Source organism: Oceanobacter kriegii DSM 6294 (genome assembly GCF_000422845.1).
Classification (GTDB): domain Bacteria; phylum Pseudomonadota; class Gammaproteobacteria; order Pseudomonadales; family Oceanobacteraceae; genus Oceanobacter; species Oceanobacter kriegii.
This window is the reverse complement of record NZ_AUGV01000004.1, coordinates 403,701-519,043: the sequence shown is the minus strand read 5'-3', so window position 1 is coordinate 519,043 and position 115,343 is coordinate 403,701. Positions and strand designations below refer to the sequence as shown.

Genomic DNA, 115,343 nt, shown 5'->3' with positions numbered 1-115,343 from the left:
GGCGTGGCAGCAGTGGCGCTCGGTGGCAACCGATATGGAAGCCGAAGCGCGGGAATTTGAAGGCGGCAAGCGGCGTGAGTCGCCACAGGTGCTGATCTTCAAAGGCTTTCTGGTCAACATCAGCAACCCCAAGGCGATTGTGTTTATGCTGGCGGTGCTGCCGCAGTTTATTAACCCGGCCAACGAGCTGATGCCACAGTATGGCCTGATGATGGTGACCATGATTGCGGTCGATATGATTGTGATGCTGGGCTACACCGGACTGGCGGCCAAAGTGCTGCGTTACCTGAAATCGCCACGTCAGCAGAAGCTGATGAACCGGGGTTTTGCCGGTATGTTTGTTGGCGCTGCTACGCTTTTGTCAACCGTTAACCGGCACTGAAGCGTTTCAAGTCGCCAATCGGTTTACGTTATCTTCACCTTTCTTTGCAGCAGGTTAACCGCGTCTTAACGGCCTGCAGGCCAATCTATCCCTGTCCTCGCCCGGAAACGCCGGGCGAAAAAACAACAGCGAGTCTGAATCAGGGCAACACAGTGTTCCCTGCTTGTGACAATCTGGGATTGGCAAATCCGGTATCGGGATTGCGCATGGGCAAATACCAAACAGGCTTTCGGTAGCCGGTTTAGTAATCATCCAGTCGTAAAAATGCCTTCCAACACTCGCCAGAGACGCTGGTATTGCCAGCAATTTCTCCCCGGACGGGGAACAAGGAGACGCCATGAACAAGTTGAATTCCAAAATGATTGCGGCTGGCCTGATGGCTGTGTGTTTGTCAGCGACCGCCGTTAGTGCCAACGCTGAAAGCTCCGATAAAAGCGCCAAGCGCGATGGCAAGCAGCACGAACTGCGTGTGAAAGGCGACGACCGTCGTGACGGCGGCTTCAAGCGTATGGGCCGTGACGAGCGTGGCGAAAAAGGCGCTCGTGGTTTTGGTCCTCGTGGTATGGATCTGGGCTTCCGTCAGCTGGAGCTGACCGATGAGCAGCAAGACAAACTGACCGCCATCCGCGACAAGGCGCGCAAGGACGACTGGGCCATCCGTGGCGACATGATGGACGTGAACAACAAGATTCGCGATCTGTACCGTGCCGACAAGTTCGACAGCAAGGCGCTGAACAAAGCCTTCGCCGAGCTGGCTGAGCTGCAGAAAAAGGTCTTCCTGGTAGAAACGTCTGCGCGTCTGAACGCCCTGGACCTGTTGACCGACGAACAGCGTAAGGAATTGCGTGAAGACCGCCCGGGCCGTAAGGACGGTAAGCGCTCTGATGACAAGCGTCGTTCTTGAGCCGCAAAACAATCCGCTTGAGCGCCGGCTCTGAGCTGGTTTGAAAGCTGGGTTAAAAGCTGGCTTGAAAGCAGGATGAGAGAACCCGAAGGAGGCCATTGTGCCTCCTTTTTTGTTGGTCTTTGGGAGGTAGTTTGCTGCCAGTCGGGTATTCGCCAAGGCCTCTCGGAATCCTCTAAAAACGTCAAAACGGGCCATGTACTGGCGGGTTTCTGAAAAGTTCCGCTGCTATTGTCCTTATTTTGTTGTTAATCAGTCCATGAAAGACGTCTTAATGCATCGCTAATGGGATTGTACAGTTTGCTCAATGACGCGATTTCTGCTTCATCGCGTTTTCAAACTGATTCCATTCAAGAGGAAAGACGACATGAGCACTATTAACAAAACTATTCTGGCTGGCGCACTGGCATCCGTATTCACTCTGGGCAGTGCTGCAAGCATGGCAGAGACTCATCAGTGGGTTGATCTGCCAACCAAAGTGGTTGCTTCCGGTTCCACCGACAACATTCACTGGGCCGAGCGTCCAGCCGATGTAAACCACGCCCAGCAGCCAACTCGTCACCTGACGCTGAGCTCTCCACTGCTGAAAGCGCTGGAAACCCTGTCTCTGAGCGATGCCCAGGAACAGCGTCTGGAGTCCATCAACTTCAAGAGCACCCAGCAGGCTGAACAGGAAGCGGTTGCCATGCTGACTGATAGCCAGCGTGATCAGCTGAACATGATGATGCGTACCATGTACTGATCGGGTTTGGTCATCGGTTCGCTGTTACCAGATTCAGGGACAAGCGATGACCACCCCCTCCCGACAGCCTCGTCGTTGTATGAATGGAAGGCTGCCAGGGACCTTGATGCCGGACAAGCGCGCTTGTCCGGCATTGTTGTTTTTAGCATGCTGTGCACTTTGGGGGTTCTGACTGCGTGAGGGAAACCTGCGTTACCCGTTGCTGTAGGCATCCCAGTAGGGCACTTCGCCGTAGTAAGTGCTGAGGAAATCGATAAACCGGCGTACCTTGCTGGCCAAAAACTGGCGATGGGCATAAACCGCGTACAGGTTCATTGGCTCGGGTTCCTGATCCGCCAACAATACTTCCAGTTTTCCTTCCGCGATGGCTTTGCCACAAATAAAGCTCGGCTGCACGGCAATACCGGCTCCGGCGATGGCGGCCTGAACCAGAATATCGCCGTTGTTGCTGACCAGATCGGCGTGCTGGTGGCGACCGGCAAACAGCTCGGCATGCTGGGCGGTGCCGGTGTCGGCATCCATATAGCTGTATCTGAGGTAGCGGTGTTGCCGCAGTTGTTGCAGGGTTTGCGGACGGCCATGCTGATCCAGATACGCCGGAGAAGCGCAGGTGACCAGTCGAACCGGGGCAATGCGGCGAGCAATCAGCGAGCTGTTTTTCAGGTGGCCAATCCGCAAGGCCACATCGAAGCCTTCCTGTACAATGTCCACCTTGCGGTCGTTCAACTGCACATCAATGCTGACGTTGGGGTTTTCGCTCTGGAAGTCACACAACAGTGGGGCCAGATGCTGGGTTGCAAACGACACCGGCGCAGTGATTTTCAGAGTACCCTGGGCACCGTCTTGCCAGTCGTCGAGCTGGTTTTCCAGATCGTCCATGTCGTCCAGCAGTTGCTGGGCGCGTTCAAAGTAGCGACTGCCTGCTTCGGTAAGGTGCACCTTGCGGGTCGTGCGGTTCAGTAGTCGTACGCCCAGCCGCTGTTCCAGCTGCGATACGTACTTGCTGACCAATTGTGGCGACATTTCCAGCCGTTCGGCGGCTCGGCTGAAGGCACCTTCATTGACCACCGTAATAAAGGTGCGCATGGCGTCAATTCTGTCCATAGCGGTTCTCTTTGCCGTAACTCGTTATAGGAAGCCACACGGGTGGCGTTATCAGGGCGCTACTGTAGCGACTAAATCGTGCCACTAATATCAACATTATGTTTATAAAGAAGCAATGAAAGTGCTCTTACTGACTCTATAAGGCGATAGTAAAGTGGTCTCATCTTCCGGAGACAACCGGAAACCCAACTTCCTTCTCGGTTATGAGGACACTGATATGAGCACTTCTTCTTCAAACTTCCTGGCTTCTGTATTCCGCAGCAACGCGGGTCTGGCGGCGCTGATTCTGCGCGTACCGGTTGGCATTGTGCTGGCGGCCCACGGCTCCCAAAAACTGTTTGGCTGGTTTGGTGGTTATGGCCTTGAAGGTACGGGTCAGTGGATGGCCAGCATTGGTCTGGAGCCGGGTTACCTGATGGCCTTGTTGGCGGGCAGTGCCGAGTTCTTTGGTGGTCTGGCGCTGGTACTGGGTCTGCTGACCCGTCCGGCAGCGCTGGTGACGGCATTCACCATGGTGGTCGCTATCTTCAGCACCCACATCAGCCACGGTTTGTTCCTCAGCAACGGCGGTTATGAATACGCACTCAGCCTGCTGGCGGTAACGGTCGCTCTGGCGGTGCAGGGTGCAGGCAAGCTGGCGCTCGACAATGTGATTTTCAGCGCCTTGCAGCAAGACAACTCGCTGCGCGACAACCTCGCAGATGCCGCCAAAGCAGCACACTGATTCTTTATTGAACGCCGCAACGGCCGCCAATGCTGAATCAGCTGAGGCGGCTTTCATCATGCAACAGCAGGAGCACTATCATGTTGGTTAATGGGCAATGGCAGCAAGATTGGCAGCCGGTACAGAGCAAGGACGGCGAAGGACGCTTTATTCGTCAGACCTCGTCGTTTCGACACTGGATTACTCCGGATGGCAGCGCCGGCCCCACCGGTGACGCCGGTTTCAAGGCCGAGCCGGGCAGGTACCACCTGTACGTCGCCTACATTTGTCCCTGGGCATCCAGAACCCTGATGGTGCGAGCGCTGAAAGGCCTGCAAGAGATGATTTCTGTCTCGGTGGTGAATCCGGTATTGACCGATCAGGGCTGGCAGTTTGCTGTCGATGACAGCAGCCAGTTTCCGGGCAGCAGCGCCGATCCGTTGCATAACAGCCGTTATATGCACGAGCTGTATACCCGTGCCGACCCGAGCTTTACCGGCCGGGCTACCGTCCCTGTGCTGTGGGACAAGCAAACCGACCGCATGGTGAGCAACGAGTCCGCCGACATCATCCGTATGTTGAACACTGCCTTTGTGAACTTCACCAGTGAAGGTCCGGATTTGTATCCGCAGGCACTGGCGGCAGAGATTGATGCCTTGAACGACTGGATTTATCCGAACTTCAACAACGGCGTTTATCAGGCGGGATTTGCCAGCAGCCAGCAAGCCTATGAAGAAGCCTATGGCAACGTATTCAACGCCATGGACCGGCTCGAACAGCAGTTGGCCGATGGCCGTTCCTACTTGCTGGGCGAGCAGCTGACCGAGGCGGATATTCGTCTGTTTGTTACTCTGGTGCGGTTCGACGCAGCCTACTACGGCCTGTTTAAAACCAACCGCCACCGTGTGTTGGATATGCCGAAACTGCACGCGTATATGAAACGCATTCTGGCCTTGCCGGGTATTGCCGAGACCGTGCGTATTGACCATATCAAGGCTGGTTATTACTCCATCAAGGCGCTGAACCCGGGTGGCATCGTGCCGGTTGGTCCGGATGTGCTTTGAGTTAGCCAAGCATATTCACTTAGTTACCCAAGAATAAAGAGAACACCGTGAACGCAACTGTAGGTAATACCATGAAGGACAGACAAAGCCTGTTTATCTCCCATGGTGGCGGCCCGATGCCGCTGCTGGGTGATCCGGGTCACCGTGAAATGGTGCAGCGGCTGAATGAGATCACGGCCGATATCCAACGCCCGGATGCCATTCTGGTGATCAGCGCCCACTGGGAAGAAGCCGTGGCAACGGTCACTACCGCGGCCCAGCCAGAGTTGATTTACGACTACTACGGCTTTCCGCCGGAGTCGTACAACATCCGTTACCCGGCCCCGGGCCACCCAACCCTGGCTAACAAGGTGATTGCGGCCTTGCAGAACAATGGCATTGCCGTGCAGGGGACGGAAAAACGCGGCTACGACCATGGCATGTTTGTGCCGTTGAAAATCATGTACCCAGAGGCCGACATTCCGGTGGTGCAGTTATCGCTGGTGAAAGGCCTCGACCCACAGCAACACCTGGCGATTGGCGAGGCGCTGCAACAGCTGGAATTCGACAACCTGCTGGTACTGGGTTCCGGCTTTTCGTTTCACAACATGCGGGCGTTTTTTGCCCCCAATACGCCGGACATTCGGGCTCGCAATCTGGCATTTGAAGAGTGGTTGTTGGAAACCTGTTCCAGCCAGCAGCTGACCGAAGCCCAGCGCAGCGAACGCTTTAATCACTGGGCAGCGGCTCCGCATGCGCGCTTTTGTCATCCGCGAGAAGAGCATCTGATTCCGCTGCATGTGTGTTATGGCGTGGCTGGTAAGCCGGTGGATAAATACTGGAGTGCGGAAGTGCTGAACAAGCAATCCGGTATGTTTTACTGGAAGTTGGGGTCCCCTGAGACCTGACTGACCTGTGCTACTGGCTGAGGGTAATCAGACAGTAGCACGGCTGGGCAGGGGACAGAATTACACCGTGTGGTACAGCTGCTTGGGGCGGCCACCGGTGTTGTAGTTCAGACTCATGGCCACAGTGCCTTGCTCTTCCAGATATTCCAGATAGCGGCGGGCGGTGATGCGGCTGAGTGCCAGTGCATCGCCCACTTCCTGGGCTGAAAACGGCTGCGGACAGTATTTGATGTGTTCGACCATGCGGGCCAGCGTGGTGGCATCAATGCCTTTGGGGGTGCTACGAACCTTGTTCTGGGCCTTGCCCTTGCGCATCAGATCGTCAATCTGCAGCTGGTCGACCTGATTGGATTCCTGCAAGGTTTCCTTGAACGCCACCACATCGTCCAGCGCCTGATGCACCCGTGAAAGGCGCAAGGGCTTCACCAGATAATCCAATACACCAAACTGAATGGCCTGGGCCACGGTGCTGGAGTCGCGCTCGGCGGTGGTCATAATGACGGCTCCGGCAAAGTCTTGCTGGCGCATTTCGCGCAGCAGTTGCATACCATCGCCGTCTGGCAGGGTAATGTCCAGAAACACCAGGTCCGGCTGTTGGGCCAGTTGCATGCGGGCTTCCACTACGGATTCCGCCGCCGCAATGACCCGGAAACCGACGTGTTGGTTAACGCTTTGTTCCAGGGTATAGCTGGCCTGCGGGTCGTCTTCGACGATCAGAACAGAAAATTGGCTCATTGTTGTAATGCTCGTTTGTCCAGATACACGCTGAACACCGTGGTGTCGTCAATGCGCTCCCAGTCGATGGTGCCATTGTAACGATGTACCACCCGGCTGACCAAGTAGAGCCCCATTCCATGCTCACTGTGAATTTCCTTACCACTGACCCCCAGCTCGAACATGCGTTCGGCGATGGCGGTATCCACTCCTTTGCCGTTGTCTTCCACGGTAATCATCAGGTACTTATTGCGGTCGCTCAGGTACAGGCTGACCGCCGCTGACGGTACTTTTTCCTTGCCCGAACGGCGGGCATTGCCCTGTGCATGCTGTGCCGCTTCAAAGGCGTTATCGACCAGATTACCAATCAGGGTAATCAGGTCATCGTTGGTGGCCTGCGGGTAGTTGCCCAGCTGGCTGTCTTCATCGAGGGTGAACTGAATGTGATGGTTGCTGGCGTAATTGTGCTTGGCCAGCAACATGCCTGCGACCGGGCTGTTTTCAATGCGTTTTACCAGAGCCCCGAGAATTTGCTGATGTTGATCGCTTTCCTGTTGCAGGTAGTCGATGGCGTCTTGCACCTTGTCGGCCTGCAACAGGCCGGAAATCACGTTCAGCTTGTTGTTGTGCTCGTGGGTTTGGGCACGCAGTTGCTGCGCCCAAGCGGTGGTGGCAGCCAGCTCCTGTTGCAGCTCGGACATGTCCTGCTCGTGGTTCAGCACCATCATAAAACCGGCGTTATTAAGCCCCGGATGCCTGGCATTCAACGGGTACAGCGTTACAGCAAAGGTGTGACGGCCAAGGGTAATCGAGTGCTTGTTGCGTTGGCTGAGCGAATCAATGATCAGCTGCTCAAGCCCCGGCGATACGCTGTCCAGCGGCAGGCCGATCAGTTGGGCGTCGCTTTTGTCGGGGGCAATCCAGTAACTGGCGGCTTTGTTGATGGCGGTAATACGGTGGTCGCGGTCGATGGCAATGATGCCCTCGCGAATGCTGTCCAGCAGCAGGCTGTGCTCCTTGAAACGCTGGACGATTTCTTCGGGCTCGTAATCCAGAAAGGTACGTTTGAGTTTGCTCAGCAAAGACAGCGTCAAAAGGATCGCCAGCACATAAATAATGCCCAGCCAGACAATCGCTTCCTTGTAATACTGGAACAACAAATCGGCGACGGACTGGCGCAAGTAGCCAATGCTGATGGCGCCAATGACTTCTCTGGCTTTTTGGGTATTGGCTGCCAGAGTATTGGCAGATGAATTTGCATCAGCGTCGGTTGCAGTCGCAAACACCGGCGCAAAATTACGAATCGCAGTACCAAGGGAGCCGGTCCCTTCGGTGGTGCGGGTTTGGCCCTGATTCAGGGTTGGCAGAATGTCTTCACCAATAAACCGCTTGCCAATGCGTTCCGGAAGCGGGTGGCTAAGGCGAATGCCGTCGCGGTTGGTGACCACAATATAGGAGGCGTCGGTTTTGGCCCGCAGGTTCTCAATGTAGTCCTGCAACGAGGTTGGAGTGCCGCTGTTGGAACGTTGAATGGCGGCAATGACGCGTTCGTCGCTGGCCAGTACCTGAGCCAGCTCAATGCCCCGCTGACTGACGCCATCGAGATAGGTTTGTTTGGTCGCAAACACCAGCAAACCACCGGACACGGCAATAATCAGGGTAATGGTGACCAGAATGATCGCGGTCAAATAGGATTTCAGGGTCATGGTATTGGCGGTCATGGGGCAATACCTGAGGAGTATAGAGGAGGGGAGTGGAGCCCTCAAAGAGGGCTCCGGGTCTTCAGTGTCGGTCTTCTTGAGCCGTGAAGAACGTAAATGAAGAAGGTTGTGGCGTGATCAGGAGAACAGCTGGATAGCGAAGGTCGCCAGAATCAGCATGAACGCACCACCAATACGGGAAGAGATCTGGGCGAATGGCATCAGTTCCATACGCTTGGACGCAGCCAGTACCGCAACGTCACCAGTACCACCCATGTTGGCCATACACAGACCACCAGTGATCGCAGATTCAACCGGGTAGAAGCCCATCAGACGACCGATCAGAGCAGCACCAACAGCAGCACCCAGTACGGTAGCGAATACCATAGCGAAGTACATTGGGCTCAGGGCATCGATGATTTGATCCAGGTTGGTGTAAGCCACACCGATACCTACCAGCAGCGCAGGGGTCAGGTTACCCACTACAAAGGTGTACCAGGCGTGGGCAGCACGTTCCAGGTTGGCCGGCATCAGACCAGTAACCTTGATCAGAGCGATGGACAGAATCATCAGAGCGTAAGTGTGCATGCTGATGACGCTGGACAGCAGGGTGCCCAGGAAGAACATGCTGATCGCGATCAGAGCGCCAACACCCAGCTTGGTTACGTCCAGAGAGTACTTGTTGGTTTCTTCTTCGATCTGTTCCTGTTCGCCACGGATCAGCTTGCCGTTACCGGTCCAGCTTGGCTTAACCTGGCCAACCTTGTTCAGCAAACCAGCGATAACGATCGCAATGGCGTTACCGATTGCCAGGGCAGGAACCATCTGGGACATCAGGCTGGCAGCGTCCATGCCAGTACGGCCGGACATGATTTCAACCAGTGGAACCGCACCAGCGCCCATGCCGCCGCCCATGATAGGCAGTGCAATCAGCATCAGGGATTCAAACAGGTTTTTGCCGAAGAACAGGCCAACAACGCCCGCAAACACGAAGGAAACGGCAACCGCACCCAGGATAACCGGGATGTATTTCAGGGCCGCAGACTTCAGGGTGTCACGGCTCATGCCCAGAATCGAACCGGTTACCAGAGAGGCAACGTAGAACGACAGGAAGCCACCGGACTTGGTGAAGGTCGTGATTTGTTTGGTGATGTCACCGGAGATCAAACCGCTGTGGAACAGCCAGGAAGAACCGAAAATAACAACGATGGCACCGCCACCGAAGAACTGGTTGATGATCGGAGTACGATCGCCCAGGTAGTTCAGGATATAGCCCACAATCACCATGGCGCCGAGGGCACCAATCATGCCGCCAGGCAGCTGGTTGAAGAAAGTGGCCATGATGATGACGAAAGCAGCAATCAGAAGCACAATTTTGACTTCACGCTGATCGTGCAGTGTTACGGCATCGGTCGTGTTCATAAATAGACGCTCTTGGTTGTTTTATTTATGCGGCGCAGTCTAAGCAAGCTCTGACGAGGGCAGAAGTTTCAAACGAGTTAAGAAAGTAAACGGACGTTTAGTAACTTTTGTAAGGGCGAAAATGGCGATTTAAATAACTTTTTGTCAGACAAATATGACGTAAGGATATGGGTCAGGCGGGGGTATCAAGCGGATATAAGAGGTTGGATGTTGCTATTCGATTTGGTTCCGCAGGTTGTTTGTTAACGCATGGCGTTATTAAAGGTTCAATATCGACTCGTGTTATTTTTAAACGGGATGAGTCGATGGAAAGCCACAGTTAAAGGCTTAGTGACCGTGCGCTACGTGATCGGATTTGTGACCGATGTGCAGTGCGTGAGCCAGCTTGTGGACTGCGGATGAGCACATGTGAGCAATGTATTCAGAGCGCATGGCCTGGGCGCGAGCAATGTGGGCTTCAATGTCGGTATGGGCAGTGAGGCCAACGGTTGGTTCAAAGTCGTTCAGTTCAGAATGGTTCAGTTCAGAATGGTTCAGTTCAGAAAGGTTCATAGTGGAACTCCTCGGTTAGTTGGTGCAGATCAGAAATGTCTGTCTACAGGATGAATAGTAGACACAGTCTGACACTTGCAAAAACGATACTTTCTCAGCACTATGATGAGAAAATTTAACCATACGTGATTGCCATGCGTCGCTTACCTCCTCTTAACTCACTTCGCGCATTTGAAGCTGCAGCCCGTAATAACAGCTTTGCAGCGGCAGCCGAAGAATTGTTTGTCACGGCTTCGGCGGTGAGTCACCAGGTCAAAACCCTTGAGGAATACTTGGGGGTTTTGTTGTTCAGCCGTAACAAACGTAAAGTTGAGTTAACCCCGGCCGGTGAGCAATACCTCACCATGATCAAGCACGCCCTCGATGAAATCGAGATTGCTACCCAGCGTTTGACCACCTATCAGGAAAGCAACGTGGTGCAAATCAGCGTCGCACCGAACTTCCTGACTCGCTGGCTGATGCCGCACATGGCACGGTTTCAGGAGCTGTATCCGGATATTGAACTGCAAATTAACGCCAGCATGGGTTTGATCGATTTCAATCGCTCCAGCACCGACATGGCCATTTATTACGGCAATGGTGAATGGAACGATATCGAAACCCACTTCCTGCGTAAGGTGATGCTGGTGCCGGTTTGTAGTCCGACGTTGATGAGGGGCCGTAACCCGCTAACGGATATCAATAACCTGCGATATCACAACCTGATTTACGTCTCCAAGCGCAAATGGGAATGGCAGGACTGGATGGAGCAGGCCGGTGTTGGCGGCATGATTCCAAAAGGCAGCCTGCAAATGTCCAGTGGCCAGTTGGCGACCGCGGCGGCGCAAGAGGGGTTGGGTGTGGCATTGGCTGATAGCACGTTAACGTCGCGGGAAATTGCTTCCGGACGTTTGGTGCGACCGTTCGAGATTCAGCTGGATACCCAAAAGGCCTTCTATCTGGTGTATCGCAAAAACCGTCCATTGACGGCAGGTATGAAAGCCTTCAAGGAATGGATCATGGCGGAGCTGCTGGAAGACGAAGAGCAATAAGTCGTTACTCAGGCCCCTCGGTCACAGTATTCAGCACCGATTTTCGCACCACCTGCTTTATATGTTGCAGCCAGTATTCCCGCAAACCGCTGTCTGTCAGGTCGAGGTTCATAAACACCCCGAGGGTGTACTGGTTGGAGCAATAGAAGTACGTCAGTGACGATACCGTCAAATACAGCATGGCAACGTCGATGTTCGCAATAAACAGTCCCTGCTGTTGGCCCGCTTCAACCACCTTGCCCAGCTGCCCTTGAATGCCACTGGAAATATGGGCGATGCGTTCGCTTTGGCGAGAATGCCGCGCCTGATGCAGGTTTTCGTCACCCAGAATGGCAACAAACTCCCGATGCTCAAGATAGTAGTGAAAGGTGAAGCTGACGATGTCGTCGAGGGCATCCAGCGGCTTGGCCAGATTCAGCTGCAACCCTTGTTCGGCATCCAAAAAACCCTGATACACCGCTTCCAGCACCGCGATAAACAACTGCTCCTTGTTGCCGAAGTAATAGTAAATCATGCGGTCGTTGCTATTGGCGGCCTTCGATATACGGTCAATCCGGGCACCGGCGTAGCCAAGTTCTGCAAAAATGCTGATGGCGGCTTCTAGAATGCGTTGACGGGTTTCGCGTGCCTTTTCGGCTTGCTTGCCAGTCTTGCGGGAAGACGGCGTATTAGCGGTCGCTGTGTTTGCTGTCTGACTCATGTTCCATGTCTTCAAATCGTTGAAGCACCAGTGATCTTGATCACTGGTGCTTCGGTCGCAGGCGTGTTGCTGAATGGCAGGATACGCCTGTTAATGGTCCAAAGTTATACCACGGCAGGGCGAGCGTTGCCTTTGGCGCTGGACTGCTTGCCTTTAACCGCCGAGTTGGCTTCGGCCATAAAGGCTTCGGCAACATCCACCGGCGCCTTGGTCAGCAGGCTGACACCGACAAACAGCAGGGTGGATACTGGCAGGCCCCAGATGCCGGCCGAGAAGCCCAGCAGCTTGCCGCCCGTAGCATAAATGTACAGTACCAGAATGCCGGTACCCAGAATGGAGGCCAGTGCACCCGCAGCGGTACCGCGCTTCCAGAAGAAAGAACCGATCAGTGCAGGAACCACAACCACCAGACCGGAAGACGCCGCAACCGACAGCACCGCAATCAGGCTCAGCTCCAGCTTGGCAAAGGCGTAGGCCATCAGTGCAATCACCGGAATCACCAGTTTGCCTACCGCCAGTTGCTCGCGGTCGTCAGCGTTGGTGTTCATGTTGGCGTACACATCACGGGAAACCATGGAAGACAGTGTCAGCATGATGGAGTCGATGGTGGAGATAGCCGCCGCCATAATGCCGATCATCACAATCACCGCCAGTACTGGTGGCACCATGTCAGACGACAGCAGCGCTGGGGTGGCCATGTCGGCCTTGGCCAGATCCGGGAAGGCAACGATGGCAGAGAAGCCCCACATCACAGACACCAGAGTGTAAATCAGGCCAAACACCAGGAAGCCAAGCAGCATTTGGCGCAGGGCTTTGAGGGACGATGGCATAAACAGACGCTGGCTTACCTGTGGGTTGGACAGACTGAAGAAGAACCATGGAATGGTCAGGCCCAGGAAGGTCCAGAAGCTGAACAGGCCGCTACCCGGCACCGACAGGGTTTCCGGCTTGGTTTGCTCCAGGGTGGTGAACAGACCATCGAAGCCGCCCAGTTCAGAAATCACCAACAGGGCAACAATGGTGGATACCACAATCATCATTACGGCTTGCAGGGAGTCAGTCCATACCACGGAGCGAATACCGGCGATGTAGCAGAAGAACAGCGCCATAACGGTCGCGATCAGTACGGCGGTGGAGAATGAAATAGCGCCATCGGTCATACCAGACATCAGGTAGCCCACGCCGGTCAGCTGGACCGCAGCGTAAGGAATCAAGAACAGGCAGGAGGCCAGCGCGGCAACCACAGACACCGCTTTGTTCTGGTAGCGATGACCGAGCATTTCGCTTGGGGTTACGTAACCAAACTTCTTGCCCACCGCCCAGAACTTGGGACCAAACACGGCCACCAGAGACACACCGGCAAAGTAAACGATTTCAAACCCCAGCGCGCCAACGCCACCTTTATAGGTAAGGCCTGCCAGGCCAACCATCATAAAGGCGGAATAGGTGGTGGCACTGTAGCTCAGGGCAGACAGCACGCCGTTCATTTGGCGGCCGCCGAGGAAATAGCCGGACATGCTGTTGGCCTTGCCGTCGCGGGAGATCACGGCAATGGCGATGGCAATCACCAGATAGATGGCCACAGACCACCAGATTAATGATGTACTCATGCTTCTTCCTCCCCGAAATCTTTGGTGATCATCAGATTGGCGACAACCACGAGTACGCCGGTAATGGTCCAGTAGATGAAGCTACCGCTCCAGCTTTGTACCTCGGTCAGGAAACCGTAGGGCACTACGTAGCAGAGCAGCACCAGGGCCCAGACGGCCCATATCCAGTTGTTTGTCTTCATAGCGTACCTCTTGCATCTCTGCGCCAGTCTGGTTGTTTCCGGGACTATCTGGAAAGCAATCCGTTTACCAGCTTGTTATGGAATGCAATCTATCTGAGCCAAGGGTCTCGATAAATTGTCGATTAATGGTGTGTACACCTTATCTTCAAAGGCAATAGCCGTACCAAGTGTGCAATTTCAATGATTTGAGGCAGTAAAAGCCCAAAAACTTATCTGGTGTGTACCTTTTAAATGGTTTAGCCGCCCGATAACGGGCGCGAGCGGCGTTTGGTGTTTGAAAGTGGTGCGAAAACTCTGTTGTGTGCACGATTTTGAAGGTGTTTAAAATCCTTTTATGTGCCGTTTGGTAACACTTTTTGTGGTGTGTACGTTTCAATTGTTCGGTTTGTAGCTGGTTCGGGCTATCGGGTTTGGGTTATAGCTGGTTTGGGGAGGCTTAATGACTTCCCGGGTTGGCCCGAATCTGTTTCACCACGGCTTCGAGGTTGTGCCAGACAGGCTTGTCGGCAGCAAAGCGACCGCGAATATGGCTCACCAGATTGGCGACCTGTTTGTCGTTCATGGCGTTGGCGAAGCCGGGCATGTACCCCAGTTCCGGGTCTGCCGGAGTTTGTACGCCAAACAGAATGGTACGAATCAGGTTGTCCGGACGATCGCTGTGCACATTGCTGTTGGTGGCCAAATTCGGATTGACCCCAAACCAGTCCGGCCGGGTTTCATGGCAACCGGCGCAAGCACTCTCAAATGTTCGGGCGGCGCTGTTGAAATCTGTGGCGTTGAGAGTTCCAGATTCTGCAAGCGTGGTCGTTTGGGGGGCAGGCTGACTGGCACTGACGCCTTCAAGATTGGCCAAATAGTGCGAGATGGCCTGAATGTCGCTGTCTGGCAGCGCCTGCATTTCTTCCACTACCGCGGCCATTGGGCCGGTCGATGGTCCGTGAGTGTCCGAGTTGCCGGTTCGCAGGTAATCGTAAAAATCCTGTTCGCTCCATGGCAGTGGCGACTTGCTCTGGCCATTCAGTGCCGGAGCCTCCCAGCCATCCACATCGCCGCCAGCCAGGAAAGCAGTGCCGGTTTTTTCAGCGCCGAGCAAGTTGCGTGGGGAATGGCAGGCACCACAGTGACCAGCACCGTTGACCAGATAGGCGCCGCGATTCCACAGCTCGGTCTGGGTTGGGTCGTCGTAAGTGCGGGTGTTGTTTTTGAACAGGGTGTTCCAGCCCGCCATCATGGGGCGGAAGCTGTACGGAAAGGCCAATTCGGTTTGCGGGTTGTCTTGCTTAACGGCTGGCTGACTCATCAGGTAGGCATACAGCGCCTGCATGTCGGCGTCGTTCATGTTCTGGTAGGCGGTGTAGGGAAATACCGGATACAGGTGTTTGCCATCGCGGCTGATGCCTTCGCGCATGGCGCGTTCAAAGGCAGTGAATGACCAGCGGCCGATACCGGTGTCCGGGTCGGGGGTCAGATTGGTGCTGAATACCGTGCCGAATGGTGTTTCCAGTGCGCGGCCACCAGCATTGCGAATGCCGCCTTCGCTGGTGTGGCAGACGGCGCAGTCGCCAGCCGCAAACACTTCGGCACCGCGAGCAATGGTGGCAGCAGAATACACGGATGCCGATGGTGGTGTGATTTCCGGGATCGCCGCGCGCCATGGTGAGGCGACAGCGAGTGCGCCAAGGGCAGTTGCTCCAAGGCCACCAATCCAGCTTTTCAGGCCTGGCTTGTATTTTGGCTTTTCAATTTTCTTTGGACGCACACCAGCGTCTTCCAGTGCCGCGCGCATACGCTCCGGGGTAAACGGCGGCTGGCGCATACGCACACCGGTGGCATCGTAAATGGCGTTGGCAATGGCGGCGGCGCTCGGGACGGAGGCCGATTCACCAGCGCCCATCGGTGGTTCTTCCGGCTTTTCCGCCAGCATTACATCCACTTCCGGCAGTTCCGGGAAATTCAGAATCGGATAGCTGCCCCAGTCGCGGTCTTCGACCATGGTTTCGTTGAAGGTGACTTCTTCTTTGAGGGCGCGGCTGGTGGACTGAATGACATTGCCGTGCACCTGATGTTTGACGCCGTCGGGGTTAATCATCAGGCCAGCATCATGGCCAACGGTGACGCGGGTGACGTTCACTTCGCCGGAATCCTGATTGACCTCTACATCGGCAATCCAGGAGGCCCAGGCAGCCCCAAAGCCCGGAAACTTGCTGTGAATGTAACGGGCGTACGCCACGCCGCGGCCTTTGACGATATTGCTGTTCGTACCAGTACCCACCTTGGGTTGCCACGGGCCGGACTTCGGCTGCCAGTTGGCACGCTCGGCGGTGTTTTCCAGCAGCTCACGCGCACGTTCGTCCTTCATGTACTTAAGGCGGTATTCGACCGGGTCTTCACCGGCTTCGGCCGCCAATTCGTCGATGTAGGATTCGTGGGCAAAGGTGTTGGGCATGGCCGACACGCCACGCAGCCAGGCGGCGCGTACCATCGGGGCCATGTCGTCAACGCGAATGCGCATATGGTCGTACTGGTAGGGTGGAATGGCGGTGCGGTCGCCCATTTCCAGTGCCGCCGGAATAGCCTCTACAACGCCCGTTAGTAACAGCGCCAGATTCGGTGCGCCATTGGACGGATAGGACGTTTTGAAATCGTAAGCGTAGGGATGGCCGTCTTCGGCAATACCGCCATCGACTTCCATCAGCTGGCCAGCACCTTTCGGTTCCCAGGCATGTTCCTGTTCGCGAGTCAGCTGCACCCGTACCGGGAAGCCAACCGCACGGGACAGCAACACGGCGTCACCACAGACGTCGTCAGCGCAGTTACGGCCGTAGCAGCCCGCTGCCTGATGGCGCACGATATCGATCATGTTCTCGTCAATGTTCAGCAAGAATGCCAGATCGGCCCGCAAGATGTGCGGGTTTTGGGTGCCGGACCAGACTTTTACCTTGTCGGCTTTAACATCGGCGACGGCGCAGGAAGGACCGATAGAGCCGTGCATCTGATAAGGCCAGACGTAGGTGCGGGTCAGACGTTTATGGGCGTCCTTGACCGCCTGTTCGACATTGCCTTCGTCGACCAGGGTGCGGGTCTTGTCGGTCGGGTTGTTGCGAATGGCGTTTTCGAGGTCGTTGATGTCTGGCAGGTCGGGGCTGGGTTTCCAGTCGACTTTCAGTTCGCGGGCGGCGCGGTCGGCCTGTTCCTCGCGCTCGGCGACAATGCCAATAAAGTCGCCAATGACTTCGATGGTGATGATGCCGGGAATGTGGGCAATCGAGGATTTGTCGATCCCCAGCAGGCTGTTGCCAATAAATTCGCCGCCGTCACGACCGGCATAGGGTGGGCGCACCACACGACCGTGTAACATGTGTGGTACCCGTACATCGTGGACGTATTCAAACTGGCCGGTGGCTTTGGCGGGGATGTCCTTGCGCACGGCTGACTTGCCAACAATGCGGTATTCATCGACCGGTTTGAGTGCAGCGTGTTCGTCGACCATCAGTTCAATACGCTGGCCGCCAATCAAGTCGCCGTAGCGGATTGCTTGTTGCTTTTCGGCATGGATTACCTTGCCGCCATCGGTGGTCAGCTCTCCAGGGCTGCACTGCCAGTGCGCGGCTGCTCGTTCCACCAGAAAATGACGCGCTGTAGCCGCGGCCTTGCGCAGTGGTACGGCAGTAATCTGAATGGTGGCGCTGGCAATGGTGGCGCCTTGATTTGGGGTTTTGTCCGGGTCGCCGAGAATCATCTGTACGTCTTTCGCTTCTACATACAGCTCTTCGGCAACGATCTGGGCCAGTGCGGTACCAATGCCTGTGCCAAGGTCGACGTGACCGTTCATGGCAATGATGCGGCCGTCGCCATGAATCGCCACAAACACTTCCAGCTCGGGCTCTTTCTCTTCGGTGCTGGCTTTTTGGGCCGGACTCAGAGGTGGGTTGCTTGGGCGCAATAACAGCAGAACGTTATCTGCCGCCATTAATTCATCGCGGCTCAGAATCGGTTCCATGGGGTCTTCTCCTCAAGCGATCGGGTGCTGGTTTGTGCGGTTGTGGTGGTGTTAGCGCTGGTGGTTGTGTCTGTGGCAGGAAATTTATTGGCAACGGCAAGGCGAACAGCGTCGAGAATTTCCAGATGGGTGCCGCAGCGGCATAAATTGGCTTTCAGTGCGTTGCGAATATCAGCCTCTGACGGCCGTTCGGTCAGATGTTCAATCCAGGCGGTGGTGGTAATGATCATGCCGTTCAGGCAATAGCCACACTGTGCGCCCTGGGCGTCGACAAAGGCTTGCTGTACCGGATGCATCTGCCCCTGTGTTGCCAGCCCTTCCAGTGTGGTGACCGTGCGGCCTTTGACGGCTTTCAGGGGGATGGAGCATGAGCGCGCGGTTTTGCCATCAATCAAAACGCTGCAGGCACCGCATTCGCCCATGCCGCAGCCATATTTGGGGCTGTTGAGTTGGCAATCGTTGCGTAAGGCAAACAGCAGTGGGCTGGATGGATCCGCTGTGACGGACGTAGGAGAGCCATTCAGGTTGAAGACGATGGCTTGGCTGGCGGCGCTGGTGTTGGCACTCATCAGAATATCCAAAATAAGTTTATTAAGTATTTACTTAACTTTTTGAGTAAATGGCAGAGCGTCGTGTGTCATTGGCGGCCAATGTGGACGGAGCAGCGTTGTTTTGGGAAATGACTGTTCTGCAAATACGATCCCTTGCTTCTCTGCGACGGAAAACTGCCATGTGTTCAATGCTTTTTCGGATCGCGGTGGCAATCGCGTATACTGCCGGGACACTGAGGTCTGGCCATTGGGCCGACCTGCCGAACGAGAGGAATAAGTGGCATGGTTGAGTACTCTGCTGAAGCGGAAAGCCGCAAGAACTACGATTTCAGCGAGCAGGTTGGGCATTTGTTGCGTAAGGCGTACCAGCGTCATATGGCCATTTTCCAGCAGTACAGTTGTGAAGAGAGCCTGACTGCGCCGCAGTTCGTGGCGCTGTGCACCATTCATGAAATGGGCGTGTGCTCTATAACCGATATTGTTAAGGCCACCGCGGTCGACCAGGCCACCATGCGGGGCGTGGTGGAGCGACTGAAAAGCAAGGGTTGGATCAGTCAGGGTGCTGACGAAACCGACCGCCGCAAGGTGGTGTTGCGATTGACGGAATCCGGCCAGCAGCTGGTGCAGCAAATGGTGCCTTGTGCGGTCACCATTACTGAACAAACCATGGGTAATCTGAATCCGGCCGAGCGGGTTGCCTTGATCTACCTGTTGCAAAAAATGAACGAACAGCCAGAGCGGGCACCGGAATAATTCGGAACCGGCTCCGGCTGTCGTTCGAAAACCGGTGACAGGGCAGCTGCCTACGGTACTGCGGTAGGGGCTGCCCATGCGGTTGTCACCGGTGCGAGGGCTTAACCCAGAATGCTTGGTTTGGGCGCGATGGATGCTTCCGGCGCAACCACCTTGCCTTTTTCAACGACGGTCAAATCGTCGTTGAGGGTGATGGTGCAATTACGCAGCGGGATGTCCATGTGGGCAGGGGTTTTGCGCGAGCCACCGACTTCGGTGTTGGGGCCGGTGGAAAACAGGAAGTTGCCAGCAAACGCGCGGGCATCCATGCACATGCCGTCGTTCTTGTCGTGCAGGCCCATGGCGGTCCACTGGGCGCGGGTTTGCAAGCCCCAGCCAATATGGGAAATGCCATACACTTCCGGGTCGCCGAAGTACTTCAGGTAATCCGCCAGATATTCCGCTTCAAACCCACCATGAATATTGGTGATAAAACCTTTCTCAATTTCCAGAGTGATGCTCTCGCGGCAGTACTGCTTGAACGGCAGCAGGATGTCGCCCTTGTCGATCACAATCACACCTTCTGCGGTTTCTTCGTTAGGCCAGCTGAACAGAAAACCACTTGGCCAGTGATCCCAGCGCCCAGGCTCATCCGCTAGACCGTATTCCGTAACAGCCGGATATTGCCCCAGTGCAGCACGGAAATCGGTACCGGCATCGGAGGTTACGCGGATGCTGTTGGCGGTTTTCAATACTTCTTCGGCGGACTTCACCATCAGCTTGTCGGCCATGGTTGGCATGATGCGAGCCAGTACTTCCGGTGGCTCAACCGCCAGCAGAATGCGGGTGCCGGTTTTCAGAATCTGCTCTTGCTCTGGTGAATGCAGCAGCATCATGGTGTCGACGATCAGGTCGGCGGCTTCCAGTGCGGTTTGGGCGGCCTTGTTACCCGTGAGTGCGGTGTCGCCGCAGTAAGCGGTGAGGTCGTTACCCATCGCCATCGGCGCATGAAACGACGGCAATTCAACACCGTATACCCGAGCACCCAGGCGAATGGCGGCATCGGTCGCGGCCTGCACAATGGCCTGATTGGAATAGTGACTTTTCAAAACGGCCACGCTTTGGGTGTTGTCGACCTTCGACATTTTCAGCACATCTTCAAACATCGACGTAAGTTGGCTCTGGTTTACCGGCATGGCCATGCTCCTGCGCGTTGTGTGTACCAAAACTGTGTGTACACGTTAAATTAAATACGGTGTACATCACATTAATCCTTGTTTTTGACTCAGGTCAATTGTTGTTTTCATCTGATTTTAGCTGTTTTAACGGATTTATTCGGTAAATGTTGCCAAACACGACGAGTTTAAAATTTTCTTGCTCTAAATCAAATATGGTGTGTACATTATAAATCTCCAGTGCGTAACTGGTGTCAGCCAGACAACAAAAGAGGTTTAACAATGACCATTGACAAGAAAACCCGTATTGCCGTTATCGGTGCCGGACTTGGCGGTGCCGCCGTTGCTGCACTGCTGAAGAAAGAAGGCTTTAACGTTGCTGTGTATGAACAGGCCGACAAGTTCGAGCGCCTGGGTGCCGGCATTCACATTGGCCCTAACGTCATGAAGATTTTCCGTCGGCTGGGTCTGGAAGAGCGCATCAGCCTGATGGGCTCTCACCCGGAATTCTGGTTCAGCCGTGATGGCCTCACTGGCGACTATATGTCGCGTATTGAGCTGGGCCAGTACGCGTTGGACAACTACGGTGCGGCCTACATCACCATTCACCGTGGCGATCTGCATGAAGTGATGCTGTCACCACTGGGCAGTGACCTGCACTTCGGCAAAAAGCTAGACCGCATTGAAGACAGCGGCGATGAAGTCGGCCTGTTCTTTACCGATGGCACCGAGGTACAAGCCGACATCGTGATCGGTGCAGATGGCATTAACTCCAAGGTACGCGAATGCCTGCTGGGAGAAGAAGAACCGACCTACAGCGGTTGGGTTGCTCACCGCGCACTGATTACCGGCGCTCGCTTGCGTGAATTCCAGAACGAGTTTGAACCCTGCGTGAAGTGGTGGACCGAAGACCGCCATATGATGGTGTACTACACCACCGGCAAGCAGGATGAGTACTACTACGTGACCGGTGTGCCGGAAGCAGAGTGGAATCACGATGCCCCATGGGTAGAAAGCAGCCGCGAAGAAATGTACAGCGCCTTCGATGGTTACCACAGCACGGTGCAGAACCTGATTGAAGCCACCGACTACGTTACCAAGTGGCCACTGAAAAACCGCAAACCACTGCCACTGTGGAGCAGTAACCGTCTGGTGCTGCTGGGCGACGCTTGCCACCCGATGAAGCCACACATGGCACAGGGTGCCTGTATGGCTATTGAAGACGCCGCCATGCTGGTGCGCTGTATGGTCGAAGTGGGTGTGGACGATTACGAAACCACCTTCAAATACTACGAAGCCAACCGTGTTGAACGGGCGTCCAAGGTACAGGCCATTTCCAACGCCAACACCTGGCTGAAGACCCAGGAAGATCCGTCCTGGTGTTACGGCTACGACGTTTATGCCGACGCTCTGAAAGAGCCCCAGCAAGAATCGCAGCCAGCACAGCACGCTGTTGCAGAGTGAGGTGGCCGATGAGTTTCTATTTGTATGGCGGTCAGGTAAACGCCAATGGCATTCGCCAGCACTACCTGCGGTACGGCGCCCTCGATAGCAATGGTGATAGCACCAAACAACCGCTGGTGCTGATTCCGGGCATCACCAGCCCGGCGGTGACCTGGGGTTTTGTGGCTGAAAAGCTGGCCGAACAATTCGACGTCTATGTGCTGGATGTGCGCGGTCGTGGCTTGTCGGCCTCAGGCCCGGAGCTGGATTACAGCCCGGAATCCTGCGCCGACGATGTGATTGAATTCATCAAGGCGCTGGGGCTGGAAAATGTAGTACTGATGGGCCATTCCATGGGAGCGCGCTTTGCCGCTCTGGCGGTGGCTCGCGGTGCTGAAGGGGTGGCGCAGGTGGTGTTGGTTGATCCGCCGGTTTCCGGCCCGGGTCGTCGTGAATACCCAAGCAAACTGCCGTGGTACGTCGATTCCATTCGTCAGGCCAACAGCGGCATGACCGCCGAAGACATGAAAACCTTCTGCGCCACATGGACCGAAGAGCAGCGTGCTCTTCGCGCCCAGTGGCTACATACCTGCTACGAACCGGCCATCGTACGGGCGTTCAATGATTTCCACGACGTCGACTTTCACAAGGATCTCGCGGCCGTAACGCTGCCTTGCAGCCTGATGGTGGCGGGCAAGGGCGGGGTGATCCTGCCGGAAGACGAAGCCGAAATGGCCGAGTTGTGCCCGCAACTGCGCATTGCCAAGGTCGAAAACGCCGGCCATATGATCCCGTGGGACGACCTCGACGGTTTCATCAACACTGCCTTTGAACTGATTGCCTCGGGAGCACCTGCCGCATGAGTACCTTGTATCGAATCGGCCAGATTGTGCCGAGCTCCAACACCACCATGGAAACCGAAATTCCGGCCATGCTGACCGCTCGTATGAGCATTCGTCCGGAGCAGCGTTTTACCTTCCACTCCAGCCGCATGCGGATGAAAAAAGTGGTCAAGGAAGAACTGGCTGCCATGGACGCAGAATCTGATCGTTGCGCCCAGGAACTGAGTGACGCCAAGGTCAACGTGCTGGGCTATGCCTGTCTGGTGGCGATTATGGCCATGGGGCCAGGGTATCACCGCGAATCTGAAAAACGTCTGACCCAGCGGGTACGCGATAACGACAGTGATGGTCAGGTGATCACCAGTGCCGGTGCGTTGGTGGAAGGTCTGAAAGTGATGGGGGCGAAAAAGGTCGCCGTGGTCGCGCCATATATGAAGCCGCTGACCGAGCTGGTGGTGGATTACATCCGTCAGGAAGGTTTCGAGGTGATGGACTACATCGCGCTGGAAATCCCCGACAACCTCGACGTTGCCCGCCATGACCCGCAACGCTTGCCAGAAATCGTCAGGGACCTGAAATATCAGGACGCCGATGTGATCGTGTTGTCGGCCTGTGTGCAGATGCCGTCCTTGCCTGCCATTGCCAAAGTTGAAGCCATGACGGGCAAACCAGTGGTCACCGCTGCGGTGGCAACGACCTACGCCATGCTGAAGTCGCTGGAGCTGGAGCCTGTGGTTCCGGGTGCGGGTGCTTTGTTGTCTGGCGCTTACTGATTCCTTCTGCGGGTAAACCGCCTTTGGCCATGAAGGTGGGGGCACTGACATGGCCGTTTTTTCTTCTTATTCGGTAGCGTTGGCCTGCGGTTGCGCTGCCGTTGTCTGTTTTCTTGTGGAGGGGCTGGGCTATGCCTAAAGACGATTTGGCTCAAGACGATCTGACTAAAGATGATTTGACTCAGGACGATCTGGGTAACAACTACGCGGGTGTTTGGGACGGCAAAGTAGGGTTTGGCAACAAGGCTGCACTGGTGCTGATCGACTTTCTGCAAGGCTACGTGACCGAAGGGTCACCCTTGTATGCGCCGATGGTGAAAACCGCCGTGGCCAATACCGTACCCCTGTTAGAGCAGGCCCGTGCCAATGGCATGGACGTGATTCATACCCGCATTCTGTATCACCCGGGCTTTGCCGATGGCGGCATCTGGCTGCAAAAAGCGCCGGTGATGAAAGCCATGGTGGAAGGCAATCCGTATGCGGAATTCTGCCCGCAAGTAACGCCGCTGGATTCTGAAGTGGTGGTGGTGAAGCAATATGCCAGCTCGTTTTTTGGCACCAGTCTGGCGGCGACATTAACTGCCCGTGGCGTGGATACGGTGGTGCTGGTGGGCTGTTCAACCAGTGGTTGCGTGCGGGCAACGGCGTTGGACGCCTTACAGCACGGCTTCCGAACCATTGTTGCGGGGGATTGCTGTGGCGACCGCCATCAGGCACCACACGACGCCAACCTGTTTGATATCAACAGCAAGTACGGCGATGTGATGCCATCCGGCGAGATCATTAAGGCGCTGTTTAAATAGGTCAAACAGGCTGATCAATCAGATCCTGCGGTTGATCGACGTCCAGCAGAACGCCGGGGTCGTCGACCGCCAGGTTATCCACTTGCGCCTGTTGGCGTTTCACAATTTGTTTGCCACCACTGTCGCCTGTCAGCGCCGCCAATTCCGGCCAGTAGGCCTTGCCAAACAGCACCGGGTGGCCATTCTGGCCCTCGTGAACCGGCCGCACAATACGATTACTGCCCGAGCGTTCGACCAGCCGTTTGAAGGTACTCTCGGTAATACCGGGCATATCACCCAGCAGCAGGGCGATTGTGTGAATCGGTAGGCTGGACGATTTCAGCAGCGCGCCGTTTGCCGCGCCACCTTCCAGTAACACCGCCATCGCATCAGAAATACTAGAGCCCATGCCATTGCTGGCATTGCTTGCTCGAATAATCGGCGTGCCGCGAGGAATGCCAAGATCGTAGGCGATGTCATCCGGGCGAATCACCACGGCAATATTTGGCAGCCATTGGCGGGTGTTTTCGATGGTAGCACCCAGCAGTGTGGTGTTTTGCCATGTGGCTTTGCGCTTGTCGTCAGGGCCGAACCGGTTGGAAAAACCGGCCGCCATAATCAGCCCCAGTACCTGATGTTTTTTCTGTTCAAAAATCATGGATTCATGGTTCTTTAAAGATCGCCACGGGCGCGACCGCGTTGCACTCGCAGAATATCGGCCATCGCGGCCAGAGCAATTTCTGCGGGGGTTTTGCTGCCCAAGGCCAGGCCGATGGGCATATGAATGCGCTCGACTTGTTCGGCGGTCAGACCACCAACGCGCATCAGGCGACTGGCGCGGGCATCAGAGGTTTTGCGCGACCCCATAACGCCAATGTAAAACGCATCGGTTTTTACCGCTTCAATCATGGCCAGATCGTCAATGCGAGGGTCGTGAGTCATGGCCACAACCGCCGTTTGGGCGTGGCAGTTGCCAGCTTTTTTGATGAACGAAGAGGGCAACTTGCGCTCCAGTCGAACACCCGTAAGGTCGAAGTCGGCCAGCACTTCTTCTCGTGGCTCGCACACAATCACTTCGTAGCCGAGGGTAACGGCGAAATCGGCGCAGGCCTTGGCCACCGTCGACAGGCCACAAATAATCAAACGGCTGGCAGGGCCAATTCGAATCAGCGCCTTGTTGCCACACAGTTCAATGCGGTCGCCGCCCTGGTCGTTCAGGGGAGACAGTTCCGACTCGCCACTGCTGAGGTCCACCTGGCGCAACGCTTGTTGCTGGCCTTCCAGTACGTTCAACAGTTGGGTTAGCAAGTGCTGACTGGCCGCTGACGCTGGCAGCTTTTCCACCAGTACATCCAGAATACCGCCACACGGCAGGCGGATTTGTGGCCGCCCGGAATGGTCGTCCGCCGGGTCGCCATAGCGTACGGTTTGCACGGGCTGTTGCCAGGCACCGTTTTGCAGTTGTTCCAGAAAGTCGTCTTCCACACAGCCACCCGACAGCGAGCCGACATGCTGGGCGTTACTGCGAGCAACCATCATGGAGCCGGGTTCGCGGGGAGACGAACCAAAAGTCGACAGCACGGTACAAAGCCAGACGGTGTGACCCGTCTGGCTCCATTCCAATGCCTGTTTGATTACCTGCACATCAAGGTGCTGCATCAAGAGGTCTCCACCTATCAGGTGTTAGCGTCAGGAGGTTTTCAGCTGGTTGGCAATCGGCAAGGTACGAATGCGTTTGCCGCTGGCGGCAAAAATGGCATTGCACAGAGCCGGTGCAACCGGCGGTACGCCGGGTTCACCAATGCCGCCCATTGGCACATCCATGCGGTTATTGACGGCATGAACATGAATCTCCTTTGGAGCGTGCACGATGCGAGCCACCTGATAGTTGTGGAAGTTCGACTGCTGAATGGCACCGTTTTTGGCGGTAATTTCACTCACCAGCGCGTTGCTGATTCCCATGACACAGGCACCTTCCATTTGCGAGCGAATACGGTCCGGATTCACCTGCGGGCCGCAGTCCACCGCAATGTCGGCACGGTGAATAATCAGCTCACCGGCGTCGGTCACTTCGGCATCGAACACCACTGCCACGTAAGACACAAAGCTGTTGTGAACGGCCAAACCCAAACCCCGGTTTTTCGGCATGGTCTTGCCCCAACCGGCTTTGCTGGTGGCCATTTCGATCACGTCGCGCAGGCGACCGGTATCCAGTACGTACTCGGCCGGATTTTCGCCGTAGTTCCAATGTTCGCCGATGCTGGTCGGGTTGATCTTGCGGGCAGGGCCAATCAGATCCAGCAGGTACTGTTTGTGGTCAACACCGGCTTCGTGTGCCAGTTCAGCTGCAAAGCTCTGGATGGCAAACGCATGGGGCAGGTTATACACCGCCCGGTACCAACCGATGCGCACGTGGGCCGGAGCTGCCGGGTTTTCCAGTTGAATGGCCGGAATATCAAACGGCACAGTATTGAACCCCATGCCGTTTTCAAACACGGCGGTGTGGCCGCTGTCCGGGCCAAACAGCGAGGTAATGGAAGGCGATGCCGAACGGTGACGCCAGCCAATGGATTTGCCATTGCTGTCCAGCACGCCTTCCAGGCGATCCAGCGACACGGTGTGGTAGTAACCTTGCTGAATGTCGTCTTCACGAGTCCATTGAACACGCACCGGACGACCGTTCAGTTTGGCTGACAGAGCGGCGGCTTCAAAAATGTAGTCGGGCTTGGATTTACGGCCAAAGCCGCCACCCAGCAGGGTGCAATGAACGGTAACGTCTTCGGGCTTCAGGCCAAGCTGGCCAGCAACGCCGTCTTTAGCCAATTGCGGGTTCTGAACTGATGCCCAGATTTCTGCCTTGCCATTTTTTACCTGCGCAATCGCCACCATGGGTTCCATTGGGGATTGTGACAGGTGCGGCATGTAGTAGCTGGCTTCAACGGTCTTGTTGGCGCTATCGCTGTGCAACACCTGTTCGAAGTCACCTTCGCTACGCACCACTTTGCCCGGCTGCTGAACCGCTGCCTCGAGCTGCTGGCGGTAAGCCACGGAATCGTAGTTGGCGTTATCACCGGCTTTGGCGTTATCCCACTCAATCTTCAGAGCGCGGCTGGCCTTGATGGCAGCCCAGGTGTTTTCGGCCACCACGGCAATACCGCCCAGCGGCGTGAACGCCGATGGCATTTGCACGGAGGGCAGTTCAATCACATCGACCACGCCAGTGACTTTTTTGGCTTCTGTGGCATCGAAAGATTTAACGCCAGCGCAATACACGGGTGGGCGTACAATTTTGGCAACCAGCATGCCGTCGAGTGCCACGTCGGCACCAAATACGGCTTTACCTGTGACGATATCGCGGCCATCAATGGCCATCGGTTGGCCGGTTTTTTCGGTGGTGCCTTCCGGATAAGCACCCGGATTCTTGCTGATGTAGCGCCATTCCGACGGTTGTTTCAGTTGCAACGAGGCGGCAACCGGCACTTTCATTTCAGCGGCCAGTTCCGCCAGCTCGGCAAAACTCAGGGTACGGTTGGTCGGGCGGTGCACCACTTGATGAATGGTGGTGGTGACATCACTGACCGGCACGTTCCAAACCTGCGCGGCAGCCTGCTCCAGCATGTGTCGGGCAGCGGCGCCAACACGGCGCATGGGCTCGAAAAAGTGGCGCATGGAGCGGGAGCCGTCGGTGTTCTGGTTGCCGTATTTGGGTTCGTTGGCGTTGGCTTGTTCAACCACTACCTTGTTCCAATCGGCACCCATTTCGTCGGCAACCACCATCACCAGGCTGGTGCGAATGCCCTGACCCATTTCGGCGCGGTGGTTAACAATGGTTACGCTGCCGTCGGTGGCAATGCTGACGAACACATTAGGGTTGTCGGTCCAGCCGTTTGGCATGGCGTCGCGGCCGTATTTGGCATCTTCAGCGAAAGCCATGTCCCAACGAGCGGCCAGCACCAGGCCGGTGGCCATGCCCATACCACCGAGAAATTTGCGGCGGCTGACGTTGGCAATTTGCACGGTCTGATTCTCGGTCGCCGTTGCTGCGTTCAGTGTTTTGGTCGTGCTCATGCTTTCACCTCCACAAACAGGGATTCATCAACAGCGTTGGCCTTGGCGAGTTGCGGGTTGTCGGCGGCGCTATGGATGGCCTTGCGAATACGGTTGTAAGTACCGCAACGGCAAATGTTGCCTGCCATGGCATTGTCGATTTGTTCGTCGGTGGGGTTCGGGTTGGACTTCAGCAGCGCCACGGCGCTCATGATCTGACCGCTCTGGCAGTAGCCACACTGGGCCACGGCTTCGTCCATCCAGGCTTGCTGGACTTTCTGACCAACCGAGTCCTGCGCCATCGCTTCAATGGTGGTGATGTTCTTGCCATTGGCGAACGCAATCGGAGTAGAGCAGGAGCGAATCGGATTGCCATCCAAATGCACCGTACAAGCGCCACACATGGCCATGCCGCAGCCAAAGCGGGTGCCATGCATCTGCATGTGATCTCGTAGGGCCCACAAAATGGGCGTGTCTTCGGGAATGTCCAGTTGGTGGGTCACACCATTGACCGTCACTGAAATCATTGGGAATCTCCGGTTGCGTTGAGTGGAGTGTTCGCCCGGGGAGGGCTGTTGTTGTGTAACCGGTCGTCTTCTGAGTACAACCTGGTGTTGTCGCTGGCTTCACGGCCAGCCTCTTAATGATGGCTCGTTTACGATTGCAAAAGCGCCAACCCACTGTTCCGCCGATGGGCACTGTTCGACGGTTGCCAAATCGGTGTTTTTCAGAATCAGTCAGTTTTGTAAGAAATTAAAAAACGCGCTGCAGAAATGAGAACTACAGCGCCAAAGCGGAAACATCATGACCATTCTGGCAAAGCCTGACGGCTGGCAGAATCGTTCTGAATTGCTCAAGTTAATGAATGGCGTTCATTAATCCGGGCGAGTTCTGGCAGATGTCTGTGCCGGTTACTTTGCAAGCCGTTCAACGAGCTTGGCGCTAAAGCCGGAGAGTGCTTCTTTAGCGGCGTCTCTGGCTTCAAAGAAAGCGAGTGGTTGAAGGTATGTCATGCCGACATAAAGCGCGCTGGCTTTCATCGGAGTGAGTACTTCCTCGATAGTGCTTTGAATCAGCCCTGCCTGCGAGTAGGTGTGCTCTGTCGCACCAGCGGTGGTTACCAACAGCAGCTCCTTGTTTTTCAGAGCGTTGCCCTCAGGCCCGAATGCCCAGCCATAGGTCCAGACTTCATTCAGGTAGGCCTTCAGCATTGGAGTCAGGTTGAACCAGTGGATGGGGAACATGAATACGATGCGATCCATGCCTTCGCAGGCTGCTTGCTCGGCGGTAACGTTCAGCTTGTTGATGTCGTTGCCATACAGTGATTCGAGGTTTCTGACCGTGATATCCGGAAGCGTTTTGGCAGTATTTTCCAACGATTTGATCGCTGTTGAATGATCCGGGTAAGGATGAGAAACGATAACCAGTGTTTTCATTAGGGTGGTCCTGGGTTTGTTAAGAATTCAGGTGCTTGAAATTGAGATGCTTGAAATTGAGGTGCGAGTATTAAAGGCCAAGTCCTTCAACCAGCCAGCCATTGGCCTGTGAGCCCGCATGACGGTGGTGGACGATGGCCTGATAGGCGTCTGATGCATACCAGGCTTTGGCTGTGGCCATATCGGCAAATTTCAGAATGACAACAATGCCTTGCGGGGGTGTGCCTTCGAACACTTCCAGTTCCCCTCCCTGAACGATCAGCTCACCGTCAAAGGCTTTAAAGGTCGCTTCTACGTTTTCCAGGTACGGCGTAAGAGCGTCCATATCTGTGATTTTTGTGTCGAATACAAAGAATGCCGGTGCTTGTTTGGTCATGTTGGCCTCGGTGGTTTTTATGAAGCGGTGCTGTGTTGAAATCACCAATTTGGACGGGACTCTTCACAACCATTGCGTGCAGTATGGGTTTATTCATCTGTAACTTTAATGGCATGCATGGTTGAATTATTTGTAACCTGAGGTTTTAAGTTGGTCGTTTTGAGAGGCGGAAATAAGATGGATATTTCACAGCATGTCAGGGCAACGCTGTCGTTTGTGGAGTCGGCCAATGAAGGGAGTTTTTCGGGAGCAGCAAGAAAACTGGGCATTAGCCCGGCAGCGGTTAGTAAGAATGTATCCGGGCTGGAGGCTGCCCTCGGTGTTCGATTAATGAACCGGACGACGCGTAATATCAGCCTGACGGAGGAAGGGCAGGCTTTTCTGTCGCAAGCCAGGATCGCTATTGAAGCGCTTGAAAATGCCGTTGATAGCATCGTGTTACGAAAAGCGGAAGCCAGCGGTCATGTGCGGATTTCCACCAGCGCGGCTTTTGGAAGGGATCAGCTCTTGCCAGCTCTGCCGTCCTTGTTGGCCAAACACCCCAAGCTGACGGTGGAAGCCGACCTGGATGACAGGGTGATTGATCTGGTCAACGACGGCTATGACATCGCCATACGAGGCGGCCGAATTCTGGATTCCAGCCTGATCACTCGTCCCGTATGTCGCTTGAATCTGGCGCTGGTCGCATCGCCCGATTATCTGGCCCGTAATGGCGTTCCGACATCAGCTGAGGATCTTAAACAGCATCGCTTATTGGCAAGGCGTTTTTTGGGCGGAAAGGTGCTGCCATGGGCATTCAATAACGCCGATGGCAGTCATACCGTGATCGAGCCTGAGACCGCTGTGGTTACTTTGTCTGCTCCTGAAGCCTTGGTTGAGGTTGCGGCCAGCGGGCTGGGGATTGCTCAGGTGGGCGTGCACCATGCTTATCAATACCTGCAAGAGGGCAGGCTGAATGTGGTGCTGTTGGGTATTCATGACCCCGGCAAGTATGAAATGGTCATTCAGTACCCGCATCGTTCATTGATTGCGCCACGGGTGAAGGTAACGGTTGAGCATTTGCTGGAGTACTTCCAGCAAGATGAGTCGCTGCGGATTCCGCTGGAAGATCTTTACAACTATACGTATTAGATAGAGCCACCAGAGAAGCGCTCCTGAGCCTCTCTGGTGTGACTGGAAGTTCTTCAGGCGTAATCGTATGGGCCGCCTTGCTCCAATGCGCGTTTGTAGGCGTCCCGTGCCTGCACTTTCTTAACGTAGGCGGCAATGTTCGGGTGGCTTTCGGCGCTGATGGCACGGCTCAACGCCGCTTCCAGCGGGAAGATCATCTGAAAATCGGCGATGGATAATTCCTCACCGGCAAACCAGCTGTTTTTACCCAAATGGCGCTCGATGTAATCCAGGTGGGTATCGAGGTTGGGTTGTACAAAACTGGCCATCACCTTGTTGGCAATGCCTTTGGCGATCGGCTTGACGAAAAACGGCATCGGGCTGGTTTTGATCTTGTTGAACACCAGCGTCAGCAACAAATAGGGCATCAGGCTGCCTTCGGCATAGTGCAGCCAGTATTTGGCTTGCCAACGGGCTTCGGCGTCCTGAGGCATAAAGCGGTTGTCGCCTTTTACTTCGTTCAGGTATTCGATGATCAGTCCGGACTCCGCCAATGCGGGTTGTTCGCCATCAACCACCACCGGGGCCTTACCCAAAGGGTGAATGGCTTTCAGGCTGGGCGGCGCCAGCAGGGTTTGCTTGTCGCGCTCGTACAGCGCAATTTGATAGTTGATGCCCAGCTCTTCCAGTAGCCAGAGAATGCGTTGGGACCGTGAATTATTAAGATGATGAAGTGTAATCATGCGCTTTATTGTCCTTGGGTCTTGCTGATGCCCACAGGCACCAGATCTGGAAAAGGGTGAAGGCAAAGCCCAGCGGTACGAAAATATTCAATAGCCACCAAAGCCATAGTGACCACGGCTTCCGCGCTTTGGGCGTTGGGTCAGTGTCGGCTGGCACGGTTGAAGTTTTCACGCGCGTTTGACCAAACCCGAGCGTGCCCGCCTTGTGTTGCTTCAACAGGCTACGTGGCCAAATCACACTGGCCAGCAGGCCAATACACAGCCCTGCCAATGCCATCTGGGCATGGTCAACGTGATCTTTGACGTCGCTGGCAGCGGCACCGAATATAAAGATCATCAGCAGAAACCACGCCAGTAGCAGGGTGTTCCACACCATCTGAATGGTCAGACTGGCCTGAAACCAACGGTCGGCCTTCTGTGACAGCACTGATGCCTCCTGGGTTGCTGATGGAGCTCTATCGGGCTCTTGTTTTTCAAACTGTATAATAGTGCCCGATTATTGCCATCAGGTGTTACTGATTGCTGGCAAGTCGAACCAAAGCGCGGTGGTTGGCTCACGGGCTTGCAGCTGCAACGACGGCTCAGCCTGTACGCCAAGGCCATCGCCGGGTAACAGCGCTAGCGGCGAAGGGTTCTCCAGTTGGCAATCCAGAGCACCTTCGATGACGTGTAAGTAGCCACTGCGCTTGCTGGCAGGCAGCGCGATTTCCTCGCCGGGCTGTAGCTGTAACCGAGACATTACCATGTCCTGATGGATTTTCAGTGATCCGCCACGTTGGTCGTGACTCACCAGTGGTGTGAGCTTACCCTGCTGCGCAATGGCTTTTTGCTCATAGCCGGGCGTTAGCCCTTGCTGATTGGGGACAACCCAAATTTGCAAAAAATGCACTGGGTCTTCATTGCTGTGGTTGTACTCGGAATGCCGGATGCCTGTACCCGCGCTCATGCGCTGCACTTCGCCAGCCCGTAAAACCGACTCGTGGCCCTGGCTGTCTTTATGGTGCAAGCCACCTTCCAGCACGTAAGAAATAATTTCCATATCCCGGTGGCCGTGTGGCGCAAAGCCCGCGCCGGGGTCGACAGTGTCGTCGTTGATGACCCTTAGTAAGCCCCAGCCCATGTGGCTTGGGTCGTAGTAATGACCAAAAGAAAAACTGTGGAAACTGTTGAGCCAACCAAAATTGGCATTTCCGCGCTCGGCCGCTTTACGTAAGTAAATCATGCTGACTCCTGAACCTGTTTTGAGTCCAGCATAGAGACTGAAACCTTTCTTAAAAAGCGCATATAAATACGATTAAGTATCGATTTATACGAAAGGTCGTCTGAGTTAAAAGGCATCATTTAGAACTTTCAGGCCATTCCTGAACGTGCCGCTATGAACTGATTCGATGACCAGATTTGATGAGCGTTAAAGCAGAATTGCAAATGAACAGAAGATGGATTGAATAGGCGCTTTCAATCGCCAATGATTGGCCTACAATGCCGCCATCGTGCAGCGGCCGCCAGGCTCCTGACTGCACACAGCCATTTAAAGAGAGAGTGTTATGGAACGTATCGACCGCGACTTTTACGCCCGCGACAAAGAAGACCAGGAAGCCTTCCTGAGCCAAACCTGGTGCAACGACTGCATGGAAGTCGACCTGGGCATGAAAGAGCCACAGGAATACGAATTTGACGGTGTGGTGTACATCGAAGGCAAATGCGTGAAATGCGGCGCCACCGTAACCACCGAAATTGCCGACGACGACACCGACGGCGAGTGGGAAGACGAAGCCTGATCAACGGCCGTTTTTACACGATACCAACACCAAAGCCGGGATTATCCCGGCTTTGGTGTTTCTGGGGGGACTATTCACCTTCCCGTGTGATTGCCAGCAATGCGCCTGTATTCAGAGACCATCAGAATAAATCGGCGCCCGTTCTGGATTGCAGGGTGTTGCTGACCCTGTGTCGCTGATTTGAGACCTCATTTCTCGGGCCCGCAAACCGGCTTGGATATTCGAAAGCATCTGGCAGCCCAGAGAGAGCACCAGATTCAACAGCCGTTCCCATGCAGCGACGAGTTTATTCATGAATGGGCTGGCTCGGTATCCTCTCTATTATGAACTTGACCTGTTCATCCAACCAGTATATTTGGCGTGCGGACAACTCAATGCACGTTTTTCCTCCGTGCTTGCTCACTATGTAGGGGGCTGATACCGTAACCGGCTGAATACAAAGGAGTTGTGCTGCAGGTTTACAAGTTAATGCGCACTAATACGCTGTTATACCCATAAGGATTGATGAGTGAAATTGCCAGTTACATGTGCTCAATGTATGCAAGAAGACATTGCTAATGCAATGATCACTGCTACCGTGGAATTTAGGGATGATGGCCGCTATGAAATAAATTGTCCTAAAGGACATTCCTCCGTCACTTTGTTACAACAACAAAAATTTGAAGTTCTTTTTGATATAGGTGCATATGCCATCTTGGATGGCTATTATCGCGAAGCAGTTTCATCATTCACTTCTTCACTAGAACGTTTCTACGAGTTTTTCATCAAAGTAGTGTGCCTCTCAAAAGGTATCGACTGGGATAAAACTCAAGAGGCTTGGAAGGAAGTTTCAAACCAATCTGAAAGGCAACTTGGCGCATTTATATTCCTACACCTTCAGGAAACGGGGAATAAACCTACCCTGCTAAGCAATAGTAAGATCAAATTCCGTAACGAGGTCATCCATAAAGGTAAAATCCCAAGTAAGGAGCAAGCCATCCAATATGGTCAGGCAGTTCTCGATGTCATCCGGCCACTACTTAACGTATTAAAAACGGAATACAGCGAGGCAGTGGGTAGTGCCACATTTCGCCATTTAAGTAATACTCGAACTCCATCTGACGTTGGTATGCCAGTTGCTACTATGTGCATATCAACGATAATTAGCCTTTCAAATGGTGAGCCATCCCATGATCAAAGAGGACTGGAAGAGGCCCTAGCCCAGTTGCGGCGGTGGTAATGGGTATAACAAGTCAATTAACTTCGCGCCTTCGGCGCCGGATGCAGCAAAGCTGCGCCGGTTATTGAGGCGTTAACTCTCTTTCAGAGTGAAATATGGAAATCACACAAGTAAATAAAAAGATTGGTCCTACTGAAGAAGATGATCAACCTCGGTTTGAGCTAGATCAGGTAGGAAGCGACTTACCTGATCATAAAGGCATAAAGTGGGTCTATTTGCTGTGCCCTTACTGCAATACAAGAACGAAGTTCAAGCCCATCCACCTCGCTGTCGTTAGAAAAGACGATGACTATGGATTAATGGAAAGGGATTTTCATTATTTATGCCAGTGTGAATTCTGCCAAGAAGTCATATATGCCAAGTTTTGGGAAGTTGATTTCGATCCTGACTGGACTTTCCAATACGAGTTGCATCACCCTGTTTCGCTCCTCAGTTACTCTGAATACGGATTGCCGGAGCTAGTATGGCTTTCTTTTTCTGAAGCCAATAAGTGCCTCAATGCCGGTGCCTATCTAGCAGTTGTTGTCATGTGTAGGAGAACAATAGAGGGAATTCTGAAAGATAAAGGTGCACCTAAGAATCTAAGCTTAGCGAAAGCAATTGAAAAGCTTGCTGACGATTCAACAATTCACGAGTCCATGAAGCACTTGGCTGATTTGGTACGAGTCGTAGGAAATATTGGTGCCCATGCTTCTGAGCTCAAGGTAGATGAGAAGCGGGCAAAAGAGACATATGAACTCACTCAAAAGCTGATCGACATGCTTTATGTTCTACCAAAAAACGCTGAGCGTGCGCGTAATAGAATTGATGAAGAGAAGAAGCCAAAGAGTGCTGAACAAAAGAATGACGAACCCGCTCCGTCAGATGAAGACGTACCATTTTAGAGTTAACAAGCGCATGTTGCCGGACTGGTGATCCTCCCCCGCTTTTCCGGACACATTGCAGTTATCCATTTATCGCCTCGTACTCTAACGGACTCATGTATCCCAAGCCGAAGTGCTGGTGATCTTCCCCCGTTTTACCGGACACCTTTTTAAGCACGAAAATGTAAATTCACCCTCGGCCAGTTCAGGCAACTGAACTCAAATGTCCATCAGTAGAGATGCTCCTAAAGGACGTCCGCCTTGGCTGGGGTTCTTGAGTCCGTTAGAGTTCAGGGCGTTGAATGGAAAACAGTTCTGTCAGGAAAAGAGGATGAATAGCAAGGTGGCTACAAAACCAAGGAACCCTGAACAACCAAAATATATCGGCATCGCCCTTGGTGTTATTTATGGTCTTTCGCTCAGGCTTTTATGGGAAATCGATGCCCTGCGGAATGTGGGTGGACTGGTCACTGTCTCATTTATGTTTTTTGTGCCGTTTGTGATTGGATTTATTCGTATTCACTTTGAGTGCAAGGTAAATCCTGATCTCAGCATCGGCAGAATGATCACGCTATCCTGGCAGCCTATTTTCGTTTTTCTGCTGGCTTCTGTTGTAACACTATTGGAAGGAAGTATTTGTGTTGCAATGGCACTTCCTGCATTTATGTTCTTTTCCAGTCTCGGTGGTGTGGCTGCCGGGTGCCTGTATCGATATTTCACCAAAAAGCGCAACGCCACTTTGATGTCGGTGGCGCTACTGCCTGTGTTGGTCGCGCCAGTAGAGGTTAACTTTATTGAAACGAGTAGAGCCTACACAGTTGAAAACAGCATTGTTATTGATGCTTCTCCAGCTGCCGTTTGGAAGCAGCTTGGGGAAGTGGAGTTCATTCAGCCTGATGAGTTTGATGTTTCACTGACTTCCTTGATCGGCGTACCAAGACCAATCAAGGCAAGCATGAATGCGCATGAAACCGGTGCTGTGCGTACCAGTGAGTGGGAAAAGGGGGTTGTATTCAGGGAGGTCATTACAGCCTGGGAGCCGGGCAGCAAAATGGCGTATTCCTTTGATATCAAACCTGACGACATTCCGGATCATGCATTGGACAAGCATGTGAAACTTGGTGGCGAATACTTTTCGCCATTGGACGGAGGTTACTACTTGTCGCAAGACCAGGATGGCAATACGGTCTTAACGCTGAAGACCAGATTGGTGGATAACACCAATTTTGGTATTTACTCTCGTGTCTGGGGAGAGTTGATCTTTCGTGATTTTCATATTTCGCTGCTAAAACTTATGAAATCCAGGGCTGAAAAATCAAATAATATGGACGGGGTGTAAGCTCCAATCGTGATGTTTAAGGAAGATAAGATGAAGTTTTTTGGGGTGCTTTTGGCGGTTTTTATGACCGCATGTGCAAGTAATAAGGAGATTCAAACGGTTGCGCTGACGAAGGAGTCTCCGCCTCAGTTGTGGTCTGACCACAAGCTACTTCAGGCTTCCCCGGACTTGTGTGCCATAAAAGGGGAGTCCATCTTGAAATCTCTGGGCTTTTCCAATGTTGTGAAAAATGGCACCTACGTATACGGCAACTTCAGCAGTAGTCGAGCGGCTATAAAGTGCGTTCCTGTACCGGAAGGTTCTTTTGTTTATGCGGCGGTCGCTGGTCCTGAAGTTGAGGTTGTACGCAGGTTGCGGAACGAAATTGTCTGGAAACTTTAATCAGTGACTGTCCATTTCGGGGAAATTTCCTTGAAGCGCCGTACATACCGGTACCGACGTGCATCCCATAAACAACAAAGCCGGGAATCTCCCGGCTTTGTTGTCTCTTGCTCAGTCAGCCATCAAGCACTGACTGATGATCTTCCAGCATTTACAACCCCGCATCCGCTCGTTTTTGCCAGCGGGTAAACATCATGGCGCTGATGAATATCACCAGTGTCAGTGCGGTCATCAGCCATCCCCAGCCGCTGCTGCCCGGTGTAAACACCAGCATGACTGCCAGTACAAAATACAACTGGATCATGTAGGCCATCCATGAGGCTGTTTTGTGCGAGCGGGCAATCAGCCCGGGTACAAACAGCAGTAATGGCAGGCATTTGAACAGGGCGATGCCCAGTCCAGCCAGCCACAGCATAGGGCCCGGTTCCACGTCTTGTGGCGGGTTGGCCAGGGTAGACAACAGCAGTGTTAGTAATAAGCCAATGTAGCTACCAACCAGCACCTTGAAGGCCAGTTTGGCTTTGCCAGCAAAGTTCGTTGTGGTGTGGGTATCTGTCATGGTTAACCTTCTTGCAGCAGGGCTTTGGCCAGTATCGCTACCCGTTTGCCTTGCGCCAGGCAGAGTGCTTTTTCATGGTCGCTGAGGCGCTGGTCGTTGTTGGCTCCGGCCCAGTGGCTCATGCCGTATGGGGTGCCGCCGGTGCTGGTTTCACTCAGTTCGGCGTTTTTGTACGGCAAGCCTGCGAATACCATGCCGTGGTGCAGGAGTGGCAACGCCATGGTCAACAGGGTGCTTTCCTGACCGCCGTGCAAGGACGAGGTAGAGGTGAATACACCAGCCGGTTTGTCGGCCAGTGCGCCGCTGAGCCAGAGGCCGCTGGTGCTGTCGATGAAGTATTTCAGCGGGGCGGCCATGTTGCCAAAGCGGGTAGGGCTTCCCATCAGTAGGCCTGCGCAATGGCGCAGGTCGTCCTGGCTGCAATACACCGCGCCGTCTTCAGGCACTGCAGGCAAGCTGCTGTCGGTGTCTGGTGATACCGGCGGCACGGTGCGAATGCGTACGTCCATACCGGTTTGTTCAACACCGCGGGCAATCAATTTGGCCAGCTCGGCGGTTTTGCCGTGACGGCTGTAGTACAGCACCAGTACATAGGGCTTGCTTGCGTGAGCCTGGGTCATCAGACGATCTCCAGCACCTGCTCGGGTGGTCGACCAATGCGAGCCTGGTCGCCGTTGATCACAATCGGGCGTTCAATCAGTTTTGGGGTATTTGCCATGGCGCTTACCAGCGCGGCTTCGTCGGTGACGTCTGTCAGGCCTTGTTCCTTGTATTCCGCTTCCTTGGTGCGCATCAGGTCGCGTGCACTGGACAGGCCCAGCAGGCTGATCAGTTGACGGATATCGGCTTCAGACGGCGCGTCTTTCAAATATTCAACCACGGTTGGTTCAATGCCTTTGTCCTGCAGCAGTTTGAGGGTCTCGCGGGACTTGGAGCAGCGGGGATTGTGGTAGATACGGATTTCACTCATGCTTGAATCCTTAAACGTCAATAAAAGTTGTAAATAGCCAGTCGTAGATAGAAAGACTCACCGATTTCTGCTGCGATTGTAACAAGGAAGCCACTGATGCTCACCGCTTTCCGCCGAGGACGACGGGTACTTACATTGATCTGGCAGACCCTTCAGCGATTTGAATCGATGGAGCGGCGACGCGACGCAGCAGCCTTAACCTATACCACTCTGTTTGCTCTGGTTCCGGTGATTACCGTGACCTATTCCATTCTGTCGGCCATTCCGGCGTTGCAGGAGTGGGGCGCTCAAGCCCACGCCAGCCTGATTGGCTATGTGATGCCGCAGGGCAGCGATACGGTATCGCGCTATCTGGTTGAATTCAGTGAACAGGCCCGGGAGCTGACCTGGATTGGTATCGTATTCCTGTTTATTACGGCTCTGTTGCTGCTGCAAACCATTGAAGAACAGTTCAACCGTATCTGGCAGGTTGAGGTGTCGCGTTCTACCTTGCAGCGCTTTTTTCGCTATTGGGCGGTGTTGAGTTTGGGGCCCTTGCTGTTTGCGGCCGCACAGGCGGGCAGCTCGGTGTTGGCATCCTTGAGTTTGTTGCCCGATGACGCCGGTTGGCTGGGGGACTCGGTGCCATGGGCCGCACGTTTGGTGCCATGGTCGATGACGGCGGCGGCGATTACGTTTGTGTACATGATGGTGCCGAACTGCAAGGTGCCCGCCAAGGATGCCGTGATTGCGGCGGTGGTGGTGGCAACGGCGTTTGAAACCGGCAAGTTTCTGTTTGCTCGTATCGTCGGCATGTTTCCTTCCTATCAACTGATATACGGGGCGTTTGCGGCGGTGCCCTTGTTCCTGATGTGGGTGTATATCAGCTGGATGTTGCTGCTGTTCGGGGCTGAACTGAGTTATGCCCTCAGTCACCCTAACAGTCGTTGGGCTGGCGATCCTTTGCGGCAACGGTTAGCGCTGGCGGCGGCCTTGCGCGATGGCCAGAACAACGGCGGCAAGGGACTGACGGATCAGCAGCTGCGGAAGCGGCTGCGCCATGTGCCAGCACAACAACTTTCTGCTTTGTTGAAACTATTCGTACAGCAAGGCTGGGTGGCGCAAACCCAGAACGATACCTGGGTGTGGCTGCCGGATATGCGTAGTCTGACGCTGGGTGCCTTTATCGCCGACCTGAGTCTTGAGCAAATCACTGAAGCTCAACAGGCCAGTGATAACAACGCTGCGCTGTCTGACTGGTTGCAGCAATGGCAAAGCAATGTGGCGACCAGCCTGGATGTGACGCTGGATCAGCTGATGAATAGCAGTAAGGATGAACAAGGAGCACCGCGCCAATGAGTATGCGTCACCGGATTGGAGTGCTGGTGCATTTGCTGTTGTGGGGGCTGGGCATTCTGTTGCTGGCTGCGGTGACCTATTTATGGCTGGCGCGTCCGGTGGTGACTGGTTATGCCGCCAAGTACATGTGCTCTGGCTTGTGGGTGTCGGGCCTGCCGCAATCCTGGTTGCAGCAAACGGCGATTGCTCCGGCACTGCAACCGGCGTCAGACTGGCTGGAGTATGACGTCAATGAGCAGCAGCGACGGGTCCGTGTTGGTTTTCTGGGTTTATCGCAAACGGCTCAATGGGCGGCCGGGCGTGGTTGTACCTTATTGAACGACACCGAGAACCGCGTTGTAGCCTTGCCAGACACCGGCACTGGGCAAGTATCTGAAGAGCTGAGTGGCTCTAGACCGTTTTCAGGCTCGGTTTCAGGCTCGGTTTCAGATTCTGTTTCAGAACCGTCCTCAGCTTCGCCTTCTGCTTCATCCACCCCCAACAGTCCTGCTCTTGCTGTGAATAGCGGAAACAGAGTCCCCGTAACGCTTGATGAGCGGCAACAGCAGCGTATTCATCAACTGCTGAACGAGGCCTTTGCCGAGCCGGACGGCCAGTCGCGTAACACGCTGGCGGTGTTGGTGTCGTGGAAAGGCCAACGGATTGCGGAACGCTATCAGGTACCGGTCACCGCTGAAACCCCGATGCTGGGTTGGTCGATGACCAAATCCCTGTTGGCCACCTGGGTTGGCTTGGCCGAACAGCAGCAGCTTTTAACCCGCAACAGTCCGGTCGCGGAGTTGTGGCCACAACTTGGCCCACAGCTGACGCTGGAGCACTTGCTGCGAATGCAAAGCGGCCTCGATTTTGACGAGTGGTATCAGCCTGCGGATGACGTGACCACCATGCTGTATTGCTCCGCCGATATGGCCGCCATGGTGGCGGGTCAGCGTCGGGAGATTGCCCCTGCGACGGAGTGGCGTTACTCCAGTGGTGACAGCAACCTGGCGGCTTCCATCTGGCTGAATGCGGTACAGCTGGGCGATAGTCACTGGCGTGACTGGTTGCAGCAGTCGTTGTGGCAACCGCTGGGTATTGAGCATGCCACGGTAGAAACCGATTTGTCCGGCACGCCGGTCGCGTCGTCCTATAGCTACATGACGCCTGCCGAGTGGCTGGCCGTAGGGCAGTTCTGGCTCAACAGCTGGCATGGCCGTAAAACCCAGGGCATTGGCTTGCCACGCAGCTGGATGCAACAAGCGTTAACGCCCACTTTGAACGCGAATGCCGGCCACATGTATGGCATGGGGTTTTGGCTCAATCTGCCAGACCCAACGCTGGCCGATGCCGGCGAACGCAAATTCAGCAAGCGTTGGCCGGAACTTCCGGAGTCGGTGTTTTGGGCCCGTGGCCACGACGGCCAATATGTTTTGATTGCTCCGGAGCAGCAGCTGGTGGTGGTGCGTTTTGGCCTGACACCCGGTTTGGATGATGGAATGGATACTCTGGTATCAGGACTTTTGGATGCCTTGACTCCAGCAGGTTAACGCTGCAGTTCCATTGGCGAAAGCCATCGTTAGAGGTTAGTCTGGCTCGATAAAAACTAAATTTCATTCTTTCGAATTACGGAAGACGTGAAGTATTTGGATATAGGAATGAGAGCGAGCCATGACCCCAAATCAGGCACCGGATATTGCCAACCCAGCCCTTTCTTTGAGCGTGCATCCAATGCGCTCGGTGTTGTACGAGGAATTGCATAATCGCCCGTCGCCGGTGATTGAAGGCAGCTGCCAGGTCGCCCACTTTACCGTCAAACTGAACGACAACCGTCAGGAGCTGCACGCCCACGTGGTAGAGCTGTGCCGTCGTTTCAGTGTGCCCGCGCCAGACCCGGATTCTTCCTGTCTCTATCAGGATTTTGGCGGCTTTGAACTGCGCTGGGAACGCCACCTGGAGTTCGCCAACTTCACCTTTATTGTGCCTACCGAACGGGCTTTCGAAACCGATGCCCTGGCGTTTATTCCAAAAGACTGGCTGGCTGCCATGCCGGGTGAGCTGGTAGTGGCGGTCAGCTTGTCGCTGGTGTCTGAGCAGCCAACCGAAAAACAACTGCATCAATGGTTTGAAGGCCAGCGCGTCACCGGGGCATCGGTGGCGGATGGTCATGCTTCTGTGTGGACGGCCTTCCGCCTGCACAGTGATGGTTTTGGTCGGATTCTGGCTTGCAACAAGGGTCTGAACCCGTACCAGACCGGTCGTTTGGTACAACGCCTGTTCGAACTGGAAACCTACCGTTTGATGTCGCTGTTGGCACTGCCAGTGGCACGCAAGATGGGGCATGAGTTGAGTCGGGTTGAAATGGATCTGGCTGAACTGAACCAGAACATTTCAGAACTGGAAAACCAGCTGGACGACCGTGAGTTGCTGAAATCCCTGTCGCAACTGGCGGCGGATGTCGAGCGTCATCGGTCCGACACCAACTTCCGTTTTGCGGCGGCCAAGGCCTACCACGAACTGGTTCGTGATCGTCTGAATCAGCTGAAAGAGCAGCCGCTGGATGGCTTTCAAAGCATGCGGGAATTTCTGGAGCGCCGTCTGACGCCCGGCATTAACACCTGTATGTCGGTGCGGGATCAGCTGGAAGATCTGTCCCGACGAATTCACCGTACCACCAGTTTGCTGCGTACCCGGGTCGATTTGTCGATTCAGGAGCAAAACCAGCGTTTGCTGTCGTCGATGAACCAGCGCAGCGAGCTGCAATTGCGCCTGCAACAAACAGTTGAAGGTCTGTCGGTGGTGGTTATCTGCTACTACATTCTGGGATTGGTAGGCATCGGTGCCGAGGGCATGAAGGCCTTTGGTCTGAGTGTCGATCCATACGTTGCCAAGGGCGTTGCGCTGCCCATCATCCTGATTGCGGTGTACTCCGGCATCAAACACTTGCGTGAACATCTGACCGAAGGGCATGGCGACTCGTCGAAGAAGGACTAGCGCTGCTTCCCTCATAGAACCTGCCGGCGTCCCGTTCTGGGCCGCCGGGTGCCTGGCTTTCTTCTGCCAATAAATCCTGACGGCAATTCACTGCCGCTGCGCTGCCGTTGCATTGACACTTTCCTGACGTTTTCCTGCCGTGATTTTGCCACCGGCGTGTTTGGCTTTTCTAACTCACTGAAACTATTACGAATTTCGAACATGGTCTGGCAATTGCTGGAGTCTGTGTGTGTTTGCTATTCGGGCAGTCGAGCCGGAGTATTTTATGAGCCGTATTTCTTCACAGCCGCCAGAGTCCAGTCATCAGAGTGCGTCACGGTCCTTGATGTTGGTGTCGGATAATCGTTTGCCAATGCTGATCAGTCAGCGCCATGACAGCTCCATCGAGCTGCCGCCTTTGCCAACCGCGGGCTGCGGGGTATCGGTGTTGTCGTGGGCCGACCGGTTTTTGCGGGCTTACGAGCAACGAACCCTGCATTTTGCCGACCAGGACGGTGTGCAGCGGGTGGCGGCAGAAACCGTCGCGGTCGAGGTCGCCAAGGTGCGCCGGGTGTTGGCGTCGCTGGACCAGACGGAAGAAGAACAATGGCATCGCCGCGAAGTGGAGGCCTTTGAGTTTACCGCCGACCACTACGACTTCCTGATTGCATCCCGTGCGCCCCAATGTTTAACCGATGCGTTTCAGCTGTTGATGTTGCTGCTGTTGTCGGTAGACCAATTCCGTAAACGTCATGCTCAAACCGGTGTTGAATTCAGCTTCGCGGGTGTTGAGGAGGTTCTGAATGCCAATCGAACAATCAGTTAAACCCGTTTCTTATTACGCTACTGTCCGCCAGCTGGCGGCCGTTGCTGTGCTGTCGCTGGCGTCGGCTGCCCAGGCCGATGGTTTCAGTTGGTCGAAAGACGTCAGTGCGATGCCGGAAAGTGGCACCGGCACGTCATTTGGAACCGACCAAATGTCGTTGATGCTGCCTTTGCAGGAAAATCAGGGACGTGAAGAGGGATTGCGAACATCTGCAGGGCTGACGGTGACCAGCTTTGAATGGACCGGCTCAGACGCGGCCAGCAGTCAGTATTTTTGGCTGTCGATGCCCATTCAGTACTGGCAGCGACGGATGACCAGCGGCCAGATTCGTATTCGCTTTGAACCGGGTTTGATGACCGACTTCGACAATATTAATACCGACAGCCTGATGGCTAACCTGCAACTGTACTGGCGACAGCAAATGTCAGGTGACTGGTTCTGGCAGGCGGGTCTGATGGTCGACCGTCGCTTTGGCGACGTGACCCCAAGGCCAATGGCGGGGATTGCCTGGAAAGCCTTCAGCAGTACCGAGTTGCTGTTGGGGTTGCCTGAAACCCGGCTGCAAACCGGCTGGAACAAACACTTTACGTCGTACCTGAATATTCGCCCGGATGGTGGCGTATGGCGCGAAGCCATTGAAGGTCTGGATGGTTCTTACGACGTGCGCTATCGCAATTGGCGCATGGGATTGGGGGCCGATTTCTGGTGGCGTGGCAATATCTGGATCAATGCGGAATTGGGTCAGCAGCGGCTGCGTAAAATCACCGCCCATGATTCGACGGGTGCCAAGGTGACGGCCAATCCGGCCGACAACAACTACTGGCAGGCGGGCATCAAGGTTAAATTCTGATTGGCTTGTCTGCGGTTGAGAGCAGATAGGCAAAAGCCCGACTCCGGTGTTGAATCTGTTGAACCAGATTCACAAACCGGTGTCGGGCTTTTTGTTTAGGGGCCCTCTGAATCACTCGGTGCCAGCTCTGGCTATCAGTGAGTCTGCAACCAGGCGTCCAGCCAAATAGGGTACAAGGCCGCAGGCAGGGTGCCCTGTTTTAACCAGTCTGAATGGAACGCCAGCAAGGCACGGGGCTGGCTGGCAGCGGCTTCGGCATCTTGCATCAGCGCCAGAATGTTGGCCCGTGAAATCGCCGCGTGGGCAAAGTGTGCAGGCTGTGCGCGGATAGCGGCAATGCGGCTGCTGCACTGCGTTTCCGACATAAAGCTGTTGAGCTGACAGTACTGGTTGGCTTTGGCGTTGTCCCATTCGTATAAATGCACAGCAACGTCGAGCACCAGATTCAATTCCTGCTCCATTTCATCCAGCAGCACCCAGGCGTGTTCCGACGGCGACTGATAGCCCCCCAGATCGCTGGCTAACTCGGCGGCAATGTCTGGCCAGCCAGGTTCAAACGCCGCTTCCAGATCGGTTTTCAGAAAATCAGGCAACTGCGGGTTTTCCTGCGCCATGGCGTATTGCAGGTGCTTGCCCGGCAGAGTGTCCTTGTACAGATCCAGCGGCCAGCGCCACTCGTTCGGATGGGTTTGCGCGGTGGTGTAATAAATCCCCGGCAGACCCAATAGCGGTTTTGGCAGCTGATAGTGCGGGTGGTGAATGGCCGGGTTGGTTTCCGGCTGAATCACCAGCTCGGTGGTGGGCAAGGATTCAAAGGCGTACGGCAAGCGTTCGCTTACAGCACGCAAACGCTTAAGAGACTCACTTTGCACGTCGCCTGGTGCTACCCGGTTGGACGCCAGCCAGGCACGCAGCTGCTGAGCCAGTGGCTGGGTATCATCCAGTTGCAGCTCAACCCGCAATTGCTGTTGAAGGGCAGCCAGACGGCTTTTGGCAATTTCCTGTAGCAGCTCCGGCGCATCGGTGGCTCCCAGTTGGCTCAGTTGCAAGCGGTAGCAGGCATCGCCGCCGGGCTGTTGTTGCCAACTCAGTTGTGGCTGGCTGTTCAGCGATTTGATGGTGGCTCTCAATGAGCGCAATACCGGCAGCAGGTGGTTGGTAACGGCGCTTTTGGCGTCAGCCTGCAACACGTCCTGACTGGAAGGGTAGAGTTTCAGGGCGGTCAGTTGTTGCTGAATATCCACCCAGAATGGCGACGGCGTGCTGCTGTCGGAGAATGGATAACCCGCCAGTTGGCGGTCCAGGTAGGCCAGCGCAGCGTCACGTTCGCTATCAAGGTTTACGACGCCCTTGGCCTGTTGCTGCTCCAGCTGTACTTGCCAGGCTTTCAGCTGTTCCGCGGCAGCACTCATGGTGTTCAACAAGGCCTGAAAATCAGGAATGGTTTGGGCCTGAAAGTGTTTGCCCAGTTGCTCCAGCACCTGCTGTGGCAAAAATGCCTGCTGCCCCAGTGACGACCAATGTTCCTTGCACTGCCGCCATTCCTGCTGCTGACCCAATCGGTATTGCAGCGCACGTGCATACAACTGCTGACGGGCGGGCAGGGCACCGTGCGGCATTTGCTCCAGTTGTTCTTCCAGATCGGCAAGTTGCTGATACCACTCGTCATCCGCGGCAGTACCGGTGGCCGCTAGCTGCGGCGTCAGTGTCAGACCTTTTTGAAACGCCTGATACGGATAGCGTTGCAGCAGCCCCTGATAGTACTCGCTCTGGGCCTGTTCAAGCGTTGCCATGGCGGCATCGGTTTGGGCGGGTGAAAAGGTTTCAGGACCGCTGACCGGCGTGGTCGGGGTCGACTGGCAGCCACTCAGCGCCAGTGCCAACAGCAGTGCAGACACAGCGTGAGGTAACTTGGAGAAATGTGTCATGGAACTTCACTAACAAAAATGAGATCCGCAGTGTAGCAACCCCTTGCCAGCCGCAACAATGGTGCATCTCACCTGAAAACGGTTGCGACTGTTGTGGCTTTTGATGAAACTCTGATTATGTCATTGGCTTCGGAGCCGGTAATCGGCCCAAGCGTTTCTGGAGTATCTGTTTTGCTCAAATTCCCGTTGGTGTGTTTTACCCGGTCCCCGGCCAAACGGTCGCCCGCATTTTTTCTGGCACTGTCTTTTCTGCTGTTGTCCTTGCTGTCGCTGCCAACCCGAGCCGACACCGCCGCGTTGATTGAACAGGCTACGCCGGCAGGTAGCCGACTGCTGACCGACCGAACGGAAGCAGTACGGAATTACCGTCTGGCGCTGTCCGACCTGAAACGTCAGTCAGCCACTACTTTTTCTGAGCAGGAAGTGCGGGTAAACGGTGAGTTGCGTCGACTGGCGTGGGAGTCCGGCGAGAAGCTGGATCTGACCAGTGCCGTAACGCCTTTGTTGATTACGCTAGACGCCAGCATGAGCGCCACCATTTTGTATCAGTGCGAAGATCTGGATTGTGGCAGCAGCCACTTTTGGGCCAACGAAATTTTCGGTAACGGCCGTCTGGTGGGACGCGACAACCAGCAGCGACTGGTGATTGCCTACCTGACCGATGCGGCTTCTGGCGAACACACTGTGGTGATGTATTACGCCAGCCATCGCGGCCCACGCCAGACGGTGGCGGGTATGAACATTCTGAAAACCAAAGACCGCATCCTGCCGGAGACCATTAGCCGGGCCGACGTTGAAAACCGTCTCAGTGCCAGTTCCGGTTGGCTGCCAGGCTTTGTTGCCGACGGCGGCGCCTTTGATGCCAGCCAGAGTCAGGCCCTGATCGACGTACTGAAAGGTTTGTCTGATGGCGTCAAACAGCGTTTGCATCTGGTGGTGCATTGCTACGAGTCGGGCGATATGGCGGTTAACCAGAGCTGTTCGGAGCGTTTGGCCAAGCAGTTGCGAGTGGCGACCTTCGACGGCAGCCGTGAATTGAACGTCAGCGCTGGTGCGGCGTTGGCACTGGCACCGGAAACCAGCAATAAACCGGCATTGCGTTTTGTGTTTTGGCCAAGGAGATAACAATGGCAAAAACAGTGGCTTTGGCCCTCGGAAGTGGTGGTGCCCGTGGTTACGCTCATATCGGTGTGATTGATGCCATTCGTGAGCGTGGCTACGACATTGTCGCCATCAGTGGCTGTTCCATGGGAGCGCTGGTGGGCGGTTTTTATTGCGCTGGCAAGCTCGATGAATACCGTGAATGGGTAACCAAACTGGGTTATCTGGATGTACTGAAGCTGGTCGACGTGTCGCTGTTGTCGAGCGGGGTGATCCGGGGTGACAAGGTGTTCAACATGCTGTCGGAAATGCTCGATGGCGTGCAGATTGAAGACCTGCCGATTCCTTTCACTGCTGTGGCGACCGATATGGTGGCGCGCAAGGAAATCTGGTTTCAGACCGGTTGTCTGGATACGGCCATTCGGGCGTCGGCAGCGATCCCGAGCATCTTCAATCCGGTCAAGGTTAATGGCCGTACGCTGGTTGACGGCGGTGTGCTGAATCCGCTGCCGATTTCCCCGTGTGTGTCGGTTCATGCTGATCACATCATCGCGGTTGACCTCAACTCAGACACAGATTTACCGACCGACTTTGTGTTTGAAGAGCAGGGCGAAGAGAGGCCGCAAAAGCAGGCCTGGTTTAATACCGTGGTCGACAAGGCAACGCACTGGCTGGAATCCAAGCGCGGTGAAGACGCTCACGACGCCACCCTGCAAGTCGATGAAAACATCGGCAAGCTGGAAATGATCAACCAGATGTTCGAGACCATGCAGCTGTCGCTGACGCGTTTCAAAACGGCCGCTTATCCGCCCGATCTGATGATCAATATGCCGATGGAATCCTGCGAAATGTACGAGTTCTACCGTGCCACGGAAATGATTGATCTGGGCTATCACATTGCCAACAAGGCGTTGGATGCCTACGAACAGGGCAGCGCCAGCCCTTATGCCCGTTTGATGGGGTAAGAACTCGGCGGCTGTTGCTGGTTTGTGCGGGCCTGAGCGTTTAAACTAGCGGCTTTTTCCTGATCAGGCATCCGAATGGATTTGCACACCCAGGCGCAGGCCGCCATTGAAGAACTCCAGACCGTCCAGGACTTGCTACGCTGGTCGGTCAGCCGCATGAACGAATCCGATATCTACTTCGGTCATGGCACCGATAACTCGTGGGACGAAGCACGCTTGCTGGTAACCCACGCGTTGTCGCTGGGTTGGGATCTGGCGCCTGAGTGGTATACCTCCCGTCTGACCAAAGCTGAACGTCAGGCGGTGGTGGAGCTGATTTGTCATCGCATTGAATCCCGTCTGCCAGCGCCGTATCTGGTGGGCGAAGCCTGGTTCTGCGGTATGCCGTTTGCCGTGGATGAGCGCGTGCTGATTCCTCGTTCGCCAATTGGTGAAATGATCCAGAACGATTTTGCTCCCTGGTGGCAGGGCGAAGACGGCCGCGAGCCAACCCGTATTCTGGACCTCTGCACTGGCTCTGGCTGCATTGGCCTTGCCTGTGCGGCCCAGTACCCATTGGCCGAAGTTGAGCTGATGGATATTTCCTTCGATGCACTGGCATTGGCCGAAGAGAACATTCAGCGTCATGGCGTTGAAGACCGGGTACAGGCGTTGCAATCCGACCTGATGGCGGCGGCTCATGGCAAGTACGACATCATTGTGACCAATCCGCCTTACGTCGACGCCGAAGACATGGCCAGCCTGCCAGACGAATACCGTCACGAGCCGGAACTGGCCTTGGCCGCTGGCGAAGATGGCCTGGATCTGGTCCACATCATCCTGCGTCAGGCCCGTGAACATCTGGCGGAAGACGGCTTGCTGATTGTCGAAGTCGGCAACAGCTGGCCCGCGATGGAGGCGGCTTACCCGCAACTGCCACTGATCTGGCCCGAATTTGAGCGCGGCGGCCACGGCGTTTTTGTGCTGCAGGCCCGCGATTTACAGCTGCTGGATAGCGCGGCTGAATAACACCGAATCCAACGATACGAATAAGAGAACGAGAGTCCTATGTCAGGCAATAGCATTGGTAAGCTGTTTACCGTTACCACGTTCGGCGAAAGCCACGGCAAAGCCCTGGGTGCCATCATTGATGGTTGCCCACCGGGAATTGAGCTGAGCGAAGAAGATCTGCAAAAGGATCTGGATCGTCGTAAGCCGGGCACGTCTCGTTACACCACCCAGCGTCGTGAAGCCGACGAGGTGAAAATTCTGTCGGGTGTGTTTGAAGGTAAAACCACCGGTACCTCCATTGGCCTGCTGATCGAAAACACCGACCAGCGTTCCAAGGACTACTCCAACATTGCCAACACCTTCCGTCCGGCCCACGCGGACTACAGCTACAACCAGAAATACGGTTTCCGCGACTACCGTGGTGGTGGCCGTTCTTCCGCTCGTGAAACCGCCATGCGCGTTGCCGCCGGTGCGATTGCCAAGAAAGTGCTGGCTGCCAAAGGCATTGAAGTAAAAGGCTACTTGTCGCAGCTGGGCCCGATTGCCATTGATCAGGCCAACTTCGACTGGGATCAGGTTGAGCAAAACCCGTTCTTCTGCCCGGATGTCAGCAAGGTCTCCGAAATGGAAGACTACATGGTTGCCCTGCGTAAGGAAGGTAACTCCGTTGGTGCCAAGATCACCGTGGTTGCCACCGGCATGCTGCCAGGTCTGGGCGAACCGGTGTTTGACCGCCTGGACGCCGAACTGGCTCACTCCCTGATGAGCATCAATGCGGTGAAAGGCGTCGAAATTGGTGACGGCTTTGATGTGGTTGCCCAGAAGGGTACCGAGCATCGCGACGAAATGACCCCGGAAGGTTTCCTCAGCAACCACGCCGGTGGTGTGATTGGTGGTATTTCCACCGGTCAGGACCTGGTTGCTCATATTGCCCTGAAGCCAACCTCCAGCCTGATCATTCCAGGTCGTTCCATTGATACCGATGGCAACCCGATCGAAGTTGTGACCAAAGGCCGTCACGACCCATGTGTGGGCATTCGTGCCACACCGATTGCAGAAGCCATGACAGCCATCACGCTGCTGGATCACCTGCTGCGTCATCGTGGCCAAAACGCCGATGTCCAGTGCGCAACTCCGGTGATTGCCGGACTGGCACCAGAACAGGAATAAACACGCGATGGCTGGCAACAGTCCTGAGCGCGTACAGCAAACCGAAGACCGTCAGGTGCGTCAGCGCCTGGCGGTTTTTTATGCGCTTTTCTTTGCGCTGGTTGGCTGTAACGCGCCGTATTGGGGGCCTTACCTGCAAAGTCTGGGCTTCAGCTACGAAGACATTGGCAGTGCCATTGCCTGCTTCTCACTGGTGCGCATCATTGCCCCCACGCTGTGGGCGCACTGGAGTCATCACTTTCATACGCCCATTCATATGGCTCGCATTGCCGGTATTGCAACGGCCGTGTGCTTCAGCGCCATCTGGCTGGTGGATGGGTTCTGGCCAGTGCTGGCGGTGATGCTGTCGTATGGCTTCTTCTGGTCGGCGATGCTGCCCCAGTACGAAGTCATCACCATGAAGGCCATTGCCAATAATCTGGAGCATTACAGTCGTATCCGGCTGTGGGGATCGGTCGGCTTTATTGCCACCGTGACGGGGCTGGGCATGATGTTCGACCACTTCGGTGTCGGGGTATTGCCGCTGGTGATGCTGATTCTGATGATCGGCGTCATCGTTAACAGCTGGGGTATCCGCCTGCAAACCGACTTCAAGGACCCGGTGGCCTCCAGAGCCTCGCTATGGCCGGTTCTGAAACAACCGGTAGTCATTGCCTTTCTGCTGTTGAATACCTTGCTGCAAATGAGCCATGGCCCTCTGTACTCGTTTTTCAGCATCTACCTGGACGACTATGGCTACAGCGCCACCGAGGTGGGCTTGTTCTGGGGGCTGGGCGTTGCTGCAGAGGTGGTGTTGTTCTGGAAGATACGCTGGCTGCTGGACTATGGCAGTTTGCGTTTCTGGCTGATTGTCAGCTTGTTGATTACCACCGTGCGCTGGATGGCTGTGGCAACCTTGGCTGATTCCCTGCTGGTATTACTGTTGGCCCAGCTTTCCCATGCATTCACCTTTGCAATGTTGCATGCTGTCTGTATTCGCTATGTGCCGGTGCTGTTTCCGGCCGATCTGCAAGGCAAGGGGCAGGCGCTGTACTCCAGTGCCGGGTTTGGCCTTGGTGGCGCCATTGGAGCCTGGCTAAGTGGGTATTTCTGGGCTTATGGTGGCGAGTGGGTGTTCTGGGCGGCGGCGTTGGTTGCTTTGCTGGCAACGCTGATTGCATGGCGCTGGGGACCTTCTGAATAACGCCGGACACGGATTTCAGGGGGCCCGAGTTGAATCGCTCAATTGATTTATATCACGTGATACAGGAAAGGAGTCGGACATGAAAATAAATGTAACTTTCGATATGACCCCGGAAGAGTTTCGTCAGGTTTTGGGATTACCGGATGTTCAGAATTTTCAGCAGGAAGTATTTAATCAAATGCTTGAAAAAATGCATAACGGCGAAGATGGATATGACCCAATGGCATTATATAAACCCATGTTCAACGAAAGTATGACGGCCATGAGCCAGTTTCAGCAGATGATGTTCAAGATGATGGGCGGAAAAAGCCCTGAAAATTCGAACGAGTGATAGATAAAATGGGCATCTCTGATGCCCATTTTCTTACGGCTGTTAGGCTTGATTTGGCAAAAATGGACTAAAAACGCCATTTTTTGAATATATATAAATATCCTTTTATATGCGAAAAATATAAGCGATATATCAATAGGTAACAGGTCAACAAAGTTGGTCAATTCCGTGTAATTGTCATTTAAACGTCAAATCCACTGGTCTAGTATGAACTTGCAGCGGTTGGGGATATCTGTTTAATTCAGTGCCTTCTCAATATGAGATGCACGGGATTAAACAGATATCCCCAAGCGCTAACCCCGACCCTTTTGAAGGAGCAAATATCATGCAAGACACTATTCTGAACGCTTTCGCGGAACAGGCAAAAACCATGTATGCGCCTATGTCCAAGTTCAACACCCTGTTCGTTGATAACATGGAAAAGATGACTGAGTTCCAACTGTCTGCTGTGAAAAGCTACGCAGAAATGGGCCTGGATCAGATGAAAAAAGCCGCTGACGTTAAAGATGCAGAAGGCATGCGTGCCTACACTGCAGCCCAGGCTGAAGCTGCCTCTGCAATGAACAAGAAAATCATGGAAGATGCCAAGGCTTTCTCCGATATGGCGATGGAGTTCAAGTCTCAGGTTGAGTCCATTATGGAAGAAGCGCGCACCACTGCTGCTACCACCGCTACTACCGCCAAGCCTGCTACCAAGGCTGCCAGCAAAGCCGCCTAAGGGCCTTGCCGGTCGTTAGTGCACTTGGTAACAGGTGTGGTAACGGGTAATTAAGGCCACCACTTTGGTGGCCTTTTTTCTTTCCCTTCTTATTTCGAAGACAGGTTGATAAGCATGACCAAGGAATCCTTTGAAGTCGCCGTCGGCGATTTTTACGAAATGACGGGCCGAGTAGCGGAGCAGTATGGCCGTTTCTGGGAAAAGAACGTGATTCAGCCTTCCTCTGCAGAAGACCCGGCCGGGTCGGTACTGTCCGATTTTTCTGCCGCCCTGCAAGAGCTGGGAACTGCCATGCTGGAAAACCCCAACAAGGTGTTGGCCGACCAGCTGGAGTTAATGCAAAAGCAGCAGGAGCTGTATCAGTACACCGTCATGCGTTATCTCGGCCAGACGCCAGACCCGGTGGTTGCCCCGGACCCGACGGATCGCCGTTTCAAGGATGATGAATGGGAAGAAAACCCGCTGTTCGACTACCTCAAACAGCTCTATTTGCTGCAAGGCAACAGCCTGATGCAGATGATCAAGGATACCGACGGACTGGATGAACATACCCGCCAGAAGGTGGAGTACTTTGTGCGCCAGTACGTGAATGCCATGTCACCGACCAATTTCCCCAGCATGAACCCGGCGGTGATTCACAAGACCATGGAAACCAACGGTGCCAACCTGGCGACCGGCATTGAGCAATTGATGAAAGACATGGAAGGCAGTGCCAAAGGCCTTCTGAACGTTGCCATGACCGATACCAATGCCTTTGAAGTGGGCAACAACATTGCCGTTACCAAAGGCAAGGTGGTGTACCAGAACGACCTGATGCAGCTGATTCAGTATGCGCCAACCACCGAAAAGGTGTTCAAACGCCCGCTGCTGATCATTCCGCCGTTCATCAACAAGTACTACATCCTCGACCTGCGTCAGGATAACTCGTTTGTTAAATGGCTGGCCGACCAGGGCCACACTGTTTTCTGTATCTCCTGGGTCAACGCAACGCCGGCCTTACGCAACAAGAACTTTGAAGACTACATGCTGGAAGGCCCGATTGCGGCGGTTGAAGCCATCCAGAAGGCGACCGGTGAAAAAGACGTTAATGCCATTGGTTACTGCGTGGGCGGCACCTTGCTGTCAGCCACTCAGGCTTACCTGAAGAAAAAGCGCAAGGCACCGATCAAAACCAACACCTTCCTGACCACACTGACCGACTTCTCGGAGCCGGGCGAAATTGGCGTCTTCATTAACGAAACGGCGATTTCTGCGCTTGAGCGCCAGATGGATGTGCTGGGCTTCTACGATGGCCGCCAGATGGCGTTCAGCTTCAACACCTTGCGTGAAAATGACCTGTTCTGGTCGTTCTTTGTGAACAACTACCTGCTGGGTGAGCGCCCGGCGGCGTTTGACTTGTTGTACTGGAACACCGACAGCACCAACTTGCCCGCAGCCATGCACAGCTACTACCTGCGCAACATGTACCTGTACAACAAGCTGATTGAGCCAAATGCGCTGGAAATGGACGGTGTGAAAATCGACCTGTCGAAAATTACCGTGCCAAGCTACTTTATTTCCTGCGCTCAGGATCACATTGCTCTGTGGCGCGGCACCTACAAGGGTGCGCAAGTACTGGGTGGTGACAAACGATTCGTACTGGGTGGTTCCGGCCACATCGCCGGTATCGTCAATCCACCGCACAAGAAAAAGTACGGTTACTGGACCAACGACAGCATGCCGCTGGAAGCGGACGACTGGTACGCTGATGCCAAGCACAACGAAGGATCGTGGTGGCTGGATTGGCAGCAATGGATTGAAAAGCAGGGTGGTATGACGTTGGTGGACGCCCGCCAGCCGGGCAGCGATGCCTTGCCACCAATCGAAGATGCGCCTGGCACCTATGCCTCTACTCGTATCGAAGAAACGCTTAAATAACAGATAGTTAGCTATCACTTAAAGAGTATGTAAAATGCCACTTGCGGGTTTCGCCAGTGGCATTTTTTATTGGTGGAACTGTGATCTCCATCGCCGCGGTTGTATTGCCGGTCGGCATGGATGGTTTATGATGGCACAACGAGTTAAGCAGGAAGTTTGTGTGAAGCAATTCGATCAGGAATCCATCGTCTACGGCGTCATCCGGCATATTCCCAACAGTGCCGAACTGGCGTCCCGTTACGAACGACGCAGCAACTGGGCAGCGATTCAGAATTTGCCTGCCGGTGTTGACGATGATTGGTCACTGCTGTGCCGGGAAATGTTCTCCATGCCCGGTGATCATGTCTTGAGTGGTACCTACCAAACCCAGATCATCCATTTTGCCGCCTCCTATCGTGCCGTTGAGTACGAGTGGGAAGCCTGGTTGCGTCAGTTTGAAAGCCTGCTGAAGTCCATGTACTGGGTGTCTGCCACCGTGCATCTGGAAACCGAACTGTCGGGCAAGCACACCTTCAACTGGCAGTCGGACCAGGGGCATATTCCATCCGATGCCGAGCTGCGTATGAATTGTGAGTGGGAAAGGGAGGCTGGCTTTGCCATCTGATCACGATCAGGCACCGGATCACGGTGTTATTGAAGTCCCCTGGCAGCAGTTAAGCGCCGATGCACTGGACGGTATTCTGGGCGAGTTTGTGCTGCGCGAAGGTACCGACTACGGCGATTACGACGTCAGTTTCGATGACAAGAAAGCACAGGTAAAAGGGCAGTTGGCCGATGGCAGTGCCCGCCTGTTATTTGACCCGATTGAAAATAGCTGCCACATTGAATTGACGCGGAACATTCCTAACCGCTAATGCGTTGCCATCCCGATCAGCCGGTAATGGTGACCTGGAGGGCACAGCCATGACGGACATACGGGTTCATCGTTTGCGCCGCCGCATTGCCGATGCGGTCGACGACATAGACACCATGAAAACAGAGCTGGCGGACATTCGTGCCGCCTGCGCTGAGCTATCAGAGGCGATGCGTGCCATTCGTGAGCGCAACCCGCTGCCAGCGAAAACCTCGCTGCATCCATCCAACCGTACCAGCCCTGACGCATCTGAGCAGAACGTCGCCGACTCTGACAGCAGAGATAAACCCGCTCGTCATTTACGGCGGGTTATCTAGGTTTAGACCGGTCGGGTCTGCTGATTCAATTTCTATGAGCCAGCGCTTAACCACCGCTGACAATATCCGACAGCTCGTCGCGGCTGACCTTGCGACGCACCATATCCCTCAACAGGAATCGAGACGGCAAAATGGCTTCCCGCACGGTTTTGCTGACGGGCAGGCTGCTGCCGGTGATTTCTGCCGCCAATACTTCTGCACACAGTGGCGCTGAGCACAAACCACGGGAACCATGCCCCAGATTCACCCATAAGCCGGTGTGCACGGGTGCCGGTTGTGGCGGGACTGTTTTGGCGTTTTTCACCATCGGCTGATAACTGTCGAAAAACGATTGGTCCATCACTACAGGCCCGGCGATGGGCAAATAATCCGGCGTGGTGCAGCGGAATCCCACCCGGCCTCCAATCAAGAGTTTGTTGCGTACCTCTGGGTCTTTCAGAGCGGCTTCCGACAACGTTTTCCAGGCTGGGCCAAAGTCGGCCAGATACCCCAGGTTGGTGCTGTGGTCGGCATCGCGCAGTTGCTGTTCGTCGTCGTTGAGGTTGTAGGTTGCGCCCAGTACCAGTCTTTGGTTGTGGGGCGGGGCCATATAGCTGCGGCCACACAAAACAGTATTCAAAGCCGGGGTGTGTTCGGCACTCAGATAGCTTAACTGGCCTCGAATCGACTTGGTTGGCAGGTGATTGTTGGGCAACAGCGAGCGGGTTGAATTGGCCGTAGCCACCACGACGTGGTCTGCGTTCAAGGTCCGACCGTCGTTCAGCTGCACTTGCCACTGTGATTCCTCGCGCACTATTTGGCTGACGGTGGCGGTCTGGAAGTGGATATTCGGGTGTTGAACCAGTGCCTTGCAAAACGCCGCTGGACTGGCCCAACCCGCCTGTTCAAAGAACAGGCCGCCCGCTGCCATTTCGCAATCCGCCTGCGCACTGGCTTGCTGCTGGGTCAGAGGCTTGATCAGTGAATCCGGGTAGCTGACCTTGTTCAGAAAGTTGCACTGGCGACTGGCTTCTTTCTCGGACCAACCCAGCTGCAATACGCCACAAGGCCGCCATTCGTCTGAGCTCAGCAAACGTGACATCCACTTCAGACTGGTCTGATAGGCGGCCAGATAGAAATCGGTATGGGTGGCCTGGTCGTTCGCCGCCAGCTTGATGTAAACGCCGCCCTGTGGGTTGCCAGACGCGCCTTCGGCAATGCCGTCCTTATCCAGTAACTGGACCTGCAAGCCGCGCTCAGCCAGTGCTCTTGCGGTGGTACAGCCTGCCAATCCTGCGCCAATCACAATGGCAGTTTGGCTGTGGGTGTTTGCCGCTGATGTTGAACGTTGCCAATGCAGCCATGGCGTTTTGCTGAAGTGGGCAGGGCGCTCTGGCCCTGTGGTGCGGTGATAGTAAGCGCTTAGCATCTCGCGTTTACGGCCGTAGCCGGGCACCTTGCTGACCTTGAAGCCAGCGCCCTTGAGTCCTCGGCGAACAATCCCCGCAGCGGTGAAAGTCGCCAGAGTCGTCTGGTGTGTTTCAGTGTGTTCGTCCTGATCCAAAAAGCCCTGACCGTGATTGGACAGCCGGCGGATGTGATCGAACAGCGGCTGCTGCCACATGTCCGGGTTGCGGGACGGTGCAAAGCCGTCCAGAAACCAGGCATGAACCGGCCCATGCAGTTGCGGCAAGGCATCGTGAACATCCGCCAGAACAAGGGTCAGTTGTACTCGCTCTTCCGGCCAGCAAAGACTATGAAAGCCTGCGGTAGGCTGTGGGTATTGTTGCAGCAGTTTGTCATACAGATCGGCCAGCTCGGGCCACAGGGCAGCCGCTTGTTGTAGCTGCGTCAGTGACATCGGGAATTTCTCGATGCTGGTGAAGTGCAACCAGCAATCCGGATGTGCGTTTTGGCGGAAGGACTGCCAGGCCATCAGGAAATTCAGGCCCGTGCCAAAGCCGGTTTCGGTGATGCAAAACGGCCCTTGCCACTGCTGCCAACGCTGCGGCAAACCGTTGTTGTGCAGGAATACGTAGCGGCTTTCTTCCAGCCCGTTTTCGACCGAAAAGTACGGGTCATCGAAGTCATTCGCGACTGGCTGGCCGTCGTCCCGCCAGGTCAGATCCGGGTGCTCAAGCAGCGTGGTTTGCCCGCTAGAGGTTGTTGGGGCTTGAGGCATCGGGGTTTGAGACGTCGGAGTTTGGGACGTCGGGTTTGACGGAGTAGATAGAGAGGATGGGGTGTCGCTGCTGTCTTGCATACTGTCTAGCATCAGAGGCCGAGGAATGACCGCTGATGCTAGCACAAAGGCCGAAGTGTCGCAGGGCCAGGCTGTCGCAGGGTCAGAGCCCCGTCACGAAGTATTACGTTGGCTGATGCAGTACTTCGACTTTTTCCAGAATCACAGGCTTGCGCGGCACATCACGGGCTGCGGTGTCGACCTTGCCGATGGCATCGACCACGTCCATGCCGCTGGTCACCTTGCCAAAGACGGCGTAACCAAAGTCACGGACACCGTGGTTCAAAAAGCGGTTGTTTTTCAGGTTGATGAAGAACTGCGAAGTGGCGCTGTCTTTAGCCGCGGTGCGTGCCATGGCAATGGTGCCGCGTTCGTTGCCGAGGCCGTTGTCGGCTTCGTTTTTGATCGCTGGCAGGGTGGCTTTTTTCTGCATGTCGAGGTTGTAGCCGCCGCCCTGAATCATGAAGTTGTCAATCACCCGGTGAAACAGGGTGTTGTTGTAATGCTCGCCTTCAATGTAGGTGAGGAAGTTGGCGACCGTTACCGGGGCTTGGTCCGGGTACAGCGTCAGCTCGATATTGCCCATGTTGGTTACCAGGCGAACCTGCACGGTGGATTCTGCCTGAGCCGTCAGTGGCAAGCTGGCAATGCAAGCGAGGGCGAAAAAGAACTTTAAAAGGGATCGTCTGAACATAAAAACTCCGTTTTGTTATTAAAAAGGCGCAGTCTGTGTTGGCAGACTGCGCCTTGGTCGAACCGGGAAGCTATCAGGCCCAGTTGGAGGTTTTCTTGCGGAACAGTGACGGCACAATCAGGCCGAAGAATCCGCCCAGTACCACCAGACCGCCACCGTACAGCAGGTAGTTGAAATCGCGGTCAGCTTCCAGCTGGGCGTTTTCAGCGTTGGCGGCTTCCAGTTGGATTTCCAATTCCTGAGTGCGGGTAGACAAGCGGTGTACCTTGTCATTCAGCGCCATGGCGTTGGATGAAATCTCGCGGATGTTTTCCAGCTCTGTGGTGGCCTCGGTGGCTGTGCGACGCAGCTCTTCGCGTTCGCTGCGCAGCTGGGTCAGCTCCTGCTGCATTTCAACAATCTGGCTGCCAGAGCTGCCCATTTCGGCTTTCAGACGGTCCAGTTCCTGTTGCACCAGAATCAGCTTTTCCTTGGCGGTAATCTGATCCAGCAAATAGCGGGTCAACACCCAGCCTTCACGGCCTTTGGAAGTCCGCACCAGAGAATAGCCGTTGTCGTTGTTCTGGCCCAGCAGCACCAGGTGCTCGCCGGTTTTAAGGGCTTGCAGAATGCGGTACTGGGAACCCGGGCCGGTGCGTAGCTGCAGCCACAGCTCGTCGGTGACGTAGCGTTTTTCACCGGTGGTCACGGCAACATAGTTAGGGTCATCAATGCCAGCCATTGGCTCGCTTTCTTCCGCGTTAACGGCGCCAGCAGCGACCAGCAAAGACAGGCAGATGCCTGCATAGCGTAAAAACTTCACCTGAAACTCCTTATGACTCAGGGCAGGACTTTTTTGTATGGCTTGACGATGACTTGTTGGTAAACACCGGCATCTACATACGGGTCGGCGTCAGCCCAGGCCTGGGCGTCTTCCAGTGAGGCGAATTCGGCAATCACCAGGCTTCCGGTGAAACCGGCGCTGCCCGGATCTTCGCTGTCGATGGCCGGGTGAGGACCGGCAACCAGCAAACGACCTTCGTCGGCCAGGGTTTGCAGGCGCTTGAGGTGGGCCGGGCGAGCCGACAGGCGTTTCTCAAGGCTGTTTTCAATGTCCTGGCTGATAATGGCGTACCACATGGTTCAAGGCTCCTCGTGATTCATGTAACGGTAAAGAAAGACGGATTGGGCAAGGATAAAGACAATGGTTAATCCCAGCAGTCCAAACAACTTGAAGTCTACCCAGATTTCTTCGGAAAAATGGTAGGCAACGAACAAATTGGCAATGCCACTGAAAATAAAGAAGGCGACCCAGGCAAAATTCAGTTTGACCCATACCCCGGCTGGCAGTTGCAGGTTCTGGCCCATCATTTTTTCCAGCAAGGTGGTGCGGGTAAACAGCCAGAACCCCAGGAAGCCCGCAGCGAACAGCCAGTTCACCACCGTCGGTTTCCATTGAATAAAGGTCTTGTCCTGCAAAATCACCGTGGCACCGCCCATCAGTACCACCAGTACCAGGGTAATCAGGTGCATGTTCTCGATTTTGCCAGTGGTCAGGCGGGTATACAGAATCTGCAGGGCGGTGGCCGGAATCAGCACGGCCGTGGCCAGTACAATAGGCTGCATTTGTTGCAGCGCGGCGGCGTTATCGGCACTCAGCATCGGGCCAAGGGCCGCTACCAGTTCCGGGTTGAACTTGTAGGCCAGGAAAAAGGCCACGATGGGGAGGAAATCCAGCAATAACTTCATTATTCGCTTCAACTTCAGTCAGCATTTACAATGGAGCCGATTATGGCCGAAGCCGATGAGAGCGTCCACGTGAGTTCCGAGATCGATTTGCATTGTCACACCACCGCCTCTGATGGCCACTTTGACCCGGAGCAGTTGGTGGAGCGCGCCCATGAGCGCGGCATCAAGACCCTGGCGATTACCGACCACGACTCGGTCGAAGGGTTCCGTCGTGGCCGCCAGCGGGCGGCAGAATTGGGCGTGCAGTTAATTCCCGGCATTGAGCTGTCGACGGTGTGGAGCGGTATTTCCATTCACATTGTCGGGCTCGGATTTGATCCGGAGTCACCGGTCATGCAGCAGGCCGAGCAGCAACAACGTCAGGCCCGGGCCTCCCGCGCCGAGCTGATTGCCCAGCGGGTTGGCAAGAAGTTACGGACCGACATTGCCGTCGCCGACATCGTGTCGCACTCCGGTGTTGAACAGGATCAGCTGGGCCGTCCACACTTTGCCCGCTGGATGATTGAACAAGGGCTGGTGCCGAATATGCAGGTGGCCTTCAACAAGTATCTTGGAGCCGGCAAGATTGGCGACGTCAAAACCGGCTGGGCCAGTATGACGGAAGCCGTTGAATGGATTCGGGCCGCTGGCGGTACGCCAGTGATGGCTCATGCGCATTTGTACAAGATGACCCGCACCAAATTACGCGCCTGTGTGAAAGACTTTATTGCAGCAGGTGGTCAGGGGCTGGAAGTGGCTTATGGTATGATGGACAGCAACCAGCAAGGCCAAATGGCAGCACTCGCCAGAGAGTTCAACCTGCTCGGTTCGTGCGGTAGCGACTACCATGGGCCCAACCGTTTCGGGCTTGAACTGGGTGTGATGCCCGCCTTTCCCAAACTGATTACACCTGTATGGCAGCAGTGGTCTGACGCTGCCTGATTGTGCCGTTCCTGCGTCTTGCCAGACCATTATTATTTTCAAGGAGCTCCTGTGAGCCAATTTTTCCAGATTCATCCGGACAATCCCCAGGCGCGACTGGTAAAACAAGCCGCTGATTTACTGCGCAACGGCGCAGTTGCGGTGATCCCGACCGATTGCTCTTACGCACTGGCCTGTCGTATTGGTGATAAAAAAGCCACTGAAACCATTCAGCGCATTCGCCAGCTCGACCAAAAACACAACTTCACCCTGTTGTGCCGCGACTTCTCGGAACTGTCGACCTTTGCCAAAGTAGAAAACAGCTTCTTCCGGGTTCTGAAAGCTCATACCCCTGGCGCGTTCACCTTTATTCTGCCGGCCACACGTGAAGTACCACGGCTGCTGATGCATCCGAAGAAACGCACCATCGGGATTCGTGTGCCAGACAACGCCATTGCCATGGCGCTGCTGGAAGAAATGGGGGAGCCGCTGATGACCAGCTCGTTGATCATGCCGGGCGATGAATTGCCACTGTCTGACCCTTACGATATTCGCCAGACACTGGAGCACCAGCTGGATCTGGTGATCGATGGCGGTTACTGCGGCTTTGAGGCCACCACCGTGATCGACATGACCGAAGAAGCCCCACAATTGATCCGTCAGGGTGTTGGCGACGCATCGGATATCGTTAGTTAATTCTGCACAATTGTTCGTTGGCAGCGGCGTGGCTTAACGCAGTTGCCAACGAATGTCCTGTCAGGCTGTCAGCGCCAGTCAAAACCGGTATCATGCTCGTTTTGCCGATTTCCAGTCTGGACACCATATGACACAAGAACACGCTTCCAAGGAATCCAAAGCGCCAAAACGCGTATTGACCGGTATTACCACCTCCGGCACTCCGCACCTGGGTAACTACGTGGGTGCTATTCGCCCGGCGATTCAGGCTAATCAGGAAGCCAACAACGAATCCTTCTTCTTCCTGGCCGACTACCACGCCCTGATCAAGTGTCAGGACCCGGCGGCAGTCGCCCAATCGACCAAGGAAATTGCCGCGACCTGGCTGGCTTTGGGCTTGGATACCAGCAAGGCCGTGTTCTATCGTCAGTCCGATATTCCCCAAATTACCGAACTGAGCTGGATGCTGAACTGCGTTTGCGCCAAGGGTCTGATGAACCGTGCTCACGCTTACAAAGCGTCGGTGGATGCCAATTTGGCGGAAGGCGAAGATGCCGACAAGGCCATTACCATGGGTCTGTTCAGCTACCCGGTGCTGATGGCTGCCGATATTCTGATGTTCAGCGCTACCCACGTACCAGTGGGCAAGGACCAGATTCAACACGTTGAAATGGCTCGTGACATGGGCCAGCGTTTTAACCATCTGTACGCCAGCAAAAAGCAGCCGATCATGACGCTGCCAGACTACGTGGTCGACGACAACGTCGCCGTATTGCAGGGTCTGGACGGTCGTAAGATGAGCAAGAGCTACGGCAACACCATTCCGCTGTTCCTCGGCGAAAAGCAGCTCAAGAAGCACATCAACAAGATCAAAACCAACCTGCTGGAGCCGGGTGAGGCAAAAGACCCGGATACCTCTGCGGTATTCCAGATCTGGAAAGCGTTCGCTTCCGAGCAGCAGGCCGCGGATATGCGTCAGGCCTTTGCCGATGGTATTGCCTGGGGCGAAGCCAAGAAGCAACTGTTTGAACTGGTGAACGGCGAGTTGGCCGAAGCCCGCGAGCGCTACAACGACCTGATGGACAAGCCACAGGAAGTGGAAGAGCAGCTGCAAGCCGGTGCTGAACGCGCCCGCGCAGTGGCTAAGCCGATGATTGAACGCGTGCGTGAAGCCGTTGGCATTCGTGGTCTGGTGTAAGCGTGCAGCAGCTTAAGCTCACCTCTGTGTCTGTGACGCTGATTCCGGCATGACGGAAGCGGCCGAGACCGACACCGAGCGCGAACCGCTGGCCCCGCAGGGGGAAATGCCGTTCGCGCTGGTTCAGGGGCAGCCGATGACTCAGCTGCCACTGGACCTGTACATTCCGCCCGATGCACTGGAAGTGATTCTGGAGCAGTTCGAAGGGCCTCTGGATCTGCTGCTGTATCTGATTCGCAAGCAGAACCTCGATATTCTTGACGTTAACGTCTCTGAAATTGTCGATCAGTACATCCAGTACATCGATATGATGCAGGCATTGCAGCTGGAACTGGCCGGAGAATATCTGGTGATGGCCGCGATGCTGGCAGAGATCAAAAGCCGGGTACTGTTGCCGCGCAACAAGGAAGCCAGCGAAGACGAGGAAGAAGATCCGCGTGCAGAGTTGATTCGTCGCTTGCAGGAATACGAGCGCTTTAAAACCGCCGCAGAAGATCTCGACAGCTTGCCACGAATGGAACGTGATACCTTGCAAACCCGCTTGCAGGTTGAAAACCGGGTCGTTAATCGGGTCCATCCTGACGTGGATATGCGCGAACTCATGCTGGCCTATGCCTCAATTCTGCGACGTGCTGAGCGCAGTGAGCATCACGAAATCCAGCGCGAACAGCTGTCCACCCGTGAGCGTATGTCGCAAGTGCTGGAACGCATGCGAGGCTCTGAATTCGTGGCATTCACCACCTTGTTCGAGCCAGAAGAGGGCAAGCTGGGTGTGGTGGTCACGTTTTTGGCGGTGCTGGAGCTGGTGAAAGAAAAACTGATTGAACTGGTTCAGCAACAGCTGTTTGGGCCAATTCATGTACGAATGAAATCTGCACCGCTGGCGGCGCAAGGAGACGAGGAGGTGCTCTACCATGACGACTGATCATTCCGACGCCTCGTCCTCCGGTCGTCAGCGCGGTTGTGAATTGACCACCCGTGAGCTTGCCGGTGTGCTCGAAGCTGCCATGTTGGCACACGGTGCCACCCTGTCGCTGGACCGGATGGCGTCGTTGTTTGACGAAGACCGACGGCCGCTCAACAGCGAACTGCGAGCAGCGCTCGAAGAGTTGGCAGTGCAGCTGGAAGGCCGTGGTGTGGAATTAAAAAAAGTGGCCAGCGGCTACCGTTTGCAAGTGCGCGAGCACACCATGCCGTGGGTCAGTCGCTTGTGGGAGGAGCGCCCACCGCGGTATTCCCGTGCGTTACTGGAGACTCTGGTGCTGATCGCCTATCGTCAACCGGTAACCCGTGGCGATATTGAAGACGTCCGCGGGGTGGTGGTCAGCAGTAATATCATCAAAACCCTGTTGGAGCGGGAATGGGTCAAGGTGGTTGGCCATCGTGATGTACCGGGTCGTCCGGCGCTTTACGCCACCACCAATGAGTTTCTGGATTATTTTGGCCTCAGCGGGCTGGATCAGCTGCCGAGTCTGATGGAAATTCGTGACCTCGACGACGCCAATCGACGGCTTGAACTCGGCGATGAAGCCGAGGCCAAGCGGCCACCGTCAGAAAGCTACGACTTTGTCAGTGACGAGGATGTCGCACAGCGCGGCGCCGACGTGCTGGACGCTACGGCGGAAGATCTGGCCGAGGCAGAACAACTGGTTGCCCGGGTTGAACACAACCTGTTTGGTGACAAGGACGAAGGCGCAGAGGGCGAAGCCTCTGCTGCCAGCAAGGGATGCACACCTCTGCGCCAGGGCTCGACATCCGCTGGCCAGAAAAATATGGGTGATCTGCTGAGCCGATTCGAATCGCAAGATCGACAAACGGCTCAACCAACACATCAGGCAGACGCTGAAGTAACCGACAGCGCTGCCAAACAGCAAGATAGCGAAGAATGAAAGAACGAGTTCAGAAAATACTGGCGGTGACTGCAGTCGCGCCTTCCCGCCGTGAGGCGGAACGTTGGATCGCCGAAGGTCGGGTTACTGTTAACGGTGAAAAAGCCGTGCTGGGTGACCGGGCTGATCGACATGACGAAATCCGCGTCGATGGCCGCGTTGTCAAAATGGACGACGTTGGTCGTGTTTGCCGGGTGCTGGCGTACAACAAGCCAGTGGGCGAAGTGTGTTCACGGGTTGACCCTGAAGGTCGACCAACCGTGTTTGACCACCTGCCAAAAACCAAGGGCGAGCGCTGGATTAACGTTGGTCGACTGGATATCAACACCAGTGGTCTGTTGCTGTTCACCACTGACGGTGAGCTGGCCAACAAGCTGATGCACCCGTCGACAGGCGTTGACCGTGAATACGCGGTTCGCGTTCGTGGCGACGTCGACGAGCCAATGATTGAGCGCCTGAAAGAAGGCGTGTTGCTGGAAGACGGCATGGCGCGTTTTACCGACGTTAAGTTCTTCGACGGTGAAGGTGCCAACAAGTGGTACCACTGTGTGGTTATGGAAGGTCGTAACCGCGAAGTACGTCGTCTGTGGGAAAGCCAGGAAGTTGAAGTGAGCCGCCTGAAGCGGGTTCGCTATGGCTGTATTTTCCTGCCGTCCAGCATTCCGGTTGGTACCTGGGTAGAACTGGGCCAGCGTGAAGTAAACGACCTGCGTGATATGGTCGATATGGAACGCAAGAAAATCCGTCGCCTGATCGGCAAGGAAAAAGTACGGTTCCAGCGTGAGCAAAAGCGCCAGAAAGTACGTCAGCACGCAAACACCAAGCCGCGTTCCAAATAACGCACATCCTATGAGCGTCAGCACTGGCGACATGAATAAAAAAACCGGGAATTTCCCGGTTTTTTTATGGCCGTTTATCGGTATCAATCGTTAGCGCACGGCCGTCTCGGCCTGATCCAGCTCCTGATCGCCAATCACCTGGTTGCGGCCAGCCCCTTTGGCGGTATAAAGCGCCAGATCAGCCCGATTGATCAGGCTGGCCCGGGAGTCGCTGGGTTGCAGGCTGGCAACGCCAACACTGGCTGTTACCTTGACCCGCTCAGCCGTTTCCATAACCTGTACCTGAATGGCGCTTATCGAGCGACGAATGCGCTCCGCCACCATCATGGCGTCGTCGTGAGCGGCATTGGTCAGCAAGACCAGAAATTCTTCACCGCCATAGCGGAAGCAGAGGTCGGTCTGGCGGATACATTTCATAATTTCGTCAACGGCTTGCTTCAGCACGGCGTCGCCCATGCTGTGGCCATAGCTGTCGTTTATTCTCTTGAAGTGGTCCAGGTCAATCATCAGCAGTGAAACGTCCTGATCGTGACGATGGCAAAGCTCCACTTCGCGGTCCATGGTGCGATCCAGAGCGACCCGGTTGCCAACTCCAGTGAGTGGGTCCCGGAATGACGCATCGAGGGCTTCCCGATAACGCAAGGCATTGCGCAGTGGGTACAGCAGTGTGCTCAACAAACCTTCGATGTTGGCCAGCTCGTACTCGCGAAAACGACTGGAGCGAAAGAACACCAGTTCGCCGATGCCTTCGCCATGGGTCTTGAGGTCGTAGCTGACGCTGTGGGCACAGGTCTTGCCCTGGGAGACCACGGTGTTGAGCTTGCGGCAGCGATAGCTGATGCCGTCGACCAGAACCGTGTCTTGTATGTCTTTGAAGAATATTTCAATCAGTTGAGGCAGCTCCAGGGTGGTCTGAAGCTTGCCGGTCAACCGAAAGAGCACATCTGGGCGAATATCCGGCTTGAGCGCAATCTCACCGAATGTCGCGATATTCTTATCGTCTCTTAATTCTGCCTGGCCGATGCTTTGAAATGGAGTCACCCTGCCACCTCTTTACCGTTTTGAAATACGTTCCAGAGATTAGCGATTTCCATGCCAATACCGATTATCAGGAATTAGTTCTTTAAAATCAGTAGCTTGACGATGATTTACATTGGCGAAGGGCAAGTTTTGTCGCTCTGGCGGCAATGGTTGCCGGTATGGCCTTGCGGATTTCTGGCGCTTTGGTGGTGGGAAATCGTTGGAAAGCTGACGTTTTGACGTCGCGGCATGTGTCGATGTTAAGGCGTCATTTTCAGTGTTCAATAAAACAACAGCCCGCGCTGCAAGACAGGGCGGGCTGTGTTTATCTGGCAGTGGATCGCAGCGAAGGCATTACATGCCGTAGGCTTGTTCCAGAGCCTGCAGTTCACCAGAGCTGCGCATGGCGTCCAGCGTGGCCTGCAGCTTGTTGACAATGCTTGGGTCTGTTTCCGGGTTAATGGCCAGGTAGACCGGGTTAACGCTGTACACCAGTACGTTCTTGATGGCACCCATGTCGGTCAGGTCAGCCGCCAGGTAAGGACCGGCCAGAGCGTCAGAGATCCACAGGTCGATGGTACCCAGTTGCAGGCGCTTGGGGTTTTCGGTATCGCTTGGGGCGACGTTAACGTTAAAGCCGCGCTTGATCAGGTGATCGGCGTAGTAGTCGCCCTTGTAGCCACCAATGCGGTAACGACGGGCATCTTCCAGACTTTTCAGTTCGATGGTGCTGCCCGGGCGGGCAAACAGAGCGCCGCGCATTTCAGTCACAGGGCCAACCCACTGGTACATAGGTTCGCGTTCTGCAGTACGGACGGCACAGAACAGGCCGTGATCCTTGCGGCGTTGAACACGTTGCTGGCCATAGGACCAGTTACGCAAACGCATTTGATAGTCGATACCTGCTTTTTTGAACAGGGCTTTCATAATGCTTGGGCACAGGCCGTCAATTTCATCGCCGCTGTGTGCGAATGGCTGGCCTGTCGTGGTCATGCTGTAAGGCGGGTACTGTTCCGTGAACAGGCTGAGAGAAGTGTCTGCTGTTGAAGTTTGAACATTTACTGACAGGGCTACGGTGGCAATAGCCAGCAACCGGGAAAGTTTGATCATCTTGCCGTTCTCGTTGTTCTGGTTTTTTTGTGATGCTTCCAAATGCAGAGCTGCTCTCCCTGCGTGTCAGGGACCCTCTGAATAACCCGGTATGAGTGCAGAGCTATTCAGAGACTTCCTGACCATTACTTTACGTAATTTTTGTAGGTTTATTGTTAATAAATGAGCAGATTGTCGAGAATAGTCACATATGCAACATGAAAAATCTCGTTTTTGCGACTTAAACACCTGATTTATTAAGAGAATTCTTTAATAAATACTTTCTCGATGAACTATTTCCGAGAGTTCATTATTCGGTAAATCCTGTTGTTTGCCTGCTAATAAACGTTTCATTGTGGGTCTGAGGTAGCAAATCCAAACCGAAAACTCACTCGTAAGTATGACAAGAGAAATTGAGCGATTTTTATGGCTCATATATGGATTGTCGGCTCTGTTCTTTGAGTTATAAGTCGAGTTGTGGTTCTTACCATATCCCAGCGCACGAAATGCCAAAAAAATACGGATGTGGTTGGCTCGAAATGACCGCTGTCGGCGGGCTTCTGCAGCACGTTATGGTTTGTTGCTTATCTGTGGCTGTTTATGTTTATACATCGAGGGTAGGGGGCGAGTAGAACTTCGTACGGCAGAAACCCCGAAGTGCACTTCGGGATTTCTGCCAGGTGGTGTCAGGCGGGTACAACAAACGCCTGTTCGCCCTGGGCGTTGAGGCTTTGGCCATTGATGGCCTTGGAAGCCGGGCTCATCAGGTACAAATACAGCGGCATGATGTCGGCGGCTTCGGTGACGTCGGCCGGGTTTTCCAGCGGGTAGGCAGCGGCGCGCATTCCTGTGCGCGTTGCTCCCGGGTTAATGCAGTTCACCCGAATCTCGCTGGTGTTTTCCAATTCCTGATGCAGCACCTGCATCAGTCCCTCGGTGGCAAATTTGGAGACCGAATAAGCGCCCCAATAGGCTCGACCTTCGCGGCCTACGCTGCTGGTGGTGAAAATCACCGAGGCATCGGCGTTGGTTTCGCGCAGTAACGGCAGCAGTTGTTTGACCAGCATAAACTGGCCGTTGACGTTAATTTGCATCACCTTTTGCCAGGTATCGGCGTGGTAATTATCCAGCGGGGTGCGTTGTCCCAGTACCCCCGCGTTTAGCAGCACACCGTCGAGCTTGCCAAAGTGTTGGCCAATCAGTTGCGCCAACTGCACATAGGGGTCTTCCTCGCGGGTTTCCAAATCAAATGGCAGAACGGCTGCCTGAGGTAGGCTTTCTGCTTCAATCAGGTCGTAGGTGTCATTCAGGGCTTCCTGGGTGCGTCCCAGCAGCAAGACAGTCGCGCCAGCGCGGGCGTAGGTCAGGGCGGCTTCACGGCCAATGCCGTAACCGGCGCCAGTGACCAGAATGGTGCGGCCTTCCAGAGGGCGTTTGCTGTGTTCGGTTGCGTGATTGGTCATGGTGTTTTCTGATTATTGGGGTTGGGTCAGTCGCACCGTGGCAGGAGGATGCGACTGAATTGAGCGTGGCGTTGTCCGGGCTGTTTTGGCAAGCCGTCAGGGTTGCTTGGCAGCCAGCAGGTCCAGTAACTGATATGGATTATCTATGCTGGCATCTGCGCCCCATTGCGCTGGGTCATCATCGTCTTCAATATAGCCAAACAAGGCGGCAATGCTGTACATGCCCGCGGCCTTGCCTGCTTCAATATCGCGAATGTGATCACCGACGTACCAGCAGTCGCCCGCATCGACGTTCAGTTCAGCGGCGCACTTGAACAGGCCTTCCGGATGCGGCTTGGCTTGCGCCAGATCGTCCGCACAAATCAGGCTGGCGGTTTCGATGTTGAGCTTTTGCAACAAGGGCTCGGCAAACCGCCGTGGCTTGTTGGTGACGATGGCCCATTGAATGCCGAGGCTGCCAAGGTCGTCCAACACCTGCTCAAATCCTTCAAAGTAGGCGCTGCCGGTGGCCAGATGGTCGCCGTAGCGGTCGAGCAGACGATTACGGTAATCCATGAACTGCGGGTGGTCGCGTTCGACTTCCCAGGTCAGTTCGGTGAGTGCCGCGCCGCCATTGCTGACCTGCTTGCGAATCACATCGTTGGCAAGTACGGGCTTGCCGAGTTCTTCGCGCATGCTGTTCACCACGCCGAAGAAATCCGGCGCGGTGTCTACCAGGGTGCCATCAAGGTCAAACAGGATGGCGCTGGGGCGGCGAGGCGTGGTCATGGCTTCAGGCTCCGGCTTCAGCGCTGGCAGGCAGGCTGGTGGTCATCATGTAGTTGACGCTCACATCGTTGTCATTGAGCTTGTAGGTCTTGAACAGCGGGTTGTAGGTCAGGCCGGTCATGTGCTCAGGCTGCAAGTCGGCTTCACGGGCCCAGCGGGTCATTTCGCTTGGTTTGATGAACTTGGCGTAATCGTGGGTACCAGCCGGCAGCATTTTGAGGATGTATTCGGCGCCAACAATTGCGAACAGGTAGGCCTTCGGGTTGCGATTAATGGTAGAGAAGAACACCTTGCCGCCCGGTTTCACCAGGGTTGCACAGGCCTTCATAATGGACGCTGGGTCGGGAACGTGCTCAAGCATTTCCAGACAGGTCACCACGTCGAAGCTGGCTGGCTGCTCGGCCGCCAGTTGTTCAACCGGAATGCGCTGGTAGTTGATGTTTACGCCGCTTTCCAGAGCATGCAGTTTGGCCACGTTGAGGGGGGCTTCGCCCATGTCGATACCCATGACATCGGCACCTCGCTGAGCCATGGCTTCGCTCAGCAAGCCACCGCCACAACCTACGTCCAGCACTTTCTTGCCAGCCAGACCGGCAGCCTGATCGATGTAGTTGCAGCGCAGTGGGTTAATGTCGTGCAGTGGCTTGAACTCACTGTCTGGGTCCCACCAGCGGCTGGCCAGGGCTTCAAACTTGGCTACTTCGGTTGGATCAACGTTCGGGGTGCTGTGTTCTGTCATATCACTATCCTGTCGTCCGCTGCCGGTTATTCAAAGCAGCGGTTTGATGGCCTTCAGCCTTGTTGAATTCGGGTTGCCCAATGTTTGGCATTGGCGGTAATGCTTGCTTCGTCCAGCTCGGTCAGCTGGCCGTTGGCCAACAGGCATTTGCCTGCGACCCAGACAAAATCGGTGTAACGGCTGCTGTCGGTGTAAACCAGCTGGGAGGCGACGTCGAACAGCGGCTGTTGCGGCATGTTCGACAGGTCAATGGCTTGCAGGTCGGCCCATTTGCCAACGTCGATGGAACCGGTCTGGGCGCCAATGCCGAGTGCTCGGGCACTGCCAATGGTGGCCATTTCCAGGGCTTGCCAGGCGGGCAGGGCAGAGGCGTCAGAGGCTACGGCCTTGGCCAGCATGGCGGCGGTTTTCATTTCGCCTTGCAGATTCAGGTCGTTATTGCTGGCTGCGCCATCGGTGCCCAAACCAATGTTAACGCCGGCGGCGGCCATTTTGGCGATTGGGCTGAAGCCACTGGCCAGCTTCAGGTTGGATTCCGGGCAGTGCACAACGGATGTGCCGCTATCTTGCAGAATACGGATATCGCTGTCGTCGATCTGGGTCATATGAACGCAGGAAACCCGCTCGTTCAGAAAGCCCAGGTCCTGCAGGCGTTGGGTTGGGCGTTTGCCCAGCTTGTCGATGCTGTCCTGCACCTCAAAGGCGGTTTCATGCAGGTGGATTTGCACCGGCATCTGCTTTTCATCTGCAATCACGCGAATCTGGCGCAGCGGGCCGTCGGATACCGTGTACGGAGCATGAGGCCCCAGGCCAAGTGTTACCAGTGGCTCGTTGCCAAAGTGGTCGTGTAGCCGCAGTGCCTTCTTTATATACTCATCGGCGTTGGCGCCAAAGTTGGTGGGGAAGTCGAGAATCGGGGTAAAGCTGACGTGGCGAATACCCGCATCCACCGATGCCTGAATGGCATCCTGAGGAAAGAAGTACATGTCGGCAAAGGTGGTGGTGCCGGACTTCAGCATTTCCGCCACAGCCAGACGGGTGCCGTCGCTGACAAATTCCGGATTCACCCATTTGCCTTCGGCTGGCCAGATGTGTTCCTGCAGCCAGGTCATCAGCGCCAGGTCGTCTGCCATGCCTCGAAACAGTGACATGGCCGCGTGGCCGTGGGCGTTGACGTAGCCGGGCATCAGCACGTGGTTGCCAAGATCGAGGGTGTCACTGGCTTCACGCTGACAGTCTTGCGGTTCAATCGCGTCGATCTTGCCGTCTTTCACATACACCGAAACCTGTTCCTGTACGGAACGGTCTCCCTGCATGGAGATCAGCCAGCGGGCATTGATTCGTAAATCGGCCGTCATCGGTCGTCCTCTGGTGTTGGCGCTTTGTGAATGTGCAACAGGCGACATTATATCAAGCGTTCGATGGCAAATTCGACCGTTACCCTCTACAGCCTGAAATCTCTTTGATTGAATGAAAATTGTTCAAATTTCCTGCGCTCAGGGCCGTCAGTGACGCGTAAGGACGCTGCTGACGTTGCACTGGCATTGGGGGCCGTATTCGGTGCTTGCGGCTTGTGTCGCTTTTCTGAGGCGCTGAGAGCCGTCTGAATGGCTAATGATCCTAGGTAATTGGCGCTTTTATGATATGCTACGGGGCTTAGTTTTCGGAGGATTGATCGGGGTTTGATCAATCCGTCCCAGCCATTGCCGCACAACGATTGTGTGGCCAGTTACAGCACGGATCCAGAGAGTCTATGGGTGAGTTAGCCAAAGAAGTTCTCCCGATTAACATCGAAGATGAACTGCAGCAGTCCTACCTTGATTACGCCATGAGCGTAATTGTCGGGCGGGCACTGCCAGATGTTCGGGATGGTCTGAAACCGGTACACCGTCGTGTTTTGCACGCCATGAACGTACTTGGTAACGACTGGAACAAAGCATACAAGAAATCGGCCCGTGTGGTCGGTGACGTTATCGGTAAATACCACCCTCACGGCGACTCTGCGGTTTACGACACCATCGTGCGTATGGCGCAGGACTTCTCCATGCGTTACACCCTGGTTGATGGCCAGGGTAACTTCGGTTCGATCGACGGCGACTCCGCTGCGGCGATGCGTTACACCGAAATTCGCATGGCCAAGATCAGCCACGAAATGCTGGCCGATATCGACAAGGAAACCGTTGACTGGGTGCCAAACTACGACGGCACTGAACAGATTCCGGAAGTACTGCCTACCCGTATTCCGAACCTGCTGGTGAACGGCTCTGCCGGTATCGCCGTGGGCATGGCAACCAATATTCCGCCGCACAACCTGAAAGAAGTTCTGACGGGTTGTCTGGCACTGATCGACAACCCGGATATCGACATCGATGGTCTGATGGAATACATCCCGGGTCCGGATTTCCCAACTGGCGCCTTCATTAATGGCCGTGACGGCATTGTTGATGCTTACCGCACTGGTCGTGGCAAGATTTACCTGCGTGCTCGTCACCACTTCGAGGAAGACGAGAAAAACGGCAAGGTCAGCATTGTGTTCACCGAAATCCCATACATGGTGAACAAGGCCCGTCTGATCGAAAAAATCGCCGAACTGGTAAAAGACAAGAAAATTGAAGGCATCACCGAGCTGCGTGACGAGTCCGATAAGGACGGTATGCGTATCGTGGTGGAACTGCGTCGTGGCGAAATGCCGGAAGTGGTGCTGAACAACCTGTTCGCCCAAACCCAGCTGCAAGGCGTGTTTGGTATCAACACCGTGGCACTGGTGGATGGTCAGCCAAAAACGCTGAACCTGAAACAGCTGCTGGATGCGTTCGTCAAACACCGCCGTGAAGTGGTCACCCGTCGTACCATTTACGATCTGCGCAAGGCCCGTGAACGTGGTCATTTGCTGGAAGGTCTGGCGCTGGCATTGGCCAACATCGATCCGGTGATTGAGCTGATCAAGTCCTCGCCAAACGGTGCTGAAGCCAAAGAGCGTTTGATCAACACCGCCTGGAATCCGGGTGATGTGCTCGATATGCTGGAACGTGCTGGTGAAGACGCTTGTCGTCCGGACGATCTGGAGCCTCAGTTTGGCTTCCGCGATGGCAAGTACTACCTGTCTCCGGCTCAGGCCCAGGCAATTCTGGATCTGCGTTTGCAGAAACTGACCGGCCTTGAGCACGAAAAACTGATCGAAGAATACCAGCAGAAGCTGGAAGAAATTGCCGAGTACCTGGAAATTCTGGGTTCTCCAGAGCGTCTGATGCAGGTGATTCGTGAAGAGCTGGAAGCCATTCGTGAAGAATACGGCGACGAGCGTAAGTCCGAAATCATCGCGGTTAAACGCGACCTGAGCATGGCCGACCTGATTCCGGTTGAAGATCTGGTGCTGACCCTGTCTCACAGCGGTTACGCCAAAACACAGCCGATCGATGCCTACCAGGCCCAAAAGCGTGGCGGTAAAGGCCGCTCTGCAACGTCGGTAAAAGACGAAGACTTTATTGAACATCTGCTGGTGGTGAACAGCCACGACACCGTGTTGTGCTTTACCGATGCCGGCAAGGTGTACTGGCTGACCGTTTACGATATTCCGCAAGCTTCCCGTAATGCCAAAGGTCGTCCGATTGTGAACGTGCTGGCATTGGACGAAGGCGAGCGTATTACCGCGATTCTGCCGGTTGAAGAATACACCGAAGACCAATACGTCTTTATGGCCACCGCCCGCGGTACCGTTAAGAAGACCACGCTGGATCAGTTCTCCCGTCCGCGTTCTACCGGTTTGATTGCCTGTGAGCTGGACGAAGGTGACTGGCTGGTGGGTGTAGACATCACTGACGGTACTCAGGACATCATGCTGCTGTCCGACGCCGGTAAGGCCGTTCGCTTCAAGGAATCCGACGTGCGTGCCATGGGCCGTACCGCCCGTGGTGTTCGTGGTATCAAACTGGCCGACGAACAGCAGGTGATCTCGCTGATCGTGCCAAAAGAAGACGGTGCTGTTCTGACCGCTTCCGAGCGTGGTTTTGGTAAGCGTACCGACGTCACTGAATTCCCGACCAAAGGCCGTGGTACCCAGGGTGTGATCGCCATGGTGACCAACGAGCGTAACGGTCGCATGGTTGGCGCGGTGCAGGTGTTCGACGGCGACGAAGTGATGCTGATCAGTGACCAGGGCACTCTGGTGCGTACCCGCATTAACGAAGTATCTCTGCTGGGTCGTAACACCCAGGGCGTTACCCTGATCAAGGTCGACAAGAAAGAGAAACTGGTGGGTCTGGAGCGCATCTGTGATGCCGATGAAGACGACGAGCTGGTCGATGGTCAATTGGCAGATGGTGAACTGGTTGAAGGCGAGCTGGATGAAGGTGAAGTCGCAGAGGGTACTGATGCCCCTGAAGCCGATGCCGATAGCAGCACTGACAGCACTGACAGTAACACGGATTCCGACACCCAAAACGAAGACGACGCCGAATAAGGCGTCGTGATTGATTGCAAGAGCATACATAAGCAATGAGCCGAGCGTATAACTTCTGTGCAGGTCCGGCGGCCCTGCCGATTGCGGTATTGGAGCGCGCCAGCGCGGAAATGGTCGACTGGCGCAACAAGGGCCTGTCGCTGATGGAGATGAGCCACCGTCACAAAGACGTTGTGGAAGTCTGCAAAAAAGCCGAACTGGACCTGCGTGAGCTGATGAACATCCCTGAAAACTACAAGGTGATGTTCATGCAAGGCGGCGCCAGCAGCCAGTTTGCAATGATTCCGCTGAACCTGGCCAACAAGTCCGGCAAGGTGGATCAGATTGTTACCGGTCAGTGGTCCAGGAAAGCCCATGCCGAAGGCAAGCGTTTTGCCGACGTGAATCTGGCAGCCACCACGGCGGATAACAACTTCACTTCCGCGCCAGCTCAGGCAGACCTGAACCTCAGCGCCGACGCTGACTACGTTCACTACTGCCCGAACGAAACCATTGGCGGTGTGGCGTTTGACTACATTCCGGAAACCGGTGATGTACCGCTGGTAGCGGATTTGTCCTCTGCCATTTTGTCGGAGCCGCTGGATGTGTCGAAATTCGGCATGATCTACGCCGGTGCTCAGAAAAACATTGGCCCTGCGGGTCTGTGTGTGGTGATTGTGCGCGAAGACCTGATTGGTAACGCCCAGGCCATCACGCCAACCATGATGGATTACAAGGTCTGCGCCGACGCCGACTCCATGTACAACACGCCGCCAACCTACAGCTGGTACCTGTCTGGCCTGGTGTTTGAGTGGCTGAAAGAGCAGGGCGGTGTGGAAGCCATTGCCGAGATCAACCGTCGCAAGGCCAAGGCGCTGTACGACTTTATTGATGGCAACGACTTCTACGCCAACCCGGTGGCTGTGAACAATCGCTCGATCATGAACGTGCCGTTTACGCTGGCCGACAGCAACCTCGACAAGCTGTTCCTGCAGGAAAGTGAAGCCGCTGGCTTGCTGAACCTCGCCGGTCACCGCAGTGTCGGTGGTATGCGTGCCAGCATTTACAACGCCGTGCCAGAACAAGCCGTTACTGCACTGATCGAGTTTATGGCGGACTTTGCCCGTCGTAACGGGTAATCTCTTCGCACGACTCAACACGAAGTCTGGGCTGGTAGCGGTCGTTGCCAGCCTGATTCGCATCGAACAAGAACACAGCAAGGCAAATCATGACTGAAGCCCAGGAACTGGAAAAACTCCGCCAATCCATCGACTCGATTGATCGCCAGATTCAGGAATTGATCAATCAGCGCGCCCGTTGCGCCCAGCAAGTGGCCGAGGTGAAGGAAAAATACGCTCAGCCGGGCGAACAGGTGTTGTTTTACCGTCCCGAGCGCGAAGCCCAGGTATTGCGGAATGTAATGGCCCGCAATGAAGGTCCGATCACTGGCGAAGGCATGGCGCGTTTGTTCCGTGAAATCATGTCCCAGTGTCTGGCGTTGGAAGAGCCATTGCAGGTGGCGTTCCTTGGCCCTGAAGGTACCTTTACCCAGCAGGCCGCGGTGAAGCATTTTGGTCATGCGGTTAATTGCCAGAGCAAGGTATCCATTGCCGATGTGTTCCGCGATGTGGAAAGTGGCTCTGCCAACTTCGGTGTGGTGCCGGTAGAAAACTCCACCGAAGGCGTGGTGACCCACACCCTCGACAGTTTTTTCGATTCCAATCTGAGCATCTGTGGCGAAGTGACCCTGCGCATCCATCACAACCTGATGTCTCAGGGTGATGGCAGCAACATCAAACGCATTTACTCCCACTCTCAGTCTTTGGGTCAGTGCCGCCAGTGGCTGGATCAGCACTACCCGAATGCCGAGCGCATTGCCCTGAACTCCAACGCCGAAGCGGCACTGAAGGCCAGTCAGGACCCGGAATCTGCTGCTATTGCTGGTGAAGTGGCTTCCGAGCTGTATAAGCTGAACCTGCTGCACGCCAACATTGAAGACCGCCCTGACAACACCACCCGCTTCCTGATTGTGGGTCCGAACCCGACGCTGTCCAGTGGCGAAGACAAAACCTCCATTATGGTGTCCAGCCGTAACCAGCCGGGTGCCCTGTATCAGGTGCTGGAACCGTTCCACAGTGCTGGCATCAGCCTGACGCGCATCGAAACCCGTCCGGCTCGTTCCGGAACCTGGAACTACGCCTTCTTTATTGACTTCGAAGGTCACCGTGATGATGCCAGCATCAAGACGGTACTGGAGCAATTGCAAGGCGTGGCCGCTGACTACAAATGGTTGGGCTCCTATCCGAAAGCTGTGCTGTAAGCCGTTACAGCGCGGTAAGTACCGCAGACGTAATCCTATTCAAGACGTTACTGGCCTGATCCAGTACTGACCCGTTAAGAGAGACAGATATGAGTGTGAATTTCCTCGAGTTGGCCGTTTCCGGAGTTCAGGGGCTGCACCCTTATCAGCCGGGCAAGCCAACCGACGAGCTGGCCCGTGAACTGGGTATCAACGAAGCTGACATCGTCAAGCTGGCCAGTAACGAAAACCCGCTGGGCCCATCCCCAGCCATTGAAGATGCCATCAAGGCGCAACTGGCAGAGTTGACTCGCTACCCTGACGGTGCCGGTTTCGAGCTGAAAGCCGAGCTGTGCGAGCGTTTGGGCGTGGAAATGAACCAGATCACTCTGGGTAACGGTTCCAGCGATATCCTCGATTTCATCGTCCGTGTATTCGTTGAAAAGGGTGACAACGTCGTTGTAGCTCAGCACGCGTTTTCTATTTACGGTCTGGTCACCCGTGCCGCCGGCGGTGATGTGATTGAAGTGCCTGCCAAAAACTGGGGGCATGACCTGCCAGCCATGGCAGCGGCCATCAATGACAAAACCCGCATTGTGTTCCTGACCAATCCGAACAACCCGACAGGTACTTACAACACTCGTGAAGAGTTGGAAGCCTTCCTGAAGCTGGTTCCTGAAAACGTTGTGGTTCTGCTGGACGAAGCCTACTTCGAATACGTCAACAAGGACGATTACCCGTCCGGTATCGACTACCTGAACCAGTACCCGAATCTGGTGGTGTCCCGTACCTTCTCCAAGGCCTATGGCCTGGCGTCCCTGCGTGTCGGTTATGGCATCTCCAGTCCGGAACTGGCGGATCTGATGAACCGTATTCGCCCGCCGTTCAACGTCGACTCTTTTGCACTGGCTGCAGCCAAAGCTGCTCTGTGTGATGACAGCTACCTGGCGCGCAGTGTCGAGGTGAACAACCAGGGTATGGCGCAACTGACTGGCGCGTTTGACGAGTTGGGTCTGGAATTCATCCCGTCGGTTGGCAACTTTGTTTCGTTCAAGCTGCCAGAAGCGTTTGAAGACAAGGCGGTTAATCAGGCGCTGCTGCAGCAAGGCGTGATCATCCGTCCGGTGGCCAACTACGACATGCCGGGATACATCCGTGTTTCTGTGGGTACCCAGGCTGAAAACCAGACCTTTATCGACGCATTGAAAAAGGTGCTGGCTTGAGTTCAGTAACCCCGTTTTTTGTTAACCGCATTGCCGTTATTGGCCTGGGACTGATTGGTTGCTCCTGGGTCAAGGGCTTGCGTGATCGTGGCTGTGTGGCATCGGTGGTGGGTTGTGACCGCAACCTCGATTCCATGCAGCAGGCGGTTGAATTGGGCATCATTGACGAATACGCCGAAACTCCGGCCGAGGCGGTCGCCAGGGCCGATCTGGTGATCGTGTCTGTGCCGATTCTGTCGGTGCGTCCGGTGCTGGCTTCGATTGCTGAAGGTTTGCCAGAACATGCGGTGATTACCGATGTTGGTTCAGTGAAAGGCTCGGTTGCCCGTGATGCGGCAGCGGTGTTTGGTGAAGGCTTTGACCGTTTTGTGTTGGGTCATCCTATCGCTGGTTCTGAGCGCAGTGGCGTGAAAGCTGCCAACGGCGATTTGTTTGCTCGTCACAAGATCATCGTCACCACCGAAGATCACACCAATGCCGATGCCCTGAAGCTGGTGATTGGTGCTTGGCAGGCCGTTGACGCCGAAGTGGAAACCATGACGGTTGACCACCACGACGAAGTACTGGCAGCGACCAGTCACTTGCCGCACCTGTTGGCTTACTCGCTGGTGGACACACTGGCGAACAGCCATGAGAACAAGGAAATTTTCAATTACGCCGCCGGCGGCTTCCGCGACTTCACTCGAATCGCAGCCAGTAGCCCGGAAATGTGGCGTGATATTTTTACTGCCAATCGTGAGCACCTGTTGGCAACGCTGGATCTGTTTAATGCAGATCTGATCAAGCTGCGAGCGGCAATCGAGAGTGATGACCAAACCACTCTGATGGGCGTGTTGACCCGCGCCAAATCCGCTCGTGATCATTTTTCAAACATACTCGCCCGACGGGCCTTTGTGGAACCTATGAAAACCAGCTCACTTACTTACAAGGCAAATCCATCCAAAACCATGTCGGGCACCTTCCGTGTGCCTGGCGATAAATCGATTTCTCACCGCTCCATCATGCTGGGATCGCTGGCTAACGGCACCACCGAAGTCAGTGGCTTCCTGGAAGGCGAAGACAGCCTGGCCACGTTGCAGGCGTTCCGCGACATGGGCGTTGTGATCGAAGGCCCACACCGTGGTCGCGTGACCATTCATGGTGTTGGTCTACACGGTCTGAAAGCACCGGCTAACTCTCTGTATGTTGGCAACTCCGGTACCTCTATTCGTTTGCTGGCTGGCCTGATGGCGGGTCAGAACTTCGATGTTGAAATGACCGGTGACGAATCCCTCAGCAAGCGTCCAATGGGCCGTGTTGCCGATCCGCTGCGCCTGATGGGCGCTGAAGTGGGTACGGCAGAAGGTGGTCGTCCACCGCTGAAAATTCACGGCGGCAGCAAGCTGAAAGGTATTCATTATGATCTGCCAATGGCATCTGCTCAGGTGAAAAGCTGTGTGCTGTTGGCCGGTTTGTACGCCGAAGGCGAAACGTCCGTAACTGAACCTGCGCCAACCCGTGACCACACCGAGCGCATGCTGAAAGGTTTTGGCTACGACGTTAAGGTCGACGGGAGCACCGTGACCATCAAATCCGGCGGTGAGCTGACCGCAACCAGCATCGACGTGCCGTCTGATATTTCTTCCACGGCATTCTTTATGGTTGGTGCCTCGATTGCGCCGGGTTCTGACATTACGTTGGAACACGTTGGCATCAACCCGACCCGTATTGGTGTGATCAATATTCTGCGTGCCATGGGCGGCAATATTGAAGTACTGAACGAGCGCGAAGTGGGCGGTGAGCCTGTTGCCGATATCCGCGTGCGTTACGCGCCGCTGAAAGGTATTCACATTCCGGAAGATCAGGTGCCGCTGGCCATTGATGAATTCCCGGCGCTGTTTATTGCTGCTGCGTGTGCCGAAGGTGAAACCATCCTGACTGGCGCTGAAGAACTGCGCGTGAAAGAAAGCGACCGCATCCAGTCCATGGTTGATGGCCTGAATGCACTGGGCGTTGCAGCCAAAGGCACCCCTGACGGTGCCATCATTCCAGGTTTTGGCACGGAAGGCAGCTTTGGTGCCGGTACGGTTGAGAGCCACGGCGACCACCGTATTGCCATGAGCTTCTCGATTGCTTCCCTGCGCGGTAGTGCACCGATTGAAGTGCTGGACTGCGCCAACGTGGCGACGTCGTTCCCGGGCTTCGTTGAGCTGGTGAACAGCGTTGGCCTGAGCGTTGAAAGCGAAGGCGATGCCGCCGAGGGCGCTGCAGAGTAATGACAGGAGTAAAGGACATGGCCGCTGTAATCACCATTGATGGACCATCCGGCGCAGGCAAGGGCACAGTGTGTGCCCGCCTGGCAGAGCAACTGCAATGGCACCTGCTGGACAGCGGTGCCTTGTATCGCATTACCGGCCTGGCGGCCGATCGTAAGGGCATTGCCCTGGATGATGAGTCAAGCGTTAGTGCGGTGGCGGCCAATCTGGACGTGCGCTTTGTGCCAACCCCACAGGGCGTGGAAGTGATTCTGGAAGGCGAAGACGTGACCACCACGATCCGTACCGAAGAAGTGGGCAGTCTGGCGTCCCAGGTGGCGGCTTTGCCTGCGGTGCGTGATGCGTTGCTGCAACGTCAGCGTGATTTCCGCACAAATCCCGGGTTAATTGCAGATGGCCGTGACATGGGCACAGTGGTTTTCACCGATGCCAACGTCAAGGTTTTCCTGACCGCAAGCGCAGAGGAACGCGGCCAGCGCCGCTTCAAACAGTTGCTTGACAATGGAATAGATGCTAGTTTACCCGCCCTTATCGAAGACATCCGAGCTCGCGATGAGCGTGACAGCAACCGTGCTGTGGCTCCGTTGAGACCTGCTGAAGACGCCCAAGTTATTGATAGTACTGAACTTTCAATCGACGAAGTGTGTGAACAGGTGGTCGAACTTGTTCGCAAAGCAGGACTGATCTGAGATGAAATTAACTGCGTTTGCCAGCCTCCTGCCGTAAGGAGCCCGAAGCGCAGTGAATTTTTTGTCTGACTAACCCCAAATGTCTGGCCATTTGGAAAGCGTCGCTATCCGCCCAATCCTTTAGCGGGTACACGCACACTTATAGGTGTTATTCATGAGCGAAAGCTTTGCTGATCTGTTTGAAGAATCCTTGAAAGAACTGGACATGCAGCCAGGTTCTATCGTTACCGGTACCGTTGTTGACATCGACAGCGACTGGGTAACTGTGAACTCCGGCCTGAAGTCCGAAGCTGTTATTCCGCGCAGCCAGTTCCTGAACGAAAAAGGCGAACTGGAAGTTGCAATCGGTGATGAAACCCAGGTTTCCCTGGAAGCGGTTGAAGATGGTTTTGGTGAAACCAAACTGTCCCGTGAAAAAGCCAAGCGTGCTGAAAGCTGGAAAGAGCTGGAAAAAGCCTTCGAAGCTGAAGAACTGGTTACCGGTATCATCAACGGTAAGGTTAAGGGTGGTTTCACCGTTGATCTGAAAAATATCCGTGCCTTCCTGCCAGGTTCCCTGGTTGACGTACGTCCAGTACGTGACACCGCTCACCTGGAAGGTAAAGAGCTGGAATTCAAGGTTATCAAGCTGGACGCCAAGCGTAACAACGTTGTTGTTTCCCGTCGTGCTGTTCTGGAAGCTGCTAACTCCCAGGAACGTGAAGAGCTGCTGGCTAACCTGCAAGAAGGTCAGTCTGTTAAGGGTATCGTCAAGAACCTGACCGACTACGGCGCGTTCGTAGATCTGGGCGGTGTTGACGGCCTGCTGCACATCACTGACATGGCTTGGAAGCGCATCAAGCACCCATCTGAAATCGTTGCTGTTGGCGACGAGATCGACGTTAAGGTTCTGAAGTTCGACCGTGAGCGCAACCGCGTTTCTCTGGGTCTGAAGCAGCTGGGCGACGATCCATGGGTAAGCATCAACGATCGTTACCCAGAGAATGCCATTGTTAAGGCTCGCGTAACCAACCTGACTGACTACGGCTGCTTCGCTGAGCTGGAAGAAGGTGTTGAAGGTCTGGTTCACGTATCCGAAATGGATTGGACCAACAAGAACATCCACCCATCCAAGGTTGTTCAGGTTGGCGACGAGATCGACGTGATGGTTCTGGATATCGACGAAGAGCGTCGTCGTATCTCCCTGGGTATCAAGCAGTGCACCATGAACCCATGGGAAGCTTTCGGCACCCAGTTCAACAAGGGCGACAAGATCTCCGGTAAGATCAAGTCTATCACTGACTTCGGTATCTTCATCGGTCTGGACGGCGGCATCGACGGTCTGGTTCACCTGTCTGACATTTCCTGGAACGACAGCGGCGAAGAAGCCGTTCGTAACTACAAGAAAGGCGACGAACTGGAAACTGTTATCCTGTCTATCGATCCAGAGCGTGAGCGTATCTCCCTGGGCGTGAAGCAGCTGGAAAGCGATCCGTTCAACGACTACGTTGCTGAAAACGACAAGGGCGCCATCGTTACTGGTAAGGTTATCTCTGTAGATGCCAAAGCCGCTATCGTTGAAGTTGCTCCAGGCGTTGAAGCTGTACTGAAAGCGTCTGAAATCAGCCGTGACAAAGTAGAAGACGCTCGTGCCGTTCTGAACGAAGGCGACGAAGTTGAAGCTGCTATCACTCTGGTTGACCGCAAGAACCGCGCTCTGAACATCTCTGTTCGTGCCAAGGATTCTGCTGAAGACCGTCAGGCTCTGAAAGATGTTCGTGCTAAAGCAGAAGCTGAAACTACTGCTGGCCCGACCACCATCGGTGACCTGATCAAGGAACAACTGGGTCAGAAAGACTAAGTTGTAGCCTGATAAAAAAACCCGCTTCGGCGGGTTTTTTTATGCCTGCGGTTTGGTGTTTGCTGATGAAATGCAGGTTACAAACCGGCTGCAGATGTGACTTATTGAGAAACTTTTATGACCGAACTGCTCAATTGATGATCCAAGGTTGCAATTAGCGCAAGCTAACTGCATGATTTAACGACAATTTATCGTCAGGCAGTCACCTCACGGAGGAATGTGCTGTGACCAAGTCGGAACTGATTGAGCGTATCGTTACAAGACAACCCCAGTTGTCGCCCAAAGATGTTGAGCTGGCTGTGAAAACCATGCTGGATTATATGTCGTTGTCGCTGTCTTCCGGAGAGCGCATCGAGATCCGCGGGTTTGGCAGTTTTTCACTGCATTACCGGGCTCCACGCAAGGGACGCAACCCGAAAACGGGCGAAGCAGTGGAGTTGAAGGGCAAGTTTGTCCCGCACTTCAAGCCTGGCAAGGATTTGCGTGACCAGGTGAATGACGCCTTGCAGGAATCTGCCTGAGTTCAGGATCTATTATGCTCAAGAAACTGAGGATCATCCTTAGCATCATCTCGTTCGCGTTGGTGTTCGTGTACTGTATTGCCTTTGCAGTGCAGAACAGCACGTTAACCGCGGTCTATTTTTTGACAGGCTCTGCTGTCGAATTGCCTTTGGCGCTGTGGTTTGGGTTGGTATTGGCCTTTGGCTGTATGGTCGGAATTCTGGTGGCGAGTTATTCTATTGCCACAAAAAAACGTCAGATCAAACGTTTGCAAAAGCAACTCGACAGCACCGAGGAGCGGCTGAGCCGCTTGCCGTAGGCGCCTTACCATTGGTCCCCTTGCTATGATTGAATCTTTGCTTGTCTTCCTTTTGGTGTTGACGGGCACGGCAGCTGGCTGGTTTCTGGGTCGACGCTCGGCCAAATCCGCCACCGCCAGGCAATCTCCCGACTGGATTCCCAGTGTCGAACTTATTTTTTCGCAAAATTCCGACGTCGCTCTGAAGCGACTGGTCAGCGCTCAATCCCTCGATGACGATATGGTCGAAATCTTCCTCAAGCTGGGCAAAAGCCTGCGTGAGAAGGGCGAAGTCGAGCGCGCCATTCACTTGCATCAAAACCTCTTTGCCCGCACCGATCTGAACAAACAAATCCTGCAAGAACTGGAACTGGAGTTGGCACTGGATTATTCCGCTGCTGGCTTGCACGACCGTGCCGAGCGCCTGTTGATCGAGTTATTGGCCAGTAAGGGTAAGGTGCAGGAGAAAGCCGCCATTACCCTGTTGCAGATCATGGAAGAAGAGGGCGAGTGGCAGAACATTCTCGAATTGAGCCAGCAGAAAAAGTTTCCCTCTCAAGCGGCGATTCAAAAGCGTATTGCCCATGCTGCTTGTGAGCTGGCTGTGCGCAGCAGTGCGCGTGGCGACTACATTGAAACCCGCCAGTTGTGCCGTCAGGCGCTGAAGGCCGATTCCCGCTGTGCCCGTGCCTATGTGGTGCTGGGGGATATGGCGTTTCATCAGCATGAGTTCAACGAGGCTATTCGTTGCTATCTGAAGGCGCTGGATCTGGATTCAGGCAGCATTATTGCCTTGCTGGATTCACTGGTTGAGTCGTTTCGACAGCTGGAGGATTTGCAGGGACTGTTGGCGCACTTACAGCGTCACGACGTTGCGCTGGAATACGTACCGGCACTGGTCGCCAAGGCGGAAGCGCTGGCCTCGGAAAAAGACACCGACACCGCGTTGCAAACCTTTATTGAAGACCTCGAGGCGCATCCTTCCTATTCTGGCTATGTGGCCATGCTGGGGTTGATTCTGACCTTTCAGCGGCAGCTCACTGAGTCGCAGGCTCAGGGGGTCTATGGTATGCTCCAGCGCATCAGGGCCGAGGAACCTGCCTATGTCTGTGGGCACTGCGGCTTCAAGGCCAGGCAGTTCCACTGGCGTTGTCCCAGCTGTTCTGACTGGGCCAGTCTGAAAGCACTTACCTCGGCGCGCCCATCTACCATTGCATTTGAAGATTTATGACCACACTGTCTCCGATTGTTGTAGCCCTCGATTACCCTTCTATTGATGGCGCCATGAACATGGCCCGTTCCCTTGATCCGTCGCGCTGCCGCGTCAAGGTTGGCAAGGAGCTGTATACCGCTTCTGGCCCGGCGATTCTGGAGCAGCTGCATGGCCTTGGCTTTGACGTGTTCCTCGATCTGAAATTTCACGATATCCCGAATACCTGCGCCAAGGCCGTCGGTGTGGCTGCCGACCTGGGTGTCTGGATGGTCAATGTGCATGCCAGTGGCGGTCGCAAGATGATGGAAACCGCTCGTAATGAGTTGGAAAAGAAGCGTCATCAGCCGCTGCTGATTGGTGTGACGGTGCTGACCTCCATGGACCAGTCCGACATGGCGGAAATGGGCCTGGATGTAACACCAGCTCAGCAAGTGGAGCGTTTGGCGAAGCTGGCTCAATCTTCCGGTTTGGATGGCGTGGTATGTTCCGCCAACGAGATCGACATTATTCGTTCTGGCTGTGGCGCTGACTTTAAAACCGTGACGCCAGGCATTCGTCCTGAATGGGCTGCTGCTCAGGATCAGAAGCGCATTATGACGCCGGAAGCAGCCGTTGCAGCGGGTGTGGATTACATGGTGATTGGCCGTCCGATCACGCAATCTGACGACCCGGCTGCCGCGTGTGAGTTGATCTTGTCCAGTTTGGCTTGATCCTCACCTCCAGGAATTCGTACTACTGACAGGAAATTCGAGATGAAAATTGCCGTAGCAGGGACTGGTTACGTTGGTTTGTCCAATGCCGTTTTGCTGGCTCAGCATAACGAAGTGGTGGCACTGGATATTGTTCCCGAGAAAGTCGACATGCTTAACCGTCGGCAGTCGCCCATTGTTGATGCGGAAATCGAAGACTACTTCGCCAACCATGAGCTGAACCTGACGGCCACGCTTGATAAAGAGCTGGCGTATCAGGGCGCTGAGTTTGTGGTGATTGCTACGCCGACGGATTACGACACTCAGAACAACTACTTCAACACGCGTTCGGTTGAAGCGGTAATCCGGGATGTGGCGGCGATTAATCCGGATGCTGTGATGGTCATCAAATCCACCATTCCGGTGGGTTACACCAAGCGCATCAAGGAAGAGCTGGGTACCGACAACATCATCTTCTCACCGGAGTTTCTGCGTGAAGGCAAGGCGTTGTACGACAACCTGTATCCGTCACGGGTGATCATTGGTGAGCGCAGCGAGCGAGCAGAACGCTTTGCTGCTTTGCTGAAAGAAGGTGCCATCAAGAAAGACGTCGAGACCCTGTTTACCGACTCCACAGAAGCGGAAGCCGTTAAGCTTTTCTCGAACACCTATCTGGCCATGCGTGTAGCCTACTTTAACGAGTTGGACACCTACGCCCAGACTCACGGTCTGGATACTCGTCAGATCATTCAGGGTGTGGGTCTTGATCCGCGCATTGGCGATCATTACAACAACCCGTCGTTTGGTTATGGCGGCTATTGTCTGCCGAAAGACACCAAGCAGTTGTTGGCAAACTTCAATGAAGTACCGAACAACCTGATTCGTGCCATTGTGGATTCCAACAGCACGCGTAAGGACTTTATTGCCGATAGTGTGATTGCTCGTCAGCCAAAGGTGGTGGGTATCTATCGTCTGGTGATGAAATCCGGTTCCGATAACTTCCGTGCCTCGGCGATTCAGGGTGTGATGAAGCGCATCAAGGCCAAGGGTATTGAAGTTGTTGTTTACGAGCCGGTAATGGAAGAAGACGAGTTCTTTAGCTCCCGTGTGATCAAGGATCTGGAAGAGTTCAAGAAGCTCTCGGACGTTATTATCGCTAACCGCGTCAACGACGATATCCGCGATGTTCAGGACAAGATCTACACTCGCGACCTGTTCGGCAGCGATTGATCCCAGTCGTTCACAAGGCCCGCTCTGGTTATTCCGGTGCGGGCTTTTTTGTGCCTGCACGATGCTTAAACCTGGAGAGAAGAGTGGTTTCAGGAGGAGGCGGGAAAGGGGGGGGCGGATGTGTATAAGCGGTGCGCTACGGGGTACTCAGAAGCCGAATGCATGGGTCTGAATAAGCACGATGAATAGCAAATTTAATCCAATTAAGATTAATCAGATATCTGCTTTAGAAGGTGATTTAAAATGAGGCTTCTCAGAACAGAGAAAAAAGAATGGCTCCCCGAGCTGGACTTGAACCAGCGACCAATAGATTAACAGTCTACTGCTCTACCGACTGAGCTATCGGGGAACACACATCAGGACGAATCCTGAATTGATTGTTCGGAAAGATCCGAACCAAAGGTTTACTTGCTGGCTCCCCGAGCTGGACTTGAACCAGCGACCAATAGATTAACAGTCTACTGCTCTACCGACTGAGCTATCGGGGAACATCATTAGCAAGTGGTGCGCATTATACGGCTGCGGATTTCGCTGTCAACGCCTTTGACCGAGTTTTTTTCAAAAAAATTAATGCTTTCAGTAAGTTAGCGGGTGTTCACTGCATTTGTACGGAACACCCGCCGGATTCGAGCGGGGTTTGGGTTGTTTTCTGATCAGTCTTTGGCGATGCGACTGAATACTGCGCCCTTTTGGCCCTTGTACTTGGCGTTAACGCGTTTGTTGTACGGACGAGCCGCCGGGCTGCTGAGGGTTTCAAACGACAGTGCGCAAATCGACATGCCCGGGCGCAGTGCCAGTGGCAGTTTGCCGTTGTTGTAAAACTCCAGCACGATCTGGCCGTCCCAACCCGGATCAATACGGCCAGCGGTCAGGTGCACGACAAGACCCAGTCGGGCCAGTGAGCTACGGCCATCCAGCCAGCCAACCAGGTCGTCGGGAATGGTGACGGATTCCATAGTAGCACCAAGAACCAGTTCGCCCGGGTGGATGTACAGCGCGTCGTTTTCGGCAATCTCGATTTCCTTGCTCATGATGCGATCAATATCGCGCTCAAGCTGGGCTTTTTCGCCGGAGAGGTCGAGGTGGGTTGCTGAGTTGTTGCTGAACACCCGGAAGCGGTGATCAAGGCGCAGGTCGACGCTGATACCTGCAATAGAGTCTGGGCCAGGAGCAGGCTCAATGGCGATGGAGCCCTGTTCCAGGCGGTGTTCGATGTCGACGTCGCTGAGTCGCATGGGTGTCTTCCAGAAAACGCGTGAGCGTCAGAGGGTAGTGCTCACTAGATCAATTTGATAGCGCTTTTTGCCTTTTTTACGATCAACCAGGCGGACTAACAGGTAGTCCTTGTCTTTGGCTACCCAGGCCACGATTTCCCGGTTGTCGCTGCGCTTTTGTTTCAGCTTGAGGGTATCAAGCTTGCCAATTTGTGTGTTCAGCTGTTCTTCGGCCACAATTTCAAAGGTGTACTGCTTTACCCGGTGTTTTTCAAATACTGGGTAGTCGAGCGTCCGTTTGCCATTGGCTAAATCAATGCTGATTTGCTGCATGTAGCTCAGCTTGTCTTGCAGGTCGTCTTGCCACTTGTCTGCAAAGGAGCGTCCCTTCTTCTGATCCAGAACCGTGCGCTGGTCGTAATCAAACAACAGGCGTTGATCGTCTTCCTGAATCAGTCCACTGGCGTCGTAGGTGTACTTCAGTGGATGAATCTGGCCATCTTCCAGCTGGAAGTGGGTGGTTTCCCGAATGCTGCCAGCGGAGGCCTCGGCCTCAAATACCATCGACCAGCTGCCATCATTTTCCTGCCTGAGCGTGCGCTCGGCATCGATGTCGAAGCTGAACCAGCCAAAATCGTATTCACTGCTGTAACGCGCGGAGTACGGCTGCAGTTGAAACGCCGGTTTGGCGTCTGTGTAATTGGCAGGGGCCGGGATGGATGAAGGCGGTTGGGAAGGGGCAGCTTCGTCAGCAAATACTGAAGAAGCTGCAACAATCAGACTACAGGCCAGGGGGGCAATTATTCTCACAGCAATCCTCTCTGTGATGGGGTTTGTAATTACTGGTCTGTCAGTTTGAGTCCGAATTGTGGAATTGGTTTACCGTCAATGGTTGCACCGTCGCTATTCATGCCCAAACGGCCCTGAATAAACCATTTCACCACGATCGGGTACAGAATGTGTTCCTGTTTCTGTACCTTGCCTTTGAGGCTGTCGGCGCTGTCGTCGGCAGTAACGGGCACAATGGCTTGGGCGATGACTGGGCCACCGTCCAATTCTTCGGTAACAAAATGAACCGATACGCCGTGTTCGCTATCACCGGCATCAATGGCGCGTTGATGAGTATTCAGGCCCTGATACTTCGGCAGCAGTGACGGATGAATATTGATCATGCGGCCATGGTAGTGGCGGGTAAATTCCGGCGTCAGAATGCGCATAAAGCCAGCCAGTACCACTAGGTCCGGGGCGAAGTCGTCGATGGCGCGCATCAGTGCGACATCGAATTCTTCACGGCTATCGAACGCCTTGTGGTCGACCAATTCAACAGGAATGTCTCGATCCCGTGCGTATTGCATGCCGGGCGCGTCCGGACGGTTGCAGATAACACCTGCAACCATGGCGTCCATTGCGCCGTCTTTTATCGCATCGGCAATGGCAACCATGTTGCTGCCAGTGCCGGAGATCAGAATCACAATGCGCGGAAGATCCAGCGCGCCATCGGTCATCATACGTTGCGGTTACCTGTGAACTCGACTGCCGCTTCGTCAGCGGTTTTCTCAGTGATTTCACCAATCAGCCAGGCTTGTTCGCCTTCGGCGTTCAGCAGGGCAATGGCCTGGTCGGCTTTGTCTTCTGGCAGAGCGATGATCATGCCAACGCCACAGTTGAAGGTGCGGAACATTTCGGCAGTTTCAACGTTGCCGGCTTTCTGCAGCCATTCAAATACGGCAGGCCAGCGCCAGCTGTTGGTGTCGATCACAGCCTTGCAGTTTTCTGGCAGTACGCGAGGAATGTTTTCCTGGAAGCCACCACCAGTGATGTGGGACAGGGCGTGAACGTCAGAGGCGTTGATCAGTTGCAGAACTGGCTTAACGTAGATCTTGGTTGGTGCCATCAGGGCATCAGCCAGTGGTACGCCATCAACGTCTTCGTTCAGGTCGGCATTGGATACTTCCAGAATCTTGCGAACCAGGGAGTAACCGTTGGAATGTGGACCGCTGGATGCCAGGGCAATCAGCTTGTCGCCTGCTTGTACCTTGGTACCGTCGATGATGTCGGCTTTCTCAACGATGCCCACACAGAAACCGGCCAGATCGTAATCTTCGCCTTCGTACATGCCTGGCATTTCGGCAGTTTCACCGCCAACCAGAGCTGCACCTGCTTGTTCACAGCCTTCGCCGATGCCGGAAACCACGGCAGCGGCAACGTCTACGTTCAGGTGACCTGTGGCGTAGTAGTCAAGGAAGAACAGTGGCTCAGCGCCAGCAACAACCAGGTCGTTCACGCACATGGCGACCAGGTCGATACCAATGCTGTCGTGCTTGGCCAGATCCATCGCCAGACGCAGCTTGGTGCCAACACCGTCGGTGCCGGAAACCAGTACCGGCTGGTGGTAACCTTGCGGCAGCTCGAACAGGGCGCCAAAACCACCCAGGCCGGCCATTACTTCAGGGCGGCGGGTACGTTTGGCAACGTCCTTGATTCGGTCTACCAGTGCATTGCCTGCGTCGATATCAACGCCTGCGTCTTTATAACTAAGGGATTTGGATTCAGACATGCTCATTCACATGGAGGGCTACAAATTTAGCGGCGTATTCTAGCGATTTGTCGGGTCAACTTCACCCGCTGTGGCAAAAAAAGGCGAATTATTCCGCTACAAGTTCAGCGGAATTCACAAATTGAGGCAGGTTAGGGTGGGTGACTTGGGCAAGTGGCAAGGGCGTGGCACAATAGCGCCCCGAATTCGACCCGGTCACTATCCTGTGGATGAGGTGAGCCACAACTGCCGATTGGTTAATAGAGGGCGGTTGTTGAAATGGCGCCCGGATTCGACTGTTTCAGGATGACACAAGGTGATCTTAGTGCGATCAGTGCTTTTGAGTGTGTGTGTATGGCTGCTGACCCTGGGGTCTGCGCAAGCTGTTGTTGTTGATGATTTATACGAAGTGGGTGTGGTGGTGCCGGACCGTACACCTGCCGCTCGAATGGACGCGCTGCCGCTGGCCATGCAGCAAGTGATTGGCCGGGTGTCGGGTAAAGTGATTGACCCCGGTTTCAGCGCAGACGAAATTTCCCGGGTGTATCTGGAAGGCTTTGGTTACCAGTCGCTTGACGATGGTGAGCAAGGGCTTGAATTGAATGCCCGTTTCCGCCGAACCCAAATTAATGAATGGCTGGCCAGTCAGCAGCTGCCTGTGTGGGGCGATCATCGTCCGCAGGTCTTGGTTTGGTTGGGTGTGGTGACCGATTCTGGCCGAATCGCGCTGGATGAAGTCAGCGCTGCAGAACACCATGCCGACGACGCCTTTGAATCCTACGGCTTGCCGGTGGTCTTTCCGGTCGGTGATCTTGAAGACAGCCTGGCGCTGCCGGTTGGTCGATTGTTTGGCATGTTCCGCTCTGATATCAAAACCGCTTCCGAGCGCTACGACACACCCGCTGTGGTTGCTGCCCGAGTGATGCCGTTTGCGGATTACTGGCGCGTGGATGGTTACCTCACCTACGGTAACGATTCCGTCAGTATTTCCGAGCGGGCGGACACCCCGGAGCAAGGCGCTGATGTGCTGGCCGCTGCGGTTGCCGCATACTTCTCCGGTCGCTTTGGGGTGGTGGCGAATCTGGATGCCGTTCCGGGTGATGCTCAAACCATGTCGGTAGCGGGCGTAGCGGACTACAGTGACTACCAACAGCTGTTGCGTCTGGTGGGCTCTGTATCCGGTGTGTCGGACGTGACGGTGACAGCTGTTCAGGACGACGTGCTGACCCTGGCTGTCAGCCTCAAGGCCGATTGGCAACAGGTGCTGGCCAACATTGTGCTGGACCGACGCATTCGCAAGGATGCAGACACTGGTGAATTGATCTGGAATCCCTGAATCATGGCGACGCAGCATCCTCAACTAACCCTTTCTGTCAGTGTTCGGGATGATGCCCGAATCGCCAACTTCTACGCTGGCCCCAACGAGGAATTGATTCAGGCGTTGCAGCGTCAGTGGACTACCTCGGGCGATGCCTACCTGTTTATCTGGGGCGAGCCGGGCAGTGGCCGTAGTCATTTGTTGCAGGCCGCCTGTCACTATGCCGATGGCCTGGGTCATCGCAGTGTGTTCTTGCCTCTGAAAGAGCTGAAAGATTACGGCCCGGATGTGCTGGACTCGATGGAGCAGTACCCTCTGGTGGTGCTGGACGATCTCGATTCTGTGCTGGGTGACGATGCCTGGGAGTTGGCGTTGTTTCACCTGTTCAATCGGGTGCAGGACAACGACGGCCATCTGATCATTGCTGCGCAGGATTCTCCGCAAACCATCCATCTACGGCTACCAGACTTGAAGTCCCGCTTGCAGTGGGGTGTTACCTACCACTTGCAGTCACTGCATCCGGAAGAGCGGGCGCTGGCGCTGGTGTTGCGTGCACGACAGCGTGGCATTGTACTGGCTGAGGATGTGGCGCGTTTTATCGTCTCCCGAGGGCCGGAAGCGATGGAAGGGCTGTCGGATATCCTCGATGTGCTGGATGCGGCTTCTCTCAGCCAAAAGCGCAAATTGACCATTCCGTTCGTGAAGGAAGAAATGGACTGGTAGGTCCAACGTTGCTTGCGGTACAGTTTTGCCAAAGAAACCGCCCATTGTTCTTGTTGGGCGCTTAACTTCAGGGAATCCCGTCAGGAATGAACAAATTCAACTGGTTTGGTGTAGCTGCCTGTTTGGCGATCAGTGGTTGCAGTGGCAATAGCTACATTCCAATGACGCAAGAGCTGCGTCAGCAAGAACAACTGACCATCAGCGAACTCAAGTCCCTGCAGTACTTTATTTGCCCTGGTTTAAGCATTCATTTCCACGACACGATTGACGACAGTCTGGTTGAGAAAGGCGTCCTGATTCAGCGGGATGGCCATCGCGACGTGCGTGTAGAGCTGGAAAACTGGGCGCCTGCAGTGGGGCTGCACGCAACCGATAATCTGGTGGCGGTGAGCCTGGAGCGTGGATTGGCGCTGCCGTTTGGTGTTGATGAAGGCGCGACGCAGGGCGACTATGAAATCCTGGGCCGTATGAACGGCAAGGACTTCGAAGTTTATTACGACGGTAACTGGTACGAAGTTCAGCCGGGCGATGCCGTTGAGTGTAACGAACAGTTGTATCGTTACCCTCAACTCTGGGTTGACACCCAAGCCCTCAAGGCCATTGTGGATGAGCGCCGTAAGCTCGATGGTCGCTATGTCGATGAGTATGTTGGCAAGGAAGAACGAGAGGCCAGCAAGTACAAGAAGAAACAGGGTGGGGTGCCGAAGTAGCAGCTGCGCAGTCTTTTTCTTGAAGCCTGTTCAAGGCCAATAAAAAACCCGCCGAAGCGGGTTTTTTTATGCCTGATGCTTGCTTGCTGGATCAGTCCAGTGCTTTCTGCAGGCGCGCAATGGCATCTTCAAGTTTTTGCATGCTGGTCGCGAATGACAGACGCATAAAGCCTGGAGAGCCAAACGCAGAACCTGGAACCATGGCCACGCCAACGTCGTTCAGGATCTTCTCGGCAAATTCCACATCGCTGTCGATGCCAGCGGCTTCCATTGCACCCTTGAAGCTAGGGAAGGCGTAGAAAGCGCCGTCGCCAGTGATGCACTCAACGCCTGGCAGTTCGTTCAAGGCGGCGATCAGGTAATCGTGACGCTTCTTGAATTCAACCAGCATTGGCTCAATGCAATCGTGACCGCCGTTCAGGGCCGCTTCCGCCGCTACCTGAGAGATGGAGGTCGGGTTGGACGTGGACTGCGACTGGATCTTCTTCATCGCGCCAATCAGCTTGGCCGGGCCTGCGGCGTAACCGATACGCCAGCCCGTCATGCTGAAGGCTTTGGATACGCCGTTCAGAACGATGGTGCGATCGTACAGTTCCGGGCAAACATTCAGGATGTTGCAGAATTCGAACTCTGCCCACCAGATCAACTCATACATGTCGTCGGTGGCGATCATCACCTGTGGGTGCTTCAGCAGCACATCCGCCAGCGCCTTCAGTTCTTCAGGGCTGTAAGCCTGACCGGAAGGGTTGGACGGGCTGTTCAGAACCACCAGGCGGGTTTTCTCAGTGATGGCCGCTTCCAGTTCGGCAGCCGTCATCTTGAAGCTGTTGTCCATGGAGGTTTCAACAATCACAGGCGCGCCTTCACCCATGATCACCATGTCCGGGTAAGACACCCAGTATGGGGCAGGGATGATGACTTCATCGCCCGGGTTCAGCAGAGCCAGTGACAGGTTGAAGAAGCTCTGCTTGCCACCACAAGACACCAGAATCTGGTTTGGCTGGTAGTCCAGGTTGTTGTCGGTCTTGAACTTCTTGATAATGGCCTGTTTGAGGGACGGAGTGCCGTCAACTGCGGTGTATTTTGTGAAGCCCGCGGTAATGGCATCCTGAGCAGCTTTCTTGATGTGCTCAGGAGTATCAAAATCGGGTTCGCCGGCGCCAAGGCCAATAATGTCCTTACCTTCCGCACGCAATTCGGCAGCACGGTTGGTGACTGCCAGCGTTGGAGAGGGCTTGATCTGTTGGACGCGTTCAGACAGTTGCAGATCCAAAATGTATTCCTCAAAAACAGGCGGGAAAAAGAAATCGGGGCTTCAGGCAGCGCAAGGTGCAAATGCAGAATGATGTCTGCCCCGGAATTTTGTCAAACCGCGAAATGTTACTAAATTTACTGACATACTGGAATCCCTATGAGCAAGACTTTTGAGCTCAACTCCAAATATGCCCCGGCGGGCGACCAGCCCAACGCGATCAAAGGGCTTGTAAACGGCGTGAACGCCGGTTTGCTGAAGCAAACCCTGTTGGGGGTAACGGGTTCCGGTAAAACCTACACCATGGCCAACGTGATTCAGCAGTGCCAACGCCCTGCCATCATTATGGCCCACAACAAAACCCTCGCCGCGCAATTGTACGGAGAGTTCAAAGAGTTCTTTCCGAACAATGCGGTAGAGTACTTTGTTTCCTACTACGACTACTATCAGCCAGAAGCCTACGTACCAGCGTCGGATACTTTTATTGATAAAGACGCATCCGTGAACGAGCACATCGAACAGATGCGACTGTCGGCCACCAAGGCGCTGATGGAACGTCGTGATGCCGTGATTGTGGCCACGGTATCGGCCATTTACGGCTTGGGTGACCCGGATTCGTACCTGAAAATGATGCTGCACCTGGTGCGTGGCGATCAGGTTGACCAACGAACGATACTGCGCCGATTGGCCGAGCTGCAATACACCCGTAACGACATGGATTTTCACCGTGGCACCTACCGGGTGCGCGGCGAGATCATTGACGTGTTCCCGGCCGAAAGCGACGACGAAGCCGTGCGCATTGAACTGTTCGACGACGAAGTGGAAAACATCTCCAGCTTCGACCCGCTGACTGGTGAGGTTTACAGCAAACTGGCCCGCGTCACCATCTACCCGAAAACCCACTACGTGACCCCGCGTCAACGCATTCTGGACGCCATCGACGGTATCAAGGTGGAACTTGACGAGCGACTGGCGTACTTCCGCGACAACAACCTGCTGGTGGAAGCCCAGCGACTGGAGCAGCGTACTCGCTACGACATCGAAATGATGCAGGAACTGGGTTACTGCTCGGGTATTGAAAACTATTCCCGCTACTTGTCCGGACGTGAAGAAGGCGCGCCGCCGCCAACCCTGTTTGACTATATCCCCAAAGATGCGCTGGTGTTCGTCGACGAGTCCCACGTCACGATTCCGCAAATCGGCGGCATGTACCGTGGTGACCGCTCTCGTAAAGAGACGCTGGTCGAATTCGGCTTCCGTTTGCCATCGGCGCTGGACAACCGTCCGATGCGCTTTGAAGAATGGGAATCCATCGTACCGCAGTGCGTATTCGTATCGGCCACACCGGGACCATATGAAAAAGACCACCAGGACAACGTGGTGGAACAAGTCGTGCGCCCAACCGGTCTGGTTGACCCTGTGATTGAAGTGCGTCCAGCCACAGGCCAGGTGGACGATGTATTGCACGAGTTGAACGAGCGGGTGGAAAAGGGCGAGCGAGTACTGATTACCGTGCTGACCAAGCGTATGGCCGAAGACCTGACCGATTTCCTTACCGAACAACAAATTCGGGTGCGCTACCTGCACTCCGACATCGACACCGTTGAGCGGGTCGAAATTATCCGCGACCTGCGACTGGGCGAGTTCGACGTACTGGTGGGCATTAACCTGCTGCGGGAAGGCCTGGACATTCCGGAAGTCTCGCTGGTGGCGATTTTCGATGCCGACAAAGAAGGCTTCCTGCGCTCTGAGCGTTCATTGATTCAGACCATTGGCCGTGCCGCCCGAAACCTCAACGGTAAAGCCATTCTGTACGCCGACAACATCACCGACTCCATGCGCAAAGCTATGGACGAGACCGAACGTCGTCGCGCCAAACAGATCGCCTTTAACGAAGAAAACGGCATTACCCCGCAAGGCATCAAAAAATCCGTCGAAGACATTCTGGAAGCCGCGCCACCACCGGGCAAACGCGGAAAAGGCGGCAAAACCCGCGGCAAGAAAGTGGCCGAACAAGGCGCAGCCTACGGCGACACCGACTGGCGCACCATGCCAGCTGCACAACTGGCCAAGGAAGTTGCCAAAGTGGAAGACCAGATGTTCAAAGCCGCCCAAAACCTGGAATTTGAAACCGCCGCCAAACTACGCGATCAGCTGCACGAGATGAAAGAGCAAATAATCAGCAACAGCTAACGGCTGTTGCTGCTGGTTAGCTGTGGGAGGTCGCTTGCGGCCGAGGTGAAAAATCACCTTGGCCCCCGCGCCTGTCGAATGGAAAGGACTTGGCCTTTCTATGCGACAGCAACGTAGGTTGGGCCCCGCCCAACACCCTTCATGCGGCTAAAACCCCGCCAACCCCTTCTTTTTGAAACAAAAAATTCAACAAAAGGCTTGCAAAGAAAAACCCCTTGGGTAGTATACGCAGCACTTCAGGACTATAGCTCAGTTGGTTAGAGCGCTACCTTGACATGGTAGAGGTCCCCAGTTCGAATCTGGGTAGTCCTACCAAGAATTTATGCTGTTAAATCAGCGACTTAGAAGCCGACTTAACCGTCGGCTTTTTTGTTTTTCCCGACTGAAAACTTCTCTGTGCCTTGAATGTGCCCAAAACGTGTGAAAAAACGGTTTTTCGAATCGTTCATTCTTTAGCCAAATTGACCTCTGCCTCAGTGCCTACGACTAATTAGTATGTTGGTCTTACAGAATCACAACGCTGCCGCTACGTACCGACAACTGGTAATTAAGAGTTCTAGGGTATGTATCGAGAAAGTCTGGGCATTTTTTGTGATATGCCAGTCCATTATTCTGTAATCGGATGCCAGTCATACACTGAATCTTGTCAATCACTGGAGTCCAGAGCTGGTAATATTCCATGATCAAGACGGGCTGCATGGAAGGTAGATAACACATGAGTATAACCGAAGCACAAACCCGCTCAGAGCTCATAGACAAGCAACTCGGCCTAGCTGGCTGGAACGTCAAAGATCCCACTCAGGTCGTCGAAGAGTTCGCTATTGTTACTGCATTGCCCGAAGGCGTGGCCGAGCCTCGAACGCCCTATGAAGGTCACCAATTCAGCGACTACGTACTCTTGGGAAAAGATGGCAAGCCACTGGCGGTAGTCGAAGCCAAAAAAACCGCCAAAGATGCCGCCATTGGCCGCGAGCAGGCAAAGCAGTATTGCTACAACATCCAGAAGCAGCTGGGTGGCGAGCTGCCGTTTTGCTTTTATACCAACGGCTACGAACTCTATTTTTGGGATTTAGAAAATGCGCCACCACGCAAAGTCGTGGGTTTTCCTACTCGGGATGATTTAGAACGCTTCTCTTACATTCGCCGTAACCGTAAACCTCTCAAACAGGAATTCATCAATACCTCGATTGCTGGTCGCGATTACCAAGTACGTGCCATTCGCTCGGTACTCGAAGGTATCGAAAAGAAAAAGCGCGATTTTCTGCTGGTAATGGCTACCGGTACCGGGAAGACGCGCACCTGCATCGCCCTTTCCGATGCACTGATGCGCTCAGGTCATGCCGAAAAAGTACTGTTTCTGGTGGACCGCATCGCGTTGCGCGAGCAGGCTCTAGCCGCCTTCAAAGAACACATACCCAACGAACCGCGCTGGCCCAACGTCGGTGAAAAGCTGATTGCCAAAGACCGCAGAGTGTATGTGGCCACCTACCCAACAATGCTCAATATCATCCGCGATGAGTCACAACATCTCTCACCGCACTTTTTTGATTTTATCGTGGTCGATGAAAGTCACCGCTCAATCTACAACACCTTTGGTGAAGTGCTCGATTATTTTAAAACCATCACCATGGGTTTAACCGCCACACCTACCGACATAATCGACCACAACACCTTTGAGCTGTTTCACTGCGAAGATGGTACCCCCACCTTTGCCTACACCTACGAAGAAGCCGTTAACCACGTGCCGCCCTACCTCTGCAATTTTCAGGTGATGAAAATTCAAACCAAGTTCCAGATGGAAGGCATCAGTAAGCGCACTATTTCATTAGAAGACCAGAAAAAGCTGATCCTGCAAGGTAAAGAGATTGAAGCCATTAACTTCGAAGGCACTCAGCTGGAAAAGCAAGTGATAAACAGGGGCACCAATACCTTGATTGTCCGTGAGTTTATGGAAGAAGCGATCAAAGATGCTAACGGCGTACTGCCCGGCAAAACCATCTTCTTCTGCGCCACTAAAGCCCACGCTCGCCGTATTGAAGAAATCTTTGACAAACTCTATCCGCAGTACCACGGCGAGCTAGCCAAAGTACTGGTATCTGATGACCCGCGAGTGTACGGCAAAGGCGGTCTGCTCGACCAGTTCACCAATAACGACATGCCGCGCATTGCCATCAGCGTGGATATGCTCGATACCGGTATCGACGTGCGCGAAATCGTCAACCTCGTGTTTGCCAAACCCGTTTACTCCTACACCAAGTTCTGGCAAATGGTTGGGCGTGGCACCCGATTGCTTGAAGCCAGCAAACCCAAACCCTGGTGTCTGGAAAAAGACATCTTTTTGATTCTCGATTGCTGGGATAACTTCGAATACTTCAAGCTCAACCCCAAGGGCAAAGAGCTTAAACCCCAATTACCGCTGCCCGTTAAACTCGTTGGATTACGACTGGATAAGATCGAAGCTGCGAATGACGCTGGCCTTGGCGACACGGCAGCGCGCGAAGTTGCCAAACTGCGTACGCAAATTGCCGCCTTGCCGCAGAATTCCGTCGTAATCAAAGAAGCTGCCGCAAAGCTTGCGCGCCTGAATGATGAGAACTTCTGGCTCACGCTTAATCACGACAAGCTCGAATTCCTGCGCGCCGATATCAAGCCCTTATTCCGTACCGTGTCTGAGACCGATTTCAAAGCCATGCGCTTTGAACGTGACCTGCTGGAATACTCACTGGCACTGATACATAAAGAGCGACAGGAAGAAAAAGAACAAGGCGAAACCCTCAAAGAAGGCATCGTCGAGCAGATCAGTGAGCTGCCATTATCGGTGCCCTTTGTAAAACTCGAAGAAGAACTGATTCGAGTCGCGCAAACGCCGCTGTATTGGAGCAAGGCAGACGAGGATCGCTTTGACGAGATGGTGGCCAAACTCGGCCCGTTAATGAAATTTCGCGAGCAAAACACCGGGCAGGAACAAACCCATCTCGATTTAATGGACGAGATTCACAAAAAAGAATGGGTGGAATTTGGCCCGCAAAACGAAGCGGTGAGCGTCACTCGCTATCGGGAAATGGTCGAAAGCCTAATTGAAGAGCTCACCGAGCATAACCCGATAATACAAAAGCTCAAAAACGGTGAAGCAGTCAATAGTGAGGAGGCCAATCAACTGGCCGAACTATTGTATGAAGAGCACCCGCACATAACTGAAAACCTGCTGCGCCAGGTGTACAAAAACCGCAAGGCGCACTTTATTCAGTTTATTCGCCATATTCTGGGTATCGAGGTATTAAAAAGCTTTCCGGATGAAGTCAGTGCCGCTTTTGATCAATTTATTCGATCCCACACCACACTCAACAGTCGTCAGCTGGAATTTTTAAATCTGCTGAAAAACTTCATTGTCGAGCGCGAAAAAGTTGAGAAAAAAGATTTAATCAATGCGCCCTTTACGGTGATTCACCCGCAGGGTATACGCGGCGTATTCAGCCCCGCCGAAATCAACGAAATTCTGCTGCTAGCCCAAACGCTGGCCGCTTAAGAAGGCAAATCCATGTTACAGAACAACCCTGAGCTCAAAAGCAAAATCGACCAGCTGTGGAATAAATTCTGGAGCGGCGGCATCAGCAACCCGCTCACTGCCATCGAGCAGATCACCTATCTGCTATTTATGAAGCGCCTCGATGAGTTGGATTTAAAACGCCAGGCCGATGCCGAATGGACAGAAGAAGCTTACACCTCCAAATTTGAAGGCCAATGGATTCCGCCGGAATACCGCAATTGGGAAAAACCGGAACAATACGCCATTGAAAAACAAACTCTGCGCTGGAGTGAGTTCAAGCGCATGCAGGCCGAAGAAATGCTGCAGCATGTACAAGGTAAAGTCTTTCCGTTTTTAAAAGACTTAAACGGTGCGGAAAGCAACTTTACCCACCACATGAAAAACGCCGTGTTTATCATCCCCAAGCCAGCGCTGTTGGTAGAGGCTGTCAAAACCATCGATGAAATTTTCGCAGTGATGGAAAAAGACTCTGCGGAAAACGGACAGGCCTTTCAGGATATTCAGGGAGACGTCTATGAAATGCTGTTGTCGGAAATCGCCACCGCCGGTAAAAACGGCCAGTTCCGCACCCCGCGCCATATCATCAAGCTACTGGCCGATTTGGTGCAGCCACAACTGGGCCATAAAATTGCCGACCCAGCCTGTGGTTCTGGCGGCTTCTTGCTGGGTGCTTATCAATACATTGTTACCCAACTTGCAATCAAAGCCGGAGCGAACAATTTAACGCCGGATGAAGACGGCTTTGTGCGCACCTCGGTAGCGGCCGCGCTCACCGAAAAAGCCCAAGCCATCTTAAGCGCCTCGCTGTGGGGGTACGACATCGACAGCACCATGGTGCGTTTAGGCTTAATGAACCTAATGATGCACGGCATCGACGAGCCCAATATCGACTACAAAGATACCCTGAGTAAAAGTTACACCCAGGAAGCCGAATACGACATCATCATGGCGAACCCGCCCTTTACAGGTAGCATCGATAAGGGCGACATTAACGAAAACCTGCAACTCTCCACCACCAAATCCGAATTGCTGTTTGTCGAGAACATCTATCGTCTACTCAAAAAAGGCGGCACAGCCGGGGTGATTGTGCCGCAGGGTGTGCTGTTTGGCTCCGGCAAAGCTTTTAAGGATTTGCGTAAAATTTTGGTCGAGCGCTGCGATTTAAAAGCCGTGATCACCATGCCCAGCGGCGTGTTTAAACCTTATGCCGGTGTCAGTACCGCGATTTTATTATTTACCAAAGTCTGGGGACCAAAAGACAAGGTCACGCAAGCTGCTACTGAAAACGTCTGGTTTTACGAAATGGCTGCCGACGGTTATTCGCTGGATGACAAGCGAGCTAAACAAGAAGGCTACGGTGACCTGCAGAACATTATTGAAAAATACCATGCGCGCAACGTTGAAACAGATACAGACAGAACAGCAAAGAGCTTTATGGTCTGTTGCAGCACAATTGAGGCAGAAGGTTACGACCTGTCTCTCAATCGCTACAAAGAAGATGTATTTGAAGAAGTTCACTACGATGCGCCCAGCATGATCTTAGATCGGCTGATTCAGGCCGAAGTGGGGGAAGTGGATGACGCAGAATTAGCGAACGTGCAGAGTGGTATTGTACGTGAGTTGTTGGAATTGAAGGGGATGGTGGGATGACACAGACTCTAGGTTCAGCAATCACTATATCGAAGGGAAAGAAACATGAAATTAATGAATCACCCTCTAGTGACGCAAAACGCCTAATTGGTATTGATGACCTCCGCAATGATGATCTGCTTCGCTACACAGACGATAGGAAGGGGGTGGAAGCCGTTCCAGAAGATGTGCTAATCGCATGGGACGGGGCTAACGCGGGAACCATTGGTTATGGAAAGAGTGGTTTCATAGGTAGCACAATTGCTAGGCTGCGTATTAAGCCAGAATCGAAGTTGTTTACGCCATTCTTGGGGATATTCCTCAAGTCGCAGTTTGACTTTTTGCGCAAGACGGCAACAGGAGCAACTATTCCGCATATAAATCGAAAAGCCCTTGAAGGCATACCTTTACCTAAAATTGAGCGTGACGATCAGATCCGCATTGCCCATCTGCTCGGCAAGGTGGAGGGGCTGATCGCCCGGCGTAAACAACATCTGCAACAACTCGACGACCTGCTCAAAAGCGTGTTTGTGGAGATGTTCGGTGATCCAGTACGGAATGAGAAAGGTTGGGGTAAAAAGCCATTCAGTGACTTGTTATCAGACATCGAAAGCGGAAAAAGCCCAAAGTGCGAGGCTAGACCTGCTGCCGAGGAAGAGTGGGGGGTTTTAAAACTGGGTGCGGTGACTCGTTGCGTATTTGATGGCAATGAGAACAAAGCCCTCCCTGTGGAACACTCGCCAACCGTGAAGCATGAAGTAAAAGCTGGTGACTTATTATTCAGCAGAAAAAACACATACGAATTAGTAGCTGCGTGCGCATATGTGTACGAAACACGTCCTCGGCTATTAATGCCGGATTTGATTTTTCGATTTGTATTCAAAGAAGATGCTGGGATTAACCCAATTTACATTTGGAAGCTGCTAACGAACAATTCTCAACGAAAAGCCATACAGGCTTTTGCAGCTGGAGCAGCTGGTTCAATGCCTAATATATCAAAGGCAAATCTTAAAACAGCTCAGTTACCTGTTCCACCAATCGACATCCAAAACCAATTCGCTATCATCGTCGAAAAAGTCGAATCCCTGAAATCCCTTTATCAACAAAACTTAAATGATCTCGAATTCCTCTATGGCGCACTCAGCCAACAAGCATTTAAAGGTGAGCTGGATTTATCGCAAGTACCACTGATAGAAAGTAACCAACCTGAGGATAATGATCCCCAGGAAATCCAACCGGGCTCAGACATCACCGAGACCAAACATAAAAACACCATCTTATTGGCAAGCCAGAATGGCCGATTAAAGCTAGTTCGACAGGAACTTGAAAAGGCCATTAATGCTTTATACCCAGACGAAGCTTTTGATGTGAATTTTTTCTGGATCGAATTATTAGGTAACTCCATTGAATTCGTCGATGAAAACAGCGATGTATTTGGTCTTCCTGATTACGAGAGTCTTAAAAACTGGATATTTGAAAAGCTTGATTCTGGCGAGTTGGGGCTGCGGTATGACGAAATAATGAATGTGGAATTATATAAGTTGGCGAAATAGCTTATGAAGCTACTAAGAATTAAAATCACGGACCCAAACGGATTTCGCAGCATCCCCTGCGGCTTTGAGCATCACTTTCGCAACGAATGGACGCTGCAAGAGGAGCCGACAAGTCACGAAGGCTTTGCCCCGTTTGTTTGCGCAGGCCCGAATGGCAGCGGTAAATCCAATCTGCTGGAAGTATTGGGCGCGATTTTTTACCACATGGAATGCCTGTATCTGGATAATCTGCCCGATACCTTTACCTACGATGAAGATCAAAATCCCCAAGGCTTTCAGGGCAGTAAAGCCAAACCCGATGGTTTTGAGCTGGAATACCTAATTAAGCCCGCTGAAGCTATTAAGGTGAAGGGCTATGACGGCATGGCACGTGTATGTATTAAAAAAGCTCCCGGAGAGTCACCCAAGTGGTGGCTACTGAACGTTAACGATGAGGATTCAGAACAACCTACCGAGCTAACAATGGGTAGAACTGATGCCCGCCAGCTGCTACCGGATTACGTGTTGGGTTATTCTTCCGGCGAAAACGAAATTTTAAGCCTGCCATTTTTTAAAATGCGCTTTATCCAGTTTGATGAATACTGGAATGCACTAAACCAGCAATTGCCTTACCCCGGTTATCCGGAAACCCGCATGGCGTATCTGGATAACAGCTTTAGTCAGGCAATTTTGCTCTGTAATTTGTTATTTCAAGACGATGCCACTCTACATACGTTTCGTGAAGATGTGGGTATTGAAGCGCTTAAGGAGTTTCGAATTATCCTGCGCCGAAGGATCGAATTAACTGCTGAACAGTTTGAAACCTTTGCTCTAGAAAATGAAAAATCGGTTGATATTGTTACTCAGCGTAATCAGGCACTCAGTGTCTTCTACGATGAAGAAGAACAAAGAGAGCGTTATTATCTGAATCTTTTGTATAACCTCGATAAAACCGAAGATTCAAACGAAAAGGTAGACCCTATATTGGAGCGACTACGACGTTGCGCTACCTTAAGCTATGAAGACGATAGCAACGACACGCTGATCCTTGATTATTGGGTAAACAAAGCCACCAAACAGGCCTTTCGTGAAAACTTCAGCAACGACCCTTTGTCGTTATTCCAAGCCTTTCAGGTGCTGTTAACATTAAATCTCTACACCGTTGACGAGTCATTAAAAGCGGATTTATACCAGAGCAATAGTCACTATGTAAGCGAAACCGTACCCACCTTGGCATCAGACGAGCGCATTATGCGCTTCAAAAATTTCTACTTTGCTAAGGAAGGTAATGAAGAGCCCATGCTGATGAAAGAATTATCCGACGGCGAGCACCAGCTATTGCATAGCCTTGGTCTGTGCCTGCTGTTTCGCAATACCAATAGCCTGTTTTTGCTCGACGAGCCGGAAACTCATTTTAACCCTGATTGGCGCGCTAACTTTATTAGCCGTTTGCGCCAGTGCTTCCCGAAAGATGGCGGTGCCAGCCAGGAAATGCTTATTACCACGCACACCCCATTTTTAATTTCTGACAGTAAACCAGACAAGGTTTTGATTTTTAGTAAAGATCAAACTACACGTGAAGTAAGCATCACTCACCCCGAATACAATACGCTGGGAGCATCGATCAATAAAATCACCATGAAGACCTTTGGAAAGCGAGAAACCATCGGTGGCTATGCTCAAGGGATTTTGGATGATCTACGCGAGCGTTTTGAGCAAGGATACGAGGATAATGAAACTTTGATCAACGAAATTCACCAGCAACTGGGTGACTCGGTTGAAAAGCTCTTGCTGATTAAAGCCATTCTCGCTAGCGAGGAAGATGGCGACACGGAGGGTGAACACTAATGTTGTTTGCCTACACCTATGTTCCACATCAAATGGAAAAGATGCAGGAATTTATTGATTTTATTTTTGATCAGGTGTGGTGCCAAGCGCCAATCAATGGGCCTTTCGGCTTGAACCTTTTCGATGCTAAGCCTGAGTTAAAGGAAGTCATGGAAGCCTTCTTTTACTCCGATGCAGCAGGCGCAGATTTTTTCTACGGCCATGTTCAGCGCATCCACGGACTATTTGCCACTTTAAATGCAGCTGATATTGCACAATTCCAATCCTGGTTCCGAGGAAATAATGACGTGCAAAAAGTCTGCGACAATGACCCCACTATACAGCTTGCTCGCTACTCTGATATACCAATAAGCCAAGCCAATCTGGCAGCGCAACTGGGTAGTTTCTTCAAAGGTTTGTACTCGCAGCGTCTTTTAGACCTTGCCGCACTGCGCGCAAAAATCGGTGATATCGACGACCATTACCAAACCTTCATGCAAACCAACATAGCGGGGAAATGTCCCTTTTGCGGCATCAACGATTTGCTGGGCGAATACCACAGCAAGCGCGAAGCCTACGATCACTACTTACCCAAAGCTATTTACCCTTTTAATTCAATCAACTTTAAAAATCTGGTGCCAGCCTGCCATCACTGTAACAGCAGCTACAAAACCAGCAAAGACCCGGTCTACACTCCTAAAGACCCTGCTCGCTTGACTCACCGTCGTGCCGTTTTTTATCCATATTCAACTGAGCCACATGCCATCGACATTACCGTCGATTTGGCTAAGACAGATGTCGCCAACCTGACCCCAGCAGATATCAACCTGCAATTTGGCCCTGCGGTGTTGAACGAACAAATTGAGACTTGGAAAGATGTCTACGGCATTGAAGAACGTTACAAAGCCAAACTCTGTAGCGAAAGTGATGGAAAATACTGGGTCACACAAGTATTGGATGAATGGACTGAGGATGGCCGTGAACCTGACCAGTTTTTAAAAACCTTAAAGAGACAAACTAAAAGAAACCCTTTCGCAGAATGTAACTTCCTTAAGAAATCTTTTCTGGAGTCATGCCAAAATAAAGGTCTTTTTAATGTGCCTCCGAAGCCTACGACAAATATAGCTTCAGGCGGAGGGGACAATTTATGAACGCGAATTCTGCAGAAGCCCTTGTTTAAGCCCATTATACCTTGTTCTGGTTGAATAACCCGGACACCTCAAGAAGAGATAAACTCTTCACCAACAGAGGTTCCAACCATGAGCCAGAAGCGCAGCTACAAACAGTATCCGCCAGAATTTAAAGAAGAAGCCGTTGCTCTCGTGACTGAGCAAGGTTACTCCGTTCCAGAAGCCGCGAAGTCTTTGGGGATTGCCACCAACTTGCTCTATCGGTGGAAGGAAAAACAGGAGTAGGGAATCCGTGAGCCGAAGCCAGCTGAAACCGAAATGGAAGAGCTGAAACGGCTTCGGCAGGAAGTCAAAACGCTGCGCATGGAGAACGAGATTTTAAAGAATGCTTCTGTCGGGATGCCGCACCATTTCTTCGCGAAAGAAATGAAGTGAAACTCCACTTCATTAACCAGTACAGACAGAGCTATTTGATACGCCTGCTCTGTCGAGTGATGAACGTCGGTAAGTTGGCGTTCTACGTGTGGAAAGCCCGTCCATCAAAGGGATCACTGCGGAGAGTTGCACCGCTACCGACGTGCCAAAGCACTGTTTAAGGCCTCCAGAAATAGCCGTGGAAGCCGAGAACTGGCCAAAAATCTGAAGGGTTCTAACCCGTTATGTCGGGCAGTGAGACTTGATGATGGCAACCAGTTCCTGCAGCGCCTGCTGCTGATCCAGCCCGGACACATCCAGCTCGATATCGCAGCGCTGGCGTAGCCCGGCCATCACTTGCTGGCGGAATACCGGTTGCAGGGTTTCCAGGTCTTCGGCTGTGGTGCCGCGTTGGCGCAAACGCTGCTGGCGTTCCTGTTCATCCAATGTAAGAAGGATGGTGAGGTCGGGTTTAACCGCCTGTGAAAGTGCCGCTTCCAGATCGGTGTTTACGCCGCGAGCTTTGGCATAGGCAATGGTGGACGCGCTGTAGCGGTCCATCACGACACTTTGCCCTTGTGAGCAGAGGCTTGCGGCACGTTCACCTTCGGCCTGAACCGTCGCGGCGTAAAACAAGGCGCGTGCAGTTTGGGATTTGCCTAGACCATTGATGATATCCGCGCGCAGTGGCTGCAGTTCTTTGCCTGGCGTGGTCAGAAACTTGTAGCTGTGGTGTTCGGACAGGTTCTTGGCTAGGGTGGTTTTGCCCACGCCGTCGAGGGCCTCAAGCACGATAAAAGATGACATCTTGTTCTACTCCATATTCCGGGGCTAGTAGGTGGTTAGGTTCAAGTTGGCCAAGGTTCAATTGGTTGGCTAGCTCTGCCATTTTTTTGTTGTCTTCAATGCTGCAAGTGTTGCTTTGGATGACCAGGGGGATCGCTTCATCCGATTCAACAAACCCGAATTCTTCCTTTCGTTCATACAGCGCTGTACCTCGGAGCAACATCAGTGGCCAGGCTTTGATCCGCGTTACCCCATGCTGGTGGCACCAGTCGATGGAACGTTTGAAACTTTCTAGGGTTTGCGATGGCAAGCCGTATATGAGGGATATTTCAAAAGGAATTTGTCGCTGTTTTAACTGCTTTAGTTTTTGTGCAGCGGTTTTCATGTTGTTACCGCGGCGTATCAGTAACGATTCCGATCGAATGGCGGTTTGCAGACCAAATTCAAGGTCAACTTTTAAGCCATTCAAAGCATCCAGAAAGTCATTGGTTAACATTTCCAGTCGGCACTGCAGGGAAATCTCGGCTTTTACTCCGGCATCTTTCAATATCTGGAGTACACGTAGAGCGTGTCCTTCGCTGTGATGGAAAATGGGGTCTAATATCGAGATCCGTTTGACATTGGCTTGCGCGAACAAGCGGGCTTCTTCTTCCAGTATTTCGTAGCTGAAAGTTTTCACTTTATGGCGATTGTCTGCTGACTTGTGCTGGCAGAATTCGCAAGCGTATGGGCAGCCTCGTTGGGTTTCCCAATGGATCGAGGAAACTATTGGCAAAAGGCCGGTTATGTATGGGGACGGCAGATCTTCGAGTGAGTGGTCTGCCTGGAGCCCTTTGTCTGGCAGTCCTGCCAGGTGGATACCAGCAACATTTTCATGCTGGCCTTCTATAGCGGCGACCAGTGCTTTCTCGCCATAGCCTCGAATAAAGATATCAACGCCTGGGTATGCTGCCTCCAGCTTTCCTTTTGATGCGTAGGAAACCTGTGGACCGCCGAGAATAATAGTGGCATTGGTTCTTTGTTTCACTTGCCGGATTAGCGTTTGGCTAGACTCTTCATTCCAGACATATAAACCTAAACATAAAAAACAGTCGTCGCCGGATGATTCATGTCTTTTAATGTAAATGATAACTTCTTCTGTTATTCGGTTTACATTGAAGTCGTCACTATTGACGGCGATGATGATATTTTTAACCGGTATGTTGTGTGAATCCAGTGATGCCAAGATGGATGCATTTCCCAAGCTTTTTCGGCCGTCAGCCTGCCGATCCACTTCAAGGGATAGCAAAATAGCTTTTTTCATTTTTTTAGTGCAGCTTTTATCCGGAAATTTTGTTGATGTTACGTTTGAAGTTCTTTGATGCCCTTATGTCGCTTGGCGAGCAGGGGACAGTAACAAATGCATTTTTGTCTGGAGGGTATAGCTTCCCATGTTTTTTCCCGTGGATGAAAATCCATCCGAGCTTTACCTTTTCAGAGACAAGAGATCTTATTTCGGGACTGGAAGAGTATTTCATTGTTTGTCTCAGTTTTGATTTTATGTAGGGTAATAATTTCTAAGATAGCCTCCTCGATGTTATGAGGTGATGAAGGAGAAATGTATTTTTCGAGTAGAAGGATGAATGTCATATTTATGCTGAATGCCAATATGGACAGCTTCTCAATTGTCTGCTCAGAAAAACGTTCATCTTTGGACATGTTCTTGATGACTTTTTTGAAATATTTCCATGTTCCATTTTTTGATTTTTCTTTCCACCTAAACCATGTTCTACGTGCATTTTCTTTATCATTTAGACCTGTGGATATTTTATAAAAATCTCCTTTCTCGATATTCCATGAATTACAGATATAATCTGAAATCAGAGTTATAAAACATGATGATATGTGAATTCTTGCTGAATTTTTATTGACGCTCGCCTGTTGGTCTGGGAAGAAATAATCCCACGACTTTTTCATGTAATTGATGATCCCTGGGTTGTATCCATCATGTCTACATAGTAGGGTTAATACAACCATGGCCGCTTGGGTAAGACGTCTGTCATCCTCGTTAAATAATTCACCTGCCGGATAAGCCTTAGCAAAATCAGAAGCTATTTCTTGGTATAGAGTGCTTTTCTTTCGAAGTGCGAAATCTGAACTCATTTGAGTTATTTCAAATAGGGGTAGTGGAGCTATCTTTTTCAAGGATTTGCAGTCGATATCATCAGTGATGATACTTTTAAAGAAGCTCCTTATTTCATCGGGCATCTCTGTGTTTTCTGAAACTGATTTAGATATTTTCTCATCGAATTTTTCAGTTTTACTCCAGTTTTCTATTGTTTTAGGGTCTTTTCCCGCGAGCAGTGATAAAATTTCATAGAGTCCTTTCTCTCCATAGAAATTTTCATACATAAACCCAAGCACTCTTGAAAATGCCTGAGCCTGTAGCTCCGTGTCTGTTACAAATGGAAGTATGGCCATTGGTTATCCTCTGTATTCTATGGCTCCATAATCCTGGAATTATTGCTAGTGATGTAGTGACATTTTGGGGAAAAATTGAAGTTTTCTGACATTGGCTAGATTTGAATCTGGTTGAAAAGCGGGCTACTTGATTGGTAAAGGTGTCATAGCCCCAACGTTTAGATACCTCTTACAACGCACCAGTGCAGTTTTCTGGTAGCTGTCCTGGAAGAACCTTGTCTCGTTGTCTGGCGCCGCCTCCGTCTCCAAATCGCGGGATTGCAAAGCAGTCGTCGAGGGTAAATCCGTATACCGATTGTTTGACGTATGCTCTTTGCATGGCCAGCAGGTCATGTTCGGCCAAAAATCCAAAGTTGTTACCAGGTCCGGAAGGTGCCATGAATCAGAAACTCCATTTCCACTACCACAGGCGCTATCTATCGGGAGATATACAGGGCAGTGATTACAACACGTATGGGCGTTGCTGAAAATTCAACGGCTCAATTTTCTTCCGGTAATTATTGAGATAAACGCTTGCAGTGATTTTCTGACAGGGAGGCGGGGAGGGACTTCGATGTAGGCTTGGTACACGTAAGCTTCTACAGTCCACTCATCCCTCACACCCTTCGTATCCTTTCCTGATACCCATGCCCCTGCAGTTTGTTCAGGTATTCCACCGGTGTGGCGTTCACAAACTTTTTGAATTCCCGCTGGAAGTGGGATTGGTCGCTGAAGCCAAGGTCGAAGGCGAGGTCGGATAGGACGACGTCGGTGTGGCGGTTTATGTCGTGGATGGCGTTTTGGCAGCGGACGATGCGGCTGAAGGTTTTGGGGGATAGTCCAAGGTCTTCTGCAAATTGGCGTTGCAGGGTTCGACGGCTGTAGCCGGTGTGTGTTTCGAGGTCGTTTATTTTCAGGTTGCCGTGGGTTTCACGCAGCAGCTTCATGGCTTGATGAGTGAGGGCGGAGGTTTGTCGATGGCTGCGTCCGTTGATGAAGCCTTCGAACAGTTTGGCCTGGTTGCGGGCGTCGGTTTGTTCGGTTATTTGGGCCAGCAGGGAGTCGGAGTTTGGGGCAAGCTCCAGCCAATTGACCTCTTTGTCGATCAGTTCGGCAATGTCGGTTTGCAGGAAATCCGGCATCACGCCCATGGCGAAACGTATGCCGAAGTATCTGTGTTGGTGCGTCAGGTCGGCGCTTCGTGCAGCCAATGTGGTGCCGCAGACTTTGGCTTGGGGGGCGCTGCAGTCGAATAAAATATCGATACAGCCATCCGGAATAGCGAAGGTCAGCCCCTGGCTTTGGTCCGCTTCAAAGCTGTAAAAGTGCGATATGGCCGGGTCCTGGGAGGTAATCAGGTCGTAGTGCCGGGCGGCACTGAGTACAAACCAGGGCTGTTCTGAGCCCAGTTCGGTTTTGGGGTTACGATTGGAAACATCGGACATCGACTGCACCGTTTTTCTGGCCTGAAATCTTCTGGAATCCATTTTCTGCAAAAAGCATTCCTGCTGTCTTGACTCTCCGTGCCAGCTTTTGGCGCTGTCCCAAAAATTCAATACAGCCTTTCGAGGCGTCCATAGCATCAAAAAGAAAACGCTTTCGTAAACCTGCCAGGCAGTTATGAAAGCCTCTGATGAAGGGCTTTGCCCGGGTGATGTTATGACCTCAACAACCAATATCGATTTTATTTACCTGTCCGAGCCAGACATGATTGCTGCTGGCGTAACCGATATGCCGGCTTGCGTCGACACCATGGAAGACATGTTCAAGTTACTGCACCTGGGCGATTACCGCATGGCTGGCCCGAATAGCGATTCCCACGGTGCGATGATCACGTTCCCGGATGAATCCCCATTCCCGACCATGCCAAAGCCAACCGCTGACCGTCGTCTGATGGCGATGCCAGCCTATCTGGGCGGCGACTTCCAAACCTGTGGCGTGAAGTGGTACGGCTCCAACATTGCCAACCGCGAAAAAGGCCTGCCACGTTCCATCCTGATGATGACCCTGTCTGATATCGATACCGGTGCGCCGTTGGCGTACATGTCTGCCAACCTGCTGTCTGCTTATCGTACCGGTGCCATTCCGGGGGTGGGTGCGCGTCATCTGGCCCGTGAAGATGCTCGTGTAATTGGCCTGCTTGGCCCGGGTGTGATGGGTAAAACCTCCACTGCGGCGTTTATGGCGGCACGTCCAAACATCGATACCATCAAGGTCAAGGGCCGTGGTCAGGCATCACTCGACAGCTACATTGGCTGGGTGAAAGACACCTTCCCGCAGATCACCACCATTCAAGTGGTCGATTCCATTGAAGAGCTGGTTCGCGGCTCCGACATCGTTTCCTACTGCAACTCCGGTGAAGTGGGTGACCCAAGCACTTATCCGCTGGTGAAGCGCGAGTGGCTCAAGCCGGGCGCATTTCTGGCCATGCCTGCCAGCTGCAGCCTTGACGATGCCATGAGTGGCCCTGACGTGCGTAAGGTGATGGACAGCATTGGCCTGTACGAAGCCTGGTACGAGGAAGTGCCGAAGCCAAGCCACCATGTGATTCCGTTGGTGGGCATGCGCTACATGGACATGATCGCTGACGGTCAAATGGACAAGAGCGAGCTGGAAGACCTTGGCGCCATCATCTGTGGCGATACCCCGGCCCGTCAGAACGACGACGAAATCATCGTTATGTCTGTCGGTGGCATGCCGGTGGAAGACGTTGCCTGGGCCACCACGGTGTACCGCAATGCCGTTGAAAAAGGCATTGGCGTGAAGCTCAACCTGTGGGACGAGCCAGCCCTGCGCTAAGCCTCCCCCTGCTAATTCTGACCTCGGAGCGCCGCTTGAACGTCTGGTGCTCCGTCAATCTCTTCATCTACTCAAGGCCCATTTCATGACCAAAATTCTGAAAGTTAAAACCGGCGGCAAATTCGAGGAAGTTGCCAGCTATTCCCGCGTAGTGGCTGTCGACGACTGGATTTTCGTATCCAACACTGCTGGTCGTGACCCGCAAACTGGCGAGTTTTCTGCCGATCCGATTGAGCAGGCAAAAGTCGTGTTCGCCAACATTGAAAAAGCCCTTGCAGCGGTCGATGCCAGCCTGCAGGACGTGGTGATGTCTCGCGTATTTATCCAGCAGCCAGAGCACATTCATCAGGTGATGGAGTTCATCGGTACCAAATTCCGTGGCGTTGATCCGGCCACCACCGCGACCTGCCCACCTTTGGGCTCCAGCCAGTATCTGGTTGAGATCGAAGTGACCGCATTCCGCGGAGCTGGCAAGGCTGATATCGAATACATCAACATTTAATCCTCTGGCGTCGGGTATCGAAGGATACCTGGCGCGGTTCTGGAGAGTCTGCTCATGACCCGGATGCTGGAATCCGTCACAACTTCTAACGAGCTGCCGTCATCCACCGACGTTGTCATTATTGGCGGCGGCATTGTGGGTGTATCGGCGGCGTTGGCGCTGGCCGAGCGTAATATCCCGGTGGTGCTGCTTGAAAAAGGCCACATCGCTTGCGAACAGTCGTCACGTAACCTTGGCTGGATTCGTAAAACCAGCCGCCATGCCGCGGATGTGCCGATGTCGCTGGCAGCAGACCAATTGTGGGCGAATATGCCGAAGCGAATCGGTCGTGAAGTGGGCTATCGTCAAAACGGCATCATGTTTCTCGCGCCGACCGAAGATGCGTTGGCGGTGCACGAGAGCTGGTTGAAGTCGGTGGACTCGCTGTCGCTGGATTCCCGCTTGTTAAGCAGTGCTGAAATCCATCAAAAGGTACCGGGCGGCAAAGGGCAGTGGGCTGGTGCTGTTTACACCCCTTCAGACGGTTATGCCGAAGCAGCACAGGCTGCTCCAGCCATCGCCAATGCGGCAATCAGCAGCGGTGCCGTGATGGTACAGAACTGTGCCGTGCGTACGTTGGCAACCAGCGCGGGCAGGGTGTCT

At 53.9% G+C, this 115,343-nt stretch carries 109 protein-coding genes and 3 tRNA genes (2 of these 112 cut by a window edge); 66 read left to right on the top strand and 46 right to left on the bottom strand.

The features are described 5' to 3' along the window. The 3 genes from G516_RS0105250 to G516_RS0105240 all read left to right on the top strand — a co-directional run. Positions 1–382: the 3' portion of a LysE family transporter gene (locus tag G516_RS0105250; protein WP_028292780.1), read on the top strand. Its footprint begins 257 nt before the window's first position; the window shows 382 of its 639 coding nt (coding positions 258–639); its start codon lies beyond the left edge, outside the window; its stop codon occupies positions 380–382. 337 nt (positions 383–719) lie between these two features. Beyond that, the gene (locus G516_RS23725) at positions 720–1,286 is read left to right on the top strand and encodes a Spy/CpxP family protein refolding chaperone (protein ID WP_051218953.1); all 567 of its coding nucleotides are present in this window, start codon (positions 720–722) and stop codon (positions 1,284–1,286) included. Positions 1,287–1,653: 367 nt separating this feature from the next. Continuing rightward, a complete protein-coding gene (locus G516_RS0105240) occupies positions 1,654–2,028 on the top strand; it encodes a hypothetical protein (RefSeq protein ID WP_028292779.1) in 375 nt (124 codons plus the stop codon). 192 nt (positions 2,029–2,220) lie between these two features. On the opposite strand, the gene G516_RS0105235 is transcribed toward G516_RS0105240, so the two are convergent. After that, entirely contained in the window at positions 2,221–3,132 is a 912-nt protein-coding gene (locus tag G516_RS0105235) for a LysR family transcriptional regulator (RefSeq protein ID WP_028292778.1), read from the bottom strand. 217 nt (positions 3,133–3,349) lie between these two features. Here G516_RS0105235 and G516_RS0105230 point away from each other — a divergent pair, with 217 nt between their 5' ends. From G516_RS0105230 to G516_RS0105220, 3 genes are all read left to right on the top strand, one after another. Further along, entirely contained in the window at positions 3,350–3,856 is a 507-nt protein-coding gene (locus G516_RS0105230) for a DoxX family protein (RefSeq protein WP_036534471.1), read from the top strand. 80 nt (positions 3,857–3,936) lie between these two features. After that, entirely contained in the window at positions 3,937–4,899 is a 963-nt protein-coding gene (locus tag G516_RS0105225) for a glutathione S-transferase family protein (protein WP_036534468.1), read from the top strand. Between the two features lie 71 nt (positions 4,900–4,970). Next, positions 4,971–5,786, top strand: coding sequence for a DODA-type extradiol aromatic ring-opening family dioxygenase (locus G516_RS0105220; RefSeq protein WP_036534465.1), 816 nt, complete (start codon positions 4,971–4,973; stop codon positions 5,784–5,786). Between the two features lie 60 nt (positions 5,787–5,846). Here G516_RS0105220 and G516_RS0105215 read toward each other — a convergent pair whose 3' ends face one another. From G516_RS0105215 to G516_RS0105200, 4 genes are all read right to left on the bottom strand, one after another. Further along, positions 5,847–6,521 (bottom strand): response regulator, encoded by a 675-nt coding sequence (locus G516_RS0105215; protein WP_028292774.1) that lies wholly within the window; start codon positions 6,519–6,521, stop codon positions 5,847–5,849. Continuing rightward, a complete protein-coding gene (locus G516_RS0105210; RefSeq protein WP_028292773.1) occupies positions 6,518–8,221 on the bottom strand; it encodes a sensor histidine kinase in 1,704 nt (567 codons plus the stop codon). The genes G516_RS0105215 and G516_RS0105210 overlap by 4 nt, the downstream gene beginning before the upstream one ends. 117 nt (positions 8,222–8,338) lie before the next feature. Continuing rightward, a complete protein-coding gene (locus G516_RS0105205; protein WP_028292772.1) occupies positions 8,339–9,622 on the bottom strand; it encodes a 2-hydroxycarboxylate transporter family protein in 1,284 nt (427 codons plus the stop codon). 327 nt (positions 9,623–9,949) lie between these two features. Continuing rightward, positions 9,950–10,174 carry an RSP_7527 family protein gene (locus G516_RS0105200; RefSeq protein WP_028292771.1) on the bottom strand — a complete coding sequence of 75 codons (225 nt, stop codon included), beginning with the start codon at positions 10,172–10,174 and terminating at the stop codon, positions 9,950–9,952. Positions 10,175–10,308: 134 nt separating this feature from the next. On the opposite strand from G516_RS0105200, the gene gcvA reads away from it, so the two are divergent. Continuing rightward, entirely contained in the window at positions 10,309–11,205 is an 897-nt protein-coding gene (gcvA, locus tag G516_RS0105195) for a transcriptional regulator GcvA (RefSeq protein WP_028292770.1), read from the top strand. A gap of 4 nt (positions 11,206–11,209) precedes the next feature. Here gcvA and G516_RS21115 read toward each other — a convergent pair whose 3' ends face one another. The 5 genes from G516_RS21115 to G516_RS21105 form a co-directional block, all read right to left on the bottom strand. Further along, complete coding sequence (locus G516_RS21115) at positions 11,210–11,905, bottom strand: TetR/AcrR family transcriptional regulator (RefSeq protein ID WP_051218952.1); 696 nt, start codon at positions 11,903–11,905, stop codon at positions 11,210–11,212. Positions 11,906–12,009: 104 nt separating this feature from the next. After that, on the bottom strand, positions 12,010–13,515 hold the full coding sequence (locus G516_RS21110; RefSeq protein WP_051218951.1) for a sodium:solute symporter family protein: 1,506 nt from the start codon (positions 13,513–13,515) through the stop codon (positions 12,010–12,012). Further along, positions 13,512–13,697 (bottom strand): hypothetical protein, encoded by a 186-nt coding sequence (locus tag G516_RS0105180; protein ID WP_028292769.1) that lies wholly within the window; start codon positions 13,695–13,697, stop codon positions 13,512–13,514. The genes G516_RS21110 and G516_RS0105180 overlap by 4 nt, the downstream gene beginning before the upstream one ends. Before the next feature lie 436 nt (positions 13,698–14,133). Continuing rightward, a complete protein-coding gene (locus G516_RS0105175; RefSeq protein ID WP_028292768.1) occupies positions 14,134–17,697 on the bottom strand; it encodes a molybdopterin cofactor-binding domain-containing protein in 3,564 nt (1,187 codons plus the stop codon). Continuing rightward, on the bottom strand, positions 17,682–18,266 hold the full coding sequence (locus G516_RS21105) for a (2Fe-2S)-binding protein (RefSeq protein WP_084644869.1): 585 nt from the start codon (positions 18,264–18,266) through the stop codon (positions 17,682–17,684). The genes G516_RS0105175 and G516_RS21105 overlap by 16 nt, the downstream gene beginning before the upstream one ends. A gap of 264 nt (positions 18,267–18,530) precedes the next feature. Between G516_RS21105 and G516_RS0105165 the strand changes: the two genes are divergently transcribed. Further along, entirely contained in the window at positions 18,531–19,001 is a 471-nt protein-coding gene (locus G516_RS0105165) for a MarR family winged helix-turn-helix transcriptional regulator (protein WP_028292767.1), read from the top strand. Positions 19,002–19,102: 101 nt separating this feature from the next. Here G516_RS0105165 and G516_RS0105160 read toward each other — a convergent pair whose 3' ends face one another. Continuing rightward, on the bottom strand, positions 19,103–20,176 hold the full coding sequence (locus G516_RS0105160; RefSeq protein ID WP_028292766.1) for a M29 family metallopeptidase: 1,074 nt from the start codon (positions 20,174–20,176) through the stop codon (positions 19,103–19,105). 261 nt (positions 20,177–20,437) lie between these two features. Between G516_RS0105160 and G516_RS0105155 the strand changes: the two genes are divergently transcribed. From G516_RS0105155 to G516_RS0105140, 4 genes are all read left to right on the top strand, one after another. Continuing rightward, positions 20,438–21,619 carry an FAD-dependent monooxygenase gene (locus G516_RS0105155; protein ID WP_051218950.1) on the top strand — a complete coding sequence of 394 codons (1,182 nt, stop codon included), beginning with the start codon at positions 20,438–20,440 and terminating at the stop codon, positions 21,617–21,619. 8 nt (positions 21,620–21,627) lie between these two features. Continuing rightward, positions 21,628–22,461: an alpha/beta fold hydrolase gene (locus tag G516_RS21100; RefSeq protein ID WP_051218949.1), complete on the top strand. Its 834-nt coding sequence runs from the start codon at positions 21,628–21,630 to the stop codon at positions 22,459–22,461. Further along, positions 22,458–23,213 carry a maleate cis-trans isomerase family protein gene (locus tag G516_RS0105145; RefSeq protein WP_028292764.1) on the top strand — a complete coding sequence of 252 codons (756 nt, stop codon included), beginning with the start codon at positions 22,458–22,460 and terminating at the stop codon, positions 23,211–23,213. The genes G516_RS21100 and G516_RS0105145 overlap by 4 nt, the downstream gene beginning before the upstream one ends. Before the next feature lie 131 nt (positions 23,214–23,344). Beyond that, positions 23,345–24,016 carry an N-carbamoylsarcosine amidohydrolase gene (locus G516_RS0105140; RefSeq protein ID WP_156878951.1) on the top strand — a complete coding sequence of 224 codons (672 nt, stop codon included), beginning with the start codon at positions 23,345–23,347 and terminating at the stop codon, positions 24,014–24,016. A gap of 1 nt (position 24,017) precedes the next feature. Here G516_RS0105140 and G516_RS0105135 read toward each other — a convergent pair whose 3' ends face one another. The 6 genes from G516_RS0105135 to G516_RS0105110 all read right to left on the bottom strand — a co-directional run bounded on the left by G516_RS0105135 (position 24,018) and on the right by G516_RS0105110 (position 29,854). After that, positions 24,018–24,653, bottom strand: a complete 636-nt coding sequence (locus G516_RS0105135) for a nucleotidyltransferase family protein (RefSeq protein ID WP_028292762.1) — start codon at positions 24,651–24,653, stop codon at positions 24,018–24,020. 14 nt (positions 24,654–24,667) lie between these two features. Next, a complete protein-coding gene (locus G516_RS0105130) occupies positions 24,668–25,654 on the bottom strand; it encodes an XdhC family protein (RefSeq protein ID WP_028292761.1) in 987 nt (328 codons plus the stop codon). 30 nt (positions 25,655–25,684) lie between these two features. Next, a complete protein-coding gene (locus G516_RS0105125; RefSeq protein ID WP_051218948.1) occupies positions 25,685–28,063 on the bottom strand; it encodes a xanthine dehydrogenase family protein molybdopterin-binding subunit in 2,379 nt (792 codons plus the stop codon). Further along, a complete protein-coding gene (locus G516_RS21095) occupies positions 28,060–28,569 on the bottom strand; it encodes a (2Fe-2S)-binding protein (RefSeq protein WP_051218947.1) in 510 nt (169 codons plus the stop codon). The genes G516_RS0105125 and G516_RS21095 overlap by 4 nt, the downstream gene beginning before the upstream one ends. A gap of 384 nt (positions 28,570–28,953) precedes the next feature. Continuing rightward, positions 28,954–29,478 (bottom strand): NAD(P)H-dependent oxidoreductase, encoded by a 525-nt coding sequence (locus G516_RS21090; protein ID WP_036534460.1) that lies wholly within the window; start codon positions 29,476–29,478, stop codon positions 28,954–28,956. Between the two features lie 70 nt (positions 29,479–29,548). Further along, positions 29,549–29,854: a DUF1330 domain-containing protein gene (locus tag G516_RS0105110; protein WP_028292759.1), complete on the bottom strand. Its 306-nt coding sequence runs from the start codon at positions 29,852–29,854 to the stop codon at positions 29,549–29,551. A 177-nt stretch (positions 29,855–30,031) separates the two neighbouring features. On the opposite strand from G516_RS0105110, the gene G516_RS0105105 reads away from it, so the two are divergent. Beyond that, positions 30,032–30,985: a LysR family transcriptional regulator gene (locus G516_RS0105105; RefSeq protein ID WP_028292758.1), complete on the top strand. Its 954-nt coding sequence runs from the start codon at positions 30,032–30,034 to the stop codon at positions 30,983–30,985. A gap of 53 nt (positions 30,986–31,038) precedes the next feature. On the opposite strand, the gene G516_RS0105100 is transcribed toward G516_RS0105105, so the two are convergent. The 3 genes from G516_RS0105100 to G516_RS0105090 form a co-directional block, all read right to left on the bottom strand. Next, on the bottom strand, positions 31,039–31,707 hold the full coding sequence (locus tag G516_RS0105100) for a glutathione S-transferase family protein (RefSeq protein ID WP_028292757.1): 669 nt from the start codon (positions 31,705–31,707) through the stop codon (positions 31,039–31,041). Beyond that, positions 31,685–32,134, bottom strand: coding sequence for a hypothetical protein (locus tag G516_RS0105095; RefSeq protein WP_028292756.1), 450 nt, complete (start codon positions 32,132–32,134; stop codon positions 31,685–31,687). Before G516_RS0105095 ends, G516_RS0105100 begins: the two co-directional genes overlap by 23 nt. A gap of 78 nt (positions 32,135–32,212) precedes the next feature. After that, entirely contained in the window at positions 32,213–32,929 is a 717-nt protein-coding gene (locus G516_RS0105090) for a pirin family protein (protein ID WP_028292755.1), read from the bottom strand. A 322-nt stretch (positions 32,930–33,251) separates the two neighbouring features. Here G516_RS0105090 and G516_RS0105085 point away from each other — a divergent pair, with 322 nt between their 5' ends. The 5 genes from G516_RS0105085 to G516_RS0105065 all read left to right on the top strand — a co-directional run bounded on the left by G516_RS0105085 (position 33,252) and on the right by G516_RS0105065 (position 37,287). Next, the gene (locus G516_RS0105085; protein ID WP_028292754.1) at positions 33,252–33,485 is read left to right on the top strand and encodes a hypothetical protein; all 234 of its coding nucleotides are present in this window, start codon (positions 33,252–33,254) and stop codon (positions 33,483–33,485) included. A gap of 508 nt (positions 33,486–33,993) precedes the next feature. Beyond that, a complete protein-coding gene (locus G516_RS0105080) occupies positions 33,994–34,704 on the top strand; it encodes a hypothetical protein (protein ID WP_211225060.1) in 711 nt (236 codons plus the stop codon). A gap of 95 nt (positions 34,705–34,799) precedes the next feature. After that, on the top strand, positions 34,800–35,588 hold the full coding sequence (locus G516_RS0105075; RefSeq protein ID WP_028292752.1) for a DUF4145 domain-containing protein: 789 nt from the start codon (positions 34,800–34,802) through the stop codon (positions 35,586–35,588). Positions 35,589–35,898: 310 nt separating this feature from the next. Then, positions 35,899–36,906, top strand: a complete 1,008-nt coding sequence (locus tag G516_RS0105070; protein ID WP_051218945.1) for an SRPBCC family protein — start codon at positions 35,899–35,901, stop codon at positions 36,904–36,906. A gap of 30 nt (positions 36,907–36,936) precedes the next feature. Next, a complete protein-coding gene (locus tag G516_RS0105065) occupies positions 36,937–37,287 on the top strand; it encodes a hypothetical protein (protein ID WP_051218944.1) in 351 nt (116 codons plus the stop codon). A gap of 151 nt (positions 37,288–37,438) precedes the next feature. Here the strand turns inward: G516_RS0105065 and G516_RS23720 are convergent, their stop codons facing one another. From G516_RS23720 to arsC, 3 genes are read right to left on the bottom strand one after another with little or no spacing between them, the layout of a single operon-like run. Next, the gene (locus G516_RS23720; RefSeq protein ID WP_051218943.1) at positions 37,439–37,846 is read right to left on the bottom strand and encodes a DUF2069 domain-containing protein; all 408 of its coding nucleotides are present in this window, start codon (positions 37,844–37,846) and stop codon (positions 37,439–37,441) included. 2 nt (positions 37,847–37,848) lie between these two features. Further along, a complete protein-coding gene (gene wrbA, locus G516_RS0105055; protein ID WP_028292749.1) occupies positions 37,849–38,466 on the bottom strand; it encodes an NAD(P)H:quinone oxidoreductase in 618 nt (205 codons plus the stop codon). Beyond that, on the bottom strand, positions 38,466–38,816 hold the full coding sequence (gene arsC / locus G516_RS0105050; RefSeq protein ID WP_028292748.1) for an arsenate reductase (glutaredoxin): 351 nt from the start codon (positions 38,814–38,816) through the stop codon (positions 38,466–38,468). The genes wrbA and arsC overlap by 1 nt, the downstream gene beginning before the upstream one ends. A 96-nt stretch (positions 38,817–38,912) precedes the next feature. Here arsC and G516_RS21080 point away from each other — a divergent pair, with 96 nt between their 5' ends. The 5 genes from G516_RS21080 to G516_RS0105025 all read left to right on the top strand — a co-directional run bounded on the left by G516_RS21080 (position 38,913) and on the right by G516_RS0105025 (position 44,779). Beyond that, the gene (locus G516_RS21080) at positions 38,913–40,154 is read left to right on the top strand and encodes a YihY family inner membrane protein (protein ID WP_084644868.1); all 1,242 of its coding nucleotides are present in this window, start codon (positions 38,913–38,915) and stop codon (positions 40,152–40,154) included. Further along, the gene (locus G516_RS0105040) at positions 40,151–41,680 is read left to right on the top strand and encodes a serine hydrolase domain-containing protein (RefSeq protein WP_028292747.1); all 1,530 of its coding nucleotides are present in this window, start codon (positions 40,151–40,153) and stop codon (positions 41,678–41,680) included. Before G516_RS21080 ends, G516_RS0105040 begins: the two co-directional genes overlap by 4 nt. A 121-nt stretch (positions 41,681–41,801) precedes the next feature. Next, entirely contained in the window at positions 41,802–43,124 is a 1,323-nt protein-coding gene (locus tag G516_RS21075; protein ID WP_036534456.1) for a DUF3422 family protein, read from the top strand. 265 nt (positions 43,125–43,389) lie between these two features. Continuing rightward, positions 43,390–43,929: a hypothetical protein gene (locus tag G516_RS0105030; protein ID WP_028292746.1), complete on the top strand. Its 540-nt coding sequence runs from the start codon at positions 43,390–43,392 to the stop codon at positions 43,927–43,929. Then, complete coding sequence (locus G516_RS0105025; protein ID WP_028292745.1) at positions 43,907–44,779, top strand: DUF6268 family outer membrane beta-barrel protein; 873 nt, start codon at positions 43,907–43,909, stop codon at positions 44,777–44,779. Before G516_RS0105030 ends, G516_RS0105025 begins: the two co-directional genes overlap by 23 nt. 134 nt (positions 44,780–44,913) lie before the next feature. Here the strand turns inward: G516_RS0105025 and G516_RS0105020 are convergent, their stop codons facing one another. Then, a complete protein-coding gene (locus G516_RS0105020) occupies positions 44,914–46,707 on the bottom strand; it encodes a DUF885 family protein (protein WP_028292744.1) in 1,794 nt (597 codons plus the stop codon). A gap of 171 nt (positions 46,708–46,878) precedes the next feature. Here G516_RS0105020 and G516_RS0105015 point away from each other — a divergent pair, with 171 nt between their 5' ends. The 11 genes from G516_RS0105015 (at position 46,879) to G516_RS0104965 (ending at position 56,252) form a co-directional block, all read left to right on the top strand. After that, complete coding sequence (locus G516_RS0105015; RefSeq protein WP_169449493.1) at positions 46,879–47,832, top strand: DUF4892 domain-containing protein; 954 nt, start codon at positions 46,879–46,881, stop codon at positions 47,830–47,832. 2 nt (positions 47,833–47,834) lie between these two features. Then, on the top strand, positions 47,835–48,773 hold the full coding sequence (locus tag G516_RS0105010; RefSeq protein WP_028292742.1) for a patatin-like phospholipase family protein: 939 nt from the start codon (positions 47,835–47,837) through the stop codon (positions 48,771–48,773). 75 nt (positions 48,774–48,848) lie between these two features. After that, positions 48,849–49,781 (top strand): 50S ribosomal protein L3 N(5)-glutamine methyltransferase, encoded by a 933-nt coding sequence (gene prmB, locus G516_RS0105005; RefSeq protein ID WP_036534452.1) that lies wholly within the window; start codon positions 48,849–48,851, stop codon positions 49,779–49,781. A 39-nt stretch (positions 49,782–49,820) separates the two neighbouring features. Beyond that, positions 49,821–50,933: a chorismate synthase gene (gene aroC / locus G516_RS0105000; protein WP_028292740.1), complete on the top strand. Its 1,113-nt coding sequence runs from the start codon at positions 49,821–49,823 to the stop codon at positions 50,931–50,933. Positions 50,934–50,940: 7 nt separating this feature from the next. Then, positions 50,941–52,116 (top strand): MFS transporter, encoded by a 1,176-nt coding sequence (locus G516_RS0104995; RefSeq protein WP_051218941.1) that lies wholly within the window; start codon positions 50,941–50,943, stop codon positions 52,114–52,116. A gap of 79 nt (positions 52,117–52,195) precedes the next feature. Next, complete coding sequence (locus G516_RS21070) at positions 52,196–52,447, top strand: DUF6489 family protein (RefSeq protein WP_036534448.1); 252 nt, start codon at positions 52,196–52,198, stop codon at positions 52,445–52,447. Positions 52,448–52,772: 325 nt separating this feature from the next. Beyond that, positions 52,773–53,165: a phasin family protein gene (locus G516_RS0104985; RefSeq protein WP_028292738.1), complete on the top strand. Its 393-nt coding sequence runs from the start codon at positions 52,773–52,775 to the stop codon at positions 53,163–53,165. Between the two features lie 114 nt (positions 53,166–53,279). After that, a complete protein-coding gene (locus tag G516_RS0104980; protein WP_051218940.1) occupies positions 53,280–55,082 on the top strand; it encodes a PHA/PHB synthase family protein in 1,803 nt (600 codons plus the stop codon). 127 nt (positions 55,083–55,209) lie between these two features. Further along, positions 55,210–55,686: a hypothetical protein gene (locus G516_RS0104975; protein ID WP_245582610.1), complete on the top strand. Its 477-nt coding sequence runs from the start codon at positions 55,210–55,212 to the stop codon at positions 55,684–55,686. Continuing rightward, complete coding sequence (locus G516_RS0104970; protein WP_051218939.1) at positions 55,676–55,936, top strand: YheU family protein; 261 nt, start codon at positions 55,676–55,678, stop codon at positions 55,934–55,936. Before G516_RS0104975 ends, G516_RS0104970 begins: the two co-directional genes overlap by 11 nt. 49 nt (positions 55,937–55,985) lie before the next feature. After that, on the top strand, positions 55,986–56,252 hold the full coding sequence (locus tag G516_RS0104965) for a hypothetical protein (RefSeq protein WP_028292734.1): 267 nt from the start codon (positions 55,986–55,988) through the stop codon (positions 56,250–56,252). 46 nt (positions 56,253–56,298) lie between these two features. Here G516_RS0104965 and mnmC read toward each other — a convergent pair whose 3' ends face one another. The 5 genes from mnmC to G516_RS0104940 form a co-directional block, all read right to left on the bottom strand. Beyond that, on the bottom strand, positions 56,299–58,413 hold the full coding sequence (mnmC, locus tag G516_RS21065) for a bifunctional tRNA (5-methylaminomethyl-2-thiouridine)(34)-methyltransferase MnmD/FAD-dependent 5-carboxymethylaminomethyl-2-thiouridine(34) oxidoreductase MnmC (protein ID WP_051218938.1): 2,115 nt from the start codon (positions 58,411–58,413) through the stop codon (positions 56,299–56,301). Between the two features lie 184 nt (positions 58,414–58,597). Then, complete coding sequence (locus G516_RS0104955; RefSeq protein WP_028292733.1) at positions 58,598–59,167, bottom strand: peptidylprolyl isomerase; 570 nt, start codon at positions 59,165–59,167, stop codon at positions 58,598–58,600. Positions 59,168–59,240: 73 nt separating this feature from the next. Next, a complete protein-coding gene (locus tag G516_RS21060) occupies positions 59,241–59,969 on the bottom strand; it encodes a TIGR04211 family SH3 domain-containing protein (protein WP_051218937.1) in 729 nt (242 codons plus the stop codon). Positions 59,970–59,986: 17 nt separating this feature from the next. Beyond that, positions 59,987–60,286: a YciI family protein gene (locus G516_RS0104945; protein WP_028292732.1), complete on the bottom strand. Its 300-nt coding sequence runs from the start codon at positions 60,284–60,286 to the stop codon at positions 59,987–59,989. Positions 60,287–60,289: 3 nt separating this feature from the next. After that, a complete protein-coding gene (locus tag G516_RS0104940; protein ID WP_028292731.1) occupies positions 60,290–60,895 on the bottom strand; it encodes a septation protein A in 606 nt (201 codons plus the stop codon). 42 nt (positions 60,896–60,937) lie between these two features. On the opposite strand from G516_RS0104940, the gene G516_RS0104935 reads away from it, so the two are divergent. From G516_RS0104935 to rluB, 6 genes are all read left to right on the top strand, one after another. Beyond that, the gene (locus tag G516_RS0104935; RefSeq protein WP_051218936.1) at positions 60,938–61,816 is read left to right on the top strand and encodes a PHP domain-containing protein; all 879 of its coding nucleotides are present in this window, start codon (positions 60,938–60,940) and stop codon (positions 61,814–61,816) included. Positions 61,817–61,867: 51 nt separating this feature from the next. Continuing rightward, positions 61,868–62,491 (top strand): L-threonylcarbamoyladenylate synthase, encoded by a 624-nt coding sequence (locus G516_RS0104930; protein WP_028292729.1) that lies wholly within the window; start codon positions 61,868–61,870, stop codon positions 62,489–62,491. Positions 62,492–62,618: 127 nt separating this feature from the next. Next, positions 62,619–63,668, top strand: coding sequence for a tryptophan--tRNA ligase (trpS, locus tag G516_RS0104925; protein ID WP_051218935.1), 1,050 nt, complete (start codon positions 62,619–62,621; stop codon positions 63,666–63,668). A gap of 49 nt (positions 63,669–63,717) precedes the next feature. Continuing rightward, entirely contained in the window at positions 63,718–64,593 is an 876-nt protein-coding gene (locus G516_RS21055) for a segregation and condensation protein A (RefSeq protein WP_051218934.1), read from the top strand. Beyond that, positions 64,583–65,557, top strand: coding sequence for an SMC-Scp complex subunit ScpB (gene scpB, locus G516_RS24275; RefSeq protein ID WP_084644865.1), 975 nt, complete (start codon positions 64,583–64,585; stop codon positions 65,555–65,557). Before G516_RS21055 ends, scpB begins: the two co-directional genes overlap by 11 nt. Beyond that, the gene (gene rluB / locus G516_RS0104910; protein ID WP_028292727.1) at positions 65,554–66,396 is read left to right on the top strand and encodes a 23S rRNA pseudouridine(2605) synthase RluB; all 843 of its coding nucleotides are present in this window, start codon (positions 65,554–65,556) and stop codon (positions 66,394–66,396) included. The genes scpB and rluB overlap by 4 nt, the downstream gene beginning before the upstream one ends. A 90-nt stretch (positions 66,397–66,486) precedes the next feature. Here the strand turns inward: rluB and G516_RS0104905 are convergent, their stop codons facing one another. From G516_RS0104905 to G516_RS0104880, 6 genes are all read right to left on the bottom strand, one after another. Then, positions 66,487–67,338 (bottom strand): GGDEF domain-containing protein, encoded by an 852-nt coding sequence (locus G516_RS0104905; protein ID WP_245582609.1) that lies wholly within the window; start codon positions 67,336–67,338, stop codon positions 66,487–66,489. Positions 67,339–67,770: 432 nt separating this feature from the next. After that, positions 67,771–68,526 carry a substrate-binding periplasmic protein gene (locus tag G516_RS0104900; RefSeq protein WP_084644883.1) on the bottom strand — a complete coding sequence of 252 codons (756 nt, stop codon included), beginning with the start codon at positions 68,524–68,526 and terminating at the stop codon, positions 67,771–67,773. 665 nt (positions 68,527–69,191) lie between these two features. Beyond that, on the bottom strand, positions 69,192–69,968 hold the full coding sequence (locus tag G516_RS0104895; RefSeq protein WP_028292724.1) for a YciK family oxidoreductase: 777 nt from the start codon (positions 69,966–69,968) through the stop codon (positions 69,192–69,194). A gap of 96 nt (positions 69,969–70,064) precedes the next feature. Then, on the bottom strand, positions 70,065–70,736 hold the full coding sequence (locus G516_RS0104890; protein ID WP_028292723.1) for an HAD family hydrolase: 672 nt from the start codon (positions 70,734–70,736) through the stop codon (positions 70,065–70,067). Between the two features lie 4 nt (positions 70,737–70,740). Next, positions 70,741–71,475 (bottom strand): bifunctional 2-polyprenyl-6-hydroxyphenol methylase/3-demethylubiquinol 3-O-methyltransferase UbiG, encoded by a 735-nt coding sequence (ubiG, locus tag G516_RS0104885; protein ID WP_036534441.1) that lies wholly within the window; start codon positions 71,473–71,475, stop codon positions 70,741–70,743. Between the two features lie 53 nt (positions 71,476–71,528). Continuing rightward, positions 71,529–72,833 carry a TRZ/ATZ family hydrolase gene (locus G516_RS0104880; RefSeq protein ID WP_028292721.1) on the bottom strand — a complete coding sequence of 435 codons (1,305 nt, stop codon included), beginning with the start codon at positions 72,831–72,833 and terminating at the stop codon, positions 71,529–71,531. 395 nt (positions 72,834–73,228) lie between these two features. Between G516_RS0104880 and gyrA the strand changes: the two genes are divergently transcribed. The 12 genes from gyrA to G516_RS0104820 all read left to right on the top strand — a co-directional run bounded on the left by gyrA (position 73,229) and on the right by G516_RS0104820 (position 88,150). Beyond that, the gene (gene gyrA / locus G516_RS0104875) at positions 73,229–75,934 is read left to right on the top strand and encodes a DNA gyrase subunit A (protein WP_028292720.1); all 2,706 of its coding nucleotides are present in this window, start codon (positions 73,229–73,231) and stop codon (positions 75,932–75,934) included. A 35-nt stretch (positions 75,935–75,969) separates the two neighbouring features. Next, positions 75,970–77,052 (top strand): 3-phosphoserine/phosphohydroxythreonine transaminase, encoded by a 1,083-nt coding sequence (serC, locus tag G516_RS0104870; protein WP_028292719.1) that lies wholly within the window; start codon positions 75,970–75,972, stop codon positions 77,050–77,052. 89 nt (positions 77,053–77,141) lie between these two features. Beyond that, complete coding sequence (gene pheA, locus G516_RS0104865) at positions 77,142–78,233, top strand: prephenate dehydratase (RefSeq protein WP_028292718.1); 1,092 nt, start codon at positions 77,142–77,144, stop codon at positions 78,231–78,233. Between the two features lie 89 nt (positions 78,234–78,322). Beyond that, a complete protein-coding gene (gene hisC, locus G516_RS0104860) occupies positions 78,323–79,435 on the top strand; it encodes a histidinol-phosphate transaminase (protein WP_028292717.1) in 1,113 nt (370 codons plus the stop codon). Then, positions 79,432–81,690 carry a bifunctional prephenate dehydrogenase/3-phosphoshikimate 1-carboxyvinyltransferase gene (locus G516_RS0104855; RefSeq protein WP_028292716.1) on the top strand — a complete coding sequence of 753 codons (2,259 nt, stop codon included), beginning with the start codon at positions 79,432–79,434 and terminating at the stop codon, positions 81,688–81,690. The genes hisC and G516_RS0104855 overlap by 4 nt, the downstream gene beginning before the upstream one ends. A 17-nt stretch (positions 81,691–81,707) precedes the next feature. Continuing rightward, entirely contained in the window at positions 81,708–82,379 is a 672-nt protein-coding gene (gene cmk / locus G516_RS0104850; RefSeq protein WP_245582608.1) for a (d)CMP kinase, read from the top strand. A gap of 154 nt (positions 82,380–82,533) precedes the next feature. After that, positions 82,534–84,219: a 30S ribosomal protein S1 gene (gene rpsA / locus G516_RS0104845; RefSeq protein ID WP_028292714.1), complete on the top strand. Its 1,686-nt coding sequence runs from the start codon at positions 82,534–82,536 to the stop codon at positions 84,217–84,219. A gap of 224 nt (positions 84,220–84,443) precedes the next feature. After that, positions 84,444–84,740, top strand: coding sequence for an integration host factor subunit beta (gene ihfB, locus G516_RS0104840; protein ID WP_028292713.1), 297 nt, complete (start codon positions 84,444–84,446; stop codon positions 84,738–84,740). 14 nt (positions 84,741–84,754) lie between these two features. Beyond that, on the top strand, positions 84,755–85,039 hold the full coding sequence (locus G516_RS0104835) for a LapA family protein (protein WP_028292712.1): 285 nt from the start codon (positions 84,755–84,757) through the stop codon (positions 85,037–85,039). Between the two features lie 25 nt (positions 85,040–85,064). Further along, entirely contained in the window at positions 85,065–86,249 is a 1,185-nt protein-coding gene (locus G516_RS0104830) for a tetratricopeptide repeat protein (protein ID WP_028292711.1), read from the top strand. Beyond that, positions 86,246–86,941, top strand: a complete 696-nt coding sequence (gene pyrF, locus G516_RS0104825) for an orotidine-5'-phosphate decarboxylase (protein WP_028292710.1) — start codon at positions 86,246–86,248, stop codon at positions 86,939–86,941. The genes G516_RS0104830 and pyrF overlap by 4 nt, the downstream gene beginning before the upstream one ends. A gap of 42 nt (positions 86,942–86,983) precedes the next feature. Continuing rightward, positions 86,984–88,150, top strand: coding sequence for a nucleotide sugar dehydrogenase (locus G516_RS0104820; RefSeq protein ID WP_028292709.1), 1,167 nt, complete (start codon positions 86,984–86,986; stop codon positions 88,148–88,150). 273 nt (positions 88,151–88,423) lie between these two features. On the opposite strand, the gene G516_RS0104815 is transcribed toward G516_RS0104820, so the two are convergent. From G516_RS0104815 to purM, 6 genes are all read right to left on the bottom strand, one after another. Further along, a tRNA-Asn gene (locus tag G516_RS0104815) sits at positions 88,424–88,499 on the bottom strand. A gap of 63 nt (positions 88,500–88,562) precedes the next feature. Beyond that, a tRNA-Asn gene (locus tag G516_RS0104810) sits at positions 88,563–88,638 on the bottom strand. A gap of 165 nt (positions 88,639–88,803) precedes the next feature. After that, positions 88,804–89,385, bottom strand: coding sequence for a dCTP deaminase (gene dcd, locus G516_RS0104805; RefSeq protein ID WP_028292708.1), 582 nt, complete (start codon positions 89,383–89,385; stop codon positions 88,804–88,806). 27 nt (positions 89,386–89,412) lie between these two features. Further along, on the bottom strand, positions 89,413–90,174 hold the full coding sequence (locus tag G516_RS0104800; protein WP_028292707.1) for a DUF3108 domain-containing protein: 762 nt from the start codon (positions 90,172–90,174) through the stop codon (positions 89,413–89,415). Positions 90,175–90,203: 29 nt separating this feature from the next. Further along, on the bottom strand, positions 90,204–90,872 hold the full coding sequence (gene purN / locus G516_RS0104795; RefSeq protein ID WP_245582607.1) for a phosphoribosylglycinamide formyltransferase: 669 nt from the start codon (positions 90,870–90,872) through the stop codon (positions 90,204–90,206). After that, complete coding sequence (purM, locus tag G516_RS0104790) at positions 90,869–91,921, bottom strand: phosphoribosylformylglycinamidine cyclo-ligase (protein WP_028292705.1); 1,053 nt, start codon at positions 91,919–91,921, stop codon at positions 90,869–90,871. The genes purN and purM overlap by 4 nt, the downstream gene beginning before the upstream one ends. Before the next feature lie 304 nt (positions 91,922–92,225). Here purM and G516_RS0104785 point away from each other — a divergent pair, with 304 nt between their 5' ends. From G516_RS0104785 to G516_RS0104775, 3 genes are all read left to right on the top strand, one after another. Beyond that, the gene (locus G516_RS0104785) at positions 92,226–93,236 is read left to right on the top strand and encodes a DUF2066 domain-containing protein (protein ID WP_169449492.1); all 1,011 of its coding nucleotides are present in this window, start codon (positions 92,226–92,228) and stop codon (positions 93,234–93,236) included. A 3-nt stretch (positions 93,237–93,239) separates the two neighbouring features. Then, the gene (gene hda / locus G516_RS0104780) at positions 93,240–93,941 is read left to right on the top strand and encodes a DnaA regulatory inactivator Hda (RefSeq protein ID WP_028292703.1); all 702 of its coding nucleotides are present in this window, start codon (positions 93,240–93,242) and stop codon (positions 93,939–93,941) included. Between the two features lie 86 nt (positions 93,942–94,027). After that, positions 94,028–94,651, top strand: a complete 624-nt coding sequence (locus G516_RS0104775; RefSeq protein ID WP_028292702.1) for a hypothetical protein — start codon at positions 94,028–94,030, stop codon at positions 94,649–94,651. 91 nt (positions 94,652–94,742) lie between these two features. Here the strand turns inward: G516_RS0104775 and G516_RS0104770 are convergent, their stop codons facing one another. Then, a complete protein-coding gene (locus G516_RS0104770) occupies positions 94,743–95,927 on the bottom strand; it encodes a pyridoxal phosphate-dependent aminotransferase (RefSeq protein WP_322785980.1) in 1,185 nt (394 codons plus the stop codon). Between the two features lie 135 nt (positions 95,928–96,062). Here G516_RS0104770 and uvrB point away from each other — a divergent pair, with 135 nt between their 5' ends. The 8 genes from uvrB (at position 96,063) to G516_RS23715 (ending at position 108,046) form a co-directional block, all read left to right on the top strand. Next, complete coding sequence (uvrB, locus tag G516_RS0104765; protein ID WP_028292700.1) at positions 96,063–98,096, top strand: excinuclease ABC subunit UvrB; 2,034 nt, start codon at positions 96,063–96,065, stop codon at positions 98,094–98,096. A gap of 238 nt (positions 98,097–98,334) precedes the next feature. Further along, positions 98,335–98,411: transfer RNA gene (locus G516_RS0104760), tRNA-Val, on the top strand. 400 nt (positions 98,412–98,811) lie between these two features. Continuing rightward, the gene (locus G516_RS0104755) at positions 98,812–101,622 is read left to right on the top strand and encodes a type I restriction endonuclease subunit R (protein ID WP_028292699.1); all 2,811 of its coding nucleotides are present in this window, start codon (positions 98,812–98,814) and stop codon (positions 101,620–101,622) included. Positions 101,623–101,634: 12 nt separating this feature from the next. Next, complete coding sequence (locus tag G516_RS0104750) at positions 101,635–103,293, top strand: type I restriction-modification system subunit M (RefSeq protein ID WP_028292698.1); 1,659 nt, start codon at positions 101,635–101,637, stop codon at positions 103,291–103,293. Further along, positions 103,290–104,825, top strand: coding sequence for a restriction endonuclease subunit S (locus G516_RS0104745; protein ID WP_028292697.1), 1,536 nt, complete (start codon positions 103,290–103,292; stop codon positions 104,823–104,825). Before G516_RS0104750 ends, G516_RS0104745 begins: the two co-directional genes overlap by 4 nt. Positions 104,826–104,828: 3 nt before the next feature. Then, complete coding sequence (locus G516_RS0104740) at positions 104,829–106,652, top strand: restriction system-associated AAA family ATPase (protein ID WP_028292696.1); 1,824 nt, start codon at positions 104,829–104,831, stop codon at positions 106,650–106,652. Beyond that, positions 106,652–107,782 (top strand): HNH endonuclease, encoded by a 1,131-nt coding sequence (locus G516_RS21045; protein WP_051218933.1) that lies wholly within the window; start codon positions 106,652–106,654, stop codon positions 107,780–107,782. The genes G516_RS0104740 and G516_RS21045 overlap by 1 nt, the downstream gene beginning before the upstream one ends. Before the next feature lie 108 nt (positions 107,783–107,890). Continuing rightward, complete coding sequence (locus tag G516_RS23715) at positions 107,891–108,046, top strand: transposase (RefSeq protein ID WP_051218932.1); 156 nt, start codon at positions 107,891–107,893, stop codon at positions 108,044–108,046. Positions 108,047–108,418: 372 nt separating this feature from the next. On the opposite strand, the gene G516_RS0104725 is transcribed toward G516_RS23715, so the two are convergent. The 4 genes from G516_RS0104725 to G516_RS0104710 form a co-directional block, all read right to left on the bottom strand. After that, positions 108,419–108,982 (bottom strand): AAA family ATPase, encoded by a 564-nt coding sequence (locus G516_RS0104725; protein ID WP_028292695.1) that lies wholly within the window; start codon positions 108,980–108,982, stop codon positions 108,419–108,421. Continuing rightward, positions 108,960–110,264, bottom strand: a complete 1,305-nt coding sequence (locus G516_RS21035) for a B12-binding domain-containing radical SAM protein (protein ID WP_051218931.1) — start codon at positions 110,262–110,264, stop codon at positions 108,960–108,962. Before G516_RS21035 ends, G516_RS0104725 begins: the two co-directional genes overlap by 23 nt. A gap of 170 nt (positions 110,265–110,434) precedes the next feature. Continuing rightward, positions 110,435–111,421, bottom strand: coding sequence for a hypothetical protein (locus G516_RS0104715; RefSeq protein ID WP_028292694.1), 987 nt, complete (start codon positions 111,419–111,421; stop codon positions 110,435–110,437). Between the two features lie 596 nt (positions 111,422–112,017). Continuing rightward, positions 112,018–112,845 (bottom strand): helix-turn-helix domain-containing protein, encoded by an 828-nt coding sequence (locus G516_RS0104710; RefSeq protein ID WP_028292693.1) that lies wholly within the window; start codon positions 112,843–112,845, stop codon positions 112,018–112,020. A gap of 214 nt (positions 112,846–113,059) precedes the next feature. Between G516_RS0104710 and G516_RS0104705 the strand changes: the two genes are divergently transcribed. The 3 genes from G516_RS0104705 to G516_RS0104695 form a co-directional block, all read left to right on the top strand. Then, positions 113,060–114,199: a tyramine oxidase subunit B gene (locus G516_RS0104705; RefSeq protein ID WP_028292692.1), complete on the top strand. Its 1,140-nt coding sequence runs from the start codon at positions 113,060–113,062 to the stop codon at positions 114,197–114,199. Between the two features lie 85 nt (positions 114,200–114,284). Further along, a complete protein-coding gene (locus G516_RS0104700; RefSeq protein ID WP_028292691.1) occupies positions 114,285–114,701 on the top strand; it encodes a RidA family protein in 417 nt (138 codons plus the stop codon). A 54-nt stretch (positions 114,702–114,755) separates the two neighbouring features. After that, positions 114,756–115,343, top strand: partial view of an NAD(P)/FAD-dependent oxidoreductase gene (locus tag G516_RS0104695; protein WP_028292690.1) — the start only. It continues 705 nt past the right edge of the window; 588 of the gene's 1,293 nt are visible here — the first part of the coding sequence; its start codon is at positions 114,756–114,758; its stop codon lies off the right edge, out of view.

Bases quoted from the DNA above. Each gene is read 5' to 3' on its own strand.
- G516_RS0105025 (WP_028292745.1), top strand. From the start codon at position 43,907: ATGCCAATCGAACAATCAGTTAAACCCGTTTCTTATTACGCTACTGTC.
- G516_RS0104830 (WP_028292711.1), top strand. From the start codon at position 85,065: ATGATTGAATCTTTGCTTGTCTTCCTTTTGGTGTTGACGGGCACGGCA.
- G516_RS0104980 (WP_051218940.1), top strand. From the start codon at position 53,280: ATGACCAAGGAATCCTTTGAAGTCGCCGTCGGCGATTTTTACGAAATG.
- G516_RS21080 (WP_084644868.1), top strand. From the start codon at position 38,913: ATGCTCACCGCTTTCCGCCGAGGACGACGGGTACTTACATTGATCTGG.
- cmk (WP_245582608.1), top strand. From the start codon at position 81,708: ATGGCCGCTGTAATCACCATTGATGGACCATCCGGCGCAGGCAAGGGC.
- hda (WP_028292703.1), top strand. From the start codon at position 93,240: ATGGCGACGCAGCATCCTCAACTAACCCTTTCTGTCAGTGTTCGGGAT.
- prmB (WP_036534452.1), top strand. From the start codon at position 48,849: ATGGATTTGCACACCCAGGCGCAGGCCGCCATTGAAGAACTCCAGACC.
- G516_RS21115 (WP_051218952.1), bottom strand. From the start codon at position 11,905: ATGAGTCAGACAGCAAACACAGCGACCGCTAATACGCCGTCTTCCCGC.
- G516_RS0105165 (WP_028292767.1), top strand. From the start codon at position 18,531: ATGGTTGAGTACTCTGCTGAAGCGGAAAGCCGCAAGAACTACGATTTC.
- G516_RS21090 (WP_036534460.1), bottom strand. From the start codon at position 29,478: ATGAAAACACTGGTTATCGTTTCTCATCCTTACCCGGATCATTCAACA.
- serC (WP_028292719.1), top strand. From the start codon at position 75,970: ATGAGCCGAGCGTATAACTTCTGTGCAGGTCCGGCGGCCCTGCCGATT.
- G516_RS0105075 (WP_028292752.1), top strand. From the start codon at position 34,800: ATGGAAATCACACAAGTAAATAAAAAGATTGGTCCTACTGAAGAAGAT.
- G516_RS21035 (WP_051218931.1), bottom strand. From the start codon at position 110,264: ATGAAAAAAGCTATTTTGCTATCCCTTGAAGTGGATCGGCAGGCTGAC.
- hisC (WP_028292717.1), top strand. From the start codon at position 78,323: ATGAGTGTGAATTTCCTCGAGTTGGCCGTTTCCGGAGTTCAGGGGCTG.
- arsC (WP_028292748.1), bottom strand. From the start codon at position 38,816: ATGAGTGAAATCCGTATCTACCACAATCCCCGCTGCTCCAAGTCCCGC.
- G516_RS0105010 (WP_028292742.1), top strand. From the start codon at position 47,835: ATGGCAAAAACAGTGGCTTTGGCCCTCGGAAGTGGTGGTGCCCGTGGT.
- G516_RS0104750 (WP_028292698.1), top strand. From the start codon at position 101,635: ATGTTACAGAACAACCCTGAGCTCAAAAGCAAAATCGACCAGCTGTGG.
- G516_RS0105105 (WP_028292758.1), top strand. From the start codon at position 30,032: ATGGATATTTCACAGCATGTCAGGGCAACGCTGTCGTTTGTGGAGTCG.
- G516_RS0105160 (WP_028292766.1), bottom strand. From the start codon at position 20,176: ATGCCGGTAAACCAGAGCCAACTTACGTCGATGTTTGAAGATGTGCTG.
- G516_RS23715 (WP_051218932.1), top strand. From the start codon at position 107,891: ATGAGCCAGAAGCGCAGCTACAAACAGTATCCGCCAGAATTTAAAGAA.
- G516_RS0104945 (WP_028292732.1), bottom strand. From the start codon at position 60,286: ATGTGGTACGCCATTATCAGCCAGGACATTGAAAACAGCCTTGAGAAA.
- gcvA (WP_028292770.1), top strand. From the start codon at position 10,309: ATGCGTCGCTTACCTCCTCTTAACTCACTTCGCGCATTTGAAGCTGCA.
- G516_RS0105230 (WP_036534471.1), top strand. From the start codon at position 3,350: ATGAGCACTTCTTCTTCAAACTTCCTGGCTTCTGTATTCCGCAGCAAC.
- pyrF (WP_028292710.1), top strand. From the start codon at position 86,246: ATGACCACACTGTCTCCGATTGTTGTAGCCCTCGATTACCCTTCTATT.
- G516_RS0104895 (WP_028292724.1), bottom strand. From the start codon at position 69,968: ATGACCAATCACGCAACCGAACACAGCAAACGCCCTCTGGAAGGCCGC.
- G516_RS0105110 (WP_028292759.1), bottom strand. From the start codon at position 29,854: ATGACCAAACAAGCACCGGCATTCTTTGTATTCGACACAAAAATCACA.
- G516_RS21070 (WP_036534448.1), top strand. From the start codon at position 52,196: ATGAAAATAAATGTAACTTTCGATATGACCCCGGAAGAGTTTCGTCAG.
- G516_RS0104740 (WP_028292696.1), top strand. From the start codon at position 104,829: ATGAAGCTACTAAGAATTAAAATCACGGACCCAAACGGATTTCGCAGC.
- G516_RS0105020 (WP_028292744.1), bottom strand. From the start codon at position 46,707: ATGACACATTTCTCCAAGTTACCTCACGCTGTGTCTGCACTGCTGTTG.
- wrbA (WP_028292749.1), bottom strand. From the start codon at position 38,466: ATGACCCAGGCTCACGCAAGCAAGCCCTATGTACTGGTGCTGTACTAC.
- G516_RS0104900 (WP_084644883.1), bottom strand. From the start codon at position 68,526: ATGATCAAACTTTCCCGGTTGCTGGCTATTGCCACCGTAGCCCTGTCA.
- G516_RS0105225 (WP_036534468.1), top strand. From the start codon at position 3,937: ATGTTGGTTAATGGGCAATGGCAGCAAGATTGGCAGCCGGTACAGAGC.
- G516_RS0105220 (WP_036534465.1), top strand. From the start codon at position 4,971: ATGAAGGACAGACAAAGCCTGTTTATCTCCCATGGTGGCGGCCCGATG.
- G516_RS0104835 (WP_028292712.1), top strand. From the start codon at position 84,755: ATGCTCAAGAAACTGAGGATCATCCTTAGCATCATCTCGTTCGCGTTG.
- G516_RS0105215 (WP_028292774.1), bottom strand. From the start codon at position 6,521: ATGAGCCAATTTTCTGTTCTGATCGTCGAAGACGACCCGCAGGCCAGC.
- G516_RS0104890 (WP_028292723.1), bottom strand. From the start codon at position 70,736: ATGACCACGCCTCGCCGCCCCAGCGCCATCCTGTTTGACCTTGATGGC.
- G516_RS21110 (WP_051218951.1), bottom strand. From the start codon at position 13,515: ATGAGTACATCATTAATCTGGTGGTCTGTGGCCATCTATCTGGTGATT.
- pheA (WP_028292718.1), top strand. From the start codon at position 77,142: ATGACTGAAGCCCAGGAACTGGAAAAACTCCGCCAATCCATCGACTCG.
- G516_RS0105030 (WP_028292746.1), top strand. From the start codon at position 43,390: ATGAGCCGTATTTCTTCACAGCCGCCAGAGTCCAGTCATCAGAGTGCG.
- G516_RS0104935 (WP_051218936.1), top strand. From the start codon at position 60,938: ATGGCCGAAGCCGATGAGAGCGTCCACGTGAGTTCCGAGATCGATTTG.
- G516_RS0105210 (WP_028292773.1), bottom strand. From the start codon at position 8,221: ATGACCGCCAATACCATGACCCTGAAATCCTATTTGACCGCGATCATT.
- G516_RS23725 (WP_051218953.1), top strand. From the start codon at position 720: ATGAACAAGTTGAATTCCAAAATGATTGCGGCTGGCCTGATGGCTGTG.
- G516_RS23720 (WP_051218943.1), bottom strand. From the start codon at position 37,846: ATGACAGATACCCACACCACAACGAACTTTGCTGGCAAAGCCAAACTG.
- G516_RS0104725 (WP_028292695.1), bottom strand. From the start codon at position 108,982: ATGTCATCTTTTATCGTGCTTGAGGCCCTCGACGGCGTGGGCAAAACC.
- G516_RS21095 (WP_051218947.1), bottom strand. From the start codon at position 28,569: ATGATTTCAGTGACGGTCAATGGTGTGACCCACCAACTGGACATTCCC.
- G516_RS0105100 (WP_028292757.1), bottom strand. From the start codon at position 31,707: ATGATTACACTTCATCATCTTAATAATTCACGGTCCCAACGCATTCTC.
- gyrA (WP_028292720.1), top strand. From the start codon at position 73,229: ATGGGTGAGTTAGCCAAAGAAGTTCTCCCGATTAACATCGAAGATGAA.
- G516_RS0105235 (WP_028292778.1), bottom strand. From the start codon at position 3,132: ATGGACAGAATTGACGCCATGCGCACCTTTATTACGGTGGTCAATGAA.
- G516_RS21045 (WP_051218933.1), top strand. From the start codon at position 106,652: ATGTTGTTTGCCTACACCTATGTTCCACATCAAATGGAAAAGATGCAG.
- G516_RS21075 (WP_036534456.1), top strand. From the start codon at position 41,802: ATGACCCCAAATCAGGCACCGGATATTGCCAACCCAGCCCTTTCTTTG.
- G516_RS0105040 (WP_028292747.1), top strand. From the start codon at position 40,151: ATGAGTATGCGTCACCGGATTGGAGTGCTGGTGCATTTGCTGTTGTGG.
- G516_RS0104710 (WP_028292693.1), bottom strand. From the start codon at position 112,845: ATGTCCGATGTTTCCAATCGTAACCCCAAAACCGAACTGGGCTCAGAA.
- G516_RS0105240 (WP_028292779.1), top strand. From the start codon at position 1,654: ATGAGCACTATTAACAAAACTATTCTGGCTGGCGCACTGGCATCCGTA.
- G516_RS21105 (WP_084644869.1), bottom strand. From the start codon at position 18,266: ATGAGTGCCAACACCAGCGCCGCCAGCCAAGCCATCGTCTTCAACCTG.
- G516_RS0104775 (WP_028292702.1), top strand. From the start codon at position 94,028: ATGAACAAATTCAACTGGTTTGGTGTAGCTGCCTGTTTGGCGATCAGT.
- G516_RS0105200 (WP_028292771.1), bottom strand. From the start codon at position 10,174: ATGAACCTTTCTGAACTGAACCATTCTGAACTGAACCATTCTGAACTG.
- G516_RS0104715 (WP_028292694.1), bottom strand. From the start codon at position 111,421: ATGGCCATACTTCCATTTGTAACAGACACGGAGCTACAGGCTCAGGCA.
- G516_RS0104745 (WP_028292697.1), top strand. From the start codon at position 103,290: ATGACACAGACTCTAGGTTCAGCAATCACTATATCGAAGGGAAAGAAA.
- G516_RS0105155 (WP_051218950.1), top strand. From the start codon at position 20,438: ATGACCATTGACAAGAAAACCCGTATTGCCGTTATCGGTGCCGGACTT.
- G516_RS0104700 (WP_028292691.1), top strand. From the start codon at position 114,285: ATGACCAAAATTCTGAAAGTTAAAACCGGCGGCAAATTCGAGGAAGTT.
- trpS (WP_051218935.1), top strand. From the start codon at position 62,619: ATGACACAAGAACACGCTTCCAAGGAATCCAAAGCGCCAAAACGCGTA.
- G516_RS0105205 (WP_028292772.1), bottom strand. From the start codon at position 9,622: ATGAACACGACCGATGCCGTAACACTGCACGATCAGCGTGAAGTCAAA.
- G516_RS0104940 (WP_028292731.1), bottom strand. From the start codon at position 60,895: ATGAAGTTATTGCTGGATTTCCTCCCCATCGTGGCCTTTTTCCTGGCC.
- G516_RS0104985 (WP_028292738.1), top strand. From the start codon at position 52,773: ATGCAAGACACTATTCTGAACGCTTTCGCGGAACAGGCAAAAACCATG.
- G516_RS0104705 (WP_028292692.1), top strand. From the start codon at position 113,060: ATGACCTCAACAACCAATATCGATTTTATTTACCTGTCCGAGCCAGAC.
- G516_RS0104880 (WP_028292721.1), bottom strand. From the start codon at position 72,833: ATGACGGCCGATTTACGAATCAATGCCCGCTGGCTGATCTCCATGCAG.
- G516_RS0105180 (WP_028292769.1), bottom strand. From the start codon at position 13,697: ATGAAGACAAACAACTGGATATGGGCCGTCTGGGCCCTGGTGCTGCTC.
- G516_RS0105175 (WP_028292768.1), bottom strand. From the start codon at position 17,697: ATGGAACCGATTCTGAGCCGCGATGAATTAATGGCGGCAGATAACGTT.
- G516_RS0105070 (WP_051218945.1), top strand. From the start codon at position 35,899: ATGAATAGCAAGGTGGCTACAAAACCAAGGAACCCTGAACAACCAAAA.
- G516_RS0105125 (WP_051218948.1), bottom strand. From the start codon at position 28,063: ATGAGCACGACCAAAACACTGAACGCAGCAACGGCGACCGAGAATCAG.
- G516_RS0105145 (WP_028292764.1), top strand. From the start codon at position 22,458: ATGAGTACCTTGTATCGAATCGGCCAGATTGTGCCGAGCTCCAACACC.
- G516_RS0104965 (WP_028292734.1), top strand. From the start codon at position 55,986: ATGACGGACATACGGGTTCATCGTTTGCGCCGCCGCATTGCCGATGCG.
- purM (WP_028292705.1), bottom strand. From the start codon at position 91,921: ATGTCTGAATCCAAATCCCTTAGTTATAAAGACGCAGGCGTTGATATC.
- G516_RS0105090 (WP_028292755.1), bottom strand. From the start codon at position 32,929: ATGATTTACTTACGTAAAGCGGCCGAGCGCGGAAATGCCAATTTTGGT.
- scpB (WP_084644865.1), top strand. From the start codon at position 64,583: ATGACGACTGATCATTCCGACGCCTCGTCCTCCGGTCGTCAGCGCGGT.
- G516_RS0105130 (WP_028292761.1), bottom strand. From the start codon at position 25,654: ATGCAGCACCTTGATGTGCAGGTAATCAAACAGGCATTGGAATGGAGC.
- G516_RS0104995 (WP_051218941.1), top strand. From the start codon at position 50,941: ATGGCTGGCAACAGTCCTGAGCGCGTACAGCAAACCGAAGACCGTCAG.
- G516_RS0105140 (WP_156878951.1), top strand. From the start codon at position 23,345: ATGCCTAAAGACGATTTGGCTCAAGACGATCTGACTAAAGATGATTTG.
- dcd (WP_028292708.1), bottom strand. From the start codon at position 89,385: ATGCGACTCAGCGACGTCGACATCGAACACCGCCTGGAACAGGGCTCC.
- rpsA (WP_028292714.1), top strand. From the start codon at position 82,534: ATGAGCGAAAGCTTTGCTGATCTGTTTGAAGAATCCTTGAAAGAACTG.
- rluB (WP_028292727.1), top strand. From the start codon at position 65,554: ATGAAAGAACGAGTTCAGAAAATACTGGCGGTGACTGCAGTCGCGCCT.
- aroC (WP_028292740.1), top strand. From the start codon at position 49,821: ATGTCAGGCAATAGCATTGGTAAGCTGTTTACCGTTACCACGTTCGGC.
- uvrB (WP_028292700.1), top strand. From the start codon at position 96,063: ATGAGCAAGACTTTTGAGCTCAACTCCAAATATGCCCCGGCGGGCGAC.
- ubiG (WP_036534441.1), bottom strand. From the start codon at position 71,475: ATGACAGAACACAGCACCCCGAACGTTGATCCAACCGAAGTAGCCAAG.
- mnmC (WP_051218938.1), bottom strand. From the start codon at position 58,413: ATGCCTCAAGCCCCAACAACCTCTAGCGGGCAAACCACGCTGCTTGAG.
- G516_RS0104975 (WP_245582610.1), top strand. From the start codon at position 55,210: ATGATGGCACAACGAGTTAAGCAGGAAGTTTGTGTGAAGCAATTCGAT.
- G516_RS21055 (WP_051218934.1), top strand. From the start codon at position 63,718: ATGACGGAAGCGGCCGAGACCGACACCGAGCGCGAACCGCTGGCCCCG.
- purN (WP_245582607.1), bottom strand. From the start codon at position 90,872: ATGATGACCGATGGCGCGCTGGATCTTCCGCGCATTGTGATTCTGATC.
- G516_RS0104955 (WP_028292733.1), bottom strand. From the start codon at position 59,167: ATGTTCAGACGATCCCTTTTAAAGTTCTTTTTCGCCCTCGCTTGCATT.
- G516_RS21100 (WP_051218949.1), top strand. From the start codon at position 21,628: ATGAGTTTCTATTTGTATGGCGGTCAGGTAAACGCCAATGGCATTCGC.
- G516_RS0104755 (WP_028292699.1), top strand. From the start codon at position 98,812: ATGAGTATAACCGAAGCACAAACCCGCTCAGAGCTCATAGACAAGCAA.
- G516_RS0105085 (WP_028292754.1), top strand. From the start codon at position 33,252: ATGGAACGTATCGACCGCGACTTTTACGCCCGCGACAAAGAAGACCAG.
- G516_RS0105065 (WP_051218944.1), top strand. From the start codon at position 36,937: ATGAAGTTTTTTGGGGTGCTTTTGGCGGTTTTTATGACCGCATGTGCA.
- G516_RS0104820 (WP_028292709.1), top strand. From the start codon at position 86,984: ATGAAAATTGCCGTAGCAGGGACTGGTTACGTTGGTTTGTCCAATGCC.
- G516_RS0105135 (WP_028292762.1), bottom strand. From the start codon at position 24,653: ATGATTTTTGAACAGAAAAAACATCAGGTACTGGGGCTGATTATGGCG.